The organism is Microbacterium invictum, from assembly GCF_014197265.1.
GTDB classification, from domain to species: Bacteria; Actinomycetota; Actinomycetes; order Actinomycetales; family Microbacteriaceae; genus Microbacterium; species Microbacterium invictum.
Map to the genome: position 1 here is coordinate 620,726 of NZ_JACIFH010000001.1, position 112,030 is coordinate 732,755.

Annotated in this window: 113 protein-coding genes, 4 tRNA genes and 1 other RNA gene (2 of these 118 cut by a window edge); 87 read left to right on the forward strand and 31 right to left on the reverse strand. The window is 69.2% G+C overall.

Annotation, left to right across the window (positions count from 1 at the left end):
• Window positions 1–771: the 3' portion of a nitrilase-related carbon-nitrogen hydrolase gene (locus BKA10_RS03000; protein WP_183498532.1), read on the forward strand. 39 nt of this gene lie to the left of the window's left edge; the window shows 771 of its 810 coding nt (coding positions 40–810); the start codon falls outside the window, past its left edge; it ends in the stop codon at window positions 769–771.
• Here BKA10_RS03000 and BKA10_RS03005 read toward each other — a convergent pair whose 3' ends face one another.
• Complete coding sequence (locus tag BKA10_RS03005) at window positions 772–1,980, reverse strand: aminotransferase class I/II-fold pyridoxal phosphate-dependent enzyme (RefSeq protein ID WP_183498533.1); 1,209 nt, start codon at window positions 1,978–1,980, stop codon at window positions 772–774.
• A 99-nt stretch (window positions 1,981–2,079) separates the two neighbouring features.
• On the opposite strand from BKA10_RS03005, the gene BKA10_RS03010 reads away from it, so the two are divergent.
• Genes BKA10_RS03010 through BKA10_RS03020 form a run of 3 tightly spaced genes read left to right on the forward strand, consistent with a single transcriptional unit; the run spans window position 2,080 to window position 6,282 of the window.
• Entirely contained in the window at window positions 2,080–3,513 is a 1,434-nt protein-coding gene (locus BKA10_RS03010) for a S1C family serine protease (protein ID WP_183498534.1), read from the forward strand.
• 55 nt (window positions 3,514–3,568) lie between these two features.
• Entirely contained in the window at window positions 3,569–4,834 is a 1,266-nt protein-coding gene (locus BKA10_RS03015; RefSeq protein ID WP_183498535.1) for a CDP-glycerol glycerophosphotransferase family protein, read from the forward strand.
• The gene (locus tag BKA10_RS03020; protein WP_183498536.1) at window positions 4,831–6,282 is read left to right on the forward strand and encodes a CDP-glycerol glycerophosphotransferase family protein; all 1,452 of its coding nucleotides are present in this window, start codon (window positions 4,831–4,833) and stop codon (window positions 6,280–6,282) included. The genes BKA10_RS03015 and BKA10_RS03020 overlap by 4 nt, the downstream gene beginning before the upstream one ends.
• Window positions 6,283–6,297: 15 nt before the next feature.
• Here BKA10_RS03020 and BKA10_RS03025 read toward each other — a convergent pair whose 3' ends face one another.
• On the reverse strand, window positions 6,298–7,320 hold the full coding sequence (locus tag BKA10_RS03025) for a glycosyltransferase family 2 protein (protein ID WP_183501037.1): 1,023 nt from the start codon (window positions 7,318–7,320) through the stop codon (window positions 6,298–6,300).
• Window positions 7,321–7,442: 122 nt separating this feature from the next.
• Between BKA10_RS03025 and BKA10_RS03030 the strand changes: the two genes are divergently transcribed.
• Window positions 7,443–8,717, forward strand: a complete 1,275-nt coding sequence (locus BKA10_RS03030; RefSeq protein WP_183498537.1) for a CDP-glycerol glycerophosphotransferase family protein — start codon at window positions 7,443–7,445, stop codon at window positions 8,715–8,717.
• A gap of 18 nt (window positions 8,718–8,735) precedes the next feature.
• Here the strand turns inward: BKA10_RS03030 and BKA10_RS03035 are convergent, their stop codons facing one another.
• From BKA10_RS03035 to BKA10_RS03055, 5 genes are all read right to left on the reverse strand, one after another.
• Window positions 8,736–10,034, reverse strand: a complete 1,299-nt coding sequence (locus BKA10_RS03035; protein WP_183498538.1) for a maltokinase N-terminal cap-like domain-containing protein — start codon at window positions 10,032–10,034, stop codon at window positions 8,736–8,738.
• A gap of 53 nt (window positions 10,035–10,087) precedes the next feature.
• Window positions 10,088–10,309 (reverse strand): SCO4848 family membrane protein, encoded by a 222-nt coding sequence (locus BKA10_RS03040; RefSeq protein WP_183498539.1) that lies wholly within the window; start codon window positions 10,307–10,309, stop codon window positions 10,088–10,090.
• A 56-nt stretch (window positions 10,310–10,365) separates the two neighbouring features.
• Window positions 10,366–10,581, reverse strand: coding sequence for a hypothetical protein (locus BKA10_RS03045; protein ID WP_183498540.1), 216 nt, complete (start codon window positions 10,579–10,581; stop codon window positions 10,366–10,368).
• A gap of 102 nt (window positions 10,582–10,683) precedes the next feature.
• Window positions 10,684–11,637, reverse strand: a complete 954-nt coding sequence (locus BKA10_RS03050; protein WP_241740035.1) for a hypothetical protein — start codon at window positions 11,635–11,637, stop codon at window positions 10,684–10,686.
• 35 nt (window positions 11,638–11,672) lie between these two features.
• Entirely contained in the window at window positions 11,673–12,365 is a 693-nt protein-coding gene (locus BKA10_RS03055) for an NTP transferase domain-containing protein (protein ID WP_183498541.1), read from the reverse strand.
• Between the two features lie 193 nt (window positions 12,366–12,558).
• Between BKA10_RS03055 and BKA10_RS03060 the strand changes: the two genes are divergently transcribed.
• Genes BKA10_RS03060 through BKA10_RS03070 form a run of 3 tightly spaced genes read left to right on the forward strand, consistent with a single transcriptional unit; the run spans window position 12,559 to window position 15,887 of the window.
• Window positions 12,559–14,028, forward strand: a complete 1,470-nt coding sequence (locus BKA10_RS03060) for an ABC transporter ATP-binding protein (protein ID WP_248199032.1) — start codon at window positions 12,559–12,561, stop codon at window positions 14,026–14,028.
• Window positions 14,004–15,563 (forward strand): hypothetical protein, encoded by a 1,560-nt coding sequence (locus tag BKA10_RS03065; RefSeq protein WP_183498542.1) that lies wholly within the window; start codon window positions 14,004–14,006, stop codon window positions 15,561–15,563. The genes BKA10_RS03060 and BKA10_RS03065 overlap by 25 nt, the downstream gene beginning before the upstream one ends.
• Window positions 15,564–15,620: 57 nt before the next feature.
• A complete protein-coding gene (locus BKA10_RS03070; protein ID WP_183498543.1) occupies window positions 15,621–15,887 on the forward strand; it encodes a DUF3039 domain-containing protein in 267 nt (88 codons plus the stop codon).
• A gap of 7 nt (window positions 15,888–15,894) precedes the next feature.
• On the opposite strand, the gene BKA10_RS03075 is transcribed toward BKA10_RS03070, so the two are convergent.
• Complete coding sequence (locus BKA10_RS03075) at window positions 15,895–17,232, reverse strand: nicotinate phosphoribosyltransferase (protein ID WP_183498544.1); 1,338 nt, start codon at window positions 17,230–17,232, stop codon at window positions 15,895–15,897.
• A gap of 49 nt (window positions 17,233–17,281) precedes the next feature.
• Between BKA10_RS03075 and murI the strand changes: the two genes are divergently transcribed.
• The 4 genes from murI (at window position 17,282) to BKA10_RS03095 (ending at window position 20,428) form a co-directional block, all read left to right on the forward strand.
• On the forward strand, window positions 17,282–18,112 hold the full coding sequence (gene murI, locus BKA10_RS03080) for a glutamate racemase (protein ID WP_183498545.1): 831 nt from the start codon (window positions 17,282–17,284) through the stop codon (window positions 18,110–18,112).
• Window positions 18,109–18,843, forward strand: coding sequence for a ribonuclease PH (gene rph / locus BKA10_RS03085; RefSeq protein ID WP_183498546.1), 735 nt, complete (start codon window positions 18,109–18,111; stop codon window positions 18,841–18,843). The genes murI and rph overlap by 4 nt, the downstream gene beginning before the upstream one ends.
• Window positions 18,844–18,848: 5 nt before the next feature.
• Complete coding sequence (gene rdgB / locus BKA10_RS03090; RefSeq protein ID WP_183501039.1) at window positions 18,849–19,448, forward strand: RdgB/HAM1 family non-canonical purine NTP pyrophosphatase; 600 nt, start codon at window positions 18,849–18,851, stop codon at window positions 19,446–19,448.
• A 68-nt stretch (window positions 19,449–19,516) separates the two neighbouring features.
• Complete coding sequence (locus BKA10_RS03095) at window positions 19,517–20,428, forward strand: cation diffusion facilitator family transporter (protein WP_183498547.1); 912 nt, start codon at window positions 19,517–19,519, stop codon at window positions 20,426–20,428.
• A gap of 19 nt (window positions 20,429–20,447) precedes the next feature.
• Here BKA10_RS03095 and BKA10_RS03100 read toward each other — a convergent pair whose 3' ends face one another.
• Entirely contained in the window at window positions 20,448–22,850 is a 2,403-nt protein-coding gene (locus BKA10_RS03100; RefSeq protein ID WP_183498548.1) for an ATP-dependent DNA ligase, read from the reverse strand.
• A 69-nt stretch (window positions 22,851–22,919) separates the two neighbouring features.
• On the opposite strand from BKA10_RS03100, the gene ku reads away from it, so the two are divergent.
• Window positions 22,920–23,789 (forward strand): non-homologous end joining protein Ku, encoded by an 870-nt coding sequence (ku, locus tag BKA10_RS03105; RefSeq protein WP_183498549.1) that lies wholly within the window; start codon window positions 22,920–22,922, stop codon window positions 23,787–23,789.
• Window positions 23,790–23,792: 3 nt separating this feature from the next.
• Here ku and BKA10_RS03110 read toward each other — a convergent pair whose 3' ends face one another.
• Window positions 23,793–24,563: a DedA family protein gene (locus tag BKA10_RS03110; RefSeq protein WP_183498550.1), complete on the reverse strand. Its 771-nt coding sequence runs from the start codon at window positions 24,561–24,563 to the stop codon at window positions 23,793–23,795.
• Between the two features lie 63 nt (window positions 24,564–24,626).
• A tRNA-Leu gene (locus BKA10_RS03115) sits at window positions 24,627–24,708 on the reverse strand.
• A 107-nt stretch (window positions 24,709–24,815) separates the two neighbouring features.
• Between BKA10_RS03115 and BKA10_RS03120 the strand changes: the two genes are divergently transcribed.
• Genes BKA10_RS03120 through BKA10_RS03145 form a run of 7 tightly spaced genes read left to right on the forward strand, consistent with a single transcriptional unit; the run spans window position 24,816 to window position 29,258 of the window.
• Window positions 24,816–25,982 (forward strand): TadA family conjugal transfer-associated ATPase, encoded by a 1,167-nt coding sequence (locus BKA10_RS03120; protein ID WP_248199028.1) that lies wholly within the window; start codon window positions 24,816–24,818, stop codon window positions 25,980–25,982.
• The gene (locus BKA10_RS03125) at window positions 25,979–26,848 is read left to right on the forward strand and encodes a type II secretion system F family protein (protein WP_183498551.1); all 870 of its coding nucleotides are present in this window, start codon (window positions 25,979–25,981) and stop codon (window positions 26,846–26,848) included. Before BKA10_RS03120 ends, BKA10_RS03125 begins: the two co-directional genes overlap by 4 nt.
• Window positions 26,845–27,762, forward strand: coding sequence for a type II secretion system F family protein (locus tag BKA10_RS03130; protein WP_183498552.1), 918 nt, complete (start codon window positions 26,845–26,847; stop codon window positions 27,760–27,762). The genes BKA10_RS03125 and BKA10_RS03130 overlap by 4 nt, the downstream gene beginning before the upstream one ends.
• 21 nt (window positions 27,763–27,783) lie before the next feature.
• Window positions 27,784–27,987, forward strand: coding sequence for a hypothetical protein (locus BKA10_RS16585; RefSeq protein WP_241740036.1), 204 nt, complete (start codon window positions 27,784–27,786; stop codon window positions 27,985–27,987).
• Window positions 27,984–28,382 (forward strand): TadE/TadG family type IV pilus assembly protein, encoded by a 399-nt coding sequence (locus BKA10_RS03135; protein WP_277816586.1) that lies wholly within the window; start codon window positions 27,984–27,986, stop codon window positions 28,380–28,382. Before BKA10_RS16585 ends, BKA10_RS03135 begins: the two co-directional genes overlap by 4 nt.
• A complete protein-coding gene (locus BKA10_RS03140; RefSeq protein WP_183498554.1) occupies window positions 28,357–28,830 on the forward strand; it encodes a TadE family protein in 474 nt (157 codons plus the stop codon). Before BKA10_RS03135 ends, BKA10_RS03140 begins: the two co-directional genes overlap by 26 nt.
• Entirely contained in the window at window positions 28,827–29,258 is a 432-nt protein-coding gene (locus tag BKA10_RS03145) for a pilus assembly protein TadG-related protein (RefSeq protein WP_183498555.1), read from the forward strand. Before BKA10_RS03140 ends, BKA10_RS03145 begins: the two co-directional genes overlap by 4 nt.
• A gap of 4 nt (window positions 29,259–29,262) precedes the next feature.
• On the opposite strand, the gene BKA10_RS03150 is transcribed toward BKA10_RS03145, so the two are convergent.
• Window positions 29,263–30,513, reverse strand: a complete 1,251-nt coding sequence (locus BKA10_RS03150) for an MFS transporter (RefSeq protein ID WP_183501041.1) — start codon at window positions 30,511–30,513, stop codon at window positions 29,263–29,265.
• An 82-nt stretch (window positions 30,514–30,595) separates the two neighbouring features.
• Between BKA10_RS03150 and prfB the strand changes: the two genes are divergently transcribed.
• The 4 genes from prfB (at window position 30,596) to smpB (ending at window position 34,312) form a co-directional block, all read left to right on the forward strand.
• On the forward strand, window positions 30,596–31,705 hold the full coding sequence (gene prfB / locus BKA10_RS03155) for a peptide chain release factor 2 (RefSeq protein WP_183498556.1): 1,110 nt from the start codon (window positions 30,596–30,598) through the stop codon (window positions 31,703–31,705).
• A gap of 79 nt (window positions 31,706–31,784) precedes the next feature.
• Window positions 31,785–32,846, forward strand: a complete 1,062-nt coding sequence (ftsE, locus tag BKA10_RS03160) for a cell division ATP-binding protein FtsE (RefSeq protein ID WP_183498557.1) — start codon at window positions 31,785–31,787, stop codon at window positions 32,844–32,846.
• Window positions 32,843–33,757, forward strand: a complete 915-nt coding sequence (gene ftsX / locus BKA10_RS03165; protein WP_183498558.1) for a permease-like cell division protein FtsX — start codon at window positions 32,843–32,845, stop codon at window positions 33,755–33,757. The genes ftsE and ftsX overlap by 4 nt, the downstream gene beginning before the upstream one ends.
• Before the next feature lie 78 nt (window positions 33,758–33,835).
• Window positions 33,836–34,312, forward strand: coding sequence for an SsrA-binding protein SmpB (gene smpB / locus BKA10_RS03170; protein ID WP_183498559.1), 477 nt, complete (start codon window positions 33,836–33,838; stop codon window positions 34,310–34,312).
• A 3-nt stretch (window positions 34,313–34,315) separates the two neighbouring features.
• Here the strand turns inward: smpB and BKA10_RS03175 are convergent, their stop codons facing one another.
• The 3 genes from BKA10_RS03175 to BKA10_RS03185 are packed head-to-tail and all read right to left on the reverse strand — an operon-like array spanning window position 34,316 to window position 37,855.
• The gene (locus BKA10_RS03175; protein WP_183498560.1) at window positions 34,316–35,770 is read right to left on the reverse strand and encodes an MFS transporter; all 1,455 of its coding nucleotides are present in this window, start codon (window positions 35,768–35,770) and stop codon (window positions 34,316–34,318) included.
• Between the two features lie 28 nt (window positions 35,771–35,798).
• Window positions 35,799–37,154 (reverse strand): M20/M25/M40 family metallo-hydrolase, encoded by a 1,356-nt coding sequence (locus tag BKA10_RS03180; protein ID WP_183498561.1) that lies wholly within the window; start codon window positions 37,152–37,154, stop codon window positions 35,799–35,801.
• A 32-nt stretch (window positions 37,155–37,186) separates the two neighbouring features.
• Window positions 37,187–37,855 (reverse strand): SIMPL domain-containing protein, encoded by a 669-nt coding sequence (locus BKA10_RS03185; RefSeq protein ID WP_183498562.1) that lies wholly within the window; start codon window positions 37,853–37,855, stop codon window positions 37,187–37,189.
• Window positions 37,856–37,980: 125 nt separating this feature from the next.
• On the opposite strand from BKA10_RS03185, the gene ssrA reads away from it, so the two are divergent.
• Both ssrA and sfnG read left to right on the forward strand, forming a co-directional pair.
• Window positions 37,981–38,349, forward strand: a transfer-messenger RNA (tmRNA) gene (gene ssrA / locus BKA10_RS03190).
• 144 nt (window positions 38,350–38,493) lie between these two features.
• The gene (gene sfnG, locus BKA10_RS03195; protein ID WP_183498563.1) at window positions 38,494–39,675 is read left to right on the forward strand and encodes a dimethylsulfone monooxygenase SfnG; all 1,182 of its coding nucleotides are present in this window, start codon (window positions 38,494–38,496) and stop codon (window positions 39,673–39,675) included.
• A gap of 7 nt (window positions 39,676–39,682) precedes the next feature.
• On the opposite strand, the gene BKA10_RS03200 is transcribed toward sfnG, so the two are convergent.
• Both BKA10_RS03200 and BKA10_RS03205 read right to left on the reverse strand, forming a co-directional pair.
• Entirely contained in the window at window positions 39,683–40,273 is a 591-nt protein-coding gene (locus BKA10_RS03200) for a nitrate ABC transporter substrate-binding protein (protein ID WP_183498564.1), read from the reverse strand.
• A 35-nt stretch (window positions 40,274–40,308) separates the two neighbouring features.
• Window positions 40,309–41,142 (reverse strand): inositol monophosphatase family protein, encoded by an 834-nt coding sequence (locus BKA10_RS03205; RefSeq protein WP_183498565.1) that lies wholly within the window; start codon window positions 41,140–41,142, stop codon window positions 40,309–40,311.
• Window positions 41,143–41,237: 95 nt separating this feature from the next.
• Here BKA10_RS03205 and BKA10_RS03210 point away from each other — a divergent pair.
• Window positions 41,238–41,313, forward strand: a tRNA-Lys gene (locus BKA10_RS03210).
• Between the two features lie 66 nt (window positions 41,314–41,379).
• On the opposite strand, the gene BKA10_RS03215 is transcribed toward BKA10_RS03210, so the two are convergent.
• Both BKA10_RS03215 and BKA10_RS03220 read right to left on the reverse strand, forming a co-directional pair.
• Window positions 41,380–42,636 (reverse strand): MFS transporter, encoded by a 1,257-nt coding sequence (locus tag BKA10_RS03215; protein WP_183498566.1) that lies wholly within the window; start codon window positions 42,634–42,636, stop codon window positions 41,380–41,382.
• A complete protein-coding gene (locus tag BKA10_RS03220; RefSeq protein ID WP_183498567.1) occupies window positions 42,633–43,073 on the reverse strand; it encodes a MarR family winged helix-turn-helix transcriptional regulator in 441 nt (146 codons plus the stop codon). The genes BKA10_RS03215 and BKA10_RS03220 overlap by 4 nt, the downstream gene beginning before the upstream one ends.
• A 158-nt stretch (window positions 43,074–43,231) precedes the next feature.
• On the opposite strand from BKA10_RS03220, the gene BKA10_RS03225 reads away from it, so the two are divergent.
• From BKA10_RS03225 to BKA10_RS03265, 9 genes are read left to right on the forward strand one after another with little or no spacing between them, the layout of a single operon-like run.
• The gene (locus BKA10_RS03225; RefSeq protein ID WP_183498568.1) at window positions 43,232–44,434 is read left to right on the forward strand and encodes a substrate-binding domain-containing protein; all 1,203 of its coding nucleotides are present in this window, start codon (window positions 43,232–43,234) and stop codon (window positions 44,432–44,434) included.
• 18 nt (window positions 44,435–44,452) lie between these two features.
• Complete coding sequence (locus BKA10_RS03230; RefSeq protein WP_183498569.1) at window positions 44,453–45,217, forward strand: ABC transporter ATP-binding protein; 765 nt, start codon at window positions 44,453–44,455, stop codon at window positions 45,215–45,217.
• Window positions 45,214–45,927 (forward strand): ABC transporter ATP-binding protein, encoded by a 714-nt coding sequence (locus tag BKA10_RS03235; protein WP_183498570.1) that lies wholly within the window; start codon window positions 45,214–45,216, stop codon window positions 45,925–45,927. Before BKA10_RS03230 ends, BKA10_RS03235 begins: the two co-directional genes overlap by 4 nt.
• Complete coding sequence (locus tag BKA10_RS03240; protein WP_183498571.1) at window positions 45,924–46,799, forward strand: branched-chain amino acid ABC transporter permease; 876 nt, start codon at window positions 45,924–45,926, stop codon at window positions 46,797–46,799. Before BKA10_RS03235 ends, BKA10_RS03240 begins: the two co-directional genes overlap by 4 nt.
• Window positions 46,796–47,947 (forward strand): branched-chain amino acid ABC transporter permease, encoded by a 1,152-nt coding sequence (locus BKA10_RS03245; protein WP_183498572.1) that lies wholly within the window; start codon window positions 46,796–46,798, stop codon window positions 47,945–47,947. The genes BKA10_RS03240 and BKA10_RS03245 overlap by 4 nt, the downstream gene beginning before the upstream one ends.
• Window positions 47,944–49,506: a class I adenylate-forming enzyme family protein gene (locus tag BKA10_RS03250; RefSeq protein WP_183498573.1), complete on the forward strand. Its 1,563-nt coding sequence runs from the start codon at window positions 47,944–47,946 to the stop codon at window positions 49,504–49,506. The genes BKA10_RS03245 and BKA10_RS03250 overlap by 4 nt, the downstream gene beginning before the upstream one ends.
• Window positions 49,493–50,179 (forward strand): TetR/AcrR family transcriptional regulator, encoded by a 687-nt coding sequence (locus BKA10_RS03255; RefSeq protein WP_183498574.1) that lies wholly within the window; start codon window positions 49,493–49,495, stop codon window positions 50,177–50,179. Before BKA10_RS03250 ends, BKA10_RS03255 begins: the two co-directional genes overlap by 14 nt.
• Complete coding sequence (locus BKA10_RS03260) at window positions 50,172–50,924, forward strand: 3-hydroxybutyrate dehydrogenase (RefSeq protein WP_183498575.1); 753 nt, start codon at window positions 50,172–50,174, stop codon at window positions 50,922–50,924. Before BKA10_RS03255 ends, BKA10_RS03260 begins: the two co-directional genes overlap by 8 nt.
• A complete protein-coding gene (locus BKA10_RS03265; protein WP_183498576.1) occupies window positions 50,921–51,823 on the forward strand; it encodes an alpha/beta fold hydrolase in 903 nt (300 codons plus the stop codon). Before BKA10_RS03260 ends, BKA10_RS03265 begins: the two co-directional genes overlap by 4 nt.
• Here the strand turns inward: BKA10_RS03265 and BKA10_RS03270 are convergent.
• Window positions 51,807–52,613 carry an IclR family transcriptional regulator gene (locus BKA10_RS03270; RefSeq protein WP_183498577.1) on the reverse strand — a complete coding sequence of 269 codons (807 nt, stop codon included), beginning with the start codon at window positions 52,611–52,613 and terminating at the stop codon, window positions 51,807–51,809. The two genes, BKA10_RS03265 and BKA10_RS03270, sit on opposite strands and share 17 nt — an antisense overlap.
• Window positions 52,614–52,738: 125 nt before the next feature.
• Here BKA10_RS03270 and BKA10_RS03275 point away from each other — a divergent pair, with 125 nt between their 5' ends.
• Genes BKA10_RS03275 through BKA10_RS03285 form a run of 3 tightly spaced genes read left to right on the forward strand, consistent with a single transcriptional unit; the run spans window position 52,739 to window position 55,375 of the window.
• Window positions 52,739–53,539 (forward strand): CoA transferase subunit A, encoded by an 801-nt coding sequence (locus tag BKA10_RS03275; protein ID WP_183498578.1) that lies wholly within the window; start codon window positions 52,739–52,741, stop codon window positions 53,537–53,539.
• A gap of 1 nt (window position 53,540) precedes the next feature.
• Complete coding sequence (locus BKA10_RS03280) at window positions 53,541–54,194, forward strand: CoA transferase subunit B (protein ID WP_183498579.1); 654 nt, start codon at window positions 53,541–53,543, stop codon at window positions 54,192–54,194.
• Complete coding sequence (locus BKA10_RS03285) at window positions 54,191–55,375, forward strand: acetyl-CoA C-acetyltransferase (protein ID WP_183498580.1); 1,185 nt, start codon at window positions 54,191–54,193, stop codon at window positions 55,373–55,375. The genes BKA10_RS03280 and BKA10_RS03285 overlap by 4 nt, the downstream gene beginning before the upstream one ends.
• A 21-nt stretch (window positions 55,376–55,396) precedes the next feature.
• Here the strand turns inward: BKA10_RS03285 and BKA10_RS03290 are convergent, their stop codons facing one another.
• Window positions 55,397–55,654, reverse strand: a complete 258-nt coding sequence (locus BKA10_RS03290; RefSeq protein WP_183498581.1) for a hypothetical protein — start codon at window positions 55,652–55,654, stop codon at window positions 55,397–55,399.
• Between the two features lie 56 nt (window positions 55,655–55,710).
• Here BKA10_RS03290 and BKA10_RS03295 point away from each other — a divergent pair, with 56 nt between their 5' ends.
• The 16 genes from BKA10_RS03295 to BKA10_RS03370 all read left to right on the forward strand — a co-directional run bounded on the left by BKA10_RS03295 (window position 55,711) and on the right by BKA10_RS03370 (window position 72,550).
• Window positions 55,711–57,129: an alpha,alpha-trehalose-phosphate synthase (UDP-forming) gene (locus tag BKA10_RS03295; RefSeq protein ID WP_248199023.1), complete on the forward strand. Its 1,419-nt coding sequence runs from the start codon at window positions 55,711–55,713 to the stop codon at window positions 57,127–57,129.
• A complete protein-coding gene (gene otsB / locus BKA10_RS03300; RefSeq protein ID WP_183498582.1) occupies window positions 57,126–57,905 on the forward strand; it encodes a trehalose-phosphatase in 780 nt (259 codons plus the stop codon). The genes BKA10_RS03295 and otsB overlap by 4 nt, the downstream gene beginning before the upstream one ends.
• A 9-nt stretch (window positions 57,906–57,914) precedes the next feature.
• Window positions 57,915–59,621: a dihydroxy-acid dehydratase gene (gene ilvD / locus BKA10_RS03305; protein WP_183498583.1), complete on the forward strand. Its 1,707-nt coding sequence runs from the start codon at window positions 57,915–57,917 to the stop codon at window positions 59,619–59,621.
• Window positions 59,622–59,657: 36 nt separating this feature from the next.
• Window positions 59,658–61,460, forward strand: coding sequence for an acetolactate synthase large subunit (locus tag BKA10_RS03310; RefSeq protein ID WP_183498584.1), 1,803 nt, complete (start codon window positions 59,658–59,660; stop codon window positions 61,458–61,460).
• A gap of 1 nt (window position 61,461) precedes the next feature.
• Window positions 61,462–61,971, forward strand: coding sequence for an acetolactate synthase small subunit (ilvN, locus tag BKA10_RS03315; protein ID WP_183498585.1), 510 nt, complete (start codon window positions 61,462–61,464; stop codon window positions 61,969–61,971).
• Window positions 61,972–62,006: 35 nt separating this feature from the next.
• Window positions 62,007–63,032 carry a ketol-acid reductoisomerase gene (gene ilvC / locus BKA10_RS03320; protein WP_183498586.1) on the forward strand — a complete coding sequence of 342 codons (1,026 nt, stop codon included), beginning with the start codon at window positions 62,007–62,009 and terminating at the stop codon, window positions 63,030–63,032.
• A gap of 219 nt (window positions 63,033–63,251) precedes the next feature.
• Window positions 63,252–63,989, forward strand: a complete 738-nt coding sequence (locus BKA10_RS03325; RefSeq protein ID WP_183498587.1) for a copper homeostasis protein CutC — start codon at window positions 63,252–63,254, stop codon at window positions 63,987–63,989.
• Entirely contained in the window at window positions 63,986–64,504 is a 519-nt protein-coding gene (locus tag BKA10_RS03330; RefSeq protein ID WP_183498588.1) for a DNA polymerase III subunit gamma/tau, read from the forward strand. Before BKA10_RS03325 ends, BKA10_RS03330 begins: the two co-directional genes overlap by 4 nt.
• On the forward strand, window positions 64,501–64,845 hold the full coding sequence (locus BKA10_RS03335) for a hypothetical protein (RefSeq protein ID WP_183498589.1): 345 nt from the start codon (window positions 64,501–64,503) through the stop codon (window positions 64,843–64,845). The genes BKA10_RS03330 and BKA10_RS03335 overlap by 4 nt, the downstream gene beginning before the upstream one ends.
• A gap of 114 nt (window positions 64,846–64,959) precedes the next feature.
• Window positions 64,960–66,564, forward strand: coding sequence for a phosphoglycerate dehydrogenase (gene serA, locus BKA10_RS03340; RefSeq protein WP_183498590.1), 1,605 nt, complete (start codon window positions 64,960–64,962; stop codon window positions 66,562–66,564).
• A gap of 24 nt (window positions 66,565–66,588) precedes the next feature.
• Window positions 66,589–67,641: a 3-isopropylmalate dehydrogenase gene (locus BKA10_RS03345; protein ID WP_183498591.1), complete on the forward strand. Its 1,053-nt coding sequence runs from the start codon at window positions 66,589–66,591 to the stop codon at window positions 67,639–67,641.
• Window positions 67,642–67,694: 53 nt separating this feature from the next.
• Window positions 67,695–68,807, forward strand: coding sequence for a branched-chain amino acid aminotransferase (locus BKA10_RS03350; RefSeq protein ID WP_183498592.1), 1,113 nt, complete (start codon window positions 67,695–67,697; stop codon window positions 68,805–68,807).
• Between the two features lie 2 nt (window positions 68,808–68,809).
• Complete coding sequence (locus BKA10_RS03355; protein WP_183498593.1) at window positions 68,810–69,577, forward strand: fumarylacetoacetate hydrolase family protein; 768 nt, start codon at window positions 68,810–68,812, stop codon at window positions 69,575–69,577.
• The gene (locus BKA10_RS03360; protein ID WP_183498594.1) at window positions 69,570–70,880 is read left to right on the forward strand and encodes an MFS transporter; all 1,311 of its coding nucleotides are present in this window, start codon (window positions 69,570–69,572) and stop codon (window positions 70,878–70,880) included. Before BKA10_RS03355 ends, BKA10_RS03360 begins: the two co-directional genes overlap by 8 nt.
• Before the next feature lie 10 nt (window positions 70,881–70,890).
• Window positions 70,891–72,405 (forward strand): glutamate--tRNA ligase, encoded by a 1,515-nt coding sequence (gene gltX / locus BKA10_RS03365; protein WP_183498595.1) that lies wholly within the window; start codon window positions 70,891–70,893, stop codon window positions 72,403–72,405.
• Between the two features lie 73 nt (window positions 72,406–72,478).
• Window positions 72,479–72,550 (forward strand) — tRNA-Gln (locus BKA10_RS03370).
• A 45-nt stretch (window positions 72,551–72,595) separates the two neighbouring features.
• Here the strand turns inward: BKA10_RS03370 and BKA10_RS03375 are convergent.
• A complete protein-coding gene (locus BKA10_RS03375) occupies window positions 72,596–74,605 on the reverse strand; it encodes a DUF262 domain-containing protein (protein WP_183498596.1) in 2,010 nt (669 codons plus the stop codon).
• 158 nt (window positions 74,606–74,763) lie between these two features.
• Between BKA10_RS03375 and BKA10_RS03380 the strand changes: the two genes are divergently transcribed.
• From BKA10_RS03380 to BKA10_RS03400, 5 genes are all read left to right on the forward strand, one after another.
• Complete coding sequence (locus BKA10_RS03380; RefSeq protein WP_183498597.1) at window positions 74,764–75,537, forward strand: hypothetical protein; 774 nt, start codon at window positions 74,764–74,766, stop codon at window positions 75,535–75,537.
• Window positions 75,538–75,675: 138 nt separating this feature from the next.
• Window positions 75,676–76,461 carry a DeoR/GlpR family DNA-binding transcription regulator gene (locus BKA10_RS03385; protein ID WP_183498598.1) on the forward strand — a complete coding sequence of 262 codons (786 nt, stop codon included), beginning with the start codon at window positions 75,676–75,678 and terminating at the stop codon, window positions 76,459–76,461.
• Window positions 76,458–77,408 (forward strand): 1-phosphofructokinase family hexose kinase, encoded by a 951-nt coding sequence (locus BKA10_RS03390; RefSeq protein ID WP_183498599.1) that lies wholly within the window; start codon window positions 76,458–76,460, stop codon window positions 77,406–77,408. Before BKA10_RS03385 ends, BKA10_RS03390 begins: the two co-directional genes overlap by 4 nt.
• A 23-nt stretch (window positions 77,409–77,431) precedes the next feature.
• On the forward strand, window positions 77,432–79,474 hold the full coding sequence (locus tag BKA10_RS03395) for a PTS fructose transporter subunit IIABC (protein WP_183498600.1): 2,043 nt from the start codon (window positions 77,432–77,434) through the stop codon (window positions 79,472–79,474).
• A gap of 18 nt (window positions 79,475–79,492) precedes the next feature.
• Complete coding sequence (locus BKA10_RS03400; protein ID WP_183498601.1) at window positions 79,493–79,762, forward strand: HPr family phosphocarrier protein; 270 nt, start codon at window positions 79,493–79,495, stop codon at window positions 79,760–79,762.
• Between the two features lie 74 nt (window positions 79,763–79,836).
• Here BKA10_RS03400 and BKA10_RS03405 read toward each other — a convergent pair whose 3' ends face one another.
• The gene (locus BKA10_RS03405) at window positions 79,837–80,475 is read right to left on the reverse strand and encodes an MBL fold metallo-hydrolase (protein ID WP_183498602.1); all 639 of its coding nucleotides are present in this window, start codon (window positions 80,473–80,475) and stop codon (window positions 79,837–79,839) included.
• Between the two features lie 95 nt (window positions 80,476–80,570).
• Here BKA10_RS03405 and BKA10_RS03410 point away from each other — a divergent pair.
• Window positions 80,571–80,646 (forward strand) — tRNA-Glu (locus BKA10_RS03410).
• Between the two features lie 255 nt (window positions 80,647–80,901).
• Here BKA10_RS03410 and BKA10_RS03415 read toward each other — a convergent pair.
• The 3 genes from BKA10_RS03415 to cmtR all read right to left on the reverse strand — a co-directional run bounded on the left by BKA10_RS03415 (window position 80,902) and on the right by cmtR (window position 83,133).
• Window positions 80,902–82,029, reverse strand: a complete 1,128-nt coding sequence (locus BKA10_RS03415) for a site-specific integrase (RefSeq protein WP_028495383.1) — start codon at window positions 82,027–82,029, stop codon at window positions 80,902–80,904.
• Between the two features lie 97 nt (window positions 82,030–82,126).
• Window positions 82,127–82,831, reverse strand: coding sequence for a cation diffusion facilitator family transporter (locus tag BKA10_RS03420; protein ID WP_373695451.1), 705 nt, complete (start codon window positions 82,829–82,831; stop codon window positions 82,127–82,129).
• Window positions 82,780–83,133 carry a Cd(II)/Pb(II)-sensing metalloregulatory transcriptional regulator CmtR gene (gene cmtR, locus BKA10_RS03425; protein WP_183498603.1) on the reverse strand — a complete coding sequence of 118 codons (354 nt, stop codon included), beginning with the start codon at window positions 83,131–83,133 and terminating at the stop codon, window positions 82,780–82,782. The genes BKA10_RS03420 and cmtR overlap by 52 nt, the downstream gene beginning before the upstream one ends.
• A gap of 228 nt (window positions 83,134–83,361) precedes the next feature.
• On the opposite strand from cmtR, the gene BKA10_RS03430 reads away from it, so the two are divergent.
• The 12 genes from BKA10_RS03430 (at window position 83,362) to BKA10_RS03485 (ending at window position 96,017) form a co-directional block, all read left to right on the forward strand.
• Window positions 83,362–83,766, forward strand: a complete 405-nt coding sequence (locus BKA10_RS03430; RefSeq protein WP_183498604.1) for a four-helix bundle copper-binding protein — start codon at window positions 83,362–83,364, stop codon at window positions 83,764–83,766.
• Between the two features lie 33 nt (window positions 83,767–83,799).
• The gene (locus tag BKA10_RS03435; RefSeq protein WP_206686734.1) at window positions 83,800–84,417 is read left to right on the forward strand and encodes a DUF305 domain-containing protein; all 618 of its coding nucleotides are present in this window, start codon (window positions 83,800–83,802) and stop codon (window positions 84,415–84,417) included.
• Window positions 84,418–84,544: 127 nt separating this feature from the next.
• Window positions 84,545–84,826, forward strand: coding sequence for a metal-sensitive transcriptional regulator (locus BKA10_RS03440; protein WP_028495388.1), 282 nt, complete (start codon window positions 84,545–84,547; stop codon window positions 84,824–84,826).
• A gap of 31 nt (window positions 84,827–84,857) precedes the next feature.
• The gene (locus BKA10_RS03445; RefSeq protein WP_183498605.1) at window positions 84,858–85,184 is read left to right on the forward strand and encodes a heavy-metal-associated domain-containing protein; all 327 of its coding nucleotides are present in this window, start codon (window positions 84,858–84,860) and stop codon (window positions 85,182–85,184) included.
• Entirely contained in the window at window positions 85,181–87,454 is a 2,274-nt protein-coding gene (locus tag BKA10_RS03450; RefSeq protein WP_183498606.1) for a heavy metal translocating P-type ATPase, read from the forward strand. Before BKA10_RS03445 ends, BKA10_RS03450 begins: the two co-directional genes overlap by 4 nt.
• Before the next feature lie 71 nt (window positions 87,455–87,525).
• Complete coding sequence (locus BKA10_RS03455) at window positions 87,526–87,942, forward strand: DUF6153 family protein (RefSeq protein WP_206686735.1); 417 nt, start codon at window positions 87,526–87,528, stop codon at window positions 87,940–87,942.
• An 89-nt stretch (window positions 87,943–88,031) separates the two neighbouring features.
• Window positions 88,032–88,616 (forward strand): DUF305 domain-containing protein, encoded by a 585-nt coding sequence (locus tag BKA10_RS03460; protein ID WP_183498607.1) that lies wholly within the window; start codon window positions 88,032–88,034, stop codon window positions 88,614–88,616.
• Between the two features lie 18 nt (window positions 88,617–88,634).
• A complete protein-coding gene (locus BKA10_RS03465) occupies window positions 88,635–89,516 on the forward strand; it encodes a WD40/YVTN/BNR-like repeat-containing protein (RefSeq protein WP_183498608.1) in 882 nt (293 codons plus the stop codon).
• Window positions 89,517–89,551: 35 nt separating this feature from the next.
• Window positions 89,552–92,068 (forward strand): heavy metal translocating P-type ATPase, encoded by a 2,517-nt coding sequence (locus BKA10_RS03470; protein WP_183498609.1) that lies wholly within the window; start codon window positions 89,552–89,554, stop codon window positions 92,066–92,068.
• A gap of 36 nt (window positions 92,069–92,104) precedes the next feature.
• Complete coding sequence (locus tag BKA10_RS03475; RefSeq protein ID WP_081782656.1) at window positions 92,105–92,290, forward strand: YHS domain-containing protein; 186 nt, start codon at window positions 92,105–92,107, stop codon at window positions 92,288–92,290.
• A gap of 316 nt (window positions 92,291–92,606) precedes the next feature.
• Window positions 92,607–92,852 (forward strand): SHOCT domain-containing protein, encoded by a 246-nt coding sequence (locus BKA10_RS03480; RefSeq protein WP_183498610.1) that lies wholly within the window; start codon window positions 92,607–92,609, stop codon window positions 92,850–92,852.
• A 414-nt stretch (window positions 92,853–93,266) separates the two neighbouring features.
• The gene (locus BKA10_RS03485) at window positions 93,267–96,017 is read left to right on the forward strand and encodes an AAA family ATPase (RefSeq protein ID WP_183498611.1); all 2,751 of its coding nucleotides are present in this window, start codon (window positions 93,267–93,269) and stop codon (window positions 96,015–96,017) included.
• A gap of 48 nt (window positions 96,018–96,065) precedes the next feature.
• Here the strand turns inward: BKA10_RS03485 and BKA10_RS03490 are convergent, their stop codons facing one another.
• On the reverse strand, window positions 96,066–96,212 hold the full coding sequence (locus tag BKA10_RS03490; RefSeq protein ID WP_081782657.1) for a helix-turn-helix domain-containing protein: 147 nt from the start codon (window positions 96,210–96,212) through the stop codon (window positions 96,066–96,068).
• Window positions 96,213–96,365: 153 nt separating this feature from the next.
• Between BKA10_RS03490 and BKA10_RS03495 the strand changes: the two genes are divergently transcribed.
• From BKA10_RS03495 to BKA10_RS03530, 8 genes are all read left to right on the forward strand, one after another.
• Window positions 96,366–96,998 carry a hypothetical protein gene (locus BKA10_RS03495; protein ID WP_206686736.1) on the forward strand — a complete coding sequence of 211 codons (633 nt, stop codon included), beginning with the start codon at window positions 96,366–96,368 and terminating at the stop codon, window positions 96,996–96,998.
• Window positions 96,999–97,436: 438 nt separating this feature from the next.
• Window positions 97,437–97,649 (forward strand): hypothetical protein, encoded by a 213-nt coding sequence (locus tag BKA10_RS16590; RefSeq protein ID WP_241740038.1) that lies wholly within the window; start codon window positions 97,437–97,439, stop codon window positions 97,647–97,649.
• A 119-nt stretch (window positions 97,650–97,768) separates the two neighbouring features.
• Complete coding sequence (locus BKA10_RS03505) at window positions 97,769–97,924, forward strand: hypothetical protein (protein ID WP_183498612.1); 156 nt, start codon at window positions 97,769–97,771, stop codon at window positions 97,922–97,924.
• 159 nt (window positions 97,925–98,083) lie between these two features.
• Window positions 98,084–99,646 (forward strand): IS21 family transposase, encoded by a 1,563-nt coding sequence (istA, locus tag BKA10_RS03510; protein ID WP_183498613.1) that lies wholly within the window; start codon window positions 98,084–98,086, stop codon window positions 99,644–99,646.
• Window positions 99,643–100,389: an ATP-binding protein gene (locus BKA10_RS03515; protein ID WP_183498614.1), complete on the forward strand. Its 747-nt coding sequence runs from the start codon at window positions 99,643–99,645 to the stop codon at window positions 100,387–100,389. Before istA ends, BKA10_RS03515 begins: the two co-directional genes overlap by 4 nt.
• Before the next feature lie 127 nt (window positions 100,390–100,516).
• Entirely contained in the window at window positions 100,517–101,272 is a 756-nt protein-coding gene (locus BKA10_RS03520) for a DDE-type integrase/transposase/recombinase (protein WP_183498615.1), read from the forward strand.
• Between the two features lie 256 nt (window positions 101,273–101,528).
• Complete coding sequence (locus tag BKA10_RS03525) at window positions 101,529–101,939, forward strand: hypothetical protein (RefSeq protein WP_206686514.1); 411 nt, start codon at window positions 101,529–101,531, stop codon at window positions 101,937–101,939.
• Window positions 101,936–102,085, forward strand: a complete 150-nt coding sequence (locus BKA10_RS03530; RefSeq protein ID WP_183498616.1) for a hypothetical protein — start codon at window positions 101,936–101,938, stop codon at window positions 102,083–102,085. The genes BKA10_RS03525 and BKA10_RS03530 overlap by 4 nt, the downstream gene beginning before the upstream one ends.
• Here BKA10_RS03530 and BKA10_RS03535 read toward each other — a convergent pair.
• Together BKA10_RS03535 and BKA10_RS03540 are read right to left on the reverse strand one after the other, a co-directional pair.
• Window positions 102,082–103,215, reverse strand: coding sequence for a DUF4349 domain-containing protein (locus BKA10_RS03535; RefSeq protein ID WP_183498617.1), 1,134 nt, complete (start codon window positions 103,213–103,215; stop codon window positions 102,082–102,084). The two genes, BKA10_RS03530 and BKA10_RS03535, sit on opposite strands and share 4 nt — an antisense overlap.
• Window positions 103,212–103,772, reverse strand: a complete 561-nt coding sequence (locus tag BKA10_RS03540) for an RNA polymerase sigma factor (protein WP_183498618.1) — start codon at window positions 103,770–103,772, stop codon at window positions 103,212–103,214. The genes BKA10_RS03535 and BKA10_RS03540 overlap by 4 nt, the downstream gene beginning before the upstream one ends.
• 208 nt (window positions 103,773–103,980) lie before the next feature.
• On the opposite strand from BKA10_RS03540, the gene BKA10_RS03545 reads away from it, so the two are divergent.
• The 5 genes from BKA10_RS03545 to BKA10_RS03565 all read left to right on the forward strand — a co-directional run bounded on the left by BKA10_RS03545 (window position 103,981) and on the right by BKA10_RS03565 (window position 108,340).
• Window positions 103,981–105,090 carry a TerC family protein gene (locus tag BKA10_RS03545; RefSeq protein WP_183498619.1) on the forward strand — a complete coding sequence of 370 codons (1,110 nt, stop codon included), beginning with the start codon at window positions 103,981–103,983 and terminating at the stop codon, window positions 105,088–105,090.
• A 91-nt stretch (window positions 105,091–105,181) separates the two neighbouring features.
• Entirely contained in the window at window positions 105,182–106,006 is an 825-nt protein-coding gene (locus BKA10_RS03550; protein ID WP_183498620.1) for an ATP-binding cassette domain-containing protein, read from the forward strand.
• A complete protein-coding gene (locus tag BKA10_RS03555; protein WP_183498621.1) occupies window positions 106,003–106,683 on the forward strand; it encodes an ABC transporter permease in 681 nt (226 codons plus the stop codon). The genes BKA10_RS03550 and BKA10_RS03555 overlap by 4 nt, the downstream gene beginning before the upstream one ends.
• Window positions 106,680–107,399, forward strand: a complete 720-nt coding sequence (locus tag BKA10_RS03560) for an ABC transporter permease (RefSeq protein WP_183498622.1) — start codon at window positions 106,680–106,682, stop codon at window positions 107,397–107,399. The genes BKA10_RS03555 and BKA10_RS03560 overlap by 4 nt, the downstream gene beginning before the upstream one ends.
• A 29-nt stretch (window positions 107,400–107,428) precedes the next feature.
• Window positions 107,429–108,340: an ABC transporter substrate-binding protein gene (locus BKA10_RS03565; protein WP_183498623.1), complete on the forward strand. Its 912-nt coding sequence runs from the start codon at window positions 107,429–107,431 to the stop codon at window positions 108,338–108,340.
• Between the two features lie 42 nt (window positions 108,341–108,382).
• Here the strand turns inward: BKA10_RS03565 and BKA10_RS03570 are convergent, their stop codons facing one another.
• Together BKA10_RS03570 and BKA10_RS03575 are read right to left on the reverse strand one after the other, a co-directional pair.
• Window positions 108,383–109,696: an LLM class flavin-dependent oxidoreductase gene (locus BKA10_RS03570; protein ID WP_183498624.1), complete on the reverse strand. Its 1,314-nt coding sequence runs from the start codon at window positions 109,694–109,696 to the stop codon at window positions 108,383–108,385.
• Window positions 109,693–111,015: an O-acetylhomoserine aminocarboxypropyltransferase/cysteine synthase family protein gene (locus BKA10_RS03575; RefSeq protein WP_308221560.1), complete on the reverse strand. Its 1,323-nt coding sequence runs from the start codon at window positions 111,013–111,015 to the stop codon at window positions 109,693–109,695. The genes BKA10_RS03570 and BKA10_RS03575 overlap by 4 nt, the downstream gene beginning before the upstream one ends.
• 261 nt (window positions 111,016–111,276) lie before the next feature.
• On the opposite strand from BKA10_RS03575, the gene leuC reads away from it, so the two are divergent.
• On the forward strand, window positions 111,277–112,030 hold the 5' portion of the coding sequence (leuC, locus tag BKA10_RS03580) for a 3-isopropylmalate dehydratase large subunit (protein WP_183498626.1). It continues 692 nt past the right edge of the window; the window shows 754 of its 1,446 coding nt (coding positions 1–754); the start codon lies at window positions 111,277–111,279; the stop codon falls past the right edge of the window.

The following is a 112,030-nucleotide window of genomic DNA, read 5'->3' on the forward strand; positions in this document are numbered from 1 at the left end:
GCGCCGACGGCCGACGCCGCCGCCAACCTCGAGCTGATCGAGGAGCTGACGGAGCGGGCCGTGGCCCGGGGCGCGCGGGTGGTGCTGTTCCCCGAGTACTCGAGCTACTTCGTGCACCCGTTCGACGACTCCCTCGCGCGCCATGCCGAGGATCTCGACGGACCGTTCGTGCAGACACTGACCCGGCTCGCCGGCGATCACGACGTGCACATCGTCGCGGGGCTGCTGGAGCGGGGCGCCGACGCGCGCCGCGTGCGCAACACGGTGGTCGCCGTCGACGGGTCGGGCGTGCGCGCGACCTACCGCAAGCTGCACCTGTACGACGCGTTCGGCCAGCGTGAGTCGGACTGGGTCGAGCCGGGGGAGATCGCGTCGCCCGAGACGTTCGAGGTGGACGGGCTCCGGTTCGCACTGATGACCTGCTACGACCTGCGATTCCCCGAGGTGGCCCGCGAACTGGCCGACACCGGCGCGCAGGTGATTCTGGTGGCTGCCGAGTGGGTGCGGGGACCTCTCAAGGAGCATCACTGGCGCACGCTGCTGCATGCCCGGGCGATCGAGAACACGGTCTTCGTCGCCGCGGCCGACCACCCGCCGCCGCTGGGAGTGGGGGCATCGATGATCGTGGATCCGCAGGGCGTCGAACTCGCGGCTGTCGGCACGACCAGTGACGTGGCGCTGGCGTGGGTGGATGCCGGTGACGTCGAGCGCGTGCGCCGGGTCAACCCCGCGCTGCAGCTCCGCCGCTTCCGCGTCGTGCCGCGGGCGTGATCAGAGGCGCGGCCCCGCAGCGCCGAGCCGGCGGGCCGCCTCGGCGATGACATCGGTGCGCTTGCACGCGGCGAAGCGGACCAGAGTCGCGTAGTCGGACCGGTGCGCCGGCGTCACGAATGCCGTGAGCGGTATGGCCACGACACCGGCGCGCTCTGGCAGGCTGCGGCAGAATTCCGCGGCATCCATCGCCCCGACGGGGGCCGCGTCGGCGACGGTGAAGTACGACCCGCTCGGTGACGACACCGCGAATCCGGCGTCGCGCAGCCCGGCGCCGAGCAGTGCCGCCTTCGCCCGCATCGTCGCGGCGATGCCGGTGAAGTAGGCGTCCGGCAGTCGCAAGCCCGCGGCGATGGCGGGCTGGAAGGGAGCACCACCGGAGTAGGTGAGGAACTGCTTGACCGCGAGGACCGCCTGGACGAGGGACTCGGGGCCGCTGATCCACCCGACCTTCCAGCCGGTCGTGGCGAACGTCTTGCCGCCCGATGAGATGGTGAGGGTGCGGGCGGCGGCGCCGGGGAGGGTGGCGATGGGCAGATGGGCGCGATCGAAGACGAGATGCTCGTAGACCTCGTCGGTCACGATGAGAGTGTCGTGGCGGTCCGCGAGGCGCACGATCTCGGCGCGCACCTGCGAAGTGAGCACGGCGCCGGTCGGGTTGTGCGGGTCGTTGACCAGGATGAGCCGGGTCCGATCGGTGACGGCGTCGCGCAGTCGGTCGATATCGGGCTGGAAATCGGGCCAGCGCAGCGGCACCGTCACCAGGCGCGCGCCGGCCAGCGCCACGCAGGCGGCGTAGGAGTCGTAGTACGGCTCGAAGACGACCACCTCGTCGTCGGGGGAGTCGATGAGGGCGAGGAGCGTCGCCGCCAGCGCCTCGGTGGCACCGGCGGTGACGAGGATCTCGCGCTGTGGATCGGGCGTCAGGCCGTAGAAGCGCTCCTGATGCTCGGCGATGGCGGCGAGCAGATCGGGGTCGCCGCGGCCGGGCGGGTACTGGTTGACGCCGCCGGCGATGGCGGCGCGGGCGGCCTCGAGCACTTCCGCCGGGCCGTCTTCATCGGGGAAGCCCTGGCCGAGGTTGATGGCGCCGGTGCTCTGGGCGAGTGCGCTCATCTCCGCGAAGATGGTGGGGACGGCCGCACCCGTGGCGTCCAGCAGGCCGGCGCCGGCTGCCGTGCGCCGCCAGGCTCCCGGGACCTCGTTCATCGCGATCAGGCTACACGCATAGGCTCATAGGGGCTCGGTCATAGGGTCCGCACAGGAGGCCGGGGCATTCTGTGGGATGTACCGGATGAAGGAGTACTCATGAGCGACACGATCCCCCCGCGGCCACCGCTGCCGGGCCAGTCCCGATCCACCACCCCCGCCGAGTCTGCGACGCCTCCCGTCGATCCGGCGCAGGCACCGTACATCGCGCCGCACGCCCGACCGCTCGACGGTGCGGGAGCCCCGCCCGCTGGCGCATCCTTCAGCGCGGCGCCCACCGGCATCCACCCCACCGTTCCGACCCAGCCTTACGGTGCCCCGCAGGCGTCGGCGTCGGCGCCGGCGTCCGATGGCAAGGTCGGCGCGGGCAAGATCGTCGCGATCATGGTCGCCGCCGCCCTCGTGGGCGGCGCCGCGGGCCTGGGCGGCGCGGCCGCCGGAGCCTCGTTCTTCGGCGCGGCGCAGACCGTCGTCACCTCCGGACCGTCGACCGTGACGGTCAACAGCCCCGATGACGTCAACGCCACCACCGCGATCGCCGCGAAGACCGTGCCGAGCGTCGTGACGATCTCGGCGTCGGACGGCTCGTCGGGCGGCACCGGTTCGGGTGTCATCCTCACCGAGGACGGCTACGTCGTCACCAATACGCACGTCGTCACCCTCGACGGCGCCACGGCCGACCCGTCGCTGCGGGTGACCACCTCGGACGGCAAGGTGTACCAGGCCACGATCGTCGGCACCGACCCGATGTACGACCTCGCGGTCATCAAGCTCACCGACGCCGAGGGCCTCACCCCGATCGAGTTCGCCTCGTCGGGCGACCTGAACGTGGGCGACCAGACCGTCGCCGTCGGCGCCCCGCTCGGCCTGGCGAACACGGTCACCACCGGCATCGTCAGCGCCCTGAACCGCTCCATCAGCATCGCCTCGTCGGCGGCGCCGGAGACGCCTTCGGAGGGCGAGGAGGGCAACGAGTCGCCGTTCCAGTTCGACTTCGGGCAGGGCGAGCAGAACACCACCGCCTCGGGTTCGATCTCCATCGCGGTCATCCAGACCGACGCGGCCATCAACCCCGGCAACTCCGGTGGCGCGCTGGTCGACGGCGACGGCAAGCTCATCGGCATCAACGTCGCCATCGCGACCGCCGGCGGCACCTCGACCGAGGCCGGTTCGATCGGTGTCGGGTTCTCGATCCCGTCCGACATCGTCCAGCGCATCACCGACGAGATCATCGAAGACGGCGCCGCCACACACGGTCTGCTGGGCGCGATGGTCGGCGACGCCGCCGCGCGCGAGGGCGCGACCACCGCCGGCGCGTACATCAGCGAGGTCACCGGAGGCGGTGCGGCGGCGTCCGCCGGGCTGCGGGCCGGCGATGTCGTCACGTCGTTCAACGGCCTGCCGATCACCGACGCCACGGACCTGACCGCGCAGGTGCGCGCACTCGCAGCCGGCTCGACCACGACGGTCGTCTACGTCCGCGACGAGCAGACCCAGTCCGCCGAGGTGACCCTGGGCGAACTCGAGCAGTAGCCCGGTCCGCCGGTACACACGCAGACAGGACGCTACCCCGCGATAGGCTCGCGGGGTGGCGTCCTTCTCGTTCGGCGCGGGCAATGCCGCGGCGCTCCTGCGTGTGCCGCTGTATCTCACGGGCCGGTTGATCACCCTCGTGGTCCCGCGCTCCCGTGACGAGTGGGTGTTCGGATGCGCGATCGGGGTCGCCGACGGTGCGCTGGCGCTCTGGGAGCAGGCTGCGCAGGCGGGCGAGAACGCGGTGTGGCTCACCGGGGGTCATCAAGACGCGGCCGAGGCGGCAGCCCGCGGCATCCCGTCCCTGCCGAAGCACTCGGTGCGCGGCTTCTGGCGCACCGCACGCGCCCGGGTGATCGTGGTGACCCACGGCTTCGGCGACGTGAACCGCTACGCGACATCGGGCGCCTTCCTCGTGCAGCTGTGGCACGGCATCCCGCTCAAGCGCATCGGCCTGGACTCGCCCGTCACCACCCGCAGCCCCTTCCGCGCGGGCGCGCGGGCGATCAGCGCGCTGCTGCGCACGTCGTACCGGGCGACGCAGCGGCGCATCCGGCTGATCCCCGCAGCCTCCCACCTCGTGCGGGGGCGGCTGGAGTCTGCCTTCGCGCTGTCGGACGAGCGGGTGCCCGTCACCGGCGAGCCCCGCGTCGACGTGCTGTCGCAGGGGACGCCACAGCAGCGCCGCATGACCGCGCGAGCGCGGCTCGGGCAGCTCGCGTCGCTGCCGGGCGACGCCTCCCGCGCGATCCTGTATGCACCGACCTGGCGTGACGGCGAGCCCGACCCCCACGGTCCCGACGCCGCGCAGTGGGCCCGTCTCACCGCGCTGCTCGACGCGCACGACGCCGTGCTGCTGCGCCGCGCGCACCACCTCGGCACCGGATCGCCGGCAGTCGGCCACCCTCGCGTGCAGCCCCTGGGCAGTGACGTGGTCGCCGACGTCACTCCGCTGCTGCCGGCCATGGACGTGTTGATCACCGACTACTCCTCCCTCGTGTTCGACGCCGCGCTGGTTCCCTTGCCCACGGTCTTCTTCGCCCCGGACGTGGCGGAGTACGCGGCGCGGCGCGGGTTCTACGGGACGTATGCCGACATCGCGGGGACCGACTTCGCCGAGGGCTGGGATGCCGTGATCGCCGACCTCGAGCGCGTGCTGGCCGACCCCGCCGAGCGGGACCGTCGCCTCGACGCCGCGGCCAGGCTCAACACGCGGGTGCACGCGTATGAGGACGGTGGCAACACCGCGCGCGTGTATCGTGCGATCCGTGCCGGACTGGCACGCGACCGCCGGCGGACGCCGGCCGGTGGGGAGGAATGATGCAGGCGCTGTTCGATCCAGCCGACGAGGCGCTCGTCCTCAGCGGCTCCGGCCCTCGCCCCGCCGCCGTCGAGATCGTCGGCGCTCGCGCGCATGTCTCCGCACGGATCACCGGTCGCGGCCGCACCTGGCGCGCCGTGGCGTCGCTGCGCGCGGCGCGCTGGGGCGGGCCCGCTCTGCCGCTTCCGGCAGGGGAGTACGAGATCCGGGTGACGGATGCCGGAGGCGTCGCCCTCGAGGTCACCGCAGAGCTCCCGCTGACGATGTTCCCGACGCTGCGCGCGTCGCTCGCCGGATCCGCCCTGACCATCGGGCCGCCGATCGACCCGGCCTACGATTCGGGCGAAGGTCAGGATGCCCTCGAGCGACGATACGCGACTCGCCCCGGGGGCCTGGAGAACGCGGTCTTCTTCGAGAGCTTCTACGGCCGCAACGCGAGCTGCAACCCGCTCGCCATCGACCGAGAACTCGCACGGGTCGCCCCCGGCGTCACCCGGTACTGGAGTGTGGTCGACCTGTCGGTGCCGGTGCCGGACGGGGCGATCGCGGTCGTCGACGGCAGCCCGGAGTGGTGGCGCGCGCGGGGGTCGGCCCGGTTGCTGGTGGTCAACGACTGGCTGCGGCGCCGGTTCGCGCGGCGCCGGGGACAGGTCGTGCTGCAGACCTGGCACGGCACGCCGCTGAAGCGCCTCGCGCTGCACCGTCCGGGCTTCGACCCACGGCGTGCCGCTGCCGTGGTGCGGGAGGGGCGACGCTGGAACGTGCTGATGGCACAGAGCCCGTACGGCGCGCGCATTCTGCGAAAGGCATATGCGTTCCTGCGGCGTCCGATCTGGGTCGAGGGGTACCCGCGCAACGACGTCCTTCTCGCCGGCGACGGCACCGGCATCCGCTCCACCCTCGGCATCGCTCCGCAGGAGAAGATCGTCCTCTACGCACCGACCTGGCGCGACGACCGCGATCGGATCGTGGACTTCCTCGACCTCCCGGCGCTGGCTGCGCAGATCGACGCCGTCGTGCTCGTCCGCGGGCATTCGCGCACGCTGGCGGCGGGTGCGGATGCGTCCGGCCCGCGCGTCATCGACGTGTCGGCCTACCCCGACATCGCCCAGCTGCTGCGGGTGGCCGACGTGCTGGTCACCGACTATTCGTCGGTCATGTTCGACTTCACCGTGACCGGCAAGCCCATCCACTTCTTCACACCCGACCTCGATCACTACCGGGGCGAGCTGCGCGGCTTCTACTTCGACCTCGCGTCCCGGGCGCCGGGGCCGGTCTCGACCACGCAGGACGAACTGGCAGCGGCGATCTCCGATCCCACGGTGGGTGAGCGGTTCGCCGACCGCTACGCGCGCTGGCGCGAGGTGTTCAACGGCCGCGACGACGGCCATGCCGCGCAGCGTGTGGTGGCGCGCATCCTCGATCAGGGATTCGTCGACCGCGAGTGAGCGCCCGCCCGCGTGTCAGGGCAGCGGGGTGTTGCGGTGCAGCCGCGACGAGTCCACGTTCTCGCGGGCGCCGCGGAGCACGCCGACGACGAAGCCGAGCCCCCACGCGACGTGCATCGTGGGAAGCACTGCCAGGGTCCACAGGCGTTCGCGCCGACTCTGCCCGGTTCCCGGACGCAGCGCGACCCAGACGACGAGCAGCGCGTAGGCGATCAGCGGCAGGAAGACGATGGATGCCGCCAGCGCCCAGCCACCGGTCAGCACGCCGGTCAGGATGAGGGCGGCCACGGCGATCGCGAGCACCAGCGCGAGGACGAGCAGCGGCGGGGCGAAGAAGCGCAGTGAGTTGCGACGGCCGTAGCGGCGCACGAGCTCGCCGCGCCACGTGCCCGTCGAGCGGAACTGCTGTGCGAGCCGCACCCAGCTCTCCCGTGGCCAGTACGTGACCGCCAGCGCCGGATCGAACCACACCCGGTAGCCGGCACGGCGGATGCGCAGATTGAGCTCCCAGTCCTCGCCGCGGCGGATGGACTCGTCGAAGAAGCCGACCCCTTCGAGCACGTCGCGGCGCATGACGCCGAGGTACGCGGACTCTGCCGGACCTTCGTCGCCCCCGGAGTGATAGGCGCCGCCGCCGAGGCCGATCGGGGAGTTGTACGCCCGTGCGACGGCGCGCTGGAACGGAGTGCGACCGTCGGCGCGCATGACGCCGCCGACGTTCGCGGCGCGGGTGCGCGCGAGTGTCGTCAGCGCCCGCGCGGTGTACCCGGCCTCGAGTTCGGAATGCGCGTCCACGCGCACGATCGTCGGATGGGCTCCGGCGCGGATGGCGAGGTTCAGCCCCACCGGGATGTCGGCGGCGGGGTTGTCGACGAGACGGATCCGGCGGTCGTCGGCGGCCATGCGCCGGGCGAGCTCCGTGGTGCCGTCGGAGGAGGGGCCGAGAGCCAGGATCAGCTCGGACGGGCCGTCGTGCTCCTGGGCGAGTACGGAGGCGACGGCGTGCTCGAGGTACGCGGCCTCATTGAGGACCGGCATGACGAAGGTGACCCCCGACCCGGCAGGCGGAACGATGGCATCCCGGACCACGGGCTCGACGTCGTGCACTCGTCGATCATGCCATGGCGGGCGCGGCGGAGCGGGCTCGGTAGGCTGGAGCGATGGGTGTGATGGCAGACGGCAGGAAGGCCTTCGGGCTGGTCCGCAAGGCCGTCGCCAACCGTCTCGCCGTGGGCGATGTGCGCCGCAGGCTCGCCGCGCAGCCTCCGCATCCCTCGCACCACTTCCGGGTCGCGGTGTACTTCGCCGACAGTGCCGTGAACATGTACCAGATCCGGCAGTGGTACAAGCCGCTGGCCGAACTCGCACGGACCTGGCCGGTGGTCGTCCTCGCGCGCAACCCGAACGGCGCCCGCGCGATCTTCGACGACGGCTCGCTGCCGGTCGCGTTCGTCCCGACCGTGCGCGACCTGGAGAGCTACCTGCCGACGCAGGACATCCGGGTCGTGCTGTACGTCAACCAGAACACCCGCAACTTCCAGATGTTCCGCTACGGTCGCCGCTGGCACGCGTTCATCAACCACGGTGAGTCCGACAAGATGTACATGACCACCAACCAGTTCAAGGCGTACGACTACGCCCTGATCGCCGGTGATGCGGCCCGTGCCCGGCTCGGCCGGGTGCTGTGGGACTACGATCTCGACGCGCGCACGATCCCGATCGGGCGACCCCAGGCCGACCACTATTCGGGTGAGTTGCCCTACGTGCCCGACGACCGCACCGTCGTCCTGTATGCCCCGACGTGGGAAGGCGATCGGCCGTCGGCCCACTACGGGTCGATCCGCACGCACGGCGAGGCACTGGCGTCCGCGCTGCTCGCGTCGCCGACGCACCGGCTCGTCTACCGGCCGCATCCGCGTTCGGGGGTGGTGGATGCCGAGTACGGCGCCGCGCACCGTCGTATCGTCGACGCGATCGCCGCCGCCAATTCGGCCGACCCGCGTGCGCAGCACGTGTACGACGACAAGCCTGACCTGGGCTGGCAGCTCGCGGCGGCCGATGTCGCCATCGTCGACATCTCGGCGATGGTCTACGACCGGCTGGCGGCGGACAAGCCGCTCATGGTCACCCGGCCGACCGATCCGGCGGCGCTGGTCGACACGCACGGATACCTCTCCGATGCCGAGTGGCTGGATGCCGCCGATGCCCCCGGCATCGTCGCGGAGACCGGTCGCGTCCTGTCGGATCCTGATGCCGTGTCGCGCCTGGAGGAGTGGGTGGAGCACTACTTCGGCGACACCGCTCCCGGTGCGGCCACGCGCCGCTTCCACGACGCGATCGGCGTGCTCATGGCGCGATGGGACCGGTGGCACACCGCGGCGGCCGGTGACGACGACGCCGAGGAACCCGACGAGGCCGAACTCGACGACGAGTGAGTCGCATGTGCCCGGGTGTCAGCGACCGAGGCCGACGTGCGCGGTGAGGCGCTCGACGGCGCCGAGGGGGATGCCCAGCCAGGACGGCCGGTTGCGCGTCTCGTAGATCGTCTCGTAGACGGCCTTGTCCAGTTCGAGGGCGTCGAGCAGGCCACCGGTGACGGTGCGGCCGATGGCGTGCTCATATCCGTCCAGAAACGCGCCGCGGGTCTCATCCGCCCATCTCGGAGCCGAGGCCGGCGCGCCTTCGGGCGCACGGCGCAGCGTCGCCGCCACGTAGTCGAAGGAGCGGAGCATTCCTGCGACATCCCGCTGCGCGAGGTCGGGCAGACGGCGTTCGGCGATGGGACGCAGCGGTTCGCCCTCGAAGTCGAGGAGCACCCAGCCGCGGCCGGGGACCTGCAGCACCTGCCCGAGGTGATAGTCGCCGTGGATCCGCTGCAGTGCCGGCCACGGGGCACCGTGGGCGCGGCGATACACCGCTTCGACGGCGTCCCTGTGAGGCGCGAGACCCGGCACCTCGGCCAGGGCGATCGACAGGCGTCGCTGCCACGCGGCGGCGATCGCCTCGCGCGCGGCGTCATCGGCCGGCACGGTGGGCAGGAGCTGCGCGAGGGCGACATGCACCTCGGCGGTCGTCACGCCGAGCGCGTGCGCCGGTGCGGTGAAGCTCTCTCCGCGGGCGGCCGCCCGCACGGCGCCGCGCCAGGCGTCTTCGGTGCCGGGGAGGAATTCCTGCGCGAACGCGAGCGATCCGGTCACGGCGCGCGTCGGCTCGGCGGGATCGGGCCACTGCGCACCGAGGTGGCCGACCGTGCCGGGCACGTGTCGCGATCCGGATGCCGCCAGCACGGACTGCAACTCGATGTCGGGGTTCATGCCGGGGTGGATCTGGCGGAACACCTTGCAGATGATCGGCGGCCCGGATGCCGCGGTGTAGATGATCGACGTGTTCGACTGCTCGCCGGTGAGGACCTCTGCCCGCGCCGACGTGATGCCCGGGGCGACGCGCCGGAGCAGTGCGGCCGCGTACTCGGGATCGTGCGGCCCGTCGACCAGGGTGAGGCCGTCGCCCGTGGTGCCGATGATGTGGCTGAGATCGACGGGCGGCGCTGTGCGCAGCACGATGGGCAGCTGGTAGCTCACGGCCGGGTGACTGCTGTCGTCGGTGACGAGCATCGTGCGCACCCGTGCGGTGGGGTCTTCCGACGGCAGATCCCATCCGGTGAGCACCCGCAGCTGAGGAGCGGAGGCCTTTGCGGTGTACCAGCGCTGCCGCGGAATCCATTCGGCGACGCATGCCAGCACGCTGTCCATGGGTCGACGCTATTGCGGCCGGGGTGCTGGTGTCGAGGAGCGGGGAGGGCCGCTCAGACGCCCGAGGTCATCGCGATGATCGCGACGACTGCGGACACGACGGCCAGAAGCAGCGCGAGGCCGATGAGCACCGCGTGGACGATCAGGAAGCGCGTCGGCTTGCCGTGCTCGTCCCGCGCTCGCGGGTCCTTCGCGACGCGCCCGTAGAAGCGCGGCCACACGATGACGTTGAATGCGGCGTTGATGAAAAGGAGCGCGATGAGCAGGCCGGTCACTCCCCGAGCCTATCCGGGTGCGTGCAGTCGATCGGACCGTGACGCAGCCGGTGCGCCTACTCTCCGTCTGCTCCCGCGGAGTCGACCTCTGAGCCAGTGGCGGGTACGAGCGTGATGGCGATCGTCTCGAGATGCGGATCCTCGCCGATCAGCGCACTCGCGGCGTCCGGCGCTCCGGCGAGCTGTTCGACCCGGAAGACCGGCTCCCACGGCTCCGACGGCAAGCCCGCCCACTCCGTCGGCTCTTCGGGGCGCTGCTGGAAGATTCCCATCCATCCATTGTCGCCCCGCACGGGCGGAATGTCATGTGTGGCGAATCGCCACGCGTGCGTCACATCCGGACGACCCGCCAGAGGGGCCGCAGCGGGCTCGTGTCAATCGTCGCCGAGGTCGTCCGGATCGGCGATGGTGTGGGCAGGTCCCGCCACGGCGCGTCGCCTGACGGTGACCTTGCCGACGGCATCCGTCACATTCTTGCCGGCACCGAGCACGCTGCGCCCTGCTCCGGCGATCGCGCCGCCCGTGCGGCGCACGACCCGGAGTGTGGAGTGCTCGAGACGCGTGCTGCCCGGCCGCGGCTCGAGTTCGGCCGGATACGTCTCGGGCGGCACCCCGAATGCCCGTCGGGAGCCGACGAGCACGCGCCGGCCCAGGATGTTGTTGCCGGCGCCGCCCACAGCCGCGCCGATGCCGAACGGCAGCGCCTTGCCGACGATCGACGCCCCGCCCTTCGCAGCGAACTGCTTCACGAACATCGACTTCAGCCGGTCGACCAGCGGACCCACCGCGGCACGGGGGAGTGATTGGGTCACCAGCTCGCCCCAGTATCTGTCGCGGGCGACACCCTTGCCTGCGGCCTGCCCCGCCAACTGACCGAGGAGGTCCACGCCTTCCTTGCCCAGCATGAGGGTGAGCACGAGTGCACGCGCCCGGTCGGGGTCTTCGACACGGATGCCGTGGAGCTCGGCGAGCGATTGCGCGAACAGCGTCGTCGCCTCGAGGAACCCGACCGTCTCGACGCCGCTCAGTGCGAGTGTCACCCCCGTGCCGATGCCCGGCACGACGGCGGTCGCGCCGACGGCGGCGCCGCCGGTGGTCACCGCGGACAGATAGCGGCGCTCCAGCATCCGCACGATCTGCGCATTCGTCGACTCGGGGTGGCGCAGCCGGATGCTGCGCAGGTGGGCGACGACCGCCGGGCGCTGGATCGCGAGTACCCGGTCGAGCGCGCGGATGACGCGCGGGTGCTCCGGCGAACCCTCGGGCGGAAGACCGCCCGACCACGGGGCGTCGTCGGGCATCGAGTGGATGCGGTGCACCTCGGCCATGTCAGCGACGATAGTCGGCGACGCTGAGGATGACGTCAGACGAACAGGTTGGCGCGCTCGAGGTCTTCGGCGAAATCGACCTCGACGGCGTACAGGTCCGAGATGTCCATCGGCTCCAGCCGGACGCCGTTCTCGATGATCGCCAGCTCGAGCCCGCGCTCGAAGTAGTCCTGATCGTCGACGCGCGAGAGGTGCGCGATGAAGGCCTGCTTGTCGGTGCGCGAGATGTAGTTGATGCCCACGGCCTCGCCGATGCCGCTCTTGACCGTCTTGGACAGCTCCTTGATGAAGCCCTCGGCATCGACGGTGTACTTGACCTCTTCGTCGCTGACCTTGGCGGTGTTGACCGTGACGAAAGACTGGTCGCGCTCGATGAGCTCGATCGCGCGTCCCAGCACCCGCGGATCGAAGACGACGTCGCCGTTCATCCACAGCACGCCGCCCTTGCCGGTCGCCTTGAGGGCGCGCAGCAGGCTCTTGGACGTGTTGGTCTGGTCGTAACGGTCGTTGTAGACGTAGTGCGCGTCGGGGAACGCCTCGACGATCGTCTCGGCGCGGTAGCCGACGACAGCCGTGATCCGCGCCTCGCGCCCGAAGGCCGCGCGGATGTTGTCGTGCTGCTGCTGCATGATCGATCGGCCGTCGCCGAGTTCGGTCAGCGGCTTGGGCAGGCTGCGGCCGAGCCGCGAGCCCATGCCGGCGGCGAGAATAACGGTGTGAAGAGTCACAGGTGCTCCTGGAGGAAGGTGTTCACCGTCTGTTCGACGGGAAGACACTCCTTCGTGCCTCCCCAATCGTAGCGAAGCCACCTGGAAGGGCGCAGAAAGGGCCGGTCCCGTTGTCGATTCGTGACAATTGCCGTGTGTCGGGACTTGTCATCGCACGGCGGGTGTTCAGGGCCGGCTTGCTAGGTTGGATGCCGTGACCCCGTCGCTGCCGCTGCCCCATGACGAGCCGGAATTCCCTCCGGCTCTGCACGGAGTGGCGCCTCCTCCGCTGCCGTCGATCCCGGCGGCGGAAGCCGCGGCCGGGGACGACGAAGTGGATGCCGGCACGCCCGCGCCCAAGGCCAGGAAGCAGGCCGCGAAACGGCCGCCGAAGTCGCGCGGCCAGAAGGCTTCGGTCACACCTCCACCGCTTCCGCAGACACCGGCCGCCGAGGCTGCGGCGCGCTTCACGGACGCTGAAGCCGACGAGCCGGACTCCGAGCTCGACGAGCAGACCCGCCCCCCGCACACGTCCGTGTTCGTCGTCCCGCCGCTGCCGCCGCTGCCCCCGCCTGAGGTCTCGCCGTTCGCGCCCGAGCCGATCCGCACGCCGACGCCCGGCAGCGTACGCGAGGTGCCCCCGCACGAGGTGATGCCGGAGCCCGCACCGGAACCCGTGCCCGAGCCGGCCGCCGAGGTCGCGATCGCGCCCGACTCGGATCCTGGGCCCGCAGCCGCGCCGGAGGCGGACCGTGAGCCGAGTCCCGAACCCGCTCTCGCAGCTCTTCGTGAGCACGTGCCGGCGGCCCCTGTGCTGACGCCCGAACCGGCACCGACGGTCGAGGCGCCCGAACCGCAGGCTGTCGTCATCGAGCCCGAGCCGCTCGCGGTCGGCGAACTGCCGGTCATCGAGCATGCGACAGGGGTTCCCGCGTTGCGTTTGAGTGGCGTGACGAAGTCGTTCGGTCAGACGCGGGCGGTGGATGCGATCGACCTCGACATCCCGGCGGGCACCTTCTACGGCATCGTCGGTCCCAACGGCGCCGGAAAGACCACGACGCTGTCGATGGTGGCGGGACTCCTGCGGCCCGATCACGGCACGATCGAGGTAAACGGCGTGAACCTGCGCCGCGACCCCTCGCGGGCGAAGCGGATGATGGGGATCCTGCCCGACCGGCTGCGGACCTTCGACCGGCTGACCGGGCGTCAGCTGCTGTACTACTACGGAGCGCTCCGGGGTCTGCGCGGTGCCGTCGTCGAGAGCAGGACCGCCGACCTGGCCCGCGCATTCGATCTCACCGAGGCGCTCGGCCGTCCCGTCTCGGATTACTCGGCCGGCATGACCAAGAAGGTCATGCTCGCAGGCTCCATGATCCACTCGCCGCGCGTGCTCGTGCTCGACGAGCCGTTCGAGTCGGTCGACCCGGTCTCGAGCGCGGTGATCGTGGAGATCCTCTCGGCCTACGTGGCGCGCGGCGGGACGGTCGTGCTCTCCAGCCACGGCATGGATCTGGTGGAGCGGGTGTGTTCGGGCGTGGCGGTCATCGTGGCCGGGCAGGTCCTGGCCGAGGGCACGGTCGAGCAGGTGCGGGGCGAGCTGACCCTCGAGCAGCGATTCATCGAACTGGCCGGAGGGCTCAGCGACGTGGAGGGCCTCGAATGGCTGCACACGTTCTCCGACTGAGATTCGATCTGCTCATCGGCGCGCTGCGCGGCCGCCCGCGCGATGTCGCCCGCAACGTCGCGGGCCTGGCCGCGCTGACGCTGCTGGTCGTCGCGATCTGCACCGGCACCGTGCGGCTGTCGGCTGCGGGGACCGATGTCGCCGCCGTCGTGACGATCCTCGCCGGTGCCGGGATCGCCCTCGGCTTCCTCCTCGCCCCGCTCGTCGCCGGGTGGGACGATCCGCTGGACCCCCGGCGGTTCATCGTCTTCGGCGCCGAGACGCCCCGCCTGATCGCGTCGCTGCTGCCCGCCAGCCTGATCAGCGTGTCGGCGTTCTCCCTCATCGCGGTCTCCGCATGCGTGGCCATCATGTGGGCAGAGCACTCCGTGCCGCCGGCGCTCGGGGCACTCGGCGGCGCGCTGTTCGCCCTCACCTGCCTGCTGCTGTCGAAGGCGGCGATGGCGCTGGCCGCACTCGCGCTGCGCCCCCGGCAGTCGCGTGAGCTGACGGGACTGTTCGTCATCGCGATCCTGATCGTGGTCGTCCCCGCAGGCGTCTTCCTGGCCGCGCTGCAGTGGGAGGGGTCGATTCCCTCACAGCTGGTCGAGGCCGCCGGCGTTCTGTCGTCGACTCCGCTCGGGGCGTCCCTGGCCATCCCGGCACGCGTCGCTGCCGGCGCATCCCCGGCAGCGCACATCGCGATCGCCCTGGCGACGGTCATCGGGTTGGCCGTGCTGTGGGCATGGCTGACGCGACAGCTCGTGAGCACGACCGACCGGCCCGCCTCGGGGCGCGCGCGCCGGGGCCTGGGCTGGTTCAACGTCACCCCGGCGACGGCCACCGGTGCGATCGCCGCCCGCAGCCTCACCTACTGGCTGCAGGACTCGCGGTATCTCGCCAACGTGATCATCGTGCCGGTCGCGGGACTGCTCGCGGCTGTCCCGCTGCTGGTGGTCGGGGTGCCGGTGCCGATCGTCGCACTCGTGCCGGTGCCGATCATGGCGCTGTTCTTCGGCTGGATCGCCCACAACGACCTGGCGTACGACTCCACTGCGCTGTGGATGCACCTGGCCAGCGCCGTGCGCGGAACCGCCGACAGGCTCGGGCGGCTCGCGCCGGTGCTGCTGGTGGCCGTGCCGATCCTGGCGGTGTCCGTGCCGGTCGCGATCTGGCTGCACGGGCGCTGGGCGCTGCTGCCGGCCATGGCGGGGGTGTGCGCCAGCCTGTTCCTGTGCGGCCTCGGACTCTCGTCGATCTCATCGGCCGCCGCGCCGTACCCGGCATCCCGTCCCGGCGACGGCCCGTTCCAGCAGCCGCAGCGCACCGGAGGGGGACTCGCGCAGGGCGTCGTGCTGGTCGGCGCCGTCGCGCTGAGCGCTCCCGTGCTGTGGTGGGCCTGGCTCAGCCTCTCGCACAGCACCTCCTGGGCGTGGACGGCCCTGTGGGGCGGGTTCTCCATCGGGATGGGTGTGCTCATCGTCGGCATCTTCATCGGTGGTGCGGTCTTCCGCCGCCGGGGCAGCAGGCTCATGGAGTTCGCCGAGTCGAGCTGACCGCGCGGGCTCACCCGGACGCCCCGGTGCCGGATGTGCGCGACTACAATCGCTGGCATGAGCACGCCACTGGACAGCCCCGATCAGGGCGGCACCACGACCCTCGACCGAGAGCTCGAAGAGCTCCTCAACGAAGAGAACATCGAGCCCGGTGACCACGAGCGGTTCTCGCACTACGTCAAGAAGGACAAGATCCTCGAGTCGGCGATCACCGGCAGGCCGGTGCGCGCGCTGTGCGGCAAGAAGTGGACGCCCGGCCGCGACCCCGAGAAGTTCCCGGTGTGCCCCACCTGCAAGGAGATCTACGACTCGATGATGGGCTGATCCGGCTTCAGGATGCCGCGGCATCCACGAACACGGTCGGCAGAGCCGGGTCGGAGCGACTGAGCGCCAGTGCGCGCACGGGCAGCTCTTCGCGCACGCGCAGGTGATGATCGCGGGCCGCCGCGACGCCCGCGGCGCCCACGGCACCGGCATCCACTTCACCGCCGTCGACGATCGTCACCTGCAGCGAGCGGGCGTCCGGATGGCCTGGCGTGTCGGGGAGGGTCTCGAATCCGTCGGCCACGACGATGAGCTCGCTCGTCGCGGTGCCGTGCTCGCGCGTCCGGAACGCCGCCTTGCGGCCGCCCATGCTCGCCTTGCCGGTCGAACTCTTCGCCACCGGGACCCACGACCCGTCCGCGGCCTGCCGGGCGACGAGCTTGTAGACCATGCCCGCGGTGGGCGCACCCGAACCGGTCACGACCGAGGTCCCCACGCCGTACGCGTCGACGGGGGAGGCGGCCAGTGCGGCGATCGAGAACTCGTCGAGGTCGCTGGTCACGGTGATCTTTGTGCCCGTCGCGCCGAGGGCATCCAGCTGGTCGCGCACCTGCGCGGCGACGGTGGGCAGGTCGCCGGAGTCGATCCGGACCCCGCCGAGCTGGGTGCCGGCGACGCGGATGGCGGTCGCGACACCGTCTTCGATGCCGTACGTGTCGACCAGCAGCGTCGTGTCGATCCCGAGCGCATCGATCTGGCTGCGGAACGCGTCCTCCTCGGTGTCGTGCAGCAGCGTCCAGGAGTGAGCGGCGGTGCCCATCGTCGGGATGCCCCACGTGCGTCCTGCCTCGAGGTTGCTCGTGGCGCCGAAGCCGGCGATGTACGCGGCGCGGGCCGCGGCGACGGCGGAGTGCTCGGCCGCGCGGCGCGACCCCATCTCCGCGAGCGGGCGGTCTCCGGCGGCGATGCTCATGCGGGTGGCGGCGTTCGCGACGGCGGAGTCGAAGTTCAGGATGCTCAGTGCGAGGGTCTCCAGGATCACGGCCTCGGCGAAGGTGCCTTCGACGATCACGATCGGCGACCCGGGGAAGTACAGCTCGCCCTCGCGGTAGGCGGTGATCGACCCCGAGAACCGATACCCCTGAAGGAACGCGATCGTCGCCGCATCCACGACCCGGTTGTCGCGCAGGAAGCGCAACTCGTCGTCGCCGAACCGGAAGCGCTGCAGCTGCTCGAGCAGCCGGCCGGTGCCGGCGACGACGCCGAAACGGCGGGCACCGGGCAGTCTCCGTGCGAACAGTTCGAACACGCAGCGGCGGTCGGCGGTGCCGTCGCGCAAGGCGGCGTCGATCATCGTCAACTCGTAGCGGTCGGTGAGCAGTCCGGTGCTGGCGGCAGCAGTCATGCGATCAGCGTACTGATCCGCGTATCGACCGAGGGTAGGCTGGGGGACCGTGGATGACGCGCCGATCGGGATCTTCGACTCCGGGGTCGGCGGGCTCACCGTGGCGCGAGCGGTTTCACAGCTTCTGCCGCGCGAGTCGATCACCTACATCGGCGACACGGCCCGCTCGCCGTACGGGCCCAAACCCATCGCCGACGTCCGGCGGTACTCGCTCGAGGTTCTCGACACGCTCGTGGACCAGGGCGTGAAGATGCTGGTGATCGCGTGCAACACGGCATCAGCCGCCATGCTGCGCGATGCCCGTGAGCGCTACTCCGTGCCCGTCCTCGAGGTGATCGGTCCCGCCGCGCGCACCGCGATGTCGACGACCCGCAACGGCCGCATCGGCGTGATCGGGACGGCCGGGACCATCGGTTCGGGCGTCTACCAGGACATGCTCGGCGTCAACGAGAACCTGACCGTGTTCGCACAGGCCTGCCCGAGGTTCGTGGAGTTCGTCGAGGCCGGCGTGACCGGATCGCCCGAGGTGCTCGCCGTCGCCGAGGAGTACCTCGCACCGCTGCGGCATGCCGGCGTGGACACGCTCGTGCTCGGCTGCACGCACTATCCCTTCCTCGAAGGGGCGATCAGCTACGTGATGGGCCCCGACGTCTCACTGGTCGCCAGCGACACCGAGACGGCCAAGGACGTCTACCGGCAGCTCGTCTCGCGTGATCTGCTCGCCGGAGTCGATGCCAGGGCGACCCACGTCTACGAGGCGACCGGCGACTCCGCCGACGACTTCCTCGATCTCGCAGACCGGCTCATCGGCCGCGGGGTCGACTCCGTGCGGCTGGTGCAGACCGGCGCCATCGACCTACCGAAGGGAATCACTCCATGACCGATCTCACCCGCGCCGACGGCCGCGCCGTCGACGATCTGCGCCCCGTCACGATCGAACGCGGCTGGAGCGCGCAGGCGGAGGGCTCGGCGCTGATCTCCTTCGGCGGGACCAAGGTGCTCTGCACGGCGTCGTTCACCGGAGGGGTGCCGCGCTGGCTCACGGGCAAGGGCAAGGGGTGGGTGACCGCCGAGTACGCCATGCTGCCGCGGGCGACCAACACGCGCAACGACCGCGAGTCGATCAAGGGCCGTGTCGGCGGTCGCACGCACGAGATCTCGCGCCTGATCGGTCGCGCGCTGCGCGCCGTCGTGGACACCAAGGCGCTGGGCGAGAACACGATCGTCATCGACTGCGACGTGCTCCAGGCCGACGGCGGCACCCGCACCGCCGCGATCACCGGCGCCTATGTGGCGCTGGCCGACGCGATCGAGTGGGGCCGCGGGCGCGGTCACATCGGCAAGAACTCCCAGGTCCTCATCGACTCGGTCTCGGCCGTGTCGGTGGGCATCGTCGACCAGACCCCGCTGCTCGACCTCGCGTACGTCGAGGACGTGCGAGCCGAGACCGACATGAACCTCGTCGTCACCGGCCGCGGACTGTTCGTCGAGGTGCAGGGCACCGCCGAGGGCGCGCCCTTCGACAAGCGCGAACTCGACGCGCTGCTCGAGCTGGGGCTCGGCGGGTGCGCCAGCCTGCGCGACCTTCAGACCGCCGCGCTCGGGGCGTGACGTCGATGGGCGGCCGGGTCGTCCTGGCGACGCACAACGCGCACAAGGTCGAGGAGTTCGCCGCGATCGTCGCCGCGACCCGCCCCGACCTCGAGGTCGTCGGCTACGACGGACCCGAGCCGGTCGAGGACGGCGTGACCTTTGCACAGAACGCGCTGATCAAGGCGCGCACCGCGGCCGCCCACACCGGGCTTGCGGCGCTGGCGGATGACTCGGGGATCCGGGTGGACGTGCTCGGCGGTGCGCCGGGGGTGTTTTCGGCGTACTGGGCCGGCCACCGCAAGGACGACCGTGCAAACCTCGACCTGCTCCTCGATCAGCTCAGCGACATCGCCGATCCGCTCCGCGGCGCGCAGTTCGTCTCGACGATCGCCCTGGTCGTGCCCGGTGGGGCCGAGCACACGGTCGAGGGTGTCTGGCCCGGGCGGCTGGCCACGGCGCCCGCCGGTGACAACGGCTTCGGCTACGACCCCGTGTTCATCCCCGACGGTCAGGATGGCGTCGAGCGCACGTCGGCGCAACTGTCCTCGGCGGAGAAGAACGCGGCATCCCACCGCGCCCGCGCCTTCACCGCACTCGCCCCGCTGCTGGCCGAGTTGGACTGATAACCACACTCATTCCCGACTGGCCCGGAAAGCACTCGACAGCGCCTCCGCCCGCTTAGCCTCGAAGCATGCACGATCATGCGCCCACCGGCATCCGCTCGGCGAGCAATCGCCGGCTGCTGGCGATCTCGCTCACGCTGACGGCGACGGTCATGATCGTGCAGATCGTCGGTGCTGTCCTCAGCGGGTCGCTCGCGCTGCTCGCCGACGCGGCGCACATGTTCACCGACAGCTCCGCGCTGGTGATCGCGCTCGTGGCCAGCGCCGTCGCCGCCCGGCCCGCCGACGCCCGCAACACCTACGGCTACCAGCGCGCCGAGGTGTTCGGAGCGCTGATCAACGCCATCATCCTCATCGTGCTGTGCACGTGGATCGTCGTGGAGGGCATCGCCCGGCTGCTCGATCCCTCGGATGTCGAGGTCGCCGGCCCGCTCATGCTGACCGTCGCGGTGATCGGCATGATCGCCAACGCCGTGTCGCTGTATCTGCTCAGTGCGGCACAGCGCACGAGCATCAACGTGCGCGGCGCCTACCTCGAGGTGCTGGGAGACCTCATCGGCTCGGCGGTCGTCATCGTCGCGGCGATCGTGATCTGGGTGACCGGGTGGATGCCGGTGGACGCACTCGCCTCACTCGTGATCGCCGCCATGATCGTCCCGCGGGCCGTGTCACTGCTGCGCGAAGTGCTCTCGGTGCTGTCGGAGCGCGCGCCGCGGGGGACGGATGTCGGCGAGATCCGCGAGCACATCCTCGCCACGCCCGGTGTCGTGGCGGTCCACGACGTCCACGTCTGGCAGCTCACGCGCGGCGCGCCGGTGTTCACCGCGCATGTCGTCCTCGATCCCGCGGCGTTCGCGGAGGGACGTGTCGCCGATGTGCTCGGCGCGCTGCAGGGATGCCTGGCCGCCCACTTCGACGTCGAGCATTCGACCTTCCAGCTCGAGCCCGCCGGCCACAGCGACCACGAGACCCACACCTGACACGTCTTCGTCCCGGCGGTCAGCCGGGCGCGCGGCGGACCTCGGCGGGGGAGACGTCCGAGCGGAGGCCCCGCCACCGGGCGTGACGGAGCGTGCCGCCGGGCGTGAACTCGGCGAACTCGACTTCGCCGACCAGCTCCGGCCGCACCCACAGTGCGTCGGAGGCATCGGCGGCCGGCACGCCGACGAACGGGTTCGCATCGGTGCGCAGCGGCTGCAGCACGGCATCCAGCCGCGCGAGTGTCGCCTCGGTGAAGCCCGAGCCGACCCGCCCGACGTACTGCAGACCGTCTGGGCCCGGAATGCCCAGCAGCAGCGACCCGATCGACCCCGTCCGCCCGCCCTTGCCGGGCCGCATCGCGCCGATGACGACGTCCTGGGTCAGCGTGAGCTTGACCTTGAGCCATTCTTCGCTCCGGATGCCGGGCCGATACCGCGACCGGGGATCTTTGACGACCACGCCCTCCAGCCGCAGCTCGCGCGCGGCGGTCAGGGCGGCGTCGATGTCGTCGGTCACCGGCGGCACCACCAGCACGGGATCGGCGTGGACGGCCAGGGATTCGAGCCGGGCCCGGCGATCGGCGAGCGGCCGCGCGGTGGCATCCACACCCCCCACCGACAGCAGATCGAACACGAAGTAGGCGACGGGGACACGCGTCGTCTCACGCTCGATCTCGCGCGGCTTGGTGAGGTGCATGCGCCGCTGCAGCCGTGTGAAGGACGGGCGGCCGTGCGCATCGAGCGCGACGATCTCGCCGTCGATCACCGCCGGCTCGGTGCCGAGCCCGATGTCGGCGCGCGTGAGCTCCGGGTAGCGCGCAGTGATGTCGGTGCCGCTGCGGGCGCGCAGGCGGAGCCTTTCGCCGTCCCACGAGCCCAGCGCCCGGACGCCGTCCCACTTGAACTCGACCCACGGGCGGGCGCCCCAGCGGGCGGCGGCGCGATGGGCCTCGGCGGGCGTGGCGACGGTGGCGAGCATCGCCGCGGGCGCGCCGGCGGGCGGCGCGCCCGACCTCGGGGCCGCCGGAGACGTGGCAGCACCCGCCCGGGGCGCCGCGGCACCGGCATCCTTCATCCGATGCAGCAGCCACTGCGACTTCTCACCCGCACCCGACGTACGGATCAGGGCGAGGCGGACCTCTCCGAGCGGCCCGCCGCTGCGTCCGGCCAGGGTGAAGATCACCTCGTCGTCGCGCCATTTCTCGGCGGTGTAGGTGCCGGTGTCCCAGATCGTCATCGCCCCGGCGCCGTACTCGCCGTGCGGGATCTCGCCGGCGAACTCGAGGTACTCGAGCGGGTGCGGCTCGGTCATGACGGCCAGGTGGTTGCGGTCGGGGGATTCGGGGATGCCGCGCGGCACCGCCCAGCTGGTCAGGACGCCGTCGCGCTCGAGGCGCAGATCCCAGTGCAGGCGGCGAGCGTGGTGCTCCTGGATCACGAACCGGGTGTCCTCCGAGGGCGTGACGGTGGTCGCGTCGGGCATCGGCTCGGGGGTGCGGCCCGTGGTCCGCTTGGCCAGATAGGTGCTCAGGGAAGCGGCTGCCGGCTCTCCCGGGGCAAGTGGGGCCAGCAGATCGCCGGCGTCGCCGGCCCGGTCGAGCATCTCGTCGAAGGAGATGTGGGCCAAGTCGGGGTCATCGAGCTCCTCCCACGTGCGCGGTGCCGCGACCAGCGGGCGATCGCGGCCGCGCAGCGAGTACGGCGCGATCGTGGTCTTCGAGCCGTTGTTCTGGCTCCAGTCCAGGAACACCTTGCCGGGCCGCGCGCTCTTGGACATCTGGCTCACCACGAGGTCGGGATGATCGGCCTCCAGCAGCCGGGCGAGCTCCTTCGCGAACGCGGAGATCTCGTCGCTCGTGCGCGATCCGTCCAGGTGCGTGTACAGGTGGATGCCCTTGCTGCCGCTCGTGACGGGGAACGGGTCCATGCCGAGGTCGGTGAGGATCGCGCGCGCCCACCGGGCGACCTGGGCACACTCGGCGAGCCCCACACCCGGTCCGGGATCGAGATCGAGCACGAGCCGGTCCGGGTTCGCCCGCTCGCCGTGGGCGTCGAACCGCCACTGCGGCACGTGCAGCTCGAGGCTGGCCACCTGAGCCAGATAGACCACGGTGGCCACGTCGTGCACGAGCGGGTAGTCCTTCGATCCGGTCGAGTGCGCGATCGGCCGGCGCGGCACCCAGTCGGGCGCACCACGTTCGAGATCCTTGGCGAAGAACGGGTCGTGGCCGACGCCCTCGGGCCAGCGCAGGCGGGTCACCGGCCGCCCCGCCACGTGCGGGAGCAGCAGCGGCGCGATGCGCGTGAAGTAGTCGATCACCTCGCCCTTGGTGGTGCCGGTGGCCGGGTAGAGGACCTTGTCGAGGTTCGTCAGGCGCAGCCGATGCCCCTCGACCGTCACGACCTGCGCGTCACCCGCCATGACGAAAGGCTAGCCGGTGCGAAAATCACCCCCTGGCCTTCGCGGGTGTGACAGGTGTGTACTGGTGTGATGAGAGCGATCTGGAAAGGCGCCCTGACCTTCGGCCTGGTCAACGTCCCGGTGAAGGTGTACTCGGCCACCGAAGACCACGACGTGCCGCTGCACCAGGTGCATGCCGCCGACGGGGGACGCATCCGCTACCAGCGGATCTGCGAGATCGACGGCGAAGTGGTGCCGTTCGCCGACATCGACAAGGCGTACGACGACGGCGAGCGCACGGTCGTGCTCACCAAGGACGACATCTCGTCGCTGCCCTCCGAGCGCAGCCGTGAGATCGAGGTCGTCGAGTTCGTGCCGACCGACCAGATCGACCTGCTCACGCTGGACCGCGCCTACTACCTCGAGCCCGATTCGAGCTCGCCGAAGGCCTACGTGCTGCTGCGCCGCACCCTCGAGCAGACCGACCGCACCGCGGTCGTCCGGTTCTCCCTGCGGCAGAAGACCCGGCTGGCCGCCCTGCGCGTCCGCGGCGACGTGCTGGTGCTGCAGACGCTGCTGTGGGCCGACGAGGTCCGCGAGGCGGCCTTCCCCGCCCTGGACGAGCCGGTGCGGATCTCTGCCAAGGAGCTCGAGCTCTCGGCATCCCTGGTCGACAGCTTCTCGAGCGACTTCGACCCGGACGAATTCGTCGATGAGTACCAGCGCGAGCTGCGGACCCTGATCGACGCGAAGCTCGAACAGGGCGACGCGCTGGACACATCCGAGACGTTCGGCGAGCAGGCCGAGGCCGACACCGGCGGCGAGGTCATCGACCTGATGGCCGCGCTGCGCGCGAGTGTGGAGCGCAGTCGGGCCGCCCGTGAGGGGAAGGATGCCGGTGACGCCGCTCCGGCGAAGAAGAAGGCTCCGGCGAAGAAGAAGTCGAAGAAGGCGTCCTGACGATCAGGCTCGGTCGCCGTCCTGCTCGGGGCCCCGTTCGAACACCTCGGGGTCGAGGACGAGCGACTGGGCCTCTTCGGCGTCGGTGACGATGTCTTCACCGGCTGCCGCGGCCTTCCTGGCGCCGGCGCGCTCGCGCAGGTAGTGCCACAGCGTGACCACGGCAGTGCCGCCCACGGCCGCCAGCAGGATCAGGTCGATGTAGTTCTGGACGAAGTTCGCGACCGGCGGGATGAATCCGATCAGGTATCCGAACATCGTGAGGCCGAAGCCCCACAGCACGGCGCCGATCAGGTTGTAGAGCGTGTACTTGCCCTTGTGCATGTGGCCGACGCCGGCGGCGACCGGGGCGAAGGTGCGCACGATGGGGACGAAGCGGGCGACGATGATGGTGAGCCCGCCGTACCGCTCGAAGAACGCGTTCGTCCGGTCCACATTGCGTCGGCTGAACAGCCCCGACTCCTTGCGTTCGAACACCGCCGGCCCGCCCTTGTGGCCGATGAGGTAGCCGACTTCACCGCCCAGGAACGCGGCGAGGCCGATCAGCAGGGCGACCCACCAGACGCTGATCCCGAACACGCCCTCGGGTGCATAGGGCTGGGCGTGCGACAGCAGACCCGCGATGACCAGGAGCGTGTCGCCCGGCAGCAGGAAGCCCACGAGCAGCCCGGTCTCGGCGAACACGATGAAGCAGACGACCAGCAGCGCCCAGGGCCCCGCCGCCGAGATGATCGCCTCGGGGTCCAACCAGGGGATGAGAGCGGTGGAGTGCACAGAGATCCTGTCCGTCGTGATTCGCTCGGTGATGGGCACGGCAGAAAGTCGAGCCCCAGCCCGTGCGGAAGGTGGGACTTGAACCCACACGCCCGGAGGCACAGGAACCTAAATCCTGCGTGTCTGCCAATTCCACCACTCCCGCGTGAGGTTCAGTCTATGGGCTCCGCCGACCCCGCTCCGGGGGCCAGCCCTACGGTTGGCTGTGGATAACTCGCGCGTGAGGCGGTGTGGTTTTGTCAGGATGCCGGGGTGAGCCTCGCCTATGCTCCCCGCGCCGCAGATTCAGCGACCCACGCGGTCGCTGCCCGGGTGCGCGACCGGCTGCGGGAGGAGCAGGCCGACCCGGCGCGGGATCCCGACCGCGCCACGCAGATCGCCTGGGCCGAGGTCCGTCGGCACAACGACTTCGCTCTCGCGCGCGGGCTCGAACTCGTCGAGGACGAGGCGTCCTGTGTGCGCGAGGTGCTCGCGACCGTCGCCGGGTACGGCCCGCTGCAGGCACTGCTGGACGATCACACTGTCGAAGAGTTGTGGATCAACGCGCCGGACCGGGTGTACATCGCCAGGAACGGTCGCAGTGAGCGCGCGCCGGTCGTCCTCACCGAGGCCGCGGTGCGCGACCTCGTCGAGCGCATGCTGCACGCGACCGGCCGCCGCGTCGACCTGAGCCAGCCGTTCGTCGACGCGTCGCTGCCCGACGGGTCCAGGCTCCACGTGGTGATCCCCGACATAACGAGGGCTCACTGGGCGGTGAACATCCGGAAGTTCCTGCGTGCCTACCGCACGCTCGACGACCTCATCGCGGTCGGGTCGCTCGCACCCGAGGCAGCCGGTCTTCTGCGCGAGGCGCTGGCGGGCGGGCGCACCCTGCTGGTGTCGGGTGCGACCCACGTCGGCAAGACGACACTGCTGGCCGCCCTGATCGCGGCCTGCCCGCCGGAGCAGCGCATCGTCACGGTGGAGGAGACGTTCGAGCTGGCGGTGCAGGCGCCCGACATCGTCGCACTGCAGGGCCGGCAGCCGAGCCTCGAGGGCACCGGCGAGGTGAGCCTGCGCCGGCTGGTGAAGGAGGCCCTGCGCATGCGGCCTGATCGTCTCGTCGTCGGCGAGGTCCGGGATGCCGAGGCTCTGGACCTGCTCCTCGCGCTGAACACCGGGGTGCCGGGCGCGGCCACCCTGCACGCGAATTCGGCGGACGAGGCCCTCACCAAGCTCGCTGCACTACCGCTGCTCGCGGGGCGCAACATCGACGCCGCGTTCGTCCAGCCGGCCATCGCCGCGTCGGTCGATCTCGTCGTGCACTGTGCGCGGACGCCGGACGGCCGCCGGTACGTCGCCGAGATCGTGTCACCGACCGGGCGGGTCGTCAACGGTGTGATCCAGACGCGATCGATCTGGCGGGCGGGGGAGCCATGACCCTGGTCTGGGGCGTCACGCTGGCAGCGGGGATCCTCCTCGTTCTGTCGCCGTGGCTGTGGCCGGCGGGCAGATCGCGCCCCGAGACGGCGGCCGCCGACCGCAGCCAGGGCGCGATCGCCCGGCTCCTGCAGGGTGCCGGGTACGCCCACGCGCCCGCCGCGCGGGTCATCGTCGTCTCGATCGGCGCCGGCCTGCTGGCCGCCGCGCTGGCATGGCTGATCACGGCTCTTCCCGCCGTCGTGATCGTCGCTGCCGCCGTCGGAGTCGCGGGACCGACTGTCTGGCTGCGTTCCCGTGCGCGCCGGCTGCGGAAGTCTCGGCGGGCCCTCTGGCCCGACGTGTGCGACCTGCTGATCGCCTCGGTCCGCTCAGGCATGTCGCTGCCCGACGCCGTCGGCACCCTTGCGACATCCGCACCCGCGCCGCTGCGCCCGGCATTCGTCGGGTTCGCCGGAGACATGGCCGCATCGGGGCACTTCGACGCGAGCGCGCTCCGTCTGAAAGCACAACTCGGTGACCCCGTCGCCGACCGCATCGTCGAGACGCTCAGGATGGCACGCCAGGTCGGCGGCACCGAGCTGACCTCAGTGCTGCGGGCACTGTCGGCGTCGGTCCGCGCCGACACGAACCTGCGCGCGGAGGTCGAGTCGCGGCAGTCGTGGATCCGCGGTGCTGCCGTGCTCGGCGTCGTGGCCCCATGGGTCGTGCTCATCCTGCTGGCCACCCGGCCCGAGGGAGTCGCGGCCTACACGAGTCCGCAGGGAGTTCTGGTGATCCTCGGCGGCGCGGCCGTGTCGATCGTGGCATACCGGCTCATGCTGCGCGTCGGACGGCTCAGCGAACCACGGCGGTGGTTCGGGTGAGCACCGCCACGACGGTCGCGGTCGCCCTGGTGCTGGGCGGCAGCTTCGCGACCGGGGTGCTGCTCGTCGCGCGCCGCGTTCCTCGCTGGGCGGCCCCGACACTCAGCCGCCGGATCGCGCCATACGTGCGCGACATCGCCGATCCGCTCGGCCTTACGCCGCTCGCGCCGGCCTTGCCGTGGGTGGGCTGGCGGGCGCGGCGTGACCGCCTCGCGGCGGGCCTCGGAGCGAATGACGCGCTGGTCCGCAGACTCCACAAGGCAGGGTGGAGTCAGGATGCCGTGGCCTTCCGCGCCGGACAGCTGGGGTGGGCGCTGGGCGGCGCGCTGGTGGGAGCCGTCCTGGTGGTTGTGCTCACTCTCACGGATCGCATGACCCCGGTGGCCGTGCTGCTGCCGCCGCTGCTGGCCGCGGCCGGCGCCGCATTGTGCGACCTGCGGCTCACCGCGGCCGCGCGGCGGCGCGCGGCCCGGGTGGAGGAAGAGCTTCCCACCGTGCTGGAGTTCCTGGCGCTGTGCCTGGCGGCCGGGGAGGGCCTGCGCGATGCGCTGCGCCGGGTCGGCGAGGTCGGTGCGGGAGAGCTGACCGGTGAGATCCGTCGTGCGGTGCTGGCGACCGGCACCGGATCGAGCCTCGCGGATGCGCTGGGGGAGCTGTCGCGCTCGCTCGACGTGCCGGCGCTGTCCCGGGCGATCGACCAGCTGATCGCCGCGATCGACCGCGGGGCTCCGCTGGCGGGAGTGCTGCAGGCGCAGGCGGCGGACGCGCGGGAAGACGCCAAGCGCATGCTCATCGAGCAGGCCGGGAAGAAGGAAGTGGCGATGCTGCTGCCGCTCGTCTTCCTGATCCTCCCGCTGTCGGTGCTGTTCGCGGTATTCCCCGGTGTCGTGATGCTGCGGCTGGGGATCGGATGACCAATCGAGAAGGAGGACGAGATGACTCGGACAAGCTGGCGGAGCGCGCTCACGAGATGGCGAGAGCGCCTGCACGAGACCGTCGACGACGAGCGGGGAGACGTGCCCGGATGGGTCTTGGTGACCCTGATGACCGCGGGGCTCGTCGTATTGATCTGGGGGCTGGCAGGTCCGGCCCTGCAGGGACTGTTCGAGCAGGCGATCGGCAGCGTCGCCGGGTTCTGACCGCCGTCCGCGCTCTCCACGACGACGACACCGGCTCGAGCCCCGTCGAGTTCGTGCTCGTGGGCGTCCTGCTCACCGTGCTCACCGTCGCGGTGCTTCAGCTGGGGCTTGCGGTCTACGTGCGCAATGTGGTCCATGACGCCGCTGTCGAGGGCGCCTACCGCGCGGCGCTGGCCGACACGACGCTCCAGGACGGCGTCAGTCGCACCAATGACCTGATCGCGCGGACGGTGGGCACCGGTTTCGCCGGGACGGTCACGGCGCGCGAGACCGAACGGCTCGGTCACGCCGCCGTCGAGGTGACCGTCGTGGCCACCCTTCCGCTGCTGGGACTGCTCGGTCCGGCCCAGGGACTGGAGGTCACCGCCCATGCGCCGGTCGAGACACTCGGATGAGACAGCTGCCGACGCCGAGTCCGAGCGGGGCTCCGCAGCACTCGAGTTCATCGTCGGCGGCGTCATCCTCCTCGTTCCGATCGTCTACCTGATCGTCGCGCTCGGCGCGATCCAGTCGTCCGCGCTGGGCGTCGACGCCGGTGCCCGCCACGTGGCACGCACGATCGCATCGGCGCCGGACCGCGCCACCGCCGACGCCCGGGCCGACCTCGTCCTGGCCGCCGTGGCCGATGAGTACGGCCTCGACCCCGGCCGTGTCGACGTCACTGTGACGTGTCGCCCGGCCGGCGCCGAGTGCCCCGCAGCCGGGGCGACTGTGGTCGTGCACCTCGCGGCATCCGTCCCCCTGCCGCTGGTCCCTCCGATCCTCGGCCTCGACGACATGGCGCGGATCCCTGTCGAGGCGGTCGCCGTGCAGAAGGTCTCACGCTTCTGGGGGACGCAATGACCCGGCGTCCACTCACCGGCGACGAAGCTCCCGATGACGAGGGCACCGTGCTGGTGCTCACGATCGGCTACGCGCTGCTCGCCCTGGTGCTGGTCCTCGTCTGCGCCGACGCGACGAGCCTGTATCTCGCCCAGAAGCGCGCCGACGCGGTGGCAGACGCCGCAGCGCTGGCCGGTGCCGACGGCTTCGTGCTGTCGATGGATGCCGGTGACGCGACCGCCGCACTCACCGATGACGGAATCCGCGATCAGGCCGCCGAGATCGTGGCCGCGTTCGACACGGTCACCCTCATCGCCGCCGGCACGCCGGACGGCGTCTCGGCGCGGGTGACGGTGGCGACGGTGTGGCATCCGCCGGTGCTGACCCTCTTCGTGCCCGAGGGTGTCCGGCTCGAGGCGACCGCGACCAGCCGCAACGCGCTGCGCTGAGCGGTCACCGCTGACGCGGCACGAAGCGCGGCACCCATCGCCAGAACGCGATGGCGCCCAGCAGGCCGACCACGCCCATCGCGCCGGTGGCGATCGCCAGGGAGCTGACCGCGGCGAGGCCGGAAACCAGCAGGGGGGCCGCCGCGCCGCCGGCGTCGGACAGCGTCCGCCACGACCCGAGGAACGGGGCGGGGTCTGCCTGCGGCGCCACATCGGCACCGAGGGTGAGCAGGATGCCGCTGGAGAGCCCGTTGCCCGTGCCGAGCACCGCGGCGAACATCCCGAACCACAGGGCAGACTGGTCGAGATCGTGGGTGAGCGCGAGGGCGAGGAACCCGGCACCCATCAGGAGCATCGCGGGCATGACGGCCCAGAGCCGGCCGAACCGGTCCATCACCTGGCCGCTCGCGTAGAACAGGGCGAAATCTATGGCGCCCGAGATGCCGACCACCAGTGCGATGGTCTGCGCGTCGAGGCCGATGGAGACACCCCACAGCGGCAGGATCACCTGCCGAGCCGAGCGCACGGCCGAAAGGCTCGCTGCGGCCAGGCCCAGGCGCGACAGCACGTCGCGGTGTCGCGACATCGTGCGCAGGATGCCGTCGCGGCCGGCCGTCGGGATCGCACCGGTCACGGCCTCGCCGGTGTCTTCGATCATCCTGCCGTCACCGTCGTCGCTGACGGCGAGGCTCTCACGGGTCGAGTCGGCGCCGACGTCGATCGTCTTCTCGGGGTCGGGGCCGAACACGACCAGTGCGATCGTGGCCACCAGGCACGCTGCGAAGAACCAGACGGCGGCGTGCTCGTCGCCGAACAGTGCCAACAGGCCGGCGGCCGCGAACGGGCCGACGAACATGCCGAGGCGGAACGTGCCGCCCAGCAGCGCGAGTGCCCGCGCCCGGAACGAAAGCGGGACGCGGGTGGTCATGAACGAGTGGCGTGCCAGTCCGAACGAGGCGGCGGCGAAGCCGATGAGGAAGACGGATGCCGAGAGCAGGGCGATGCTGGGGGCGACGGCCAGACCGGCGGTTCCGACCAGTGCCACCCCGCCGCCGGCGACCATCGTGAGGCGCTCGCCCCACCGGGCGACCGCCCAGCCGGCCGGGATGTTGCCGCACAGCTGGCCGACGACGAGGAACGAGGCGACCAGTGCAGCCATCGGCACATCCGCGCCGAGGCGGGATGCCAGGATCGGCAGCAGCGGGACGACCGCGCCCTCGCCGAGCGCGAACAGCACGGTGGGCCCGTAGATCATGGGTGCGAAACGCCACAGCACGTCGCCGATGGGGATGGGCTCTTCACTGCGGGTCACCTCATCCACGTTAGTCTGGAGTGTCATGCAAGAAATCGACCTGTCCGCCGACATCCAGGCCCTGCGCAACACCTACGCCGACATCCGGGCGGTGGTGGACGTCCCCGCGCTCGAATCCGAGATCGCGCGGCTGAGCGAAGCGGCCGGCGCCCCCGACCTGTGGGACGACCCCGAGGCGGCGCAGAAGGTCACCAGCGCCCTCAGCCACCGGCAGGCCGAGCTCAAGCGGGTCTCCGAGGTGGGGCAGCGGCTCGACGACCTCGAGGTGCTCGTGGAACTCGCCGTCGAGATGGACGACCAGGAGTCGGCCGACGAGGCCCGCGGGGAACTCGCCTCGCTCGAGAAAGCCATCAGCCAGCTCGAGGTGCAGACGCTGCTGGACGGCGAGTACGACGACCGGTCGGCGGTCGTCACGATCCGCTCGGGCGCCGGCGGCGACGACGCCACCGACTTCGCCGAGATGCTCCTGCGCATGTACCTGCGGTGGGCGGAGCGCCACAAGTACGCCGTCAAGGTCATGGACACCTCGTACGCCGAGGGTGCCGGCATCAAGTCGGCCACGTTCGAGATCGACGCCCCGTACGCGTACGGCACCCTGTCGGTCGAAGCCGGCACGCACCGCCTCGCCCGCATCAGCCCGTTCGGCTCTGCCGACAAGCGGCAGACCAGCTTCGCGGCCGTCGAGGTCATCCCGGTGATGGAAGAAGCGGTCGAGGTCGAGATCCCCGAGACCGACATCCGCGTCGACGTGTTCCGTTCCTCCGGTCCCGGCGGGCAGTCCGTCAACACCACCGACTCCGCGGTGCGGCTCACCCACATCCCGACCGGCATCGTCGTGTCCATGCAGAACGAGAAGTCGCAGATCCAGAACCGCGCCGCGGCGATGCGCGTGCTGCAGACGCGTCTGCTGCTGCTCAAGCGCGAAGAGGAAGCGGCGAAGAAGAAGGAGCTGGCCGGCACCATCACCGCCAGCTGGGGCGATCAGATGCGCTCGTACTTCCTCTACGGCCAGCAGCTCGTCAAGGACCTACGCACCGGTTACGAGGTCGGCAACCCGGCATCCGTCTTCGACGGCGACCTCGACGGCCTCATCTCGGCGGGCATCCGCTGGCGCAAGCGCAAAGACGACGACTGAGCTCGCCGGTGACCGGATGCCGGTGCGCAGGGGTGTCGCGAGCAGGTTCGCACTGCCGCGCGTCTAGGCTCATCGAGTCATGATCCGGTTCGAACACGTCTCCAAGCACTACCGCGGGACCAGCAAGCCGGCGCTGAGCGATGTCGATTTCGAGGTCCAGCGCGGGGAGTTCGTCTTCCTCGTGGGCGCTTCGGGGTCGGGCAAGTCGTCGTGCCTGCGCCTCATCCTCCGCGAAGACACCCCGAGCGAGGGGCGCGTGGTCGTGCTCGGTCGCGACCTGCGCACGCTCTCGACACGCAAGGTGCCCTACTTCCGGCGCCACGTCGGGGCGGTCTTCCAGGACTTCCGGCTGCTGCCGAACAAGACGGTCTTCCAGAACGTCGCCTTCACCTTGCAGGTGATCGGCTCATCGCGCGCGTTCATCCAGCAGGCGGTGCCCGAGGTCCTCGCGCTGGTGGGTCTCGACGGCAAGGAGAAGCGCCTGCCGCACGAGCTGTCCGGCGGTGAGCAGCAGCGCGTCGCGATCGCGCGCGCTCTGGTGAACCGTCCCCAGATCCTGCTCGCCGATGAGCCCACCGGAAACCTGGACCCCGCGACCTCGATCGACATCATGCAGCTGCTGGCCCGCATCAACGCCGGGGGCACGACCGTGGTGATGGCCACGCACGAGGCCGGTTTCGTCGACCAGATGCAGCGCCGCGTGATCGAGCTGCGCGGCGGCGTGATGATGCGCGACGAGAACCACGGCGGCTACGGCGACACGTCGCAGCTGCCGACCCTGGCTCCCGCGCAGGAGAAGGGCGCCGCTGCGGTGGCAGCCCTCACCGCCGTGCTCGAACTGCAGCGGGAGATCGCCCGCGAGTCCCCGGATGCCGGTGCGCCGCAGCCCCCGGCCGCTGCGCCCGTCCGCGAGGAGGCCGGCACCCCGGCATCCAGCCCCGACACCGCCGGCACGCGCGGCGAAGACCCCGCGCCTGCCACGGAGGGGGCCACGCCCGCCGAGGCCGCTGCCGCCGACCGCGCGATGCAGATCAACGCCCCCGAGGTCGACCTGAAAGGCCTCGGCCTGGAAGGGCTCGGCGTGGCCGACCGGCTGGGGCTCGACACCGGCGACGAAGACGAAGTGGGCCCGACCTCATGAGAGTGCGTCTGATCCTCGCCGAGGCCCTGTCGGGCCTGCGTCGCAACGCGTCGATGGTGGTCTCGGTCGTGTTGGTGACCTTCGTCTCGCTCACGTTCGTGGGTGCGGCGATGCTCATGCAGATGCAGATCGGCCTCATGCGGGACTACTGGGTCGACCGGGCGCAGGTCGCGCTGTTCATGTGCCGGGCCGACTCGACCGCCACGACGTGTGCGGACGGCGTCGCCACCGAAGAGCAGGTGGCCGCCGTGCAGGACAAGCTCGACAGTGCCGCGCTTGCCGATGTCGTGCGCGATGTCCGCTTCGAGACCCGCGACGAGGCGTATCAGAACGTGCTCGATCTCTACGGCGACGACTACAAGGACTTCATCACGCCCGAGCAGCTGGGCGAGACGTTCTGGGTCAATCTCGTCGATCCCGAGCAGACCGACGTGATCGGCGAGGCGTTCGGCGGACAGGCCGGCGTCGAGGAGGTGAAGGACCAGATGCAGTATCTGGATCCGCTCTTCTCGGCCCTGACGATCGCGACGTATGTCGCGGTGGGCATTGCGGGGCTCATGCTGGTGGCCGCCGTCCTGCTGATCGGCACGACGATCCGGTTGTCGGCGTTCGCCCGAAGACGCGAACTCGGGATCATGCGGCTGGTGGGCGCCTCGAACCGGTTCATCCAGACCCCGTTCATCCTCGAGGGCGTCTTCGCCGCGTTCATCGGCTCGCTGCTGGCCAGCGGGGCGATCATCGCCGGCGTGCAGTTCGGAGTGCGGCAGTATCTGAGCGACCGGATCGACTTCGTGACGAACTGGGTCGGCTTGGGCGAGGTCGCCGTCGTGATCCCGCTCATCATCATCATCGGGCTTGGGCTGGCGGCGCTGTCGGCCGGCTTCGCCATCAGGCGGTGGCTGCGCGCGTGAGCTGCCCGCTCCGCTAGACTGGCCTGCTGCCGCACCGCCCGTCCGGGTGACTCCGCGGCTCGAACGAGGAGAACAGCCATGGTCCGCGAGCGCGGTGAACAGGTCGTTGCGACCAACCGTCGCGCGCGCCACGAGTATGCGATCGAGAAGACGTGCGAAGCGGGCCTCGTGCTCACCGGCACCGAGGTGAAGTCGCTGCGCCAGGGCCGCGCGAACCTCTCGGACGGCTACGCGTACATCGATCGCGGCGAGGCCTACCTCGACGCCGTCAACATCCCGGAATATTCGCAGGGCCACTGGACGAACCACTCCGCCAAGCGCACGCGCAAGCTGCTGCTGCACAAGGACGAGATCGTCAAGCTCTCGCACGCGATCAGCGCGGGCGGCTACACCCTGGTTCCGCTCAAGCTCTACTTCTCCGACGGTCGCGCGAAGGTCGAGATCGCCGTGGCGAAGGGAAAGCGCGAGTTCGAGAAGCGTCAGACCATCCGCGAGCGCGAAGACAAGCGCGAAGCCGAGCGTGCGATGCGCACGCGCAACCGCCTCGGGGACTAGCGTTCAGACCACTGCCGGCACGGCATCCACCGAGTGATCGGTGAAGGCCTGCTTGGGCACGAATACGAGCAGGACGGCCGCTACCAGGGCCGTCACGCCGCACACGATCCACACCGTGAGGTAGCCGGTGAACGATCCGGCCGTGCCTTCGGCGGCGACGCCCGCTCCGGTCGCGCCGTGGAACAGCGCGATGCCGAACACGCACGACGCGATCGCGCCGCCCACGGTCTTGACCGAATTGGTCAGCCCGGTGGCCACGCCGGTCTGCGTGGCCGGCGCCGCCGCTGCCGCCGCGGCCGGCAACGCGGCCACGAGCGCGCCCGAGCCGAGACCTACGACGACCATGTTGCTGATGACCTGCGCGTAGGCGGTGTGGAACGGCAGGAACAGCAGGAAGCCGACGCCGACCAGGAGTGCCGCGCCGATGAGGGCCACGCGCGGAGTGAAGCGGCGGGCGACCAGAGGGAAAGTCAGGGCGCCGACGATCATCGCGATCAGGTAGACGCCGATGATGAGCGAGGTCTGGAACCCGCCCGTGCCCAAGCCGAATCCGTACACGTCGGGATCGGTGCGCGCGAACGTTGACAGGGGCGCCTGCGCGCCCAGGACGCTTACGCCGAACAGCCCGGCTGTGAGGAAGACCGGGCCGAGCGCGGGGGAGCGGAACATGCGCACATCGATGAGCGGGTCGGGGTGCCGCAGCTCCCACGCGGCGAAGGGCCACACCAGCAGCACACCCAGGGCGACCAGCGCCCATGGCAGGACGTCGCCGACGCCGTTGAGGCGCAGGAAGCTGAGACCGCCCGTGAATGCGATGAGCGCGAACGAGATCAGCACCAGGCCCACGGTGTCCAGGCGCCCGCCGGTGGGCTCGGGCGACTCCTGCACGCCGAACAGGATCACGAAGAAGCAGACGACGACAAGCAGCGCCGGGATCAGCAGGACGATCCACAGCGGGATCGCATCGACCAGTGCGCCGCCGGCCAGGGCGCCGGAGATCGCGCCGAGCTCGAGGGCGGCCACGAGCAGACCGGCGGCGCGGGCGGTGATGGCCGCGCGCCCCTGCATGCGCCGGGACCGCGACCAGATGAGGGCGATCTCCAGCGGAAGCCACACGACGTAGAAGCCCTGCAGCGCCCAGGCGACCAGGAACACGGCGAACGAGTCGGTGAACGGCAGGGCGAGTGAGGCGAGGGCGGTCAGAGCGGTCGAGACGAGCAGGATGCGCTTGTGGCCGACCATGTCGCCGAGCTTGGCCAGGGCGGGCACCACGAGTGCCGACAGCATCAGCTGCGTGCCCTCGAGCCAGTTCACATCGGCATCGTGGATGCTCAGGTGCCGCGCGATGTCGGTGAGCATGGGCGTGTACCAGCCCTGCAGCACGCCGCTGGTGAACTCGACGAACGCGAGGAATCCGACGACGCCGGCAAGCGTCCCCAAGGTGACGCGTGCGGACATCATGCTCCTTGCGGGGGTTCGGGCGCGTCTACTGTAGCCGCTGCAGCAGCTCCCGATGGAATCGCTCGCCGTGCTCCAGTTCACTGATCTCCACGCGCTCGTCGACGCCGTGGATGCCGGCGCGCTGCGCCGCCGACATGGCCAGCGGCGCGAACCGGAACACCGCCGGTGAGAAGCGATGGAAATGCCGCGAATCGGTGGCCGCCATCGAGACGTACGGCACGGCCGCGGCAGCGGGGTGCGAGACGGCGAGGGCATCGCGCAGCAGCGTGAACTGCGCAGTGTCGGTCGCGGACTCGGGTGAGGGCTCGCTTCCTTCGAGCACCTCGACGTGCACGTGCGAGTCCTGGACGCGACGACGCACGCGGCGGACCGTACCGGCAACGGTCTCGCCGAGCGCGATCCGCAGGTTCACCGTCGCCGAGGCCTGTGAGGGCAGCACGTTCGCGGCCGTTCCACCGGCGAGCATGGTCGCCGCGACCGTCGTGCGCACCAGGGCCGCCGGCTCGCCGCCCAGCAGCACGAAGGCACGCGCCGTCAGTGGGGGCAGGGCGCCGAGCACGCGGTACAGCGCACGCGCAGGTCCGGTCGCGCGTGCGGCGAACAGGCCCAGCATGCGGGTGATGGCGGCGGGAGCGCGCGGCGGGAAGGTGCCGGGCGTGAGCCGGTCGACGGCCCGCGCGATCCGGCCCACGGCAGTGAGCGCGGGGGGCGTCGACGCGTGACCGCCTTCGCCGCGGGCGCTCAGGCGCAGGGTGAGCACGCCCTTCTCGCCGACCCCGATCATCGCGGCGGTGCCCGGGACGAGAGGCAGTGGCGCGTCGACGACCGCCCCGCCCTCGTCGAGTACTAGCCAGGGAACGATCCCGCGCTCGCGCAGCGTCGCGGCGATCTCCTGCGCGGCCGCGCCGTACGTCTCCTCATTGCCCCCGAATGACAGGTACACATCGCGCGGGGGAGTGAACCCTGCGGCCAGCAGGTTCTCGACCGCCTCGATCGTGACGATCAGCGGGCCCTTGTCGTCGAGCGCACCCCGGCCGTACACCCACCCGTCGGCGACGACGCCCGCGAAGGGCGGGTGGGTCCACGCATCGGACTCGTCGACCGGCACCACGTCGAAGTGCGCCATCAGGACGATCGGATCGGCCGCGGCATCGAGACCCCGCCAGCGGTACAGCAGCCCGAGGTCGGTGATGCGCTCGAGCTCGAGGCGCTCGTGCACCAGCGGATACAGCTCGGCAAGCAGAGTTGCGAACGCGTCAAACGGCTCCATCCCTCGGGTGTCGAGTTCGGCCGACACCGTCGGGAGCGCGATCATCCTCGAGAGACGCGCGGCGATGCCAGGACGCGGTGCGGTCTCGGGCCGGGGGCTGTCGGTGCTCATGGATACGACTCTACGGCCGCCCGAGACCGCCCTCAGCGCGCGCTGAACCGGGCTTCGACGGCGGCCGAGACGACGATGTCCTCGGGCTGGAATTCGAGGGCCGGGCCACCGGCACCCGCGGCGAACGCCGCCGTGGTCATGCGCATCATCTCGGGGCGGGCAGTGGCCGCCTGGTGCTGCGTGAGCAGACCGAGGTCGGCGACCTCCAGTGGCGTGACGGTGGAGTGGCCGATCGCAGCGGCGTAGGCCGTCGCCCGGTCGACGGCGACACGGACAGCGGATGCCGCCACCGCCGCCTCGGTGGCCTTCGCGGTCTCAGGGGTCAGATGCCACTGGACCCCATCCACCTGGACGCCGTCTTTCTCGGCGATGGAGGTGATCCACCACGACAGTGCGGCGAAGTCGGTGAACGTCGCCGTGAGCTCCACCGACGCGTAGTGGACGAGGGGGAGCTGGGTGCCCTGGTCGTTCCACGGGCGATTCGCCCACACGGCGACCCGCTGGCTCGTCCATTCGCGCACGGCGCCCTCGGCCTTGCGGGCGGCGAGGTCATCGCGCAGGGGTGCGCTGAGGGCGGCGATGCGCTCCACGACGGCGCCGCGCTCGGCGCCGTCCACACGGACGCTCACCGTGGCGATGGCCTCTTCGGGCGCCACTCGGGTCTCGTGCTCGCCCCGGACGGTGATGATCACTTCGCTCATGCCCGTGACTCTACGCGGGAATGGCGCGAACTCCGCACACGTTGTAGGCTGTATTGCTCGGGTGCCATTGGCATCCACGTGACAACTCCACAGGGTGACAGTGGTTCCTTCGCCGCAAGGCTCAAGGGGATGATCGGTTTCGACATCGCCTGCGAATCTGCGAGAAGCGGGCCGAGGATGCAGGGTTATCTCGTTAACGATCTCTGCAAAACAATAAGTGCCGATGCAAAGCGCACTGACTTCGCCCTCGCTGCGTAAGCGAGCCTGAAGTCCGTCAGGCCGTAGGCGACCCCGCTACGGATCCTGGCGTCATCTAGGGGTCTTGCTGAACGGTGGCGTCTGGACGCCGTTCGGGACTCTTCCCAGACTGGGCTCGTCGACTTAGGTGTCTGTGACAAAGGTCGGAGCCGAGCAGAACGTCTCTACAGACTGCGCCCGGAGAAGACGCCGTATCCCAGCGATGGACGGGGGTTCGATTCCCCCCATCTCCACGAAGCCGCTGTCACCAGGAGTGAAGGGCCCGACTTTCGCGATATTCTGCGGAAATCGGGCCCTTCGTCTGTGCGGGTGGATGCCGGAACGTATCACAATATGACGGCGCAGTACCGTCGCGGGCGAATGCAACGCATGATGCTGGCATGACCACGACACCTCCCGCGTCGACGTTCGAGACGCCGCTCAAGTTCGCGTACTGGGTGCCCAACGTGTCGGGCGGCCTCGTCGTCTCGACCATCGAACAGCGGACCGATTGGCAGTTCGACTACAACAAGCGGCTCGCGCGCATCGCGGAGCAGAGCGGCTTCGAGTACGCCTTGACGCAGGCGCGCTACGCCGCCAGCTACGGCGCCGACAAGCAGCACGAGGCCACGGCCTTCAGCCTGGCACTGCTCGGCGCCACCGAGCGGCTGCGCATCATCGCGGCGGTCCACCCGGGCATGTGGCATCCGGGTGTCCTGGCCAAGTGGCTCATCACGGCAGATCACATCTCGGGCGGCCGCGCCGCGGTCAACATCGTGTCGGGCTGGCTGAAGGACGAGTTCACCGGCTTCGGGCTGCCCTGGCTCGAGCACGACGAGCGGTACGTGCGCACGGAGGAGTTCATCCGGATCCTGCGCGGACTCCTCACCGAGGACGGATTCTCCCACCACGGCACCCACTACGACATCTCGGACTTCACCCTTTCTCCGCGGCCGCTGGACCTGCCCGGACGCGCGCACCCCGAGATCTTCTTCGGAGGCAACTCCACCGCCGCGCAGGCGACGGCCGGGCGTGTGGCCGACTGGTACTTCTCCAACGGCCGCAGCCTCGACGGCTACGAGGAGAACGTCGCCGGCGTACGCGCGGCTGCGGAGGAGGCGGGGCGCACCCCGCGCTTCGGCCTCAACGGCTTCGCGATCGTGCGCGATACCCGTTCAGAGGCGGAGGAGACGCTGCGCGAGATCGTCGCCAAGGCGCACCGCCCCGCCGTGGAGGGTTTCCGCGAGGCGGTGAAGGAAGCGGGCCAGTCCACGGCCGACGGTCGCGGAATGTGGGCCGACTCGTCGTTCGAGGACCTCGTGCAGTACAACGACGGCTTCAAGACCCAGCTCATCGGGACGCCCGAAGAGGTCGCCGCCCGCATCATCGCGTACAAGCGGGTGGGCGTGAACCTGCTGCTGACCGCCTATCTGCACTTCCAGGAGGAACTCGCCGCGTTCGGCCGGGAGGTGCTGCCGATCGTGCGCGCGAAGGAACAGGACCTGGCGCGCGAGCACGGCACCGAGCTGAACACCGACCTCCTGCCCGAACTCGCCGATACATCGGCGGGCGCGCTGGTCTGAGCCCGGTTCAGGCGGCCGGGCGCTCGATGAGCAGCAGGCCCTGCTTCGTGTCGGACAGGGTCACCCAGTCATCGCCGAACCGGTAGGTCATGCCGTACCCGTTCTCATCTGTGTTCAGCGCCTGCATCGGGTCTTCGGTGTAGTAGACACCGGCATCCGAGTCCTCGCGCATCCAGCCGTCCTCGTCGAGCTGCGCCTGAGCTGTCGTGACCTCGTCCGCCGTCAGGGGCGCCCAGGCGAAGATCAGCACGTTTCCGGTGGCCACCGAGAAGTCGCCCCAGGTGCAGCTGATGCCGTCGGCCGGTGCGACGTCGCCGATGACGAAGGGCTCCTCCTTGTATGTCCAGCTCTGCGCCTCGAGCTCGGCGAGCGTGTCGGTCGACACGAGGGTCTCGCAGGTGGCGGTGACCGGCTCGGGGGCCTCGTCGGTGACGTCGGGCGCGGGCGTCGCGGGATCGGTCGCGCCGGTGGTCGGCGCGGCGGGCGGAGCCGTGGTGACGGGCGGAGCGGCTTCGGGCGTGCCGGCGCACGAGGCGGTCAGGAGGGCCGCCGCGGCGATCGCCGCGCTTGCGGTGACGCGGGCAAGAGAAGAACGCATGATGGTGGTGAATACTCCGGGGTCGGGGGTTGATATCAGTTCGTGGCGCCGTCGATGAGCGCGCGGAACTGGTCGTGCAGGATGCCGTTGGTCGCGAGCGAAGACCGCGACGCCAGCGAGTCCGCCCCTTCGATGTCGGTGAAACGGCCCCCGGCTTCGCGGACGATGGGCACGAGAGCGGCGATGTCGTACTCCTTCACGTCGAATTCGGCGACGAACTCGAGCCTTCCCTCGGCCAGCAGCATGTACGGCCAGGCGTCGCCATAGCCACGGTCGCGCCACACGCTTCGGGTGAGTCGCAACAGCGCATCGGTTCGACCGACCTCGTCCCACTGGCTGAGGCTCTGGAAACTGGCACTGGCCTCCGCGAGAGTCGAGACCGACGACACGCGAAGGCGACGCGGCTCGCCGCCGGGCACATTCGTCCAGGCGCCGAGCCCGGACGCCGCCCACCACCGGCGCCCGATGGCCGGCTGGCTGGCCACGCCCACGCGGGGGACGCCGTCGACCACGAGGGCGAGGAGCGTCGTCCACATCGGGATGCCCTTGAGGTAATTCGCGGTGCCGTCGATCGGGTCGATGATCCACTGACGGGCCGAGGTCCCGGTGACGCCGAACTCCTCGCCGAAGATGCCGTCGGCCGGCCGCTCGGCCTCGAGCAGCGTGCGGATCGCCCGTTCGGTGGCCAGGTCGGCCTCGGTCACATGCGAGGAGTCAGCCTTGAGCTGCACGTCGAGGTCCGGCGCGTCGAAGCGGGCCATCGCGACCGCGTCAGCGGCATCGGCCGCTCGAAGAGCCAACGCGAGATCGGCCGAGAGGTCGCCCTCGTACGGCGTCGACCAGGGCGTCGCGGGAGCGGGGGGAGTCACCCCTCCAGGATACGGGGCCGGTGCCGGCTCGATTGGCGAACCAGCGCATCAAGATGGTAACGTTGACCCTCGGTTCGCCTGATAGCGGACAGCCTGCACCTCTAGCTCAATCGGCAGAGCAACTGACTCTTAATCAGTGGGTTCTGGGTTCGAGTCCCAGGGGGTGCACCACACCGAAACCCCCGCCCGGCGACACCGTCGGAGCGGGGGTTTCGTCATCGAATGGATGCCGGAGTCTCAGACCGCGTCGCCGACGACGACCGCGGTGGCCACCTCCGCGGCATCCGCCTCCGCCACGTCGATGCGCGCCAGCGTGCGGCGGCGGATCAGGATCGTGGCGGCGGCGATCAGGACGGACGCGGCGGCGAACACGAACGGGATGGCCGCGTTGAACCAGTGCCACAGGGCAGCGGCGATCGGCGGGGCCGCCGCACCGCCGAGGAAGCGGACCGCCGAGTAGGCAGAGCTCGCCACCGCGCGCGGCAGGTCGGTCGCCTCCATCACGGACTCGGTCAGGATCGTGTTCATGAGGCCGAGCAGCAGTCCGCCCACGATGATGCAGATGACCAGGGCGGGGGCATTGTTGACGAAGACGGCAGCGGCGAGCAGGTCCAGGGTGAGCAGCGGCAGGACCGCCAGCATCGCCGTGGTGCGCTTCATTCGGCGCAGCAGAACAGGCGCCACCCAGACGCTGGCGACCGCGAGGCCCACGCCCCAGCCGAAGAACGTCAGGCCGATGCCCATGGCGCCGAATCCGAGCGGGAACGGCGAGAACGCCAGGAGCACGAAGAATCCGATGTTGTAGAAGACGGCCGCGATGGCGAGCGTGGCCAGCGCCGGCTGACGCAGGGCCCGGATCGGCGCGGACAGCGGGATCGGCGTGCGGTTGGGGTCGTCGGTGCGCAGCAGCACGCTGACCGCGACGAGGGCGATCGCCATCAGCACGACGACACCGAAGAACGGTCCGCGCCAGCTCATCTCGCCCAGGATTCCGCCCAGCAGCGGACCGATGGCGATGCCCAGTCCGAGCGCCGCCTCGTACAGCACGATCGCCGTCGCGCTGCCTCCGCTGGCTGCGCCGACGATCGTGGCGAGCGCCGTGGAGATGAACAGCGCGTTGCCGAGGCCCCATCCCGCGCGGAACCCGATCACGGCGTCGACGCTGCCCGACAGTGCGCACAGCAGCGCGAAGACGAGGATCAGCCCGAGGCCGATCAGGAGCGTCTTCTTCGCACCGATGCGGCTGGAGACCCAACTGGTCACGAGCATCGCGAGCCCGGTGACGACGAGGTAGCTCGTGAACAGCAGCTCGGTCTCGACCGGTGTCGCCTCAAGGGACTCCGCGATCGCCGGCAGGATCGGGTCCACGAGTCCGATCCCCATGAACGCGACGACGCACGCGAAGGCCACCGCCCACACCTGCGCCGGCTGACGCCACACGCTGGGGGCCATGCCCGCCGTCACCCGGACGCTCGGGGCCGTGCCCGTGCTCATCTGATCTTCCTCTCCGGGGCCTCGACCCCGGTCTTTCGCGTGAGGATGTCGGCGGCGCTGTTGAGCGTCGCCCACTCCTGATCGGTCAGGTCGGCGAACCGCGGCGCCAGCGCGCTACGCAGTTCGTCATGCCACGCATCGAGTGCACTCAGCCCGGCGGGGGTGACGGTGAGAATGGCGACACGCGAGTCTGTGGCGTCGCTCGTGCGCTCGATGAGGCCCGCGTCGGCGAGCTGACCGGCCAGCCGCGTCATGCCGGGCTGGCTGATGCGGCTGAGCCGGGCGAGGTCGCCCACACGCTGCGGACCGTGATCGCGCAGCAGTGTCAGGCTGCGCCACTGCGCGGCGGGTGTCTCGGTGCGGGTATCGAGCGCCGCGACGCGGGTCAGGGCATGCGCGGCGATCATCAGCTGCAGCAGTTCTTCGCTTCGGGGCATCAGAAAAACATAATACTGCTATATAACGCGCAAATGTAAAGGTCCGGCAACGGTTGCCGACCCCACGTCCGAAGAGTTGACATCATCGCCGCGTGCACGCAAGATGGCGTTACCTGAATCAGATCTCAGGTTTGCTTCCAATGGTGAAAGGCATTCACATGCGAGTTACGAAGAAGTTGCTCTTGGGCTCCGTGGTCGCCACGGCCGCCCTCGTCCTGGCGGCGTGCGCGCCGGCGGCCGAGACGCCCGGTGGTGCTCCGGCCGGCGACGAGGGCCCCGCGGAGGTCACCGTCGGCGTCATCACGAGTGAGACCGGTCCGCTGGCCGGCTACGGTGCGCAGTACCTCGACGGCTTCCGCGCCGGCCTGGACTACGCCACCGACGGCACGAACGAGGTCGACGGCACGAAGATCACCATCGACTACCGCGACGACGCGGGCGACCCCGACACGGCCGTCACCATCGCGAAGGAGCTCATCGGCGACGGGGTGCAGATCCTCGCCGGCAGCGCCTCTTCGGGCGTCGCCCTCGCCGTGGCCGAGCAGGCCGGTCAGAATCAAGTGCTGTTCCTGTCGGGTCCCGCCGCGGCCGATGCGATCACCGGCATCAACGACTACACGTTCCGCACCGGCCGCCAGTCCGCGCAGGACGTGGCGACTTCGGGCACGTTCGTGGATGACATCGACGGCAAGAAGGTCACGGTGTTCGCGCAGAACAACGCGTTCGGGCAGGGCAACGAGGCGGCCGTCCAGGCGATCCTCGGTGCGAAGGGCGCCGAGGTCGACAGTGTGCTGGTCGCCGAGGACGTCACCGAGTTCACGACCTTCGCGCAGCAGGTGCTCGCAGGCTCGCCCGACCTCGTCTTCGTCGCGTGGGCCGGTGCCACCTCCGGTGCGATGTGGCAGGCGATGAGCCAGCAAGGCGTCCTCGACGAGATCCCCGTGGTGACCGGTCTCGGCGACGCGGTCACCTTCGGTGCGTATGGTGAGGCTTCGGAGCAGATCAGCTTCCTGAACCACTACTTCCCGGGCGCCCCCGACAACGACGTGAACGACGCGATGGTGGAGGCGGTCGAAGCCGCCGGTGGCACCCCCGACCTGTTCACGCCGGATGGATTCAATGCCGCGCTCATGCTGGTGCATGCCATCGAAGAGGGTGCAGGGGACGTGGATGCCATGGTCGCCGCGCTCGAGGGATACTCGTTCGACGGGCCGAAGGGCACGACGACCGTCCGCGCCGGTGACCACGCGCTCATCCAGGAGATGTACCAGGTGAAGCTCGTCGCCGACGGCGACTCGTTCATCCCCGAACTGGTCGCCACGGTCCCGGCCGACGAGGTCGCGCCGGCCGAAGCCGAGTAGGCGGGAGACTCGCACACGATGAGCAACTCAGCCCCGTCCGCGCTCGCGATCAAAGGCCTCGGCCTGCAGATCGGCGGCGCCACCATCCTGAAGGATGTCGACCTCGACATCGCGCCCGGCTCACTGGTCGGCGTGATCGGCCCCAACGGTGCCGGAAAGACCACGCTGTTCAACGTGGTCTCCGGCATCCTGCGGCCCACCGCCGGGAGCATCCTGATGAACGGAACGGACATCACCCGTTCGTCGGTGCCCCACCGGGCCCGGGCGGGGCTGGGTCGCACATTCCAGACGTCGAGTCTGTTCCCCAGGCTCAGCGTCCTCGAGAACGTCCGCCTCGCGGCGCAGGTCACCCTCGGCGGCAACTACTCGCTGTTGAAGTTCCCTCGCAGATCGGATGCCGCGACCGCGCTCGCGCTGGAGAAGCTGGTGCTCGTCGGGCTCGGCCACAAGCTCGAGACCCCCGCCGGCGACATCTCGCACGGTGACAAGCGCAAGCTCGAGATCGCCGTGCTGCTGGCCACCGACGCGTCCATCGTGCTGCTGGACGAGCCCATGGCCGGCGTGGCCTCCGGCGATGTGGCCGGCCTCGTCGAGAACATCCGCGACATGCAGCGCGTCAACAACTGCACGGTGCTCATGGTCGAACACCACATCGAGGTGCTCATGGGCCTGGTCGACAAGGTCGCGGTCATGTACGCCGGCTCCATCATCGCGTTCGACTCGCCCCAGAACATCATGGCCAACCCGCTCGTCCAGAGCGCCTACCTCGGGACAGCCGCATGACCGCCGCCCCCATCCTCACCGTCCGGCACCTCTCCGCGTCGATCGCCGGCCAGCAGGTCGTCGAGGACGTCACCTTCGACGTCCCCGCCACCGGCATCACCGCCGTCCTCGGCCGCAACGGCGTGGGCAAGACGTCCACGATCCGGGGGATCCTCGGCCTTATCCAGCGCCGCGGCGCCGTGACGCTCGCCGGTGAGCGCATCGACGGGCTGCCCACGCACAAGATCGTGCAGCGCGGGGTCGGCTACGTGCCCGAAGACCGCGAGGTCTTCGCGAAGCTCACCGTGGCGGAGAACCTGGCGATGGCCGAGCGCACGAAGAACCCGCGCCGCGAGTTCGTGGCCGCGCTCTTCCCCGATCTGGTGGCCCGGCGCGCCCAGATGGCCGGTACTCTCTCGGGCGGCCAGCAGCAGATGGTCTCGGTCGCCCGAGCCCTGCTCAACGACAACGCGATCCTGCTGGTCGACGAGCCCACGAAGGGACTCGCGCCGAAGATCGTCGGAGAGGTCGCGGAGGCGTTGGCCGAGGCATCGAAGCTCGTCCCCATCCTGCTCGTCGAGCAGAACCTCGAGGTCGTCCGCCAGCTCGCCGACGACGCGATCGTGATCGCGGGCGGACGCGTCGTCCATACCGGGAAGGCGACCGACATCCTCGATGACAACGCGCTGACCACACGGCTGCTCGGCGTGAGTGCGGAGGCGGTGGCATGAGCAGTCTCGTCCTGATCCTCCTCACCGGCATCGGTCTCGGTGCGCTCTACTTCCTGGTCGCCTCCGGCCTCAGCCTCATCTACGGCCTGATGCACGTGCTGAACTTCGCCCACGGGGCGTTCCTCACACTCAGCGCCTTCATCGGCTGGCAGGTCGCGCAGGCGCTCGGCACCGCATCGTGGGGCTCGTTCCTCGTGTCGATCCTCGTCGGCGCCGGGGTGGGCGCGGTGTTCGCCACACTCACCGAACTGGTGCTCATCCGGCCCCTGTACGAACGGCACATCGAGCAGGTGCTCGTCACCGTCGGACTCTCGTTCGCCGCCATCGCACTGTTCGAGGGCATCTGGGGAACGGACACGATCAACATCTCCGGTCCGCCGTGGCTGAGCGGCTACACCGAGGTCCTCGGCGCCCGTATCCCCAACACCTACTGGGTGCTGATGATCGCCGCCGGACTCGTGCTGGCCGCCCTCGTACTGTTCCTGCAGAAGACCCGCTACGGCATGATCATCCGAGCGGGCGTGGAGAACCGGTCGATGGTGACCGCCCTGGGCATCGACGTCCGCCGCAGCTTCACGCTCGTGTTCGCCATCGGTGGTGCGGCGGCCGGCATCGGCGGCGTGCTCGCGATGCACTACTCCACCTTCGTCTCCGCCCACCTGGGGTCGGGGCTGCTGATCTTCGCGTTCATCGTGACCGTCATCGGCGGGCTCGGATCGCTGACCGGCGCGGCGATCGCCTCGGTCCTGGTCGCGGTGCTGCAGCAGTTCGCGAACTTCTACCTGGAGGGCACCGGCGACTTCATCGTCGTCGCACTGCTCGCGGTCGTCCTGCTGGTGCGGCCCCGCGGTCTGATGGGAAGGGCAGCATGACCGTCACCACTGGAGTCCCCGCGCTCGTCCCCGGTCGTAAGGGCGCGTACCTGCCGTTCGCGGCCGGCGCGGTCCTCGTCATCGTCATGGCCGTACTGCCGCTGCTCAACATCCAGATCCCCGGCGTCCTGCCCGGCCCCACCTACACGCCGGGCACGCTCGCGCTGCTGTCGCTGTGCATGGTGTTCGCCGCCGTCGCGCTGTCGTACAACCTGCTGCTCGGCACCGCCGGCATGCTGTCCTTCGGGCACGCGCTGTACTTCGGGGCCGGTGCCTACGGCCTGGGCATCGGTCTCAAGTACCTCGGCGTGCCGCTGTTCCCGGGCGTGTTCATCGCGCTGATCGGCGGGCTGCTCATCGCGCTGATGACCGGTGCCGTTGCGATGCGCGTCGCCGGCATCCCGTTCGCCATGGTCACGCTCGCCTTCGCGCAGGCCGGCTCGGTGCTCGTGCGTCGCAACCAGCAGATCACCGGCGGCGAGGAGGGCATGCGCCTGCCGACCGACCAGGTGCCCGACTGGCTCGTCGGCGTCGTCAACACCCGCAACCTGTACTGGTTCACGCTGGTCGTGCTGGTCGTGGTGTACCTCGTCGTCCTGTGGGTCGATCGCTCGCGGCTCGGGCACCTCGCCGAAGCGACCCGTGAGAACGAACTGCGCGTCCGGGTGCTCGGGATGAGCCCGTACGCCGCCAAGCTCGTGGTGTTCCTCGTCGCGGCCGGGTGCGCGTCACTGTCGGGCATCGCCTACATGCTGCTCCAGTCCGGCACCCAGCCGAGCGCCGTGGGCGCCGATCTCACCATCACCGTCCTGGTCATGGTGGTCCTCGGTGGCGTCGGGTTCCGCTGGGGTGCCATCTTGGGTGGCGTGCTGTACACCATCCTCGACCAGCGGCTGACGGTCCTCGCCCGCTCCGAGTGGATCGCCGGGCTCCCGGACGTCTTGCGCATCCCGCTGTCTGAGCCGCTGTTCCTGCTGGGCGTACTGTTCATCCTCGTGGTCATGTTCCTGCCCGGCGGCATCGCCGGAACCGTGGACGCCGCGATCCGGCGTCGCCGTGGCGAGCGCACGCGCACGCAGCTGCGCCGGCTCGACGACGCGGAGGATGCCGGAGCGGGCGCACCCGAGCAGGCCGAGGTTCGGGTATGACCGGATTCGAGACGGCAGACGGGGCGCACACGATCGGTCGCTGGCTGCACGACCGGGCACTCCACGACGGTGACCGGCTTGCGATCGACGACCGCGGAGTGACGATCGACTACGCCGGGCTCGACCGCCGCGTGCAGGGTCTCGCGAACCGGCTCCGCGCCGCCGGCTACGGCCCGGGCGATCGCATCGCCACCGTCTCGGGCAACTCGATCGATCACGTCGTGGCGTTCTTCGCCTGCGCCCGCGCGGGCATCGCGCTCGTGCCGCTGTCGTGGCGACTCACCGCGCAGGAGCTGGCCGGCGTGATCGAGCGGACCCGTGCCGGCGCCGTGCTCATCGAGGACGAGTACGTGGGCCTCGCGGCCGACGCGCTGCGACGCATCGCGGACTGCCCTCCCACCGCGGCACTGGGGACGACCGGCGTGGAGGCGGCGGTGCCCGCCCGCCGCGGCGCACCCGCCCCGCAGCGCGGTGTGCGCGACGAGGATCCGCTGCTGGTGATCTTCACCTCGGGCAGCGAGGCCGAGCCCAAGGGCGTCGTGCTCACCCACGCGAACTGCTTCTGGAACAACCTGGCCCTCGCCGGCGCTGTGCCGCTGACCGCCGATGACGTCGTCCTGGCGATGCTGCCGCAGTTCCACATCGCGGCCTGGAACGTGCAGCCGCTGCTGGCGTGGTCTGTCGGGGCGACCGTCGTGCTCGAACGCTCGTTCCAGCCCCACCGCATCCTGCAGCTGATCGCAGAGCGCGGCGTGACGGCGATGATGGGCGTGCCCACGCAGTACCGCCTGCTCGCCGACGACCCGCACTTCTCGCCCGAGGCCGTCCGCACGCTGCGCGCCGCCGTCGTGGGCGGTGCGACCATGCCCGCCGAGCTGGCCCGTCAGTGGATGGATGCCGGTGTCCCGCTGTCACAGGGGTACGGTCTCACCGAGGCCGCACCCAACGTGCTGTCGCTGTCCGCGGACGAAGCCCTCCGGCATCCGGGAGCCGTCGGGCGCCCCTACCCCCACGTCGATGTCTGCGTCGTCGACCCGGCGTCGGAGTTGCCGCTCGAAGGCCCCGCGACCGGCGAACTGTGGGTGCGCGGGCCGAGTGTGTTCGCCGGATACCTCGACGACGCTGCGGCGACAGCGCGCGCCATGTCGGACGGATGGCTGCGCACCGGTGACATCGTGCACCGCGACTCCGACGGCGTGTTCACCGTCGTCGACCGCATGAAGGACATCTACATCTCCGGCGGCGAGAACGTCGCCCCCGCCGAAGTCGAGCGCGCCCTGTGCCGGCACCCGCTCATCGCCGAGGCGGCCGTGGTCGGCGTGCCCGATCCGGTGTGGGGCGAGCGCGGGGTCGCCTTCGTGGTGATCGCCCCCGACGCCGCTCTGGGCGAGGACGAGGTCGTCACCCATGCCCGTGCCGAGCTGGCCGGCTTCAAGGTCCCGGTGCGCGTCTGCGTCGTCGACGAGCTCCCGCGCTCGTCGATCGAGAAAGTCGCCCGCGCACGACTGCGCGAACGCGCCACCATGCTTGTGAAGGAGGACGCCCATGAGCTCCGTTGATCACGTCGACACGTACGAGCCGCCCGCCGTGCTGTCCACGAGCGGCAAGCCGCTCACCCATCGCGGAGAGGCGACTCGCCGCAAGCTCCTCGAAGCGGCCGAGTCCGTCTTCGCCGGCTACGGATACCACGAGGCCTCGATCGTCAAGATCACCGAGCACGCCGGCATCGGCCTCGGGACCTTCTATCTGTACTTCGACGGCAAGCAGCAGATCTTCGAAGAGCTCGTGGTCGATCTGAACCGTCGCGTGCGCCACTCGATGGCCGAGGCGATGGCCGGTGCCGCGAACCGCATCGAGGCCGAGCGCGCAGGCTTCGAGGGGTTCTTCCGCTTCACCGCCGCGCATCCGGCGCTGTACCGCGTCGTCCGCGAGGCCGAGTTCGTGTCGCCTGCCACGCTGCGGCTGCACTACACCCGCATCGTCGAAGGCTACGAGGCGGGCCTGCGCGCCGCCCAGGCCGGCGGCGACGTCGACGCGGCGCTCGACCCGGAAGTCACCGCCTGGGCACTGATGGGCGCCGGTGAACTCATCGGCATGCGCTACCTGCTGTGGGAGCGCGACGCCGACGGCAACCCGCCGGCGGTCATGCCCGATGCCGTCATCGACGAGATGATGCGCTTCATCCGCAATGCGCTGGCTGTGCGCGTGAACAAGGGAGCAGGCGATGCCTGAACAGGATCTGGCCGGCAAGCGGGCCCTCATCACCGGGGCCGGCAGCGGCATCGGCCTCGCCTGCGCGCGGGAGTTCTCCGGTCGCGGCGCGCACGTCATCGTCGCGGATGTGAACAGCGACGCCGCGGGGGCTGCGGCCGCCGAGGTCGGGGGAGAAGCGTGGGTCGTCGACCTGTCCGACACCGCAGAGCAGGAAGACCTCGAGCTCGACGTCGACATCCTCGTCAACAACGCCGGCATCCAGTCCGTGGCTCCCATCGACGAGTTCGACCCGGAACGATTCCGCTTCATGCACCGGCTGATGGTCGAGTCGCCCTTCCTGCTCATCCGCGCGTCGCTCCCGAAGATGTACGAGCGGGGCTGGGGCCGCATCATCAACGTCTCCAGCGCCCACGGGCTGCGGGCGAGCGCCTTCAAGGTGGCCTACGTGTCGGCCAAGCACGCGCTGGAGGGCATGTCGAAGGTGGCCGCGCTCGAGGGTGGGCCGCACGGCGTGACGAGTAACTGCATCAACCCCGCCTATGTGCGCACCCCCCTCGTCGAGAAGCAGATCGCCGACCAGGCGAAGATCCACGGCATCGGCCCCGATGAGGTGGTCGAGAAGATCATGCTGACAGAGTCGGCCATTCCGCGACTCGTCGAGGCCGAAGAGGTGGCCTCGCTCGCGGGCTGGCTGGCCTCGGCGCACTCGGCGATGGTCACGGGCGGCAGCTACACGATGGACGGCGGGTGGACGGCGCGATGATCGATCGATATCGCACGGTCGACGTCGCCGTGCCCGGGGGAGCGCTGCGTGTCGGCGTGTGGGACGGCCCGGAGACGGATGTCGCCGCGCCCACGGTCGTGCTCGTGCACGGCGTCACGGCCTCGCACCTCGCGTGGCAGCTCGTCGCCGATGCGCTGCCCGGCATGCGCGTGGTCGCGCCGGACCTGCGCGGTCGCGGTCGCAGCAACGACCTGACCGGGCACGCCGGTATGGCGCAGCACGCCGACGACCTCGCCGCAGTCTTCGCCGCGCTGGATATCGGTCCGACGGTCGTCGTGGGTCACTCCATGGGCGCGTTCGCATCGCTCGTGTTCGCGCACCGGCATCCACAGCTCGTGAGCAGGCTCCTCCTCGTCGACGGGGGGCTGCCCCTGGCCGCACCGGAGGGACTCAGCCCGGCGGCGCTGGTGGCCGCGATACTCGGCCCGACCGCGGCCCGCCTCGACATGCGGTTCGCCGGCGAAGCCGACTACCTCGACTTCTGGCGCGCGCATCCCGCATTCACCGCCGACTGGAGCGACGAGCTCGAGCGGTACCTGGCGTACGACCTCGTGCCTGCCGGCACCGGATACCGGCCGGCGACGAGCCTGCAGACCGTCGAGGAGGACACGGTCGATCTCAACGGCGGGACGGCGCTCCTGGGCGCCCTGGCGGCGATCGAGCAGCATTCGGTCGAGTTCGTCACGGTTCCCCGCGGGCTTCAGAACGAGGCGCCGGGACTCTACCCGCCCGCCCACCTCGAGACGCTGCTGGCGACCTACCCCTCCGTCAGCCACGAGCGGTGGGACGGGTTCAACCACTACACCGTCGTGATGGGCGCCGAGGGTGCCCAGCGTGTCGCGGCACTCATCGCCCGGCAGTTCACCGCTGTGGGCTGAGCCGCCGGCGCGCCGACGCGATGCGAGTGGTGAGCTGGTGGGCGTGCGCCAACAGCGTGCGACCGAGTGCCGGCAGGCGATCGGGACCGAATCGGAACTGCACGCCGGTGAGGCTCAGCGCCCACTCCGGCCGGCCCTGCTGGTCGAACACCGCCGCACCCATGCCCCAGCTGCCCTCGACGATGAGACCGGGGTTGACCGCATAGCCACGGTCACGCGTCTCCGCCAGGCGGGTGCGAAGCGCGCCCGCATCGTGGGCAGCTCCCCAGTTCGACGTGATCTCGGGATGCCGGTCGAGATAGGCGTCCACCTCGCCTCCGGGCAGGAACGACAGGATCGCGAGCCCCGCCGAGGCCACCCCCAGCGGAAAGCGCACGCCCTCGCTCAGCACGAAAGAACGGATGGGGAACGCACCCTCCTCCCGATAGAGGCAGACCGTCTCGTCGCCCCGGCGCACCGACAGGAAGGCACTCTCCTCGGTCTTGACGGCGAGCGACCGCACGATATCGCGCGCGAGCTGCGTGACGTCATAGCGCGCGGCGGCGACGGAGCCCATGAGGAACAGCTCGGGGCCGGGCAGCCAGCGCGCCGTACGGTCGTCCTGGTCTACGAGCCCCTCCGCGCGCAGGGCGGACAGCAGCCGGTGCGTCGTCGAGCGCGACAGGCCGGCGTCGCGGGCGAGCTCCTGCACGCCGCGGCCCTGTTCGCCCCCGGCCGTCACCAGTCGCAGCAGCGACGCGGCCCGCGCGATCGCCTGTGCGCCCGGCACGGACACGGTGGGGGATTCCATAATGTGGACACTAGGCGAACCCGTTCCCATATCGCAAGCGCGGGCTTGGCGTGGCCTCGGCGGTGGCCGAAGCTGGAAGCAGCGCAGGTCGGCGGCAGCGCCGGACCCGACACGAAGGAGTGCACGTGATCGACAAGACCTATCCATCGGCCGCCGACGCGGTCGCCGACATCCCGGACGGCGCGTCGCTGGCCGTCGGCGGTTTCGGGTTGTCGGGCAACCCGATCGCCCTCATCGAGGCGCTCCTGGCGCAGGGAACGAGCGACCTGTCGATCGTCTCGAACAACTGCGGTGTGGACGACTGGGGACTCGGCGTCCTGCTGAACGCCAAGCGGATCCGCAAGATGACGTCCTCCTACGTCGGCGAGAACAAGGAGTTCGAACGGCAGTTCCTCTCCGGCGAGCTCGAACTCGAGCTGACGCCGCAAGGGACGCTGGCCGAGAAGCTTCGCGCCGGCGGCTCGGGCATCGCGGCGTTCTACACGCAGACCGGTGTGGGAACGCAGGTCGCCGAGGGCGGGCTCCCGCGGCGGTACGACGGTGAGGGCGGCGTCGCCGTGGCATCCCCCGTCAAAGACGTGCGCACTTTCGACGTGCACGGTCAGGAGCGCGAGTTCGTCCTCGAAGAGGCCATCATCACCGACTTCGCCCTCGTGCACGCGCTCAAGGGCGACAGCCACGGAAACCTGGTCTTCAACAAGGCCGCGCGCAACTTCAACCCGCTCGCCGCCATGGCCGGACGGGTGTGCATCGCACAGGTCGAAGAGCTCGTCGCGCCCGGCGAGCTCGACCCCGATGAGATCCATCTGCCCGGCATCTACGTGCACCGCGTCGTCGAGGTGGGAACGGACATCGTCAAGCGCATCGAACGGCGCACGGTCTCGGTCGCGCAGGCGCTGAGCCGCGACATCCCCGAAGGAGCATGACATGGCACTGACCCGCAATGAGATGGCCGCCCGCGCGGCCGCAGAGCTGACCGATGGCTCGTACGTGAACCTCGGCATCGGCCTGCCCACCCTCGTCCCGAACTACGTGCCCGACGGCGTGACCGTCGTGCTGCAGTCCGAGAACGGCATCCTCGGGGTGGGCCCGTACCCCACCGAGGACGCCGTCGACCCCGACCTCATCAACGCCGGCAAGGAGACGGTCACGACGCTCCCGGGCACTTCCTTCTTCGACTCCGCGACGAGCTTCGGCATGATCCGCGGCGGCAAGATCGACGCGGCCATCCTCGGCGCGATGCAGGTCTCGCGGGGCGGCGACCTGGCCAACTGGATGATCCCCGGGAAGATGGTCAAGGGCCCGGGCGGCGCGATGGACCTGGTCCACGGCGCGGCGAAGCTGATCGTCCTGATGGAGCACGTCGCCAAGGACGGCACGCCCAAGATCGTCGACTCGTGCTCCCTGCCGCTCACCGGCAAGGGCGTCGTCGACCGCATCATCACCGACCTCGCCGTCATCGATGTGACCGATGACGGACTGGTGCTCGTCGAGACCGCGCCGGGCGTGAGCGTCGACGAGGTCATCGCGGCCACCGAACCCGAACTCATCGTCTCGCAGGATCTGAAGGTGCTCTCATGACCACGAACGACATCGTCATCGTCGCCGCCGCCCGCACGCCGCAGGGCCGGCTGAAGGGGCAGCTCGCAGCCCTGACCGCCCCCGAGCTGGGGGCGAAGGCCATCGCCGGCGCGCTCGAGCGCGGGGGAGTCCCCGCCGAGGCGGTGGATGCCGTGATCATGGGCCAGGTGCTTGCGGCCGGCTCGGGGCAGAACCCCGCCCGGCAGGCCGCCATCGGCGCCGGCATCGGATGGGATGTCCCCGCGTCGAGCGTCAACAAGGTGTGCCTGTCGGGCCTGACCGCCATCATCGACGCCACGCGCATGATCGCCACCGGCGACGCGACGGTGGTCGTCGCGGGCGGCATGGAGTCGATGACCCGCGCACCCCACCTGCTGATGGGTTCGCGCGACGGCTGGTCGTACGGCTCGGTTGAGGTGCTCGACCACATGGCCTATGACGGGCTCACCGACGCGTACGACCGCGAGAGCATGGGCACCTCCACCGAGCGGCTCAACCCGAAGTACGAAGTGACCCGCGACGACCAGGACCGCGTGGCGGCACTGTCGCATCAGCGCGCCGCCGCCGGTGCCGCCGCAGGCGTGTTCGACGCCGAGATCGTCGAGGTCGAGATTCCGCAGCGCCGCGGCGAGCCCGTGCGCGTGGCCGCCGACGAAGGCGTGCGTCCCGACACGACGGTCGAGACGCTCGGACGGCTGCGCCCGGCCTTCGCGCCCGACGGCTCGATCACCGCAGGCAATTCCTCGCAGATCTCCGATGGCGCCGCCGCGGTCGTGCTGACCACACGCGCGCATGCCGACGACCAGGGCTGGCAGATCCTGGCGGTGGTCGGCGCCGCCGGCCAGGTCGCGGGGCCCGACAACTCGCTGCACGCGCAGCCTGCCCGCGCCATCGAGCAGGCGATGCAGCGGCAGGGCATCACCGCGTCCGATCTCGACCTCGTCGAGATCAACGAGGCCTTCGGCGCCGTCGTTGCCCGCTCCCAGTCGGAGCTCGGCCTGTCGGAGGAGATCGTCAACCCGCACGGCGGCGGCATCGCGATCGGGCACCCGATCGGCGCCTCCGGCGCGCGTTTGGTGGTCCATGCGGTCCACGAACTGGTCCGCCGTGGCACCGGCACCGCCGCGGTGGGCCTGTGCGGTGGCGGCGGTCAGGGCGAAGCGCTCATCCTGACGCGCTGAGCATCCGGCCCGGCGCCGCGCTCAGGAGATGTTGCGCGCGGCGCGGGAGAGCTTGGGCTCCTTGCCCGAGACGGGGGAGTCCGGGGCCACGAACTCGCCGTGCCGGGCACGGCGGGTGTCGACGATGGCACCGATCGCGAGCGCGAGCGTGATGCCCCAGCTCAGCCACGCCAGCGCGACACGCCACGTGAACGGCTCGTCCTCGCGCATCGCCCGCAGCAGCGCGAGCCCCCCGGTGAGGGCGGAGACGATCCCGGTTCCGAACACGTAGTTGCGCATGCGTCCACGCTACCCGTGCACCGGACAAGACGCGAAGGCCCCGATAGATTGGGTGTGTGTCCAGACCCCCTGCCGCGGCCGATGTCGTCGTCGTGTCCAATCGCCTGCCCGTCGACCACTCCGATGACCCGGCGGAGCCCTGGCGGCGTTCGCCGGGCGGCCTGGTGGCCGCGCTCGAGCCGGTCATGCGCAGCACCGAGGGCGCCTGGGTGGGCTGGCCCGGGACGGCCGATCTCGAGGTCGCGCCGTTCGATTTCGACGGCATGCGCCTGGTGCCCGTCACCCTGACCGCCGAAGAGATCGAGCTGTACTACGAGGGCTTCTCGAACGACACGATCTGGCCGCTGTACCACGACGTCATCTCTCCGCCCGGCTACCACCGCGAATGGTGGGACGCCTACGTCCGGGTCAATCGCCGGTTCGCCGAGGCCGCCGCAGCCGTAGCGGCCGAGGGCGCGACGGTGTGGGTGCACGACTACCAGCTGCAGCTCGTCCCGCGCATGCTGCGTGAGCTGCGTGCCGATCTCGTGATCGGCTACTTCCACCACATTCCGTTTCCGGCATACGGGCTCTACTCGCAGCTGCCGTGGCGCCGCCAGGTCCTGGATGGGCTGCTCGGCGCGGATGTCATCGGCTTCCAGCGGGTGGCGGATGCCGGCAACTTCGCCCGCGCGGTCCGTCGGCAGTTCTCGTATGAGACACGCGCCGGGGCGATCACCGTTCCGACCGCCGACGGCGGTCGCCGGATCGCGATCGCCAAGGCCTACCCCATCTCGATCGACGTGTCCCTCTACGACGAGCTCGCCCGCCGGCCCGACATCCAGGCGCGTGCCAGGGAGATCCGCGAGGGTCTCGGCGACCGCAAGATCCTGCTCGGCGTCGACCGCCTCGACTACACGAAGGGCATCCGTCACCGGCTGAAGGCTTACGGCGAGCTGCTGGCCGAAGGCCGGCTCAATGTCGAGGACGTCACACTCGTGCAGGTGGCCAGCCCCAGCAGAGAGCGCGTCGGTGCGTACATGCAGCTGCGCGACGAGATCGAGCAGGCGGTGGGTCGGATCAACGGCGAGACCGACACCGTCGACTACTCCGCGGTGAGGTACCTGCATCACTCCTACCCGCGGGAGGAGATGGTCGCGCTCTACCTCGCCGCCGATGTCATGCTCGTGACGGCTCTGCGCGACGGCATGAACCTGGTGGCCAAGGAGTACGTCGCCAGTCGCGTGGGTGTCGACGGGGTGCTCGTGCTCAGCGAGTTCGCCGGCGCCGCCGACGAACTGACGCAGGCGATCAAAGTGAACCCGCATGACATCGACGGGCTCAAGGACGCCATCCTGGCGGCCGTCGAACTGTCTCCCAAAGACCAGACCCGGCGCATGCGGGCGCTGCGCCGTCGTGTCCGCGAGCATGACGTCGCCGACTGGTCTGAGCGGTTCATGCTCGATCTGGAGTATCTGCGGGGGCAGCGGGCGTGACAGATCCGCTGGCCGCCATCGCCAGGACTCCTCGGCTACTGGTCGCCCTCGACTTCGACGGCACACTGTCACCGCTGGTGGACGAGCCGATGACTGCGCGGATGGCGCCCGAAGCGCGCACGGCCGTCGCCGCGCTGCTCGCGACACCGGCCACCTCGGTCTCCTTCGTCTCGGGACGCACACTCGAGCACCTCCGCGTGATCGCCGAGCACGATGACACGTCGGCGGTGCTGCTGGCCGGATCGCACGGCGCGGAGTACTGGACGCCGCGGTCCGTTCGCGCGCCGAAGACCACCGGAACGGCCGATGCAGACGCACTCGCGCTGCGCGACGCGCTGCGTGCGGAAGCGGAGTCCGCGATCGCCGACATCGAGGGTGCGTGGGTCGAAGCCAAGGAGTTCGGCTTCGGGGTGCACTCCCGTCTGGTCGATCCCGCACAGGCGGACCAGGTGCACGGCCGCGTGGATCGACTCGTGGCCGCTCGCGCGCCCGGGTGGCGCCGGCGGGTCGGTCACAACATCACCGAGTTCTCGTTCCGTGCGGAGGGGAAGGACACCGCGGTACGACTTCTGCGTGAGGCGACAGAGGCCACCGGCGTGCTGTTCGCCGGCGACGATGTCACCGATGAGGACGCGATCGCCGCACTGGGCCCGGAGGACGTAGGCGTGAAGGTCGGCGCGGGGCCCACGGCCGCGCAGATCCGCGTCGACGACATCGCCGGACTCGCCGCCCTGCTGCTCAGCCTGGCGCACCTCCGCGACGCCGACCGGGAATAGACTGCGAGAATGTCTTCCCCCGACGAAACCATCGATATCAAGCCGCGCAGTCGCGTTGTCACCGACGGCATCGAAGCCACCACCTCCCGCGGGATGCTCCGCGGCGTGGGCATGGGCGACGAGGACTGGGACAAGCCCCAGATCGGGATCGCGTCGAGCTGGAACGAGATCACTCCCTGCAACCTGAGCCTGGACCGGCTCGCGCAGGGCGCGAAGGAGGGTGTGCACGCCGGGGGCGGCTACCCGCTGCAGTTCGGGACGATCTCCGTGTCGGACGGCATCTCGATGGGCCACGAGGGCATGCACTTCTCGCTCGTCTCACGCGAAGTCATCGCCGACTCGGTCGAGACGGTCATCATGGCCGAGCGGCTCGACGGCAGCGTGCTGCTCGCGGGGTGTGACAAGTCCATCCCCGGCATGCTCATGGCGTCTGCCCGCCTGGACCTGTCGAGCGTCTTCCTCTACGCCGGCTCGATCGCACCCGGCTGGGTCAAGCTCTCGGACGGCACCGAGAAGGAGATCACCATCGTCGACTCCTTCGAGGGTGTCGGCGCGTGCGTGGCGGGTCGGATGTCCGAAGAGGACCTCAAGCGCATCGAGTGCTCGTTCGCGCCCGGTGAGGGCGCCTGTGGTGGCATGTACACCGCCAACACGATGGCCTCGGTCGCCGAGGCGCTGGGCCTCAGCCTCCCGGGCTCTGCCGCACCGCCGTCGGCAGACCGCCGCCGCGACTACTTCGCGCACCGGTCGGGTGAGGCCGTCGTGAACCTGCTGCGTCAGGGCATCACGACCCGCGACATCCTCACGCCCGAGGCGTTCGAGAACGCGATCGCGCTCGCGATGGCGCTCGGCGGCTCGACCAACGTCGTGCTCCACCTGCTCGCGATCGCGCGCGAAGCCGACGTCGAGCTGAATCTGCACGACTTCAACCGCATCGGCGACAAGGTCCCGCATGTGGCCGACATGAAGCCGTTCGGCAAGTACGTCATGAACGACGTCGACCGTCACGGCGGCATCCCTGTGATCATGAAGGCGATGCTCGACGAGGGTCTCCTGCACGGAGACGCGCTCACGGTGACCGGCAAGACCCTCGCCGAGAACATGCGCGACCTCAATCCCGATCCCATCGACGGGAAGGTCATCCACCGGCTCGACGACCCGATCCATGCGACCGGCGGTCTGACGATCCTGCACGGCTCGATCGCGCCCGAAGGCGCGGTCGTGAAGTCGGCGGGCTTCGACGCCGACGTGTTCGAGGGCCCCGCCCGCGTGTTCGAGCGCGAGCGCGCGGCCATGGACGCGCTCGAGGCAGGCCGGATCGAGGCCGGCGATGTCGTCGTCATCCGCTACGAGGGTCCCAAGGGCGGACCGGGCATGCGCGAGATGCTCGCCATCACCGCGGCCATCAAGGGCGCGGGGCTCGGGAAAGATGTACTACTCTTGACGGACGGACGATTCTCAGGCGGCACAACCGGCCTGTGCATCGGCCACATAGCACCCGAAGCAGTGGACGCTGGTCCCATTGCCTTCGTGCGCGATGGTGATCTGATACGGGTCGATATCGCGGCTCGCACTCTCGACCTACTCGTCGACGACGCAGAGCTGAGCTCTCGCCGCGACGGCTGGGAGCCCCTTCCCCCGCGCTATACCCGTGGCGTTCTGGCCAAGTACTCCAAGCTCGTGCGCTCCGCTGCGGAGGGCGCGACGACGGGCTAGGCCCTCCGACACCCCATCGACCCGAAGGTCTCATTGATGTCATCTGACACGACGGCGGCCGTGCCCCGGCCACCCTCCCGCTCTGCATCCGCTCCCGTGCTCACCGGCGCCCAGGCGGTCGTCCGTTCGCTCGAGCTGCTCGGCGTCACCGACGTGTTCGGCCTGCCGGGCGGCGCGATCCTGCCGGTCTACGACCCGCTCATGGACTCGACCGAGCTTCGCCACATCCTCGTCCGCCATGAGCAGGGGGCGGGTCACGCCGCCGAGGGCTACGCCTCGGCATCGGGCAAGATCGGCGTCGCGATCGCGACCTCGGGACCGGGCGCGACCAACCTCGTGACGGCGATCGCCGATGCCTACATGGACTCGGTGCCGATGGTCTGCATCACCGGCCAGGTCTTCTCGACGCTGATGGGCACCGACGCGTTCCAGGAGGCCGACATCGTGGGCATCACGATGCCGGTGACCAAGCACTCGTTCCTGGTGAAGACCGCCGAGGAGATCCCCGCCGCCATCGCGGCAGCCTTCGAGATCGCCGGAACGGGCCGTCCCGGCCCGGTGCTGGTGGACGTCACCAAGGACGCGCAGCAGAACGAGGCGCCGTTCATCTGGCCGCCGAAGATCGACCTGCCCGGCTACCGCCCGGTCACCAAGGCGCACGGCAAGCAGATCCAGGCCGCGGCCCAGCTGCTGGCCGCGGCGAAGAAGCCGGTGCTGTACGTCGGCGGCGGCGTGATCCGCGGCCGGGCCGCGAGCGAGCTGCTCAGCCTCGCCGAGTCCACCGGAGCACCGGTGGTCACGACGCTGATGGCACGCGGCGCCTTCCCCGACTCTCACCCGCAGCACCTCGGCATGCCCGGCATGCACGGCACCGTGCCCGCAGTGCTGGCACTGCAGGAGGCCGACCTGCTCGTCGCCCTCGGCGCACGGTTCGACGACCGCGTCACCGGCAAGGCCGCCCTGTTCGCGCCGAATGCGCAGGTCGTGCACGTCGACATCGACCCAGCCGAGATCTCGAAGATCCGCACCGCCGACGTCCCGATCGTGGGCGACGTCAAGGACGTGCTGGTCGACCTGGATGCGGCCTTCTCGGGGGCCACCCAGGGCAGCAAGCCCGACATCGAGGAGTGGTGGTCCTACCTCGACGGGCTTCGGGACGAGTTCCCGCTGGGCTATTCGCAGCCCTCCGACGGGCTCATGTCGCCGCAGTACGTGATCCAGCGGATCGGCGAGCTGACCGGACCCGAGGGCGTGTACGCCGCCGGGGTCGGCCAGCACCAGATGTGGGCGGCGCAGTTCATCAAGTACGAGCGTCCCAACGCGTGGCTGAACTCCGGCGGCGCCGGCACGATGGGCTACTCGGTGCCGGCCGCGATGGGCGCCAAGGTCGCCGAACCCGACCGGGTCGTCTGGTCGATCGACGGCGACGGCTGCTTCCAGATGACCAATCAGGAGCTGGCCACCTGCGCGATCAACAACATCCCGATCAAGGTGGCGATCATCAACAACTCGTCGCTCGGGATGGTGCGGCAGTGGCAGACCCTGTTCTACGACGGTCGCCACTCCAACACCGATCTCAACACCGGGCACGGCACGATCCGCATCCCCGACTTCGTGAAGCTGGCCGAGGCCTACGGCTGCCTCGCGATCCGCGTCGAGAAGGAAGAAGACGTGGATGCCGCGATCCAGACGGCACTGGAGACGAACGACCGCCCCGTCGTGATCGATTTCGTGGTGAGCGCCGATGCCATGGTGTGGCCGATGGTGCCGCAGGGCGTCAGCAACAGCTATGTCCAGTACGCGCGCGACCACGCGCCGTCGTTCGACGAGGAGGCGTGAGATGTCCCGTCATGTGCTGAGCCTCCTGGTGGAGAACAAGCCCGGTCTGCTGACCCGTGTCGCCGGCCTGTTCGCCCGCCGCGGCTTCAACATCGAGTCCCTCGCCGTGGGCGTGACCGAGGTGCCGGGCCTGTCCCGCATCACGGTCGTCGTCGACGTCGAGGAGCTGCCGCTGGAGCAGGTGACCAAGCAGCTGAACAAGCTCGTGAACGTCATCAAGATCGTCGAGCTCGACTTCGCGGCATCCGTCCAGCGCGAGCACATGCTCATCAAGGTCCGCGCCGACAACCAGACCCGGTCGAACGTGATCGAAGTGGTCAACCTCTTCCGCGCGTCCGTGGTCGACTACGCCACCGACGCGCTCGTGGTCGAGGTGACCGGCGACCGCGGGAAGATCGACGCGATCCTCCGCGCCCTCGAGCCGTTCGGCATCAAGGAGCTCGCCCAGTCGGGCCTGCTCGCCATCGGCCGCGGCGGCAAATCCATCACCGAGCGCGTCCTGCGCGGCTGACACCCCGAACCCCCACCTCAAGGAGAAACACACACATGGCCGAGATCTTCTACGACGCCGACGCCGACCTGTCGCTCATTCAGGGCAAGAAGGTCGCGATCGTCGGCTACGGCTCCCAGGGCCACGCCCACGCGCAGAACCTGCGCGACTCGGGTGTCGAGGTCGCCATCGCCCTCAAGGACGGCTCGAAGTCCATCGCCAAGGCACAGGAGGACGGCTTCGAGGTCAAGAGCGTCGCCGACGCGACCGCATGGGCCGACCTCATCATGATCCTCGCGCCCGACCAGCACCAGCGCGGCATCTACAACGACCACATCAAGCCGAACCTCACGGCCGGCAAGACCCTCGCGTTCGCGCACGGGTTCAACATCCGCTTCGGCTACATCGAGGCGCCCGACGGTGTCGACGTGATCCTCGTCGCCCCCAAGGCCCCGGGCCACACGGTGCGTCGCGAGTTCGTCGCCGGTCGCGGCATCCCCGACATCATCGCGGTCGAGAAGGACGCGTCGGGGCAGGCGTGGGACGTTGCGAAGGCGTACGCGAAGGCGATCGGCGGCACCCGCGCGGGTGTCATCAAGACCACGTTCACCGAAGAGACCGAGACCGACCTGTTCGGCGAGCAGGCCGTCCTCTGCGGTGGCGTCTCGCAGCTCGTCCAGTACGGCTTCGAGACCCTGACCGAGGCCGGCTATCAGCCGCAGATCGCTTACTTCGAGGTGCTGCACGAGCTCAAGCTCATCGTGGACCTCATGTGGGAGGGCGGCATCGCCAAGCAGCGGTGGTCGGTCTCCGACACGGCCGAGTACGGCGACTACGTCTCGGGCCCGCGCGTCATCGACGCGCACGTCAAGGAGAACATGCAGGCCGTTCTCGCCGACATCCAGTCGGGTGCGTTCGCAGAGCGCTTCATCGCCGATCAGGATGCCGGTGCCCCCGAGTTCCAGGAGCTGCGCGCCAAGGGTGCCGCCCACCCGATCGAGGCGGTCGGCAAGGATCTGCGCGCCCTGTTCGCGTGGAAGCAGCAGGACGAGGGCTACGTCGAGGGCTCTGCCGCCCGCTGATCCACCCCGGGGGCTCGGCCGCGTGCAGGACCCCCGTTGAGACCGCCGTCCGACCCGGCACGGCTCCGCCCGTCCGCCACAGCCTCCACACGGGGCTGCGGCGGGCGGGCTCTTTCATAGGCGAGCGGGACGATTTCGCGGTGCCGATCGCCTTCCAGTTCGAGAAGGCGGTGCGTACGACGGGGGTGTGTGCCGAGACCCGGTGAGTACGCTGGCACCGTGACCGTCATCGTCGAGATCGCTGTTCAGGATGCCGGTGGCGCGCGCGCCGCCGTCGATGCGGGCGCCGACAGGCTCGAACTGTGCCAGGCGCTGACCTTCGGCGGCCTCACCCCCTCGATCGGGCTCATCGAGGCTGCGGCCGCGGCCGTGGGCGGCGAACGCCTCAACGTCCTCATCCGCCCGCGTGGCGGGGGGTTCGTGTACGACGCCGGCGAAGTGGCGCTCGTGGCCGCCGACATCGTCGCGGCGGTGCGGGCCGGGGCCGGGGGCGTCGTCGTCGGCGCGCTGAACCGTGACGGGCTGCTCGACCGCGACGCGCTGCGTCGATGGCGCGACGCTGCCGGCCCGGCGGAAGTGGTCTTCCACCGTGCGATCGACGCGTCCGCGCAGCCCGCGGACGTGTTCGATGCGCTGTGCGAGGAGGGGGTCGATCGCGTGCTGACCTCCGGTGGCGCACCGCGCTCGGTCGCCGGCGTGGACCGCCTCGCCGAGTTCGTGCGCCGGGGTGGTGACCGCATCGAGGTGATGGCCGGCGGGGGAGTGGTCCCCGACGACATCCCGGCGATCATCGGCGCGGGGGTGGCGGCGGTGCACCTGTCGGCACGCGGTCGCGCCGGACTCGATCTCGCCGCGGGACCCGGCGGCGGCGCCGACGGGTACGACGTGACCGATCCCGCCGTGGTCGCAGCCGCAGTCGCGGCCGCACGTGGCGCGGCCGCTACGCTGAAGCCGTGAGCACCGGACGCGACGACGACGCAGCCCTGAGCTGGGGCGGCGATGACGACCCGACCCTCGACACCGGGACGCCTGCTCCCGAGCCGGAGCCGGTCGCCACGACGAGCCTGCCCGACGGCTACACCCCGCTCGGGAAGGGGAGCCAGGCCTACGCCGCACCCGACGAGAGCGAGACATCCGCCGACGTCGCGGCACCGGCATCCACCCCCGAGAAAGCGCCCCTGGGCAACGTCGAGCTGGTGGCGTTCGGGGTCCTCGGCGGCATCTACCTGCTCTTCACCGTCGGCTGGATCATCGGCGGGCTCCGGCTGCAGGACGTCGCAGTCTTCCTCGTCTCGCCGGCCGCGTACGTTCCGGCGTTCGTCCTCGCGGCACTGGCCCCGGCCATCTGGTTCGTCACGACCTACCTGCTCACTCGCCGCTCGCATGCGTGGCTGCGGTTCACATGGCTGATCGTGGGCGTCGTGCTGCTGGTGCCCTGGCCGTTCATCATGGTGGGAGCGCTCGGACAATGACCACCGACACCATCGCGCCCCGCGCCATGCCCACGTGGCTCGCCGCCACGATCGCCGGCGGCTTCGGCCTGTTCTACGCCTACGCCGTCTGGAATGCCCTGGCCTTCCTGATCGCGCAGGCCGGCGGAACGCTCGGGCTCAACGGGCTCGGCTGGACGCTGCTCGTGTTCGCGGCACTCTTTCCGATCCTTGTCTTCGCCGGCGCGCTCGCGCTGGGTCTGCGCCGGTCCGCCGGGCAGTTCTCGCTCCTGCTGCTGGCCGGGCTCGGACTGGTCGCCGTCTTCTGGCTCAACGTCCTGGCCTATTCGGTCGCCGGGGGAGCGTCGCTGCTCGGCTCCTGACGCACGTCACACGGTCAGAGCCGCGCTGCGGCGAACGGTAGGCTGGACGGGCCTCGCCCCGACGACGTGCGGCGCGGCGACCCACCCCGCCCTGTGTAGCCCCGAAGGTGTGCCGTGTCCAAGCCAGTCGTGCTGATCGCCGAACAACTCTCTCCCGCCACGATCGACGCCCTTGGGCCCGATTTCGAGGTCCGTCACGTCGACGGCGCCGACCGCACGGCCCTGCTGCCGGCGCTGGCCGATGCGAACGCCGTGCTCATCCGGTCGGCGACGAAGATGGATGCGGAGGCGATCGCCGCCGCTCCCGCGCTCAAAGTCATCGCGCGTGCCGGCGTGGGCCTGGACAACGTCGACATCAAGACCGCCACGACGGCCGGTGTCATGGTGGTCAACGCCCCCACGTCCAACATCATCTCCGCCGCCGAGCTGACCATCGGCCACATCCTGAGCCTCGCCCGCCGTATCCCCGCCGCGCACGACTCGCTCGCCGACGGGGAGTGGAAGCGCAGCGCCTACACCGGCGTCGAGCTGTTCGAGAAGACGCTCGGCATCATCGGCCTCGGCCGCATCGGCGCGCTCATCGCCGCCCGACTGCAGGCATTCGGCATGCACGTCGTCGCCTACGACCCGTACGTCACCAGCGCCCGCGCCCAGCAGCTGGGCGTCCAGCTCGTGACGTTCGACGAGCTGCTCGAGCAGAGCGACTTCATCACGATCCACATGCCCAAGACCGCCGAGACGACCGGCATGATCTCCACCGACCAGTTCCGCCTCATGAAGCGCAGCGCGTACATCGTCAACGTCGCCCGCGGCGGGCTCATCGACGAAGAGGCGCTGCACAAGGCGCTCACCACCGGCGAGATCGCCGGCGCCGGCCTCGACGTCTTCACGAGCGAGCCCCCGGTCGCCGACGGGTCGGCTGCGCTGCTGCTCGACCTGCCCAACGTCGTCGTGACGCCGCACCTAGGCGCTTCCACCGACGAGGCCCAGGAGAAGGCGGGTGTCTCGGTCGCGAAGTCCGTGCGTCTCGCGCTCGGCGGCGAGCTGGTTCCCGATGCCGTGAACGTCGCCGGCGGCATCATCGACCCCTATGTGCGTCCCGGCATCCCGCTCGTCGAGAAGCTCGGCCAGATCTTCTCCGCGCTCGCGCACAGCCCGCTCACGAGCCTCGACGTGGAGGTGCACGGCGAACTGAACCAGTACGACGTGAGCGTCCTCAAGCTCGCGGCGCTCAAGGGCGTGTTCATGAACATCGTCAGCGAGTCGGTGTCCTACGTCAACGCGCCCCTGCTCGCCGAGCAGCGCGGTGTCGAGTCGCGGCTGATCGTCGACGACGACTCCGAGGAGTACCGCAACGTCATCACGCTGCGCGGTGCACTGTCGGACGGCTCGCAGCTGGCTGTGTCGGGCACCCTCACCGGCACCAAGCAGATCGAGAAGCTGGTCGGCATCAACGACCATGCGCTCGAATTGCCGATCGAGCAGCACCATATCGTGATGCTCTACACCGACCGTCCCGGGATCGTGGCCATCTACGGTCAGAAGTTCGGCGAGGCGAACATCAACATCGCGGGCATGCAGATCGCGCGCTCCGCCGCAGGAGGACAGGCGCTGTCGGTCCTCACCGTGGACTCGCCCGTCCCCGACGAGCTCCTCGACGACGTGCGTTCGGCGATCCAGGCCGATCTGCTGCGTCAGATCGAGATCACCGAGTCGTAATCCGAGAACCCCGCGAGGAGAGCAATGTCGCGCGTCGTGAAGCTGGCCGTCATCCCGGGTGACGGCATCGGTCCCGAAGTCATCGCCGAGGCGGAGAAGGTGCTGGATGCCGCGACCGCGGCCTCCGATGTCACCTTCGACAAGACCCGATTCTCACTCGGCGCCGCCCGATTCCTCGACACCGGTGACACGCTCACGGGCGACGATCTGACGGCGATCAAAAGCCAGGATGCGATCCTGCTCGGCGCCGTCGGCGGCGTGCCCGGTGACCCGCGGCTGAAGGACGCGAACATCGAGCGGGGGCTGCTGCTCACGCTGCGGTTCGAGCTCGACCACTACGTCAACCTGCGCCCGTCCAAGCTGTACGCGGGCGCACCCGGACCGCTGGCCGCGCCCGGCGAGATCGACTTCGTCGTCGTCCGCGAAGGCACCGAGGGTCCGTACGTCGGCAACGGCGGATCGATCCGCACCGGCACCCCGCACGAGGTCGCGAACGAGACGTCGGTGAACACGGCCTATGGCATCGAGCGCGTCGTGCGGTTCGCATTCGACCAGGCCGAGCGGCGCCGGCGCCGGCTCACCCTCGTGCACAAGACGAACGTCCTCGTGCACGCCGGTGCCATATGGAAGCGGATCGTCGACGAGGTGGCGGCGGAGCACCCGGATGTGGCCGTAGACTACCTCCACGTCGACGCGGCGACGATCTTCCTGGTCACGAACCCGGGCCGCTTCGACGTGATCGTCACCGACAACCTCTTCGGCGACATCCTCACCGACTTGGCCGGCGCCGTCACCGGAGGCATCGGCCTCGCCGCTTCGGGGAACATCAATCCCGACGGCGCGTTCCCCTCGATGTTCGAGCCCGTCCATGGCTCGGCGCCGGACATCGCGGGCCAGCAGAAGGCCGACCCCACGGCAGCGATCGGCTCCATCGCGCTGCTGCTCGATCACCTCGGGCTGCACGATGAGGCCGCACGAGTGTCTCGCGCGATCGAGCAGGACATCGCCTCCCGGGACGGCACCGCACGCACGACCGCGCAGGTCGGCGACGCCATTGCGGCGCGGGTTCAGGCGTAACCTGGAACCGCCTGCCGCTGTCGCCTGCGGCGCCGCACGAGACAGGATGGAACATGACTCTCATCGAACCGACTGACCGGGCCACGGCAGACGTCGCGCCGCTCGAGTTCGCCGTCACGAAGAACCTCGCCGCGAAGAATCCGGCACAGCGTGCCGAGATCCTGGTCGATCCCGGGTTCGGCACCAGCTTCACCGACCACATGGTCGACATCTGCTGGTCGGCGCGCGGAGGCTGGCATCGCCCGCGCGTGCAGCCGTACGGCCCCATCGCGCTGGATCCCGCCGCCGCCGTGCTGCACTACGGTCAGGAGATCTTCGAGGGCATCAAGGCCTATCGTCACGCCGACGGCTCGATCCACACCTTCCGTCCCGAGCACAACGCCCGTCGTCTGCAGCGCTCGGCCCGTCGCCTCGCCCTGCCCGAACTGCCCGTCGAGTACTTCCTCCAGTCGCTGCGCGAACTGGTCGCCGTCGACGGCGACTGGGTGCCCTCGGGCGCGGACCAGAGCCTCTACCTGCGGCCGTTCATGTTCGCCAAGGAAGCGTTCCTGGGCGTGCGACCCGCGCAGAAGGTGGCGTACTACCTGATCGCGAGCCCGGCCGGTGCCTACTTCACCGGCGGCGTGAAGCCGGTGTCGATCTGGCTGAGCGAGGACTACGCCCGCGCGGGCCGCGGCGGCACCGGTGCGGCCAAGACCGGCGGCAACTACGCCGCCAGCCTGCTGCCGCAGTCCGAGGCCTACGAGAAGGGATGCGACCAGGTCGTGTTCCTCGATGCGGACGGCAACGTCGAAGAGCTCGGCGGCATGAACGTCGTCTTCGTCACGAAGGACGGCACCCTCGTGACCCCGCAGTCCGAGTCGATTCTCGAGGGCATCACCCGCGACTCGATCCTGCAGCTCGCCCAAGACCGCGGACACCGCGTCGAACGACGCGCCGTGCCGCTGCCCGAGTGGCGCGACGGTGTGGCATCGGGAGACATCGTCGAGGTGTTCGCGTGCGGCACGGCCGCCGTGGTCACCCCCATCGGCGTGCTGAAGGCGGCCGGGTTCGAGGATGTCCAGCCCACCGGCACCCTCGCGCTCGAACTGCGCGGCCACCTGACCGACATCCAGTACGGGCGCGCCGAAGACACCCACGGCTGGCTCACGCGACTGGACGCCTGACGATGCGGATCGCCCGTTTCGCGCACAACGACACCATCCGCTACGGCATCGTCGACGACACCGACCTCGTCGTGCTCGCCGGCGACCCGCTGTTCGCCGGATTCGACACGACCGGTGAGCGCGTGCCGCTGGGCGAGGCCGCGTTGCTCGCGCCGGTCATTCCGCGGTCGAAGATCGTGGCGGTCGGGCGCAACTACCACGACCACGCCGCCGAGTTCGGCAACGAGGCGCCCTCCGAGCCGCTGCTGTTCCTGAAGCCGAACACATCGGTCATCGGGCCGGGGGATGCGATCGTGCGGCCGCCGCAGTCCCAGCGCACCGACTTCGAGGGCGAACTCGCCGTCGTCATCGGCCGTGTCACCAAGAACGTCACGCCCGAGACCGCTCTGGACCACGTCCTCGGGTACACGATCGCCAACGACGTCACGGCGCGTGACCTGCAGCGCAGCGACGGCCAGTGGTCGCGGGCGAAGGGATTCGACACCTTCTGCCCGCTCGGCCCCGCGATCGAGACCGACTTCGACCTCGACGGCGGTGCGCGCCTGGTGGCCCGCGTCAACGGCGACGTCAAGCAGGACGCTCCGATCTCGGACATGGTCCACTCCGTCGCCGACATCATCGCGTATGCGTCGGCGGCGTTCACCCTGCTGCCCGGCGATGTCATCCTCACCGGCACCCCCGCCGGGGTCGGGCCGTTCGAGGCCGGCGACACCGTCGAGGTGGAGATCACGGGGCTGGGCACGTTGCGCAACACCGTGCGCGATGCCTGAACCGCGGCATCCATCGGTGGAGGGGGTGGATGCCGCTTCCCTCGGCGACGTCACGCAGATCCAGCGCCGCACGGTGCGCATCCTCGCCGCCGGGCAGGTGCTCGGCGGCATCGCCTTCGGCGCGACGGTGTCACTGGGCGCTCTGCTGGCAGCCGACATCTCCGGGCAGGACGCGCTGTCGGGGCTCGCGACGGCGTCGGTCACCCTGGGCGCTTCGCTGTGCGCGATCCCGCTGGCACGACTGGCGTCGAAGCGGGGCCGCCGCTTCGCCCTGACGCTCGGCAACCTGCTCGCGCTCGTCGGCATCGCGGTCGTGCTCGTGGCGGCCGCGTCGCGCATCTTCCCCCTGCTGCTGGTGGGCGTGATCCTGATCGGCGCGGGCAACGCGGGCAATCTGCAGTCGCGCTTCGCCGCCACCGACCTGGCGCGCAGTGAGAGACGCGCGCGCGATCTCGGAACCGTCGTGTGGGCGACCACCATCGGCGGAGTCGTCGGACCGCTCATGCTCACGCCGGGGGAGGCACTGGGCCAGGCCATCGGGATGCCGCCGCTGACCGGCGCCTACGCGTTCTCGATCGTCGCGCAGATCGGCGCGTTCGTGCTGTACATCATCGCGCTGCGGCCCGATCCGCTGCTGGTCGCACAGCACCTCGCCCGCGGCCAGGCGGCCCACGCACACATCGTGGAGGCCGACCGGCCCATCGCCGCCCGGTACGCCATCTTCGCCGTCACCGGCAGCCACGTCGTCATGGCGTCGGTCATGGCCATGACCCCCGTCCACCTGGCCCACCTCGACCCCACCCACGTCACGACGATCGTCGGGTTCACGATCGCGCTGCACGTGTTCGGCATGTACGGGCTGTCGCCGCTGTTCGGCATGCTCGCCGACCGGTGGGGGCGCGTCCGAGTGATCCTGCTCGGCCAGGGACTGCTGGTCGGAGCGCTGCTGGTCGCGGCGCTGGCGTCGCACTCGCAGTGGGCGGTGCTGGTCGCCCTCCTGCTGCTCGGGCTGGGATGGAGCGCGGCCACAGTGTCGGGCGCGGCCCTGCTGACCGAGAGCACGCTGACCGCGATGCGCCCGCGGCGTCAGGGCCTCAGCGACACGATCATGACGTTCTCGGCGGCCGTCGGCGCGGTGCTGGCCGGGTTCATCCTCGGGTGGATCGGCTACGGCGGGCTGGCACTGGTGGCGCTGGTCGTCGTGATCGCGGTGACGGTCCTTTCGCCGTACGCCCGCCGCGGAGCGCGCGTGGACGCCGCGGCGGTCACGATCGAGCCGGATGCCGCGCGCGACCAGAACTAGACTGGACCGGATGTCCACTGCACCGCACCCCGCCACGACCACCGCCACCGGAAGCGACGTCCGCGTCCGCTTCTGTCCCTCACCGACCGGGCTGCCGCACGTCGGCATGGTCCGCACCGCCCTGTTCAACTGGGCGTACGCGCGTCACACCGGCGGGAAGATGGTGTTCCGCGTCGAAGACACCGACGCCGCCCGCGACAGCGAGGAGAGCTACCGGCAGCTCGTCGACGCGCTGACCTGGCTCGAGATCGACTGGGACGAGGGCGTCGAGAAGGGCGGCCCGCACGAGCCGTACCGGCAGTCGCAGCGGCACGACATCTACCGTGAGGTGCTCGGCACGCTCATCGCCAGCGGCGCTGTGTACGAGTCGTACTCGACCGCCGAAGAGATCGACGCGCGCAACGCGGCGGCCGGCCGCGCGAAGCAGCTCGGCTACGACAACCACGACCGCGAGCTGACCGACCAGCAGAAGGCCGCCTTCCGTGCCGAGGGACGCGAGCCCGCCTGGCGGCTGCGGGTGCCCGACCACGACCTCACGTACGTCGACCTGATCCGCGGCGAGGTGACGTTCCCGGCGGGCTCGTTCCCGGACTTCGTCGTCGTGCGCGCCGGCGGCGTGCCGCTGTACACGTTCACCAACCCGGTCGACGACGCGCTCATGGGCATCACCCACGTGCTGCGCGGTGAGGACCTCATGCCGTCCACGGCGCGCCAGCTCGCCCTGTACGCCGCGCTCATCGACGCGGGGGTGACCCGGTTCGTGCCGCGGTTCGGGCACATGCCGCTCGTGCTCGGCGAGACCGGCACCAAGAAGCTTTCCAAGCGCGACCCGCAGGCCGATCTGTTCCTCCACCGTGAGCGCGGCTTCATCCACGAGGGACTGCTGAACTACCTCGCACTGCTGGGGTGGTCCATCGCCCCCGACCGCGACGTCTTCAGCCGGCAGGAGCTCATCGAGGCGTTCGACATCGTGGACGTCAACCCGAACCCGGCTCGGTTCGACCAGAAGAAGGCCGAGTCGATCAACGGCGACCATGTCCGCACGCTCGCGCCGGCCGACTTCGCCGCGCGTCTGGTGCCCTACCTGACGGCCGCCGGGTTGGTCGAGGAGCCCCCGACCGCGCAGCAGCAGGAGATCCTGGATGCCGCGGCTCCGCTCGTGCAGGAGCGGATGCAGCTGCTGGGCGATGCGCCCGGCCTGCTCGGATTCCTGTTCCGTGACGATGTCGTGCCCGAGGAGGACGCGCTGGCGAGCCTTCCCGCGAACGCAGGGGAGGTGCTGGCGGCATCCATCGACGCTCTCGCCTCGGTACCCGGCGACGGGTTCGTCGCCGCCGCCGTTCAGGACGCGCTGGCAGCCGCTCTCATCGACGGCCTCGGGCTCAAGCCGCGCGTCGCGTACGGTCCGCTGCGTGTCGCAGTGAGCGGCCGGCGGATATCGCCGCCGCTTTTCGAATCCATGGAGCTGCTCGGCAGGACGGAGTCGTTCCGGCGCCTCAAGGCCCTTGCCGAGCGACTCGCCTGACACGCCGCGGGTTTGGCCGAGCCGTGATCGTGGGCTAAGCTTGACCCTCGGAACGGCTTCGGCCGAACCCCCTTGGGGTATGGTGTAATTGGCAACACGGAGGTTTCTGGTACCTTTGTTCTTGGTTCGAGTCCAGGTACCCCAGCTCTGAAAAACCCCCGCTCAGGCGGGGGTTTTTCGTTGTCTGGACTCAGCGCATCGCATCGCCGATGTACGAGTACTTCACGAACACCTCGCTGGCCCAGCCGGCCTCTTCGAGCACACCTTGCACCGCCGTGAGCATGTACTTCGAGTCCCAGCCCATGTACAGGTGCCGGCCATCGCCGAGCTCGTCCCAGTGCCCGTTCCAGGCGACCTCGTCGTACACCGGACCGCCGCGCCGGGCGCTGAAGTCGACGACGCTCTGCCGAGAGTCGGCCCACAGGCGCTTGAAGATGCGGTTGAAGAGGTACTTGACGTCCGGGACCTCCCAATGCTCGCCGCGGTATTCGACGTAGTCGAACTCCCGCTGCCAGCCGCGGGGCCAGCCGCGTCTCTTCTTGGCATCCAGAATCGGGGTCAGGTTGTCGTCGTCGATGCCCGCGACAGCCGGCCTCTCCCACACCTGCACGAACAGATCTGTGAGTCGCCGGGTGCGCTCGGCGATCGCCGCTGTGCCCCAGGCGCCGGCATCCTTCAGCTCGCGAGTCGGGACGACGACGCTCTGCGCATACAGCTCGCGCTTGGCGGGGAAAGATGCGTCCAGGGCGCGGTCGGCGAGCGTCTGCTCCAGCAGGGTGATGTTGCCGAGCGTCTTGGCCAGCGCGCGGTGGCTGTTCTGCTCGTCGTCGGTGTACTCGGCCCAGTGGCGGGTTCCGTCGCCCGACCAGTCGTCGCCGGGCGCGAGCGGGAAGACATGCTCGGTGTCGAGCCGTTCGACGGTGTCGAGACCCGCCAGGCGGCCCAGCACATAGCGGGGATGGGGGAGGTCGCTGTACTTCAGCCCCACGCGCGTGCGCTCGTCGGACGGCGTGATGCGCGCGATCGCACGCAGCAGGGACTCGCGACCCTCGTCGGCCGCCCGGCACAGACGCGCCACCAGACGGTCATTGGACAGGCCGACGATCTGACGGCGCAGCAGCAGCGACTGCAGCTGGTCGAGCGTGGCGATCAGCTGCGCGCGGTCGAGCTCGCCGTGCAGGTGCTCCCGGTACAGCCGCATCGCCAGCGGGTAGGTTCCGCGCCCGAACGTGTTCACGTACCCGAACTGCCGGCTGAGCTCGGCGTCGGCGACTTCCGCCGGCGCCAGCAGCTGCCGGTAGATCTCCGAGTACTCACGCCACCGGCTCGCGCGTTCGCGCAACGTGACGATGTCGAGACGGGGGAACTCCTGACGGAACGCGTCGTACACGCCGCGCTCTCCGGCGACGGTCACCTCGCGTCCGGTGAGCATGACGAGGTAGTGGCGCCAGAACGAGCCGATCTGCTCGCCGGTGTTCTGCTCGATCGGCAGCCAGAACTCGGCTTCGATCTCACTCTGCTCGGCGTGCGAGAGACCCATGAGCACGTAGTTGTGGATGAGTTCGTGGTCGCGCAGCGGTTCGCCGGTGGAGTTCAGGCTCTCGAAGATCTGCTGCGCATTCGCCTGCGCGCCGAGCGTGATCGACACGTGCTCGAGCTTCTGCAGCCCGCGCCAGATGTGTGCGGCCTCGTCGGGACGGATCTGGCTGCGGAAGAACGCGTAGTTGTCGTCGAAACGCGACTCGCGCTCATCGCCTGGCGCGTGACGGTCGAGCACGACGGACTCGAACACCTCCGCCCATGCGCGATGCGGTCGCAGCTTGGTGCGTCCGGGGGAGTCCGCGCGTACGAGCACGCGCTCGAGCTCGGCTGCCAGTGCCGGGTCGTCGTCGCGGAGGGTGTGATGCAGGGCGGCGACCAGCAGCATCAGCGTCGTGATGCGCTGCTGTCCGTCGATGAGCACGAGCTGGGCGTCATCGGAGGCCGACGCGCTGGCTGTGGACAGGATCGACCCGATGAAGTGCGTGTGCCCGTCCTGAGCGTCGGCCACGGCGCGGACGTCGCCCAGCAGCTGCTCGCATCCGCCGATGTCCCACCGGTACTGCCGCTGATAGACCGGCACGACGATGGTGGTGCCGGATGCCGAGAGCCAGCCGATCGTGCTGACGGCGGTCGCATCGACATTCGTGGCGGTGGTCATGTTCGCAGAGTCGCTCCTTCGGAAACCTCATCGAGTCTATTCGTGTTCCGCTTTTCACGGCCGCGACACCGGGGGTGTTCAGAACCCGAAGGTAGGGTTGCCTAAGTTGGGCCTGTAAAAACGCGCTGGCCCGTCTACGAAAGGTCATGATCCGAATCATGGGTTACATCAAATCCGCCGCCCTCGAGGAGACCGGTTACGTCGTCCTCGACAGCTATAACAATGAGATCGACCCGAAGGAGTGGCTCGACGTCGAGTACGTCGACTGGAAGTCCTCCGGAGACACGCGATTCGCACCGCTGGCCTCGGCCAAGGGTGAGATCGAGTGCAACGGCTTCTGGAACCACAAGCCGCCGCGCACCGACAAAGACGGCGTGTGGATCGACTCGCAGACCGAGAAAGCTCCGACCCTGACCGCCCGTGCCATGGAGCCCGGCGCCAACGTCGGTCGTTGCCGCATCATCGAGCTGCAGCCGAACACGTACGCTGACTGCCTGTACAACCTGCACCAGGACGACAACAACCGCCTGAACCCGGACGGCACCGGCTGGGTCGTACGCGGGTTCTTCAATCTGAGTGACGACAAGACCAGCTACTTCGTGCTGCGGGAGAACCGCACCGATCCCAGCGAGGAGACCCGCATCGCGCTGCCCGCCGGCGCGCAGCTGATCGTCGACACGCAACGCCTCTGGCACGCAGCGACCCACAACGGCGATGAACCGCGCTACTGCCTCATCACGTCGTGGGAGAGCGGCCCCGAGCTCGACGCGTACATGGCCAAGTACAACGCCGTGAACAAGGTCGAGTCGTACCCGGTCGACCAGGAGATCCTCGACGCCGGTCAGGCCGAGCAGACCCGTCGCCTCGCCGCCCGCGCCGCAGCCCTCGCTGCTCGCGGTCAGGCGGAGGTCACCGCGATGAGCGAGGCCTGAGCCGCACTCGTTCGTTCGCAGAAGGTCCCGGTCGCACTGCGGCCGGGACCTTCTGCGTGAGCGGGATCGATTTCGCGCATCGACCTTGTGATTGTGTTGGCGCATGTTGTATTGTGTGGTTCGGGCAAGGAGAACCACATGTATGCAACGGAGCGCCAGCAGCTGATCGAGCAGACGATCGCCGCCGACGGCAGCGTCGCGGTCGTCGAACTCGCGCAGCGGTTCGACGTCACCACCGAGACCGTGCGCCGCGATCTCGCGCAACTGGAGCGTGCCGGCGTCGTCCGGCGCGTGCACGGTGGAGCCGTCGCCCAGCGCGCCAGCAGCATCGCCGAGTCCTCCCTGGTCGACCGGGCCCAGCGGCACGGCGAGGCGAAGCGCGCGATCGCGCGCCGCGCGCTCGACGCACTCGGCGATGACTTCACCGGATCCGTGTACCTGGATGCCGGGACCTCCACAGCCGCACTCGCCCAGCTGCTGCTGGAGCGGCAGACCCAGCGGGTGCAGCCGCTCGAGGTCGTCACCCACTCCATGACCGTCGCGCATCTGATGGCCGGCGCCGCCGGCGTCGCCCTCACCGCCATCGGCGGTCGAGTGCGCGGGCTCACCGCGGCCGCGGTCGGCGCGGGCACGGTGCGTGCCATCGAGGGTCTTCGCCCCGACATCGCCTTCCTCGGGACGAACGGGGTGTCGGGAGGCTTCGGACTCAGTACGCCCGACCCGGAAGAGGCCGCCGTCAAGCGTGCAATCGTCACCTCGGCACGTCGCGTCATCACCCTGGCGCATGCGGAGAAGCTCGATCAGGAACTGCTGGTCGCGTTCGCCGGGCTGGACGATGTGGACCTGCTCGTCACCGACGCCGCACCGCCGGCGCCCCTCGCGGCGGCGCTCGAGGAGGCCGGCACGGACGTGTGGCTCGCATGATCGTCACGCTCACGGCGCACCCCGCGCTCGACCGCACGATCGACCTCGGCGCCGCCCTGCAGGTCGGCGAAGTCCAGTCCGCACTGGGGGCTCGGGAGGACGCGGGGGGGAAGGGCATCAATGCGTCCCGGGTGGTGCACGCGGCCGGGGTGGCAACGCGTGCCGTTCTGCCGCTGGCCCCCGAAGACCCCTTCGCCGCCGTGCTCCGGGCAAGCGATGTGCCCGTGCTGCCGGTGGCGGTGACTGGGCATGTGCGTGCCAACATCGCCATCACCTCGCCGAGCGGTCAGACCACCAAGATCAACCTTCCCGGCACCGTGCCCACCGCAGCCGAGATCGCCGCCCTGGTGGAGGCTGTCGTCGGGGCTGCCGAGCACGCTCGGTGGCTGGTGCTGGCCGGTTCCCTCCCGCCGGGGACCGCCGACGACTTCTATGTCGAGGTGATCCGCGCGGTCCGGGCCCGCTGGGGCGCCGCCGCGCCGCGCATCGCGGTCGACACGTCCGGTGCGGCGCTGCGCGCGGTGGTGGCCACGGGTACCCCTGACCTCATCAAGCCCAATGACGACGAACTCGCCGAGCTCGTCGGCGAGGACTTCGACGACGCCGCCGATCTCAGCGGTGCGGTGCTCGCAGCCGCGCGGCGGCTCGTGCCGGCTCACGCGGGCGCGGCACTGGTCACGCTCGGTGCGGCCGGTGCCGTACTGGTGACAGCCGAGGGGGCGTGGTCGGCCGTGCCTCCGCCCATCCGCGCGCGCAGCACCGTCGGGGCCGGGGACAGTTCGCTTGCGGGGTACCTGCTCGCCGACTCGGCCGGGCACGGTCCCGCGGAGTGCCTGCGTCATGCGATCCGCTGCGGGGCGGCAGCGGCATCCCTCCCGGGCACCCAGGCGCCTGCGCCCACAGACCTTCCGAGCGGCGACGTGCCGGTGCGGACTCTCACCCCCTGAACACGCGACCATAGGAGGTCAATGTGTCTGAAACGATCACACCACGGCTCGTCAGCCTCGACGAACCGCTCGGCGGGGACAAGCGCGCCGTCATCCAGGCGCTGGCAGCGCGAGTGGCGGCCGAGGGCCGGGCCACCGACGCCGCCGTGCTCGCCGCCGATGCGTGGGCGCGCGAAGAGAAGGACGAGACGGGTCTGCCGGGCGGAATCGCCATTCCGCACGCGAAGAGCCCCGCAGTCACGCAGGCATCCCTCGCGTTCGCGCGACTGGATCCTCCCGTCGAGTTCGGCGCTCCGGACGGCGGCGCGGATCTCGTATTCCTCATCGCGGCCCCCGACACCGCCGCGGAGGAGCACCTCGCGGTGCTCTCGAAGCTCGCCCGCAGCCTGATGAGGGAAGAGTTCACGTCCGGTCTGCGCGCGGCGACGACCGATGAGGAAGTGGTGGCGATTGTCCGTGACGCGATCGGCGAGGGCGCTGCGCCGGCGCCCGAGCCGGTCGACGACGTGAAGCCGCAACGCGCAACCGGCACCGAGCTCACCGTCGACGGACGACCGGCACGCATCGTGGCGGTCACGTCCTGCGCCACCGGCATCGCCCACACCTTCATGGCCGCCGACGCGCTGACCGCCGCCGGTGCCGCTGCGGGCGTGGATCTCGCGGTCGAGCCGCAGGGATCGAGTGGATACCAGGCGCTTCCCATCGAGATCATCGAGCAGGCCGACGCGGTCATCTTCGCGACCGATGTCGACGTGCGCGAAGTACAGCGGTTCGCGGGCAAGCCCGTGATCCGCTCGGGCGTCAAGCGGGGGATCGAACAGCCCGCCCAGATGGTCGCGGAGGCTGTCGCTGCGGCCAACGATCCCGGTGCCGCACGCGTTGCCGCCGTCGGCGGCGCAGCGACCGCGACCGCTTCGACGGCGAACCTGTCGTGGGGCGCGCGTATCCAGCGCATCCTGCTCACCGGCGTGAGCTACATGATCCCATTCGTCGCCGGCGGCGGGCTGCTCATCGCGCTCGGATTCCTCTTGGGCGGCGTCGATGTCAACGCCGACGACAAGGCGTTCGAGATCATCATCGACAACGCCCTGTGGAGTCTTCCGGCCGGCGGCCTCGGCGAATACCTGGGCTCGGTCGCCTTCGTGATCGGCGCAACATCGATGGGGTTCCTCGTCGCCGCCCTGGCCGGCTACATCGCCTTCGCCATCGCCGACCGTCCGGGCATCGCCCCCGGCTTCGTCGCCGGAGCCATCGCCGTGACCATGAACGCCGGATTCATCGGCGGCATCCTCGGCGGCCTTCTGGCGGGATTCATCGCGTGGTGGCTGGGCAGCCGCACCGTCCCGCGCTGGCTGCGCGGCCTCATGCCGGTCGTGATCATCCCGCTGCTCGGGTCGATCGTGGCATCCGGTCTCATGATCCTGTTCCTCGGACGGCCGATCGCGGCGCTGATGACGGCCCTCACCGACGGGCTGACCGCGCTCACGGCCAGCAGCGCCGGCGTCGTCGCCGTCGGGGTGATCCTCGGCCTCATGATGTGCTTCGACCTCGGGGGACCGGTCAACAAGGTCGCCTACGTGTTCGCCACCACCGGGCTCGCCGCGGCATCGTCGACGAACACCGCGCCGTACTTGATCATGGCGGCGGTCATGTGCGCCGGCATGGTGCCGCCGCTGGCCATGGCGCTGGCCTCCACGGTGCTCGCGCGCGGGCTGTTCACCCCGGTGGAGCGGGAGAACGGCAAGGCCGCCTGGCTGCTGGGCGCGGCGTTCATCAGCGAGGGGGCGATCCCGTTCGCGGCCGCCGATCCGCTGCGCGTGATCCCCGCGTCGATGCTGGGCGGCGCCGTGACGGGCGCGTTGAGCATGGTGTTCGGCGTGACCAGCTTCGCGCCCCACGGCGGCATCTTCGTCCTGTTCGCCATCAGCCCCGTCTGGGGTTTCCTCGTGGCGCTGGTGGCCGGTACGGTCGTCTCAGCGCTCGCAATCGTCGTGCTGAAGAAGTACGTCGGTCGCAAAGAGCTCGAACAGGCCGAGGCGGCGTTCGCCGCGCCGGTCGCCGCGTAACCCGGAGGAGAGAGAGAAATGGCAGAACGCACCGCCACCGTCGCGAGCAGCTCAGGCTTGCACGCCCGTCCCGCAAAGCTGTTCGTCCAGGCGGTGCAGGCGACGGGCGTTCCCGTCACCATCGCCGTCGAAGGCGGTCCCGATCTGAACGCGGGGAGCATCCTCACCCTCATGGGTCTCGGCGCCACCCAGGGCACTGTCGTCACCCTCAAGGCGGAGGGCGAGGGAGCCGACGCGGCTCTGGAGAGCCTCGTCACGTTCCTCGAGACGGATCACGACGCCGAATAGTCGGGTGATCAGACGCTCTACCAGACGATGGATGCCGCGGTGCTCACGCCCGCGGCATCCATCGTCTCTTCGTGTCAGACGTCCGCGCTCTCGCCGGGGCCGAGGCTGAGGAACTCGCCGCCGTTCTGCTCGGTCGCCCACTGCAGACGCTGGCGGGCCATGCCCAGACCGATGCGCGACAGGGTCATGTCGTGGGTTCCGAAGGCGCGGCGGGGCGCCACTGCCAGGACGAAGTCCATCGCCTCGCCGATCTTGAGCCACGGCGCACCGACCGGTGCGGCGAGCAGCTTCACATCGGCGCCCTTCGGCACGGCGTAGGAGTCGCCCGGGTAGTAGAACTCGTCGTCGACGAGCACACCCACGTTCTCGATGACGGCGATCGACTCGTGGATCACCGCGTGCCGTCCGCCGTGGAACGACAGCGTGAAGGGGGCAACGGCCACGGTGTCGCCCGGCGCGACGACGGTGACGTCGTAGCCGGACGCCGCGGCCTCGACCCCCGATGGCCCGTAGATCGGCACGTCCGGGTAGGCCTTTCGGAGTCGATCGAGGTGATCGGGGGTCCAGTGGTCGGGGTGCTCGTGGGTGATCACGATGCCGACGAGATCATCCACTTCCTGGAGGGGGAGCGTGAAGCTGCCCGGGTCGATGACAAGGGTCTTGCCGGCACTCTCGAGACGGAGGCAGGCGTGTTCGTGCTTGGTGACGCGCATGCTTCCAGTCAAGGCCCCCGGGGCTGCAGAGGCAAGCGCGGGCTCGATTTTGTCGAGTGGTGCGGGGCATGGCATAATCGAACGGTTGCGTGAACGGCCCCATCGTATAGCGGCCTAGTACGCCGCCCTCTCACGGCGGTAACGCGGGTTCGAATCCCGCTGGGGTCACCAACGAAAACCCCCGGTTATCCGGGGGTTTTCGTCATTCTCGGAGGACGTCCATGTGGGCGATGTTCGGATCTGCCCACATTTTGCCCACGGATCCCAGAGTCGTTGCCTGCAGATGGTCGGCTGGAAACGCGGATTTCGGGGCGTCTTTGCAGGCTTTTGACCATCACTCCGTCTCGCCTTGAGGTCCCGAGGCGCAGCGATCGCACTCTGTCAGGCCGTGCTCGCCGGGGCGATGAGGCTCAAAGCGGGGTTTGTCTACTCGGTCTCAGCCACAGCGTAGAAGTCGCCGACAGTCGTCTGGAGAGCAGCCGCGTTGAGCGAGACCGCGACGGCATCGAGATCCTCCTCGAACAGGTCGGCGTACACGTCGAGGGTAACGCTGGCCTTGGCATGGCCGAGCATTCGCTGCACCGCTTTGACGTTCGCTCCGGCTGAGATCGCCAGAGACGCCGCCGTGTGGCGCAACTCGTGCGGAGTCAGGCCTGTCAACCCGATACTGGCAGCCGCGTCGTTGAACCAGCCGAGGCGAAAGACCGCGTTGCGCAACCACGTACCCGTGCGCTGACCGTAGAAGACCGGTGAGTGGGGGGACCGGCCGGCGATCTGGCGGGCGAGGTGCGGGCGGAGGAAAGCAGGAATGGGAATCGACCGGTGCTCGTAGTCCTTCGGCGCCTCCTCCCTCTGGTGGCCCTTCACCATGACGACCGTGGCCTCTACGTTGAGTCGGCTGCGTTCCAGGTCGACGTCCTTCACACGCAATCCCGACGCTTCGCCCCAACGGAGTCCGCAGTATGCCAGTACAAGCACGAGGATGTCGTAGCCCAGCTCGGCGCCGTTCGGTTGTCGGCCCACAGCTTGCGCGAGTGCTCCGACCTCGGCATGGCTGAGGTACCGCTTACGCTTCTGCACCGTCCTCGCCAGCCGCAGGGTCGCGGCGGGGTTATGAGACAGACGGCCATCCTCAACGGCGAGTTGAAGTGCGCCCGATAGCACGAGGACGATCTTGCGGACCGTGGCAGGTTCGCCAGGCAGCGTGGACGCCCATTGCTGCACCCCCAGTCGGGTCACGTCGCTGAGTGGCAGATGTCCAAGCTTCGGATTGACGTGCTTAGCGATGATCCCCTCGATGCGATCTCGGGTGGTCGCCCGCACGTCGGTGCGCGACGAGAGCCAGATTGCCATCCACTGCTCGACCGTGACGCGCGCCCTACCCGGATCGATGTAGCCGCCGCGAGCCTTGTCTAATTCGACTGACGCCAGAAAGAGTTCGGCCTCGCGCTTTGTTCGGAAGCCGCGCTTGTCCGTCTGGGTCTGGTCGGGCTTGCGGTATCGCACGCGGTACCGGCGGCCCTGCGCCGAATCGTATGGGGATATGCTGCCCATGCTCGAGAGTGTAGACAGGCCACCCGACATCGCCTCCGTCCGGAGTCAGGCCATCGTGGTGAGCGCGAGTCGCTGCGCGCGGGCGAGAATCGCGGGATTACGCGGATCCTCGGCCATCCTCTTTCATCTCACTGAGGACCTCGAAGGGAGACTCGATGTCTCCGCGCCACGCTTCGATGCCTTCACGGACGGCGAGGGCTGCGACGACGAGCGCGGCGACAGAGTCGGCCCACCACCATCCGAGAAGGCTGTTCAGAATCAGACCGATGAATACGGCGCCGGAGAGGTAGACACAGAGCAGTAGCTGCTTCGCGTCGGCGAGCACGCTCTTGGATCCGAGTTCTCGACCTGTGCGCGTTTCGTACCAGGCGAGCGCTGGCATCACCAGCAGGCTCAACGCGGTGATCCCGAGGCCGAGCGGACTGTGCTCGGGGGCGTCTCTCGAGACGAGGCTCAGGATCGCGTCGATGGTGACGTAGCCCGCGAGGGCGAAGAACGCGAGCCCGATCGCGCGAACCGTGGCCTTCTCCCACCGCTCCGGATCCTTCCGGGTGAACTGCCACGCCACCGCGACGGCCGAGAGCACTTCGACGACAGAGTCCAAACCGAACCCGATGAGAGCGGCAGAAGAGGCGAGCACACCCGCCCAGATCGCGATGACCGCCTCGAGCACGTTGTAGGTGATCGTGAAAGCGACGATGAACCGCACACGGCGATGCAGCCGCTCCCGTCGCTCAGGCGTGAGCGTCGTCACGGTGCGACCTCGCAGCAGCCGGGAACCGTGCAGGATGCGTCCACGCACGGCGCGCTCTCATCGACCGCCAGGGTGACATCCACGAGAGCGGTGAGCGCGACGGCCAGATGGCCATCAGCAATCTCGTAGCGAGTTTGACGCCCCTCGGGCTCGGCGATCACGATGCCGCAGTCGCGAAGGCAGGTGAGGTGGTTGGAGACATTAGACCGGGATAGTTCCAGTTCGCGAGCGAGTACAGCCGGATAGCTCGGGCCGCCGAGCAGGGTCATCAGAATCCGCGATCGTGTCGGGTCGGCCATTGCCCGTCCCAGTCGATTCATGACATCCAGGCGATTCGCGATAGTCAGCACTCGATGACTATACAGTGCTTGCTGTACCGACGGCGGATCTTCGCCAGGGGCCCAAACGAGCACACGCATGGCGCCCATCTCAGCCGCGAGGTTGCGCCGGTGACACAACCCCGCGGCCGTCGCTTATTGCGGGTTACCGTACCCCGGTGGAGTATGCAAGGCCCTTACTGTGCGCGTTGCGAGCGGCTTACGTTACCGGCGTTCAAACCCCTTCGAAAGGAGACGGCCATGACGGTCACCGAGGTCATGCTGCGCACCTACCCGAAGAGTCTCGGGAATGTTGATGAGAGGGCGCTGGCGCGTTGTATCGACGCGTGTGTGGAGTGCGCGCAGGCCTGCACTGCGTGCGCGGACGCTTGCTTGAGCGAGGAGATGGTCGCGGAGCTGACGAAGTGCATTCGCACCAATCTGGACTGCGCCGACCTGTGCGCGATCACGGCGCGTGTGCTGTCACGGCACACCGGGTACGACGCGAACATCACCCGAGCGGCCGTGGAAGCGTGCCGATCGGCATGTAGAGCATGCGCAGACGAGTGCGAGCGTCACGCAGACATGCACGAGCACTGCCGTGTGTGCGCGGAGTCATGCCGACGCTGCGAGCAGGCCTGTGAGGAACTGCTGCGCAGCCTGTAGAGAGTCAGATCGAGCAAAGAAAGGACGCCTCTGATGTCGAAAACCGATAACGATCAGCACACCTCAGATCACCAACACTCGGAAGACGACAAGCCCCGCACGTCGGCTGCGATGTACCTGCGATTCGCGGCGATGATCCTCACTGCCATGGTCGTCATGTACTGGGTCATGTTCGTCGGCTCATGGGAGTGGAGCCACATCCGGTTCAGTCAGAGCCGGGTGTTCATGACCGTCACCATGGGCGGCGCCATGGTGCTCGTGATGATCGCCTGGATGCTGAACATGTACAAGAACACCAAGGCGAACATCGCCATCGTCGGCGTCGGAATCCTCCTGATCGCCGGAGGCGTGTTTCTGGATCGCAGCCAGATCACCGTCGGCGACACCGCGTTCATGAATGGGATGATCCCGCACCACTCCCTCGCCATCACGCGGTCCGAGCGCGCACAGATACAAGACGTGCGCGTCTGCGAGCTGGCCGTCGAGATCATCGAGGCGCAGAAACGGGAGATCCTCCTGATGGACTGGCTTATCGACGACATTCAAACCAACGGGCCGGCAACCACTCCGGAAGAGGCGGCCTCGCGAGCCGCGCCAACCTTCTCGGGAGAAGCAGACCGAAGCTGCGCGAACGAGACCACCACCGAGTAGTTCTGGACTGTCCGCCGCCGGACGCGCGGAGCCTTCCCGCTGGCAGGCGAGCGTGAGACTTTCCTCGCCCCCCGCGCGCTGAGCGTGACAACGCCATCTATACCCTAGGGGGGTATAGTAGGGAGTCATGAACGGTTATGCGGGAAACAAAGATGATCTGCTGAAGCGGCTGAGCCGGGCTGAGGGGCAGGTGCGCGGCATCGCGCGAATGGTCGACAACGACAAGTACTGCATCGACATCCTCACCCAGGTGTCGGCGGCGACGAGCGCGCTGGAGACGGTCGCGTTGTCGCTGCTGGCGGATCATCTGTCCCACTGCGTCGCTGAGGCTGCAGCTGAAGGCGGCCCGGTAGCCGAAGAGAAGATCCGAGAAGCGAACGAGGCGATCGCTCGCCTTGTCCGCTCCTGACCCCTACCCCTGAACCGAAAGGACACACATCATGACCACGAACGAGCGCACCGACCTGGGCCTGACCGACTCCGCCGCCGGATGCAGCTGCTGCGCCACGGCATCCGTCCCCGACACGCAGCCCGCCGCATCCACGATCACCGAAGAGGTGCTGGTTGAGGGGATGACCTGCTCGCACTGCGTGATGAGCGTCACCGAGGAGATCTCCGCGATCGACGGTGTCGACAACGTCTCGGTCGACCTGAACGCCGGCGGCACCTCACGGGTCACGATCCACAGCGCCGCGCCGATCGATGCCGCACGCGTGCGAGCCGCGGTGGAGGAGGCGGGGTACGCCCTCGCCGGCACACCCGCATGAGCACCGTCGATGTGGACCTCGAGATCTCGGGGATGACCTGCGCATCCTGCGCGACCCGGATCGAGCGCAAGCTCAACAAGATCCCGGGTGTGGAGGCGACGGTCAATTACGCGACCGAGAAGGCGCGCGTGCACGCCGACGGGGTGGAGACGGCGCAGCTGATCGCGGCGGTCGAATCCGCCGGCTACTCCGCGACGCTTCCCGCCCCCGTCATCGATGAGTTCACAACGGCCGCAACACCCCCCGACGACGTCGAGCTGGTGTCCCTGCGACGCCGGCTGCTGATCAGCACGGCCCTGGCCGTGCCGGTCGCGCTCATGTCGATGATCCCGGTGCTGCAGTTCACCTACTGGCAGTGGCTCGCGCTGACCCTGACCGCGCCGGTCGCGGTGTGGGGCGCCTGGCCGTTCCACCGCGCAGCGTTCGTGAACGCCCGCCACGGCGCCGCCACGATGGACACCCTGATCAGCGTTGGCGTGATCGCCGCTTTCGGCTGGTCGTTGTACGCGCTGTTCTTCGGGATGGCGGGGATGCCGGGCATGCACATGACCTTCACCCTCTTCGGCAGCCCGGAAGCGGGAAGCGGGGAGATCTACCTGGAAGTCGCCGCCCTCGTCACGGTGTTCATCCTGGCCGGCCGGTACGCCGAAGCCCGGGCGAAGAAGTCCTCCTCCGAGGCGTTGCGCGCCCTGCTCGAACTCGGCGCCAAGGACGCCACGCGCCTCGTCGGCGGGGTGGAGCAGCGTGTTCCGGTCGCACAGCTTGCCGTCGGGGACCGGGTGCTGGTGCGCCCCGGCGAGAAGATCCCCTCGGACGGGCTCGTCGTCGACGGCGCCTCGGCGATCGACGCCAGCATGCTGACCGGCGAATCCGTGCCGGTCGAGGTCACCGTCGGATCCCGCGTCGTGGGCGCCACCGTGAACGTTGGCGGACGCCTGATCGTCGAGATCACGAGGGTCGGGGCGGACACGGAGCTGGCGCGGATGCAGCGGCTGATGGATGACGCTCAGACCGGCAAGGCGCGCGTGCAGCGTCTCGCCGACCGGGTCTCGGCCGTGTTCGTTCCGATCGTGATCCTCCTGGCCATCGTCGCTTTCGTCGGGTGGATGCTGGTCGGTGGGTCCGTCGAGGTCGCGTTCACTGCTGCGGTGGCGACGCTGATCATCGCGTGCCCGTGCGCGCTGGGCTTGGCCACTCCGACCGCGCTGCTGGTCGGCACCGGACGCGGGTCACAGCTGGGCATCCTCATTCGTGGGCCGCAGGTGCTTGAGCAGACCCGTCAGGTCGACACGATCGTGCTGGACAAGACCGGAACCATCACCCAGGGCGCGATGACCGTCACCACCGTCTCGGCGGCGCCCGGCGTTACCGATGACGAGTTGCTGCGGATCGCCGCCGGCGCGGAGTGGGGATCCGAACACCCCGTGGCGCGGGCCATCGCGAGCGCTCATGGTGGCGCGGCACCGGTGGCGGAGTCGTTCGCGTCGCACGCCGGGTTCGGCGTCCAGGCCGTTCTGGAAGGCTCGCTCGTCGTGGCTGGACGCCCGGAGTGGGTGCAGGACCAGTGGTCCGTTCATCTGCCGATCCGTTTCCGCGGTGAGGCTGAGGTGCTGGAGGCTGCTGGGGGCACGGTGATCGCGGTCGCCCGCGACGGGGACTTCCTCGGCATCGTCGCGGTCTCCGACACCGTCAAGCCCACCAGCGCGGACGCGATCGCCCGATTCCGCGCCCTGGGCCTGCGTCCCGTGCTGCTCACGGGCGACAACGCCGGCGCCGCCGAGCACATCGCGGGTCTGGTCGGCATCGATGAGGTTCGGGCTGGGGTCACCCCCGCAGGAAAGCTCGACGCCATCCGGCAGCTGCAATCCTCGGGGCGTGTGGTGGCCATGGTCGGCGACGGTGTGAACGATGCCGCCGCCCTCGCCGCGGCCGACCTCGGCATCGCGATGGGCGGCGGGACGGACGCCGCCATCGCCGCCAGCGACGTAACCATCGCCTCCGGCGATCTCCTGGTTGTCGCGGATGCGATCCGACTGTCGCGCCGGACGCTGGGCACCATCAAGGGCAACCTGTTCTGGGCGTTCGCGTACAACATCGCCGCGATCCCGATCGCGATGCTCGGCCTGCTCAACCCCCTGGTTGCCGCCGCAGCGATGGCCCTGTCGTCGGTGTTTGTGGTGACCAACAGCCTCCGCCTGCGACGGTTCCGCCCAGCGCCGGCGCCGACGGTACCGACCGCACCCGTGGCGCGGGAACCGCAGCACGTTTGAGACCTGGCGGCTGGCGGTTCCATGCCGGCCGCCAGGGACGATTACCCTGAAGGGGAGGAGGTGAGTTCTCGATGATCACTCTCGCGCAGCATCTGCGTCGCGGCCCTTCCGGGCTGGGTCACTCTGTGCTGTTGCTCATCGCCCTCACCGCCGCGCTCATCATCGGGCTGCTCGCCATGCACGCGCTGGCCGCCCCGACAGGCCACGCCGAGCCTGCCGCCGCCGTGTCCGTGCAGGAAGCCGGCGCCGCCCACGGCCACGATGCGCCACCGGCTGACGACGGTTGCCCCGACTGCGGTGGGCATGAAGCCATGCTCGCGATGGCGTGCGTCCTTGCCCTCCTGGTCGTATCGCTGCTTTTCCTCCTGCCCCGCGCTGGCGTCAGCTGGGGTGTCGTGTTCGGCCGCGCCGGACCCCTCATGGTCGCCGGCCGGGCAGCGCTGTCCCGACCACCCTCTCTTCTCGTTCTCTGCATCAGTCGTACGTGATGGCAGCTCGCTGACCCGTCAGGGCAGCCGAGCTTTCGCGCGCGATCACACCGATCGTGCGCGCCACACAGACGACTGAGGAGAACCACATGAAGAACCGTGCCGCGGCGACCGCCGCGATCACCCTGACCGCCCTGCTCGCCCTCGCCGGCTGCGCCGGCACCACCGGCAGCGGCGGGATGCCCAACATGCCCGGAATGGGCTCGTCGGCGTCTCCCGCTGCCGACGTGAACAACGCCGACATGCAGTTCACGATGATGATGATTCCCCATCACGAACAAGCCGTTGAGATGGCCGACATGATCCTCGGCAAGGACGGCATCGACGAGCGCGTCAGCACCCTGGCGGAGCAGATCAAGGCCGCCCAAGGCCCGGAGATCGAGCTGATGGAGTCCTGGCTCGATGACTGGGGCACCCCGATGGGGGACATGGGCGGCATGGACCACGGGATGATGTCCGACACCGACATGCAAGCCCTCGAGGACGCCAGTGGTGTGGAGGCGTCCCGCCTCTTCCTGGAGCAGATGATCGTCCACCATCAGGGCGCGATCGACATGGCGCAGACCGAGGTCGAGAACGGCCAGAACGCCGACGTGATCGCCCTCGCAGAGGCCATCATCGCCTCACAGACCACCGAGATCACCACGATGGAGGACATTCTCGCGACACTCTGACCCAGGGAGACCGCCACCATGAAGACACATACACGCACTCTCGCCGCTTTTGGCCTCGCCACCACGGTTGTCCTGACCGCCGCCGCATGCGCGGCTGTACCCGAGAATGAGACCTCGCTCGATCTCATCCCGCACGTCCACGACGTCGCTTTCGACCCGGACGGGGCGGTGTTGGTCGGCGCACACACCGGTGTCTACCGGGTCGACCCGACGACGGACGACACCTCCCTGGTCGGGAAGACCACCTTCGATGCGATGGGACTGACCGTCCACGCGGACACCATCCTCGCGTCCGGCCACCCTGACCCGGCCAACCAGGACCACACCTTCACTGCCCCCAACGTGGGCCTGGTCCGCTACAGCGACGCCGGCTGGGAACAGGTGTCGCTGGCAGGCGTCACCGACTTCCACCTTCTCGCCGCCACCCCCGCCGCCCCCGACTTCCTCCTCGGGCTTCCGTCCGACCGGGCGGTCCTCGCGGCGAGCAGTGATGCCGGGCAGACCTGGGAGGACCTTGGCCCGCTGACGGCACGTGACATCAGCATCGACCCGATGAAAGCCGATGTGGTCACTGCCACCACTCCGGAGGGTCTGGTGGTCAGCCGCGACGGCGGCATCACCTTCACCGCGGTCGCCAACGCCCCGGCGCTTCTGGTGATCACGGCCGACCCGACAGCGGAGGAGGGCATCATCGGGGTCGATGCGGACGGCACGATCTGGACCGGAAGCACGACCGAGGGGGCCGTCTGGAAGACCGCCGGGCACGCCACCGGCGCCGCTTCGGCAATCGCGGCCAGCTTCGACGGAGCTGTCGCCATCGCTGACGAGGGCGGAGTGCGCATAACCACCGACGCCGGAAACACCTGGCGGACTGTCATCAGGACGGACGCTTCACAATGAACCCGACGTCCGCCGATCACCGAGAAGAGAAGACCATGAGCAACGCGACGCGAACCGTGGTGTTGGAAGTCGAGGGGTTGTCCTGGGCGTCCTCCAAGGCCACGGTCGAGGCCACCCTGCTGCGGCAGGCGGGTGTCACTGATGTCGAGGCGAACCCGGTCTCCCAGACCGCGAACGTGACCTTCAACCCGGAGCTGACCTCACAGGATCAGCTGCGGCAGTGGATCATCGAGTGCGGCTACCACTGCGCCGGGCAGTCCGTCCCCGAGCACATCTGCGATCCCGCCGACGACCCCACCCGGCCGGCGCACACCGACCACCGCCCGCCCCTGACCGAACCACACGTGCCGGCGCCCGGCGATGCACGGCCCCTGGGCCCGGCGAGCCCGGCTCACGATCACGCCGCGATGACCAGCCCCGCACCTGTAGGCGGCGAGACCCCCGCGAGCCAGGGCCCACACCAAGCTCCGGATCACGGCGGCCACGAGATGGCCGACCGCAGCATGCAGGATGTGATGGGGCACGGCGGAAGCCACGCGGGAATGTCCATGGCGTCGATGATCCGCGATATGCGCAACCGTTTCATCGTGGCCGCCGTGCTGTCCGTGCCGATCATCTTGTGGTCCCCGATCGGCCGGGAGGTGCTGGGGTTCACCGTTCCCGCACCGTTCGGGCTGCGCGATGACGTTTTCTCGCTGATCCTCTCGCTGCCGGTGATCTTCTACTCCGCCTGGATCTTCTTCGATGGTGCTTTCCGCGCGCTCCGAGCCCGGACCCTGGACATGATGGTGCTGGTCGCGGTCGGTGTCGGCACCGGCTGGCTGTACAGCGTGGCGGTCACCCTCACCGGCGGCGGTGAAGTGTTCTATGAGGCAGCCACCGTGCTTGCCGCCTTCGTTCTGCTCGGCCACTGGGTGGAGATGCGCGCCCGCGGCGGGGCGAACGACGCGATTCGCACCCTGCTCGAGCTCGCCCCTCCCCGCGCCGTCGTGCTCCGCGACGGCGAAGAGGTCGAGGTGCCCACCGCCGACGTCGTCCCCGGCGATCTCATGCTGGTGCGACCCGGCGCGAAGATCCCGACCGACGGCACCGTCGAAGAAGGCGACTCGGAGATCGACGAATCGATGGTGACCGGAGAGAGCCTGCCGGTCCTCAAGACGCCCGGCTCCGAGGTGATCGGGGCCACCGTCAACACCACCGGGACCCTCCGGGTGCGGGCCACCAAGGTCGGCGCCGACACCGCCCTCGCGCAGATCGTCGCCCTCGTTCAGGAAGCGCAGAACTCCAAGGCCCCCGGGCAACGCCTCGCCGACCGTGCCGCGTTCTGGCTGGTCCTGGTCGCCCTGATCGGCGGCACGGTCACCTTCCTGGCCTGGTGGCTCACCGGCGCGCCGGTGCCCACGGCGATCCTGTTCGCCATCACCGTCGTGGTGATCACCTGCCCCGACGCGCTCGGCCTGGCCACACCGACTGCGATCATGGTCGGCACCGGACTCGGCGCCAAACGCGGCGTGCTGTTCAAGAACGCCAGCGCCCTGGAATCCGCTGCCCATATCGATATGGTCGTCCTCGACAAGACCGGCACTCTGACCAAGGGCGAACCCGAAGTCACGGACTACCTGCCGATCGGCATGAACGACATCGAACTGCTCTCCCTCGCGGCCGCAGCGGAACGCGAATCTGAGCATCCGCTCGCCAGGGCGGTCGTCGCCTACGCCGACGCCCGCAACATCCCCCGACGCACCGCCAGCGCATTCCGGAACGTGACCGGGCTCGGCGCGGTCGCCACCGTCGACGGCCACCGCGTGGTGATGGGCAACACCCGTTTGATGGCCGACGAGGGCATCGACATCAGCCCCATCGAGGCAGCCCTCCACGGACTGGCCTCCACCGGCCGCACCGCCATCGCATTCGCGGTGGACGGCGAGGCAGCGGGGGTGATCGCGCTGGCGGACGCGCCGCGAGAAACCGCCGCCGCAGCGGTCACGGCCCTGCACGAGGCTGGCATCGAGGTCGTCATGCTCACCGGCGACAACGAACCCACGGCAAAGCGGATCGCTTCCCTGTTGGGCATCGACACCGTGATCGCCGAAGTCCTCCCCGAGGACAAGTCCGCACGGATCGCCGAGCTGCAATGCGCGGGCAAGAAGGTTGCCATGGTCGGCGACGGCGTGAACGACGCCCCCGCCCTCGCTCAAGCAGACCTGGGCATCGCCATCGGCGCAGGAACCGATGTGGCCATCGAGACTGCTGATGTCGTTCTGATGCGCTCCGACCCGCTCGACGTCGCGATCGCGCTGCGGATCGGAAAAGGCACCGTTCGCAAGATGCGACAGAACCTCGGCTGGGCCATCGGCTACAACGCCGTTGCCCTCCCGATCGCCGCCGGCGTGTTCGTCTCCTCGCTGGGGATCATGCTCAGCCCGGAGATCGCCGCCATCTCCATGTCCGGCTCCAGCGTCATCGTCGCCGTCAACGCGCTCCTGCTCAAGAGGCTGCGCCTGCCCTCACCTCCCGCTCCCGCTCCCGCTCCCGCTCCCGCAGCATCCTGACGGTCCCCTGCCTGACCCCAACCCGAGGAGAATCCCATGACACACCACACCGACGACACGACCGACAACACAGTATTAGTCACTGACCCGGTCTGCGGAATGCTGATCGACCCCGCCACAGCCGCCACAACCCGAGAGCACGGCGGCACCACGTTCTACTTCTGCTCAATCGGATGCGCCAAGGCTTTCGACGCCGATCCCCACCGATACGGACACCCGTGAGCTATCGCCGAGACCGAGGAACCGTCCACCGTCAGGCTGGCTGGGAGCTCGTGTCCGGATGGTGCCTGAAACGCTGTTTTCGTTAGCATCCATCGCGAAGAGGCCGCACACGCGCCTCGCATGTCTTTACGTCGATCACCCACGACACGCGGTTTCGGAGCCGTCGACTTGGCAATCATCAATGTCCCCGGGAAGGTTCATGAGAAGTATGCCGTGCTTTGCACCGCGGGACGTTCGACCTATAGGGACGCTCAAGCTTCAGCGCAAGCTGGAGTCACGGATCGGCCAGGCAGGCGGATAGAAGGGCGGTCAGCTCATGATGTACGGAAACGGCTTCGGGTGGGGCTGGATGTGGTTCGGCGGCGTGATGTTGCTGCTCATCTTGGCGGCAGTCATCATCTTGATCGTCCGCACCGCAGCTTCAGGTTCGTCTCCGCGTGGGGGACAGGTTCCGTCGGCGCCGAACACAGCGCGTCAGATCGCCGAGGAACGCCTTGCGCGCGGCGAGATCACCCCAGACGAATTTCGACAGGTCGTGCGGGCGCTCGAAGAACGCACCTGAGCACGGTCCCGTCCGACGGGTCAGCCGGGGTGCAGTTGGAGCGTTCGACGCAATAGGACCCTCGTTCTGTCTGCGGGTCGTGGCGAGCAAGCCCATAGTCGTTCAGCGCCATTCGAGACCGCGGGGAGACTCGAGCGTCGGCGACACGCGAATCGAAACTTCGCCTCAAGAGATCGCCCTGGTCGCCATGCGGCCTCGATCGAGCAGCGCAACACAACGCACAACCCGGCGGCTGCCACCGACAGCGTCGGAGCCGAAACGGTCAAAGTCCGGAACACCGATGAACAGCAATGCACGCAGGCACCCATCGCGGTGGGGCGCCTGATCGGTACCATTTAGGCGCATCCCGCCACAGGTACCTTCAAGGCGTAAAACGTCCTGGCCAAACGTAAAAACCAGCCCTACTCTGACTGCATGCGAGGTGGCCTTGAGCGGTGGAAGCGTGGGGTTGAGTCCCGAGGGGTACGACACGCGATTGCGTACGCGCTCGAGGGGACCTGTGACGCTCATCTCCAGCACGCGTCCGGTGGTGATGCGCTCGAAGCGTATGGTCTGGCATCGGACTCGACTGTTGCGCGTTTCGTCGTCGACCACGGCCGCATCTCCGCCGACGAACTCACTGCCGGCGGGCTTCGTGTGTGGATCACGGGCCACGACCCTGTCAGTGGTGAGGAGCGCGGCCGGCAACGGCTGAGCGCTGACGCCGACCTCTTGCTGGACGGCACGCTCAATCACCCGAAGTCGTACAGCATCGCTGCGTTGCTGCATCCGGAACTCGCGACCGAGTTTGAGGCGCTGCAGGACCGGCTGCGGGATCAAATCCTGCTGACCTGGCAGCGCGAGCTGAACGCGCGCCGTGGTCACGGTGGGCTGATCCGAGAGGACATCACCCGCATCGAGGTCGTCGAGCTGCAGCATCGTCGCTCACGGGCGCTGGACCCGCACGCTCACCGTCATATGTGGTTGAACATCAAGGTCCTCGGTGAGGACGGCAAGTGGTCGAACGTCGACTCACGCGTCGCGATGAAGCTGCACACGGTGATCAATGCCGAAGGCGATCTCGCTGCCCGCACTGACCCGCAGTGGATGGCCGCCCTCGAGCGCCACGGATTCACTCTCGATGACGACGGAGAGGTGGCGCAGCTCGCCGGAGCGGTACGGCCCTTCTCGCGTCGGTCAGCGCAAATCGAGCGGAACCGAGCGAGGCTGGTTGCGGTATGGACCGCCGAGCACGACGGTGCGCGCCCCAGCATCCGGGTTCTGACGCAGATTGACCGTCGAGCGTGGGCGATGTCGCGCCCGAACAAGCCGGCCCACCTGGACGAGCAGTCCTGGGAGGCAACGGTCCGCGACGAGCTGGAGGTTATCGATCCAGCACTCACCCGCGATCGGTCTCCGATCGCGCACACCGCGACGCCGACGGACGCGCTGGACCTAGATCTGCTGTCGGATGCTGCGGTCGTAGACGCCGACGCGCGGTCGACCCGTTCTGGCGGCCGGTTCAGCTCGTTCGATCTTCGTGCCGGCGCCATTCGCGCCCTCTCGCGCAGCGGCGTGATCGCGCCGCGCGACACGTTGACCGCGACGATCGACGAGATCTCCGAACGAGCGCATCGCAAGTCCGTGCGCCTCGCTGGGGGCGCGGACATTCCCGGTCACGTGAAGGCGTACATGGCGACCGAGACGATGCGCCTGAAGATCCGTCTCTCAGGGCGCCTCGATGCTCTCGCCTCACCCGGCCGCTCACTCCTGCCGACCGAGCTAGGTCGTGCCGCAGCATCCATCGAGGACATCGACACCCTGGATGCCTCGCAGCTCGCAGCAGCGGGCGCGATCGCGGGGAGGGGTGGGCTGGTGGCGGTCACCGGGCCGGCTGGCGCGGGCAAGACCACGATGTTGCGCGTCGCATACGCGGGACTGGCAGGACAGCGGCGACGGATGCTGGTGGTCGCGCCGACCCGGAAGGCGGCATCGGTCGCATCGCGCGAAGTCGGTGCCGCGGCCTCGAGCCTGCACGCGCTGCTCGCCGACCACGGCTACCGCTGGCACACTGACTCCGCCGGAGCCCAAGTCTGGGCGCGTCTGTCCCGCGGCGAGGCGGACCCGACGACGGGGGTTGTCTACGACGGGCCAGCCAGATTCGTCCTCCGGAGGGGCGATCGGATCGTGGTGGACGAGGCCGGCATGGTCGACCTGCAGACTGCGGCCGCGCTTGTCGATCTCGCCCTCGAGCACGGTGTCGGCGTGGCGATGGTGGGAGACCCGAACCAGGCACTCCCGGTCGGGCATGCAGGAGCGATGGCATCCGCGGTGCGCTACGCGACAGCATCCGTCGAACTCGACACCGTGCACCGGTTCAGCGATCCCGAGTACGCCGCGCTCACGCTGCGCGTCCGCAACCCCCGCGACCGCGACGACGCACTCCAAGTCGCGGGGGAGTTGCTCGAACACGGGCACGTGCAGCGGGTGGCCAGCGCGGAGGAAGCACGCGACGCAATGGTCGCGGCCTACTTCGATTGGCACGCCCGCAGCAAGCGCGTTGCGCTGGTCGCCGGTACCAATGATGAGGCGGACGCGATCAACGACGCCATCCAGCAACGACGGGTCAATGACGGTGAGCTGGATCCCACGACGCTGGCGCTGGGGATGGGGGAGCAGCACATCCTGGTTGGCGACATCGTGCAGACCCGCCGCAATGATCCGCGCACCGGGGTTGAGAATCGTGCGCAATGGGTGGTGCGCAACATTTGGGATGCAAGCATTGACCTCGCCTCGGTCGGTGACAGTGGTGAGATTCGCCGGGTGAGCCGCGAATACGCGCTCGATCACCTGCAACTTGCGTACGCGTCGACGGTGCATGGCATTCAAGGCGAGACGACGGATGCCGCAGTGGTGGGGCCGGATGTCGACGCGGCCGGCCTCTACGTCGGCCTGACGCGCGGGCGGCACCAGAACGTGGCCGTCACGATCGCCCGGACCGACCAGGATGCGATCGGCAACATCGGCGCGACGATGATGCGCGGCACGACCGAGCTGACGATCCAGGACGCGATGCGCGCGGCAGACGCCGAGCTGCGGCGAGCGGCACGCGCGCGATCACTCGAGGCGTCGACACCATGGGTTACGCCGAACTCTTCTGCCTCGCGCGGCGGGCTGTCGCTCTGAGGGCCCTCTCCTGGTCCGTGATCCAGAAACGTCAGGAGCAACTCGTGATCAGGCGTCGACGCCGAACACGCGCAGGAGTGCGGCGCGCGGGATCATTCGCCGCAGCCCCAGTTGGACCGACGGAATAGTCCCGTTCTCCATGCCCAACTTGATCGTGCGGTAGTCGACGCCGACGAGCTTCGCGGCATCCTTCATCGTCAGAGCCAGACAATCCGATGAGCGATTCATGGCCTTCCTCACGTTTGAGCCAACAGCGTCAGTCTCCCTTCGACGCAAAGTACCACAGATGTGAGCCAAGATCGACAGTCATCTTCGCGAATTCTCCGGCGGAGTGGAATAGTGGGTTCCATGGCGGAGCTGCAGACGTACGACATCGGTGACGAGCGGATCGATCTCGGGAGCGGAGTGAGCGTGCCGCGATCGTGGCACGCACGCGTATCGGGCGAAAAGGATGTCCCTGGCACGATCACGGTACGCGTGGAGTGGGATGCAGCACTCGGTCGCTCCGCTGTCGCATTCGCCGCCCTCGAGCGCGAGGGGGGAGGCGTCGACATCACGAGCCAGGTGCTGCGTGAAGTCCGCACGCACTGGATCATGACGAATTCAGCACTCGATGTGGTCACAGTGGATGTCGGCGAGAGCCAGCCCATCGGTGCCCGAGTGTTCCTCGCTCGCCAACTCGCTCGGGAAGGACGCGAGCAAAGAGACTCCATCCTCGACGCGATCGCGATCTACCGCGTCGCGACCGCTCTCAGCTACCCTCCGCTCAAGCTCGTCTCCGACACTCTGAAGATCAGTCAGAGCACTGCGACGCGCTTCATGAGTCGCGCGCGCGATATCGGCCTTGCGCCGGAGGTCCGAATCCAGGAGCCCCGGCGAGCACCAACCGTCGACCGGTACTTCCCCGGTGCCGGACCGTACGACCCCAGCCGGCCACACAGTGGACCCTCCAGTCCCGGCGGGCCATCAATCGGCCTATGACGCAAGAGTCGTCCCCTGGATCGTCATGTGACATCGCAGAGGTAATCGGGATGGGGCGGTAACTTGGCCTTTGCCCACATTTTGCCCACATTTGAAACCGACACGTGTCGATAACTTGGTGCATAGAACCGCATAAAAACAATGATTCTCGGCCGCGTCAACCTGCAGATTTGACTCAAAAACGCTCTCTCCCCTCTTTGCCAGGCTGATTGTGAGTCGGTTCACGATCAGTAGGGACGCAGGGTAATGACGATCAGTCCGGGGTTCACGGCGGCGGAGATCCGCGAGCTCGTGCACGAGTATCAGGTGCAGCCGCATGGGCAGAAGGGTCCGTGGCTGGATGCGCGGGGCGTGTCGTAAAAGCGGATGCGGCGGTGGCGGGACGCGGTGTTCGAAGGCGATCTCGACCGTGGGCTGATCCCGCGAGAAGGTAGTGAGATGATCGTCCCGCCGAGCAAGCGCACCGCGCTGGAGAAGCAGCGTGCCCGCGAACGCGCCGCCCAGGCGGCCGAGGTCGAGCGGTTGACCGCGCGGGTGCGGGAGCTGGAGGAGACCAACAAGGCTCTGGGAAAAGCTATCGGGCTCTTGCACACGATGAGCGAGCAAGAGCCCGCCGAGTCCCCGACGAAGACCGATACGAACGGTTCCTGACCGCCGAGAACGACCTCGTCGTCGAGCTGACCGGGATCCTCGGATCCCAGCGGCGGGCGCTGGAGTTGGCGGGTGTGTCGCGATCGACGTGGCACTACCGACAGCATCCGCGAGCGCGGGTGACCGATCCGATCCCGCAGACCGAGCGAGCGTATGAATCACGGATCAGCATTGTCGATGAGGAACGGATAAGCGAGCTGATCCTCGCCGGGTGGGCACAGCACAACTCCGTAGACCATTCGTTCGCGACCGCATGGGATGCCGGGGTGATGTGAGTATTCGCTCCTCTGAGGGCCACTGATATTGCGGTTCAGGGCCACTCGCTCATCGACGCGATCGTGTCGGTGAGGGCCACCGAATATTGGGGTTGAGGGCCACCGTTCCTAGGCTCCTTCTGCCGCGTGGCCAATCACACGGCAGAAGGAGTGATTCGGATGGTACGCAAGATCAAGGCGAAGCTGGTGCTTCGGCTTCGCGCGGAGGGGTTCACGGGGAGGCAGATCGCCGCGCAGGGCATGTCCCGGACGAGTGTGGCGGCGGTCATCGACGCCGCCGACCGGGAAGGGATCGGTTGGGACGACGTCGCCAAGCTCGAGGAAGCGGACGTGTATGCGCGGCTGTTTCCTGGTCGTGGTGAACATGACAGCGTTCACGCGCAGCCGGACTGGGACAGGGTGCACCGGGAGCTCGCGCGGGTCGGGGTGACGCTGAAGCTGCTGCATGGCGAGTATGTCGACGCCTGCCGGGCGGCGGGATCGACGGCGATGGGATACGACAGGTTCTGCAAGGCCTACCAGCAGCACGTCCTCATCTCCGGGGCGGCGTCGCGGGTGGGGCACAAGGCGGGGCAGACGGTCGAGGTCGACTGGTCGGGCAAGACGATGCAGCTGACCGACCCGGTCACCGGGCAGCAGACGCGGGTCTACTTGTTCGTTGCGACGCTGCCGTTCTCCCGCTACTCGTTCGTGGAGCCGACGCTGGACATGCAGCAGGACGCCTGGTTGCGCGCGCACGTGTCGATGTTCGACTGGTTCGGCGGGAGTGTCCCGCGTGTCGTCCCGGACAACCTCAAGACCGGGGTGCTGAAGCACCCGGCGGAAGGTGAGGTGGTGCTCAACGATGCGTATCGGGAACTCGCGGCGCACTACTCCGCGGCGGTGCTCCCGGGGCGGGTGAAGAAGCCGAAAGACAAGGCCAGTGTCGAGAACACGGTCGGGAACGTCGCGACCTGGGTGATCGCATCCCTCCGCGACCGAAGCTTCGCGAGCTTGGCGGAGTTGCGGGCGGTCGTCTACGAACGCGTGGCCGCTTACAACGCGGAGCCGTTCCAAAAGCGCGCCGGGTCAAGGCTGAGCGTGTTCGACTCGGAGGAGAAGCCGCTGCTGCGGCCGCTTCCGGTGGTCCCGTTTGAGATCTCGAGGTGGTTCTACCGGCGCCGGGTTCAGAAGAACGGGCACGTCGTGTTCGAGCGCAACTTCTACTCCGTGCCCTACCCGAACATCGGTCGGAGTGTTGATCTGCGGGTCACCGACACCACGGTCGAGATCTTCGCCGGGCAGGAGCGGCTGACGAGCCACCTGCTCGCTCCGGTCGGGATGGTGAACGAGTATCGCACCCACGACAGCGATCTGCCCGACGGTCCCCGCTACCGGCAATGGGACGCCGAACGTGTTCGCGAGTGGGCGGGCCGGATCGGGGAGGACACCACGATCGTGGTGAATCGGATCTTCGAGTCCGTGCCCGTCGACGAGCAGGGCCTGGACGCGGCTTTGGCGGTGTTGCGGCTCACCCGCCGCTACTCCGCCGCTCGGGTCGAAGCCGCCGCCGGGATCGCCCTCGCGTCCCGGGTGAGATCTCCGCGCTACGCGCATCTGCGGCCCATCCTCGAGACGAACCAGGACCAACCCGACGGGAGGAGCCCATGGGCTGAACCCGCGACTACGGGGCCGACCGGATACGTCCGCGGCGCGGACTACTACGCCGGTGACATCCGATGAGCCGGCTCGACTCGGAGACGAAGCGGAAGCTGCGTGAGATGGGGGTGACGTCGCTGGTCGACGCGTTCGAGGTCCAGGACGACAGCCTCACGTTGGGAATGGCGTTCGAAGAACGCGTCAAGCTCGCCGTCGACGACGCCCACGCCACCTTCACCCACGCCAAGGTCGAAGGCCTCATCCGGCGGGCCGGTCTCCGCTACCCGAACGCGGACCTGCGGCGAGTCGACCTGCTCGAGCAGCGGGGTCTTGACCGCGGGGTGATCGCGCAACTCGGCACCTGCCAGTTCATCACCCGGCAGCAGAACGTCGTCTTCCAAGGCTTCACCGGGTCCGGGAAGAGCTACCTCGGATCGGCGTTGGCGAAGCAGGCCTGTCAGCACCGCTACCGGGCGCACTACATCCGCATGCCCGACCTCGAAGAATCCTGGGCCACCGCCCGCGACCGGCCCGCGGGGAAGGAGAAGTGGCTCCGCAAATACGCGGCGTTCACGCTCCTCGTGATCGACGAATGGCTCCTCGACAACCCCGATGACAGCGTTCGCGGCATGCTGCTCGAGCTGCTCGAGCGCCGCTACGACGCCACCTCGACGGTGTTCTGCACCCAGTACGCGAAGAAGGACTGGCACCAACGCCTCGGCGGCGGAGTCCACGCCGACGCGATCATGGACCGCATCGTCCACAACACCATCTGGATCGAGACCGGCAGCACCAACATGCGCGAACACACCGCCAGGACGGCCTGACCGGCGCCGGTGAGCGTTGCCATCACCGGGTGGCGCTCACCGGCAATACCGGGCGGCCCTGAATCGCAATATCGAGTGGCACTGAACCCCAATATCGACTGGCCCTCAACCCTTCAAATACTCAGTGATGCTCGCATCCAGGCGCACCTGGTGGCGCATCGCGGCGCGGATCGAGGACCAGATGCTGCGTCCGAAGATCCCGGCCCGCAAAGACCGCCGGCAGCCGCGGAACAAGCCGGTGCTGAAAGCGACCGGCCCAGGCCAGGTGTGGTCGTGGGACATCACGGACTTGTACTCGCCGTGGCAGGGGAAGGTGTTCAAGGCGTACAAGATCACCGACATCTTCTCCCGGAAGATCGTCGGCTGGCGGGTCGAGGACCGTGAGGCCGACCACCTCGCTGTCGAGATGTTCGCCGCCGCGATCGCCGAGCACGGCGCACCCCAGGTGGTGCACGCCGACTCCGGCGCCGCGATGACCTCGAACCTGCTCCGCGACTACCTCCACGAGCAGCGCGTGGAACTCTCCCACAACCGGCCGTACACGTCGAACGACAACCCGTTCTCCGAGGCCGGATTCCGGACGATGAAATACCGTCCTGGCTACCCGAAGGTGTTCACCGATCTCGACACCGCCCGGCACTACATCGCCGGATACGTGTCCTGGTACAACGAGCAGCACAAACACTCCGGGATCGCGCTGTTCTCACCCGAGCAAGTCCACGACGGCACCTGGACGCAAGCCTGGGAGCAACGAGATCGAGCGCTGCAACGCTACTTCCAGAAGCACCCGGAACGCTTCCACGCGCGGCCCCGAACACCAGCGCCCGCGACCACCGTCGGGATCAACCTGCCCGACCGGCAGCCACAAAAGCAGGTCGCGTGACTCCACACAGCTTGACATCGGGCGCTCACGGCGGTAACGCGGGTTCGAATCCCGCTGGGGTCACCAACAAGAAAACCCCCGCTTCGGCGGGGGTTTTCGCATTCCCGCCGCGGTGCCCGTGCTCGCGGGCTTCCCTGATGAAGTCGGGGGCAACGTGGCGACATCCTGGCCTCGAACGGTGACGACAAGGCCTTCCGGGAGCCGGTAGCGGTACGATCTGACGGGTGAACGTCGACAGGCGAGCTAGGTGATGAACATGTCCTCGACCGTGGTACGCGAAGCGTCAGCGACAGAGCGCGCCGTGATTCCGCCCGCCGACCGCTTCATGCGACGGCTGCTCCGCGTCTCGTCCACCGACAAGCGCGTCGTCGGCAGTGCGCACCGCGCATTCCGCGTCGCCATCCTGGTCTCCGCGGTCCGCTGCCTGATCACCTACCTCGCCATCCCGATCCTGATCCCGATCGCCGCGGTCGCGGGCCTCGTGGCGGCGCCGCTGAGCATCGCCCTCTGCCTGTTCGCCTTCGTCAACGGCGTCATCAGCGTGCGCAGGTTCTGGATCGCGAACCATCGCTACCGCTGGATGTACACGAACTTCATGGCCGTGGTGTTCGCCGTTCTGGCCGTCACCCTCGTCATCGACATCGGCGGGTTGGTGGCCGGCGCATGAGCGACGTATCGCGTCAGGATCCGGCGCCCGCAGCTACGGAGGAACAGGCCGACGGCCCCGCGGGAAGCGTGTGGGGGAGCGTGGCGCTGTTCGTGGGCTTCGTCGTCGTGATGTCCGGCTGCATCACGCTCCAGATCCTTACCTAAGCACGATCTCCCGGCTCGTCGTCCGAGTCCGGCACGGCCGTGGAACGGCGGACGCGTCGCGCGCGCACCGCCCGGCGGATCAGCCAGACGACAACACCGACGACGGCGATGACCGCGAGCCACGGCAGCAGGAATCCGAGGGCGATCACGATGCCGTTGAGCGTCGCGACCAGCCCGTTCCAGCCCGCCGCGATGCCGTCGCCGAAGCCGGCGGGGTCGGCCTGCACGACTTCGGACGGCTCGTACAGCGAGACCGTCAGAGACGACATCCCGACCTGGTCCTCGAGATACTTCAGCTGTTGCTCGTACGACTCGAGCTGCGCCTGCCGGTCGGCCAGCGCGCTCTCTGCTGCCAGCAGGTCGGCCGTGGACTCCGCGTCGGCCATCAGAGACTCGAGGCGCTCGACCGAGGTGCGCAGCGCATCGATGCGGGCCCGCAGGTCGACGGCTTCGCTCGTCACGTCGCGGCGGTCCAGCTGTGAGGACGTGACGTCGCCCACGCCGGCCAGTGACTGCGTCACGGCGTCGAGCTGGTCGGCGGGCACGCGGACGGAGATCCATGCCGAACTCACCTCGGCGGGGTAGCTGACGCCGGGGGACGTGCCCAGGACCACGAACTGGCCGTCGGCTCCCATGCTCAGCGCTTCGACGTACCCGCCGGCGTCTTCGGCGATCACCGTGATCCGGTCAGCGGCCGCCCGGACGTCGTCGACGCGGACCGACGCGGACGCGGTGGCGATGATCTCCCGCTCGCTGCTGGTCACACCGGCGTCCGGACCCGCCAGGTCGTCGGCTCCGCCCTGCTCGTCGGCGGTCGCGCCGCCGTCTGCGTCCGAGAAGTCCGGCGCCATCTCCGGGAGCGCACCCGAGCTGCTCTGATCGACCATCGAACCGGCCGAGTTCGACGTGATGCCGGACACATACGGCGCGATGACGGCCGCGACGACGATCACCGCGGCGGCGGTCCCGCCGGCCAGCCAGAGACGGCCGCGCCGCACCCGCCGGCGCCGCTCATCCTCTGCGTTCGTGCCCGTGCGCGGCTCGGCGCCGACCGCGTCGAACAGCTGCTTCTCGATCTCGGCGACGCGCTCGTCGCTGAGATCGGGCAGTGCCTGGTCGTGTGTGCTCATGTCCCCTCCTGTTCGACGGCACCGCGCACCTGGGTGCGGATGCGGGAGAGACGATTGCGGACCGCGCCGTGCGTGACGCCGAGTTCGTCGGCCGCCGCCTGATAGGCGTATCCCTGGGCTGCGCACAGCCGGAAGATCTGCTGATCGAGCGTGCTCAGCGTGCGCACCTCGTCCAGGATCCGATCCACCAGATCCGCGGTGACGACTTGACGCTCCACGTCGACCAGGGCCGGCAGCGTGTCGTCGACGGCCGCGGCGGTGTGCTCACGATCCCGCTGCTGACGCCGGACGCGGTTGGCGCACTGGAATCGGCAGATGGTGACCAGCCACGGCAGCAGCGAGTCGCCGGCCAGTTCGAGATCGGGAAGCTTCCGCCATGCGGCCAGGAAGGTCTCCTGGGCGACGTCCTCGGCATCCGCCCTCGTACCGACCAGGCCATACGCAAGCCAGAACACGGGCCGCACGTACGCGCGATACAGCGTGCGGAAGGCATGCTCGTTCCCGCGCGCCGCGGCGGCGACGAGCTCGGCATCACTGTGCACGGCCGTATCGGTCATGTGCTCCTCATCGTCTCTCACCACCACAGTGTCGCGTGCGCCGGAAGCGTCTCATCCCCTCGCCACACCTGTATCCTTGACCGAGCGAGAGGGAGTATCCCATCCTCGCGCATCCGTCACCACGGGCCCCGTAGCCGGGGACCCGGATGCGCGCCGCAACAGCGGGGGAGAGACTTTCGACGAATCCTCCTCCCCTCGAAAGGCCCCCATGGAGCTTCCTGTCTGGTTCGAGATCGGCTCGATGGTCGTGCTGCTGGCGATTCTGATCGCCGACCTGCTGCTGATCATCAAGCGACCCCACATCCCCTCCAACAAGGAGTCGACGCTGTGGGTCGTGTTCTACGTGATCCTGGCCCTCATCTTCGCCGGTCTCATGTGGATGTTCGCCGGTGGGGAGTATGCCGGGCAGTTCATCGCCGGGTGGCTGACGGAGTACAGCCTGTCGATCGACAACCTGTTCGTGTTCGTGCTGATCATGACGCAGTTCTCGGTGCCTCGTCGCTATCAGCAGAAGGTGCTGATGGTGGGCATCATCATCGCGCTGATCCTCCGCGGGATCTTCATCCTGGCCGGTGCGGCGATCATCGAGAACTTCCTGCCGATCTTCTATGTTTTCGGTGCGTTCCTGATCTGGACTGCGTTCAAGCAAGCCTTCCCCGGTGGCGACCATGACGAAGACGTCAAGCAGGAGAGTGTCATCGTGCGCACCCTGCGCCGCACGATCGACATCAGCGAGACCTATGACGGTGCCAAGGTGCGCACCATCGTCGACGGCAAGAAGATGTTCACCCCGATGATCATCGTGTTCGTCGCGATCGGCATGACCGATCTGCTGTTCGCGCTGGATTCGATCCCCGCGATCTTCGGCATCACGCAGAACGCATTCATCGTGTTCACCGCGAACATCTTCGCGCTCATGGGCCTGCGTCAGCTCTACTTCCTGCTGGGCGGACTGCTCGACCGGCTGCGGTACCTGCACTACGGCATCGCCTTCATCCTCGCTTTCATCGGCGTGAAGCTCATCTTCCACGCGATGCACGAGAACGAGGTGCCGTTCATCAACGGCGGCGAGGGCATCGCCTGGGCGCCCGACATCTCGACCTGGATGTCGCTCGGCGTCATCGTGGTCTCGATGGTCGTGGCGACGGTCGCGAGCCTGATCGCGTCGGCGCGTGAGCGTGACGCCGAGCCGTCACCGCGTACCGCCTCCCACCCGGTCGTGCCCGCCGAGACCGAAGCGGCCGCCATCGCCGTCGCGGAGGAGAAGGGCGCGCCGGCGACTGTGGAGACCCCCGACCGCGACGAGCGCAGGCAGTAGCCGCCCCGGCCTATACACAGGGTTTCGCCGCATTACCACCCCGTCCCGCGTGTCGCGGGGGTGTGCTTGAGTTGCACCTGGAGGTGACCCGGTGATCGAATTCCGCGACGTGTCGAAGCAGTACCCCGACGGGACTGCGGCCGTCGACGCGTTCAGCCTCGTGATCCCGGCGCACAAGACCACAGTGCTCGTGGGCTCGTCCGGCTGCGGCAAGACGACATTGCTGCGCATGATCAATCGCATGGTCGAGCCGACGTCGGGCGTGATCGAAATCGACGGTGAGTCCATCGCGGCACGGGATGCCGTGGCCCTGCGCCGCAGCATCGGCTACATCATGCAGAGCGCGGGCCTGCTACCGCACATCAGCGTGGTCGACAACGTCGCCACCGTGCCGGTTCTCAGCGGGGTGCGCCGGGCCGAGGCGCGGGCGCGGGCGCTCGAGCTACTGGATGTCGTCGGGCTCGATCGCTCGCTCGCGGGGCGCTACCCGCACCAGCTCTCCGGCGGCCAGCAGCAACGGGTCGGCGTGGCGCGCGGGCTTGCCGCCGACCCGAACATCCTCCTGATGGACGAGCCGTTCGGGGCCGTCGACCCCATCGTCCGCCGTGAGCTGCAGCACGAGATCCTGCGCCTGCAGCGCGACCTCGACAAGACCGTGGTGTTCGTCACGCACGACATCGATGAGGCGTTCCTCCTCGGCGACCAGGTCGTCATCCTGCACAAGGGTGCGCACATCGCCCAGGTCGGCTCGCCGAGCGAGATCATCGAAGCCCCGGCATCCGAGTTCGTCGAGCAGTTCATCGGGGCCGACCGCGGCACGCGCGCGCTGCGCCTGAAGGAGACGCCCCGCGGCACCGTGGTGGTCGACACCGAGGGGCGCACTCAGGGCACGATACTCGGGGGCGACGCCGCGTGAGCTGGGTGCTCGACAACCTCGACCTCATCGCGAAGCTGACGCTCGTGCATCTGCGTCAGAGTGCCATCGCCATCGTCTTGTCGTTCCTCATCGCCCTGCCGCTGGGCTGGCTCGCCTGGCGGTTCCGGGTGTTGCGCAGCGGCATCATCACCGTGGTGGGGCTGCTGTACACGATCCCCTCGCTCGCCCTGCTCATGCTCCTGCCCACCCTGCTGGGCATCAGCCCGCTCAGCGAGCTCAACCTCATCATCGCGCTGATCCTGTACGGCGTCGCACTGATGGTGCGGGCCGTGGCCGACGGCCTGGACGCGATCGATCCGGACGTGCGGCTGGCGGCCACCGCGATGGGCTACGGGCCGGCCCGCCGGTTCGCGCGGGTCGACTTCCCGCTCGCGGGTCCGGTCGTGCTGGCCGGTCTGCGCGTCACTGCCGTGAGCACGATCGCGCTCGCCACCGTCGGCATCCTGATCGGCATCGAGAATCTCGGCTACCTGTTCACGAACGGATATCAGCGCCGCATCATCGAGGAGATCTTTTCGGGCATCGTCGCCGTCGTGGTGATCGCCCTGGTCATCGATCTGCTGCTCGTACTGGCCGGACGGCTGCTCATGCCGTGGTCGCGCACGCCCACCCGGCGCGCGGCAACTCGCCGGGTCGAGGCGGAGGCGCTGGCATGAATCTCATTGCCGACGCTCTCGCGTGGATCTTCTCCGGCGACCCGGGGGCAGGGCTCGCACCGATCCCGGTCGCCTTCGTCGAGCACCTCGTCTACACGTTCCTGTCGGTGCTGATCGCCGGCGCGATCGCCGTACCGGCCGGATGGGCGATCGGGCACACCGGCAGAGGTCGCGACGTCGCCGTCGCGGTGTCCGGCGCCGCCCGTGCCGTTCCTTCCTTCGGCCTGCTCCTGCTGCTCGTGCTTCTGCTCGGCGTCCTGCACAAGCCCGAGGCCGCCGTGATCACCTTCGTTCTGCTGGCGATCCCGTCGCTCCTGGCCGGCGCATACACCGGGTTCGAAGCGATCGACCGGGCCGTGGTCGACGCCGGACGGTCGATGGGCATGACCGGTGGACAGGTGCTGCGACGCATCGAGATCCCGCTGGGCCTGCCGCTGCTGATCGGCGGGGTCCGTGCGGCGACGCTGCAGGTGGTCGCGACCGTCACGATCGCCGCCTATGCGAACCTCGGCGGACTCGGCCAGTACATCATCACGGGGCTGAACCTCCGCCGGTTCGACATGGTGCTCGGCGGCGCGATCCTCGTCGCCGTGCTCGCACTGGTGCTGGACGCCCTGTTTGCGCTCGGGCAGCGCTTCGCCCTTCCGCACGGCGTCCGTGCGTCTTCCACCCGCTCAGCGCCGCGCGCCCGCGCACCACGCCCGGCCGCGGCCTGAACCCGACCACCCACAGTAAGGAAACGAGAATGCACACAGCACGCACCAGAGTGGCGGCCGTGATCGCCCTCATCGCAGGCGGTGTCCTGGCCCTGTCGGGCTGCGCCCAGAGCGACCCGCTCGCAGACCCCAGCACGCCCGCAGATGTCGATCCCGCCACGATCGTCGTCGGATCGCAGGCGTACTACTCGAATGAGATCATCGCGGAGATCTATGCCCAGGCCCTGGAGGGCGCCGGCTTCACCGTCGAGCGCTCGTTCAACATCGGCCAGCGCGACGCCTACCTCCCGTCGATCGAGAGTGGCGAGATCACGCTGTTCCCGGAGTACAGCGGCAACCTCCTGCAGTTCTTCGACGCGGACACCGATGCGCGCAGTCCGGAGGACGTGTACGCGGCCCTCGCGGATGCTCTGCCCGACGGCCTCACGGTGCTCGACCAGGCCACCGCGAGCGACCAGGATTCGTACACCGTCACGCGCGCCTTCGCCGACGAGCACGATCTCACCTCGATCGCCGATCTGGCCGGCGTCGACGTGCCGCTGACGCTCGGCGGCCCGCCGGAGCTTGCCGAACGCCCCTACGGCCCGACCGGGCTCAAGGACGTCTACGGCGTCGATGTCTCCTTCAGCGGGACCGGCGACACCACCGTCGAAGAGCTCGTCGCGGGCACCGTGAACGTTGCGAACGTCTACACGGCCGACCCACGCATCCAGACCGAGGATCTCGTCGTGCTCGAAGACCCGGAGGCGCTGTTCCTGGCATCCAACGTCGTCCCCCTGGTCAGTGAGACTGTGGCCGACGAGGTCGCCGGGGTGATCAATCCGATCAGCGCGGCGCTCACTCCGGAGGGGCTCGTCGCTCTGAACGTCAAGTCGACGCAGGACAAGGAGTCGCCGGCTGACATCGCCGCGGCCTGGCTCAGCGAGAACGGGCTGGACTGAATCGACGGACGGGGGTGCGGCCTCGGCCGGCCCCCGTCCGAATCAGAACGACTGCAGGTTGGCTCGGAGCCCGCCGCCGGTGTACTCGGAGCGCAGAATGCCGCGGCGGCGCAGGATGGGGACGAGTTCGTCGAGCATGCGGTGCACCGTCACCGGGTGCAGGTCGCCCCACAGCAGCACGCCGTCGTTGCCCCACGTGCCGAGTTCCTCGATACGGTCGGCCAGTTCGTCTGCCGTGCCGACGAAGCCCGATCCGTCGCGCAGCCGGCCCAGCTGGGCATGGGCTGCGAGCAGTTCGCGCAGCGGGGCGTCCGGATCGCTCGTGCCGACCAGTCGCCGGATGCTGCCGTGCGAGACGTGATCACCGAAGACCGACAGGTCCAAGGGGGAATCCAGGTCGAGCGCCGTCAGGTCGGTCTCCAGGTCGCTGGACTGCCGTTCGGCGATGTTCCGGAGCGTCGCGTCTGCGGGATGCGCGGAGGCGGCCACGAGACGGTCGGCCTCTTCGGCCGATGAGACCAGCACGGGCTGGATTGCGAACAGGATCTTGATGTCTTCCGGTGTGCGCCCCTGCGCGCGGGCGGCATCGTGGATCTTCCCGCGGTAGGCGGTGATGCTGGCCTCGTCGAGTGGCGCCAGCGCGAGTTGCACGTCCGAGTTCGCCCCCGCGAATCCGAGGCCCCGACCCGACCCGCCGGGGGAGACGATCACGGGATCGCCCTGCTCGAACGGCACGAAGTTCAGCGGGCCGTCGAACGCGAAGTATTTGCCGCGGTGCACGGTCTCGTGCAGCAGACTGCCGTCCGCATAGCGGCCCCGGGCCGGGTCGGCGATGAGCGCGTCATCGGGCCAGCTGTGCCAGAGGTCGCGGATGCCGGTGAGCCATTCCTCCGCGCGGTCGTATGCGGCATCGTGGCTCAGCGGGGGCGCGGCGCCGAAGTGTCGTGCGCTGCCGGTGTCGGTGACCACGTTGAGGCCGAGCCGGCTGCCGCTGAGATGCTGCAGCGTCGCGAACTGCCGCGCGGCCGTGTAGGGCAGATACGCGGCCGGATTGACGGTCGGGACGACGCCGAGATGCTGGGTCGCCGCGAACAGGTACGGCGCGAGCAGTAGCGGATCGAGCTTGGGACCGCCGAACGCGTGCCGGACGCGCAGGTCGATCGTCTCGGCCGAGCCGAGCGAGGGCGCGTCCTCGACGATCAGCAGGTCGAACCCGGCCTGCTCGAGCGTGCGCGCCGAATCCTGATAGAGCCCGGGCCGTGTCCAGGTGTGATTCCACTCCAGGTACGGATGCCCCCAGCCGTGCGGGCCGAAGCCGCGCGCGAGGAACCACCCGAAGTGCTGCAGCCTGGTCACGCGACCCTCTCATGCTCGACGGTCCGGGGCGCCGCGGTCACGGCATCCAACGCCCGGGACAGGTCCGCGCGCAGATCTGCGACATCCTCGATCCCGATCGACACCCGCAGCGTACCGGGGTGCACCCCCAGCGCGAGGCGCTCGTCCTCGGTGCGGTGGCTGTGGCTCGTGGATGCCGGGTGCAGCACGAGCGAGCGCACATCGCCGAGGTGGGTCATGTGCGTGAAGACCTGCACCGACTCGACGACCGTGCGCGCCGCAGGCAGCCCGTCGCGCAGCGTGAAGGCGAACACCGAGCCGTAGCCGTCCTGCAGGTAGCGGCGTGCGGTGTCGTACGTGGGGTGGGATGCCAGTCCCGCATAGTCGACCGACGCGATGGCCGGATGTGCTTCGAGCCACCGCGCGAGCGCGAGAGCGTTCTCCGATTGACGCTGGACGCGTAGGCTGAGCGTCTCGATGCCCTGACCGATGAAGAACGCGTTGAGCGGCGACGGGGTGGGCCCGAACCGCGGCGCGATGCTCTCCCGCAGGTACGCGATGCGCGCGCTGCCGCCGTGCCGCTCCCAGAGGGAGGGGCCGCCGCCGCGCGGGGGCTCGGTCAACTGCGGGAACAACGCGCCGTCGCGTCCGCCGTCGAAGCGCCCGCTGTCGACGATCACCCCGCCCAGCACCGCACCCTGTCCGGCGAGGAACTTGCTGGCGGAGTGCACGACCACCGCAGCCCCGTGCGCGATCGGGCGCAGCAGGTAGGGCGTCGCGAAGGTGTTGTCGATGATGAGGGGGATGCCGTGCTCCTCGCCGACGGCGGCGACCGCCGCGATGTCGAGCACGTCGTTGCGCGCGTTGGCGATCGATTCGGCGAACAGCACACGCGTGGTGGGCCGGATGGCGGCACGCCACGCTGCCGGATCGCCGATGTCGTCCACGAAGTCGACGGTCACCCCGAACCGGCTGAGATTGTCCAGCAGCAGACCCCGCGTGCCCTCGTAGATGTGGGTCGAGCTGACCACGTGCTGACCAGCCGAGACGAGACCGAGCAGCGCGACCGCGACGGCGGCCTGCCCACTGGCCAGCAGCAGCGCCTGCGCGCCGCCCTCGAGCGATGCGAGCTTGTCCTCGACAGCGGTCACGGTGGGGTTGCCGGTGCGGGTGTAGCCGAAGCCGTCGCCGGAGCCGAAGTGCGACGCCGCGTCGTCGAACGAGTCGAACGTGAAGCCCGCCGTCAGGTGGATCGGCAGCGCGCGCGGGGAGGCCGCCGGGGCGCGCGTGCCGGCGTGCACCTGTCGTGTCGTGAACCCACCCGTAGACCCGTCGCCCACCGCATCTTCCCCTTCCGGAATCCCGATTCCCCCCAGGCTCTCACGCACCCGCTCACAGGACCGTTTCGTGCGTCGGAGTATGACGACGGTTCGCGCGCCCCGAGTGCGGCGCGCGACCGGCATCCCTGGGACGGTGATAATCTGACCGAATGCGGATCGCCCTGCTTCTCCTTAGCGGCCGCGACGAGATCTCGTTCTGAGCCCTCTCTCGTCGCGGAGTCCGTCCTGGGCGCCATCCCCTCCACAGGAGAACGAGACAGCATGAGCACCACCATTCCCGAACGCCCCCGCACCCTGGCCGAGAAGGTCTGGGACGACCACGTCGTCGTGCGGGGTGAGGACGGTCAGCCCGACCTCATCTACATCGACCTGCACCTGGTCCACGAGGTCACCAGCCCGCAGGCCTTCGACGGTCTGCGCGCCGAGGGCCGCCCGGTTCGCCGCCTCGATCTGACGATCGCCACGGAGGACCACAACACTCCGACGCTCGACATCCACAAGCCGATCGCCGACCTCACCAGCCGCACGCAGATCGAGACCCTGCGCCGCAACGCCGAGGAGTTCGGCGTCCGGCTGCACTCGCTGGGCGACAAGGAGCAGGGCATCGTCCACGTGGTCGGCCCCCAACTCGGCCTCACCATGCCGGGGATCACCGTCGTCTGCGGCGACTCGCACACTTCGACCCACGGCGCCTTCGGGGCGATGGCCTTCGGTATCGGCACCAGTGAGGTCGAGCACGTCCTGGCGACGCAGACCCTGCCGCTGAAACCCTTCAAGACCATGGCGATCACCGTCGAGGGCGAGCTGAGGCCCGGCGTGACAGCGAAGGACATCATCCTCGCCGTCATCGCGAAGATCGGCACCAACGGCGGTCAGGGCTACGTGCTCGAGTACCGCGGCTCCGCCATCCGCACGCTGTCGATGGAGGGGCGCATGACGATGTGCAACATGTCCATCGAGGCCGGCGCGCGCGCCGGCATGGTCGCCCCTGACGAGATCACCTTCGAGTACGTCA

Coding starts and splice junctions, on each gene's coding strand:
- BKA10_RS03260 (WP_183498575.1), top strand. CDS start 50,172: ATGCCTGAACAGGATCTGGCCGGCAAGCGGGCCCTCATCACCGGGGCC.
- BKA10_RS03270 (WP_183498577.1), bottom strand. CDS start 52,613: ATGGAATCCCCCACCGTGTCCGTGCCGGGCGCACAGGCGATCGCGCGG.
- ilvN (WP_183498585.1), top strand. CDS start 61,462: ATGTCCCGTCATGTGCTGAGCCTCCTGGTGGAGAACAAGCCCGGTCTG.
- BKA10_RS03385 (WP_183498598.1), top strand. CDS start 75,676: ATGTATGCAACGGAGCGCCAGCAGCTGATCGAGCAGACGATCGCCGCC.
- BKA10_RS03375 (WP_183498596.1), bottom strand. CDS start 74,605: ATGACCACCGCCACGAATGTCGATGCGACCGCCGTCAGCACGATCGGC.
- BKA10_RS03100 (WP_183498548.1), bottom strand. CDS start 22,850: ATGGCGGGTGACGCGCAGGTCGTGACGGTCGAGGGGCATCGGCTGCGC.
- rph (WP_183498546.1), top strand. CDS start 18,109: ATGACCGATCTCACCCGCGCCGACGGCCGCGCCGTCGACGATCTGCGC.
- BKA10_RS03075 (WP_183498544.1), bottom strand. CDS start 17,232: ATGACTGCTGCCGCCAGCACCGGACTGCTCACCGACCGCTACGAGTTG.
- BKA10_RS03360 (WP_183498594.1), top strand. CDS start 69,570: ATGCCTGAACCGCGGCATCCATCGGTGGAGGGGGTGGATGCCGCTTCC.
- BKA10_RS03095 (WP_183498547.1), top strand. CDS start 19,517: ATGCACGATCATGCGCCCACCGGCATCCGCTCGGCGAGCAATCGCCGG.
- BKA10_RS03285 (WP_183498580.1), top strand. CDS start 54,191: ATGACCACGAACGACATCGTCATCGTCGCCGCCGCCCGCACGCCGCAG.
- BKA10_RS03050 (WP_241740035.1), bottom strand. CDS start 11,637: ATGGCCGAGGTGCACCGCATCCACTCGATGCCCGACGACGCCCCGTGG.
- BKA10_RS03250 (WP_183498573.1), top strand. CDS start 47,944: ATGACCGGATTCGAGACGGCAGACGGGGCGCACACGATCGGTCGCTGG.
- istA (WP_183498613.1), top strand. CDS start 98,084: ATGGTACGCAAGATCAAGGCGAAGCTGGTGCTTCGGCTTCGCGCGGAG.
- gltX (WP_183498595.1), top strand. CDS start 70,891: ATGTCCACTGCACCGCACCCCGCCACGACCACCGCCACCGGAAGCGAC.
- BKA10_RS03530 (WP_183498616.1), top strand. CDS start 101,936: ATGAGCGACGTATCGCGTCAGGATCCGGCGCCCGCAGCTACGGAGGAA.
- BKA10_RS03465 (WP_183498608.1), top strand. CDS start 88,635: ATGAAGACACATACACGCACTCTCGCCGCTTTTGGCCTCGCCACCACG.
- BKA10_RS03005 (WP_183498533.1), bottom strand. CDS start 1,980: ATGAACGAGGTCCCGGGAGCCTGGCGGCGCACGGCAGCCGGCGCCGGC.
- BKA10_RS03070 (WP_183498543.1), top strand. CDS start 15,621: ATGAGCACGCCACTGGACAGCCCCGATCAGGGCGGCACCACGACCCTC.
- BKA10_RS03350 (WP_183498592.1), top strand. CDS start 67,695: ATGACTCTCATCGAACCGACTGACCGGGCCACGGCAGACGTCGCGCCG.
- BKA10_RS03290 (WP_183498581.1), bottom strand. CDS start 55,654: ATGCGCAACTACGTGTTCGGAACCGGGATCGTCTCCGCCCTCACCGGG.
- BKA10_RS03470 (WP_183498609.1), top strand. CDS start 89,552: ATGAGCAACGCGACGCGAACCGTGGTGTTGGAAGTCGAGGGGTTGTCC.
- BKA10_RS03400 (WP_183498601.1), top strand. CDS start 79,493: ATGGCAGAACGCACCGCCACCGTCGCGAGCAGCTCAGGCTTGCACGCC.
- BKA10_RS03230 (WP_183498569.1), top strand. CDS start 44,453: ATGAGCAACTCAGCCCCGTCCGCGCTCGCGATCAAAGGCCTCGGCCTG.
- BKA10_RS03540 (WP_183498618.1), bottom strand. CDS start 103,772: ATGACCGATACGGCCGTGCACAGTGATGCCGAGCTCGTCGCCGCCGCG.
- ilvC (WP_183498586.1), top strand. CDS start 62,007: ATGGCCGAGATCTTCTACGACGCCGACGCCGACCTGTCGCTCATTCAG.
- BKA10_RS16585 (WP_241740036.1), top strand. CDS start 27,784: ATGACTCGGACAAGCTGGCGGAGCGCGCTCACGAGATGGCGAGAGCGC.
- BKA10_RS03445 (WP_183498605.1), top strand. CDS start 84,858: ATGACCACGAACGAGCGCACCGACCTGGGCCTGACCGACTCCGCCGCC.
- BKA10_RS03525 (WP_206686514.1), top strand. CDS start 101,529: ATGTCCTCGACCGTGGTACGCGAAGCGTCAGCGACAGAGCGCGCCGTG.
- BKA10_RS03180 (WP_183498561.1), bottom strand. CDS start 37,154: ATGAGCACCGACAGCCCCCGGCCCGAGACCGCACCGCGTCCTGGCATC.
- BKA10_RS03245 (WP_183498572.1), top strand. CDS start 46,796: ATGACCGTCACCACTGGAGTCCCCGCGCTCGTCCCCGGTCGTAAGGGC.
- BKA10_RS03415 (WP_028495383.1), bottom strand. CDS start 82,029: ATGGGCAGCATATCCCCATACGATTCGGCGCAGGGCCGCCGGTACCGC.
- BKA10_RS03125 (WP_183498551.1), top strand. CDS start 25,979: ATGACCCTGGTCTGGGGCGTCACGCTGGCAGCGGGGATCCTCCTCGTT.
- ftsX (WP_183498558.1), top strand. CDS start 32,843: ATGAGAGTGCGTCTGATCCTCGCCGAGGCCCTGTCGGGCCTGCGTCGC.
- BKA10_RS03140 (WP_183498554.1), top strand. CDS start 28,357: ATGCGCCGGTCGAGACACTCGGATGAGACAGCTGCCGACGCCGAGTCC.
- BKA10_RS16590 (WP_241740038.1), top strand. CDS start 97,437: ATGATCGTCCCGCCGAGCAAGCGCACCGCGCTGGAGAAGCAGCGTGCC.
- ilvD (WP_183498583.1), top strand. CDS start 57,915: ATGTCTTCCCCCGACGAAACCATCGATATCAAGCCGCGCAGTCGCGTT.
- smpB (WP_183498559.1), top strand. CDS start 33,836: ATGGTCCGCGAGCGCGGTGAACAGGTCGTTGCGACCAACCGTCGCGCG.
- BKA10_RS03460 (WP_183498607.1), top strand. CDS start 88,032: ATGAAGAACCGTGCCGCGGCGACCGCCGCGATCACCCTGACCGCCCTG.
- prfB (WP_183498556.1), top strand. CDS start 30,596: ATGCAAGAAATCGACCTGTCCGCCGACATCCAGGCCCTGCGCAACACC.
- BKA10_RS03345 (WP_183498591.1), top strand. CDS start 66,589: ATGTCGCGCGTCGTGAAGCTGGCCGTCATCCCGGGTGACGGCATCGGT.
- BKA10_RS03475 (WP_081782656.1), top strand. CDS start 92,105: ATGACACACCACACCGACGACACGACCGACAACACAGTATTAGTCACT.
- BKA10_RS03035 (WP_183498538.1), bottom strand. CDS start 10,034: ATGGACAGCGTGCTGGCATGCGTCGCCGAATGGATTCCGCGGCAGCGC.
- BKA10_RS03200 (WP_183498564.1), bottom strand. CDS start 40,273: ATGCGTTCTTCTCTTGCCCGCGTCACCGCAAGCGCGGCGATCGCCGCG.
- BKA10_RS03495 (WP_206686736.1), top strand. CDS start 96,366: ATGGCGGAGCTGCAGACGTACGACATCGGTGACGAGCGGATCGATCTC.
- BKA10_RS03265 (WP_183498576.1), top strand. CDS start 50,921: ATGATCGATCGATATCGCACGGTCGACGTCGCCGTGCCCGGGGGAGCG.
- BKA10_RS03455 (WP_206686735.1), top strand. CDS start 87,526: ATGATCACTCTCGCGCAGCATCTGCGTCGCGGCCCTTCCGGGCTGGGT.
- BKA10_RS03310 (WP_183498584.1), top strand. CDS start 59,658: ATGTCATCTGACACGACGGCGGCCGTGCCCCGGCCACCCTCCCGCTCT.
- BKA10_RS03520 (WP_183498615.1), top strand. CDS start 100,517: ATGCTCGCATCCAGGCGCACCTGGTGGCGCATCGCGGCGCGGATCGAG.
- BKA10_RS03145 (WP_183498555.1), top strand. CDS start 28,827: ATGACCCGGCGTCCACTCACCGGCGACGAAGCTCCCGATGACGAGGGC.
- BKA10_RS03240 (WP_183498571.1), top strand. CDS start 45,924: ATGAGCAGTCTCGTCCTGATCCTCCTCACCGGCATCGGTCTCGGTGCG.
- BKA10_RS03490 (WP_081782657.1), bottom strand. CDS start 96,212: ATGAAGGATGCCGCGAAGCTCGTCGGCGTCGACTACCGCACGATCAAG.
- BKA10_RS03235 (WP_183498570.1), top strand. CDS start 45,214: ATGACCGCCGCCCCCATCCTCACCGTCCGGCACCTCTCCGCGTCGATC.
- BKA10_RS03025 (WP_183501037.1), bottom strand. CDS start 7,320: ATGCCGGTCCTCAATGAGGCCGCGTACCTCGAGCACGCCGTCGCCTCC.
- BKA10_RS03185 (WP_183498562.1), bottom strand. CDS start 37,855: ATGAGCGAAGTGATCATCACCGTCCGGGGCGAGCACGAGACCCGAGTG.
- BKA10_RS03480 (WP_183498610.1), top strand. CDS start 92,607: ATGATGTACGGAAACGGCTTCGGGTGGGGCTGGATGTGGTTCGGCGGC.
- BKA10_RS03405 (WP_183498602.1), bottom strand. CDS start 80,475: ATGCGCGTCACCAAGCACGAACACGCCTGCCTCCGTCTCGAGAGTGCC.
- BKA10_RS03430 (WP_183498604.1), top strand. CDS start 83,362: ATGACGGTCACCGAGGTCATGCTGCGCACCTACCCGAAGAGTCTCGGG.
- BKA10_RS03065 (WP_183498542.1), top strand. CDS start 14,004: ATGGCTGCACACGTTCTCCGACTGAGATTCGATCTGCTCATCGGCGCG.
- BKA10_RS03150 (WP_183501041.1), bottom strand. CDS start 30,513: ATGATCTACGGGCCCACCGTGCTGTTCGCGCTCGGCGAGGGCGCGGTC.
- BKA10_RS03380 (WP_183498597.1), top strand. CDS start 74,764: ATGGGTTACATCAAATCCGCCGCCCTCGAGGAGACCGGTTACGTCGTC.
- ku (WP_183498549.1), top strand. CDS start 22,920: ATGAGAGCGATCTGGAAAGGCGCCCTGACCTTCGGCCTGGTCAACGTC.
- BKA10_RS03175 (WP_183498560.1), bottom strand. CDS start 35,770: ATGTCCGCACGCGTCACCTTGGGGACGCTTGCCGGCGTCGTCGGATTC.
- BKA10_RS03220 (WP_183498567.1), bottom strand. CDS start 43,073: ATGCCCCGAAGCGAAGAACTGCTGCAGCTGATGATCGCCGCGCATGCC.
- BKA10_RS03030 (WP_183498537.1), top strand. CDS start 7,443: ATGGGTGTGATGGCAGACGGCAGGAAGGCCTTCGGGCTGGTCCGCAAG.
- BKA10_RS03440 (WP_028495388.1), top strand. CDS start 84,545: ATGAACGGTTATGCGGGAAACAAAGATGATCTGCTGAAGCGGCTGAGC.
- rdgB (WP_183501039.1), top strand. CDS start 18,849: ATGGGCGGCCGGGTCGTCCTGGCGACGCACAACGCGCACAAGGTCGAG.
- BKA10_RS03280 (WP_183498579.1), top strand. CDS start 53,541: ATGGCACTGACCCGCAATGAGATGGCCGCCCGCGCGGCCGCAGAGCTG.
- BKA10_RS03010 (WP_183498534.1), top strand. CDS start 2,080: ATGAGCGACACGATCCCCCCGCGGCCACCGCTGCCGGGCCAGTCCCGA.
- BKA10_RS03355 (WP_183498593.1), top strand. CDS start 68,810: ATGCGGATCGCCCGTTTCGCGCACAACGACACCATCCGCTACGGCATC.
- BKA10_RS03225 (WP_183498568.1), top strand. CDS start 43,232: ATGCGAGTTACGAAGAAGTTGCTCTTGGGCTCCGTGGTCGCCACGGCC.
- BKA10_RS03435 (WP_206686734.1), top strand. CDS start 83,800: ATGTCGAAAACCGATAACGATCAGCACACCTCAGATCACCAACACTCG.
- BKA10_RS03045 (WP_183498540.1), bottom strand. CDS start 10,581: ATGGGAATCTTCCAGCAGCGCCCCGAAGAGCCGACGGAGTGGGCGGGC.
- BKA10_RS03560 (WP_183498622.1), top strand. CDS start 106,680: ATGAATCTCATTGCCGACGCTCTCGCGTGGATCTTCTCCGGCGACCCG.
- BKA10_RS03020 (WP_183498536.1), top strand. CDS start 4,831: ATGATGCAGGCGCTGTTCGATCCAGCCGACGAGGCGCTCGTCCTCAGC.
- BKA10_RS03390 (WP_183498599.1), top strand. CDS start 76,458: ATGATCGTCACGCTCACGGCGCACCCCGCGCTCGACCGCACGATCGAC.
- BKA10_RS03335 (WP_183498589.1), top strand. CDS start 64,501: ATGACCACCGACACCATCGCGCCCCGCGCCATGCCCACGTGGCTCGCC.
- ftsE (WP_183498557.1), top strand. CDS start 31,785: ATGATCCGGTTCGAACACGTCTCCAAGCACTACCGCGGGACCAGCAAG.
- BKA10_RS03215 (WP_183498566.1), bottom strand. CDS start 42,636: ATGAGCACGGGCACGGCCCCGAGCGTCCGGGTGACGGCGGGCATGGCC.
- BKA10_RS03515 (WP_183498614.1), top strand. CDS start 99,643: ATGAGCCGGCTCGACTCGGAGACGAAGCGGAAGCTGCGTGAGATGGGG.
- BKA10_RS03545 (WP_183498619.1), top strand. CDS start 103,981: ATGGAGCTTCCTGTCTGGTTCGAGATCGGCTCGATGGTCGTGCTGCTG.
- sfnG (WP_183498563.1), top strand. CDS start 38,494: ATGACCACGACACCTCCCGCGTCGACGTTCGAGACGCCGCTCAAGTTC.
- BKA10_RS03565 (WP_183498623.1), top strand. CDS start 107,429: ATGCACACAGCACGCACCAGAGTGGCGGCCGTGATCGCCCTCATCGCA.
- BKA10_RS03450 (WP_183498606.1), top strand. CDS start 85,181: ATGAGCACCGTCGATGTGGACCTCGAGATCTCGGGGATGACCTGCGCA.
- BKA10_RS03485 (WP_183498611.1), top strand. CDS start 93,267: ATGCGAGGTGGCCTTGAGCGGTGGAAGCGTGGGGTTGAGTCCCGAGGG.
- BKA10_RS03255 (WP_183498574.1), top strand. CDS start 49,493: ATGAGCTCCGTTGATCACGTCGACACGTACGAGCCGCCCGCCGTGCTG.
- BKA10_RS03535 (WP_183498617.1), bottom strand. CDS start 103,215: ATGAGCACACACGACCAGGCACTGCCCGATCTCAGCGACGAGCGCGTC.